Below are 115343 nucleotides of genomic sequence, written 5' to 3' on the forward strand. Positions count from 1 at the left end.
GAACGATTGGTGTTGGGTGAAATTGTACTGCTTCCATATTTCCTAAAGTTGCAATTCCAGTTTCAATTGCAATTGCAGCTCCTGTACCTTCACAAATAACAGCATTTGTAGTTTGTTTAAATACTCTTCCATATCCACCAGTTGCGATACATGTACCTTTTGCAACATAAGCTTCTAACTCACCAGTAATTAAATCTCTTACAACTGCTCCATAACATCTATTATTTTCATGAATTAAACTTAAAGCTTCTTTTCTATCTCTTATATCAACATTATGTTTTAAAGCTTCATTTGCAACACCAAATAGCATTGTATGACCTGTTGCATCTGCTGTATAACAAGTTCTCCATTTTTTAGTACCACCAAAATCTCTTGATGTTATTAGTCCATGTCTATCATCATCTTCAGTAATAGTTGTTTTCTTAGCATTTATAACTGCTTCTCTTGTTCCAGCTTCAACTCTTGACCAAGGAACCCCCCAAGCAGCTAATTCTCTAATAGCTTTTGGTGCAGTATGAACGAACATTCTAGCAACTTCTTGATCACATCCCCAGTCAGAACCTTTTACAGTATCAGCAAAGTGTAAATCTTCATTATCTCCATCAGACATTTTTGAGTTACCTAAAGATGCTTGCATACCACCTTGAGCAGCCGCGCTATGAGATCTTTTAACAGGAACTAAAGATAAAACTATTGTACTTAAACCTTTTTTTTGTGCAGCAACAGCAGCTCTAAGTCCTGCAAGTCCCCCACCAATAACTAATGCATCACAGTAATTAATTTTCATTATGCGATTCCTCCAACACTTTTAGTTTTTAATTCATAATTTATAATTTGTGCAGATGATGGCTTAAATGAATCTCTTGGGATATTATTTTTAGAGTTTTCATAACCTATTTTCATATATGCTGCAAGTGTTGCAAATCCTAAAACTAAGAAGAAAACAGTTAAAGCCCATTTAACTTTTTTAAGTGCTTTTCTAGTAGCTTTTGGATTATCTCCATCAAACCATCCCCACTTAACACAGAGTCTATATAAACCAATTGTTCCGTGGAATTCAACTGCTAATAATAAAAGAATGTATAATGGCCACATATACTCTTCCCAAACTCTTGCACTACTTTCGTATGGTCCAATTTGATCTGGATGAGTCATTATTATATAAATATGAATTGAACCCAAGAAGAACATTGCAAAACCAGTGAATGCTTGGATAAACCAAAGTTTTGTATCATCATGATTCATACTTTTAGAGTGAGTTTTAATTAATTGGTATTGTCTAAAGTTACCAGGTAATTTTCTCATACCTAAAGCCGCATGTACTATAAATATCACAAAAATAACTAAAGCAGCAATTGATACTAAAAGTGGATTTCCACCTTCAAATATGAAGCTTCCTTCAAGTAATTTTGTAACTTGATACATAAAGTCATTTGACACTAGAATAGATGCAACTAGCATCATATGCGCCCACATAAATAAAGCTAAGAATCCACCTGTAAAACTTTGAATAAAATCAAGTTTAGCTGGGAGTCTGCTTTTCTTTCTTTCAACTGTTTTCCCTAAATAACCTTCTATTAGGTCACTCATTTGCAATCCTTTCTTTGAGATTTTAGATTTAGCTAAAATAATATCGAAATAATGGTTTAAAATTACTTCAAAGTATAGATGTTTTTTTGATTTTATAGTTGAAATATTGTAGAAAAGTTACACTTAGCCCCTCTTCATTTAAGGGGCTAGATTAAACATAATTTTATTGTGTTACTATATTTAACACTTTAGTTTATAAATAGAGATTTAACAGCTAATTGAGCAAAATTTATTAATGTATCAATATTTAATACTGGAATAAAGAATACAATAGCAGAACCTATTCCTCCAATTACTGTTAAGATTGCTACAAAAAGTATTGCATACGTTGATACTCTTTTATCATCAAAATCTTCATCTTTACAACCATCTTGTGGTGGATAGAAATACATAACAGCAATAAGTCTTAAATAGTAATAAACTGAAATTATAGTAGCTAAAATAGCTAAAACAGATAAAGCTGTATAACCAGCTTTAATAGTTTCTGTAAATACATAAACTTTTCCTATAAATCCAATAGTTCCTGGAATTCCAGCTAAAGAAAGCATAAAAATTGTCATCATAGCAGCCAAAAATGGTCTTTGTTTTGCTAAACCTTTAAAGTCATCAAACGTAACTTTTACATTTGTTTCAGAGATAATATGTGAAGCTAATCCAAATGCTCCTAAAGCTGATACTAAATATGCTATTAAATAGAACATTATAGAGTATGCAGCTTCAATATTTAGTATAGCTCCCCCTTGATACGTTAAAGCAATAAATGCTAAAAGTAAATATCCTGTATGAACTATTGAAGATGCAGCTAACATTCTTTTTACAATTTGTTGAGTAATAGCAAGCCATGTTCCAAAAATTAAAGTTAGTATAATTACAATTTGTAAAATTCCATCCCAGAAATCAATAATTGGTGCAGCATACTCTAATATAACTCTTAAGAAGAAGGAGAATATAGCGATCTTAAATGTAGATGCCATATATGCTGTAATAACCATCGGAGCACCTCTGTAAATATCAAGTACCCAAGATTGAAATGGAAATGCAGCAATTTTAAATAAAAATACAAAGAATACTAGAGTTAAGCCTATGTAAATAAGTGTTAAATCATTTGAACCATTTGAAATATAAGTATAAATATCAGCTAAATTTGTACTTGCTGTTGCACCATAAATTAAAACCATTCCAAGTAGATAAAATGCTCCAATAAATGAACCTAAAACTAAATATTTAAAAATAGCTTCAACTCTTTTTGAATCATCACTATTGTAACCAACCATAATATAAACACTAAAAGAAGCAATTTCTAAAGCAATAAATGCTGTTATTAGTTCATTTGCTTGTGCCAAAATCATCATTCCAAATAAAGCAAATAATAAAATTGAGAAGAACTCACCTTTAAAATAACTTCTGTGTTGTAAATAGTGTTCTCCAATTAAAAGAGTTAAAAGAGTTCCTAAAATAAGCAATATATTAAAGAAATTTGAAAAAGTATCAAATGTTAAAACATTAGTTAAAAAACTTTCATAAGGTTGAACTGAATATAGAGTATTTACATTTAATAATGCAAAAATTAAAGCCAAAACTAAAAAGATTGAAGATACAACAATATGACTTTTTACACTAACTTTTTCATACATACTCATAAATAGTAGAGTAATAGCTCCTACTAAAACCAACAAAGTTGGTATTAGGTATATAAATTGACTCATCTTGTTGCTCCAATATGTAGAATGTCTTGTAAATAATGTGTTACTGTTGGTTCAAATTTATCTATGAATACTTCTGGATAAAATCCCATAACAAATACTAAAATTACCCAAGGAATAAGTCCCACAATCTCTTTGATTTTTAAATCTCTCATTTTAAGTTCTGTTGAGCCTTCAGGTCTATCTTGTAAAATTGCTCTTTGAAACATCCAAAGCATATAAGAAGCTCCAATAATTACAGATAATGCGGCAATAATTCCTAAATAAATATTGAAATTAAATACTCCAAAAATAATTAAAAGTTCAGATACGAAACCATTAGTTCCTGGTAATCCAACATTTGCAAATAACATAATTGCAAAAATAAATGTAAAAATAGGTGCTTTTTTAGCAATTCCACCCAAATCTTTTATAGTTTTAAAACCTGTTTGTTCTTGCATTAATCCTACAAGTAAGAATAGTGCTCCAGTTGCTATTGCGTGAGCAATTATTAAATATAATGCTCCATTTATACCATAAGAATTTAATGAAAAAATACCAGCTGCTATAAAGCTAAGGTGTGAAGCTGAAGAATAAGCAAACATTCTTTTAATATCATCTTGCATAAGTGCTGCAATTCCAAAATAAACAAGTCCAAATAGACCAATTATCACAAACCAAGTTGCAAAATCTACATAAACTTCTGGAAATAGTGGTATTAAAAATCTAACAACAGCATAAATACCTAGTTTTGCCATAATTGAAGAAAGTATAAATACAGCACCTGTTGGAGCATTTTTATATGTTTCCATAATCCATGTATGAAGTGGAAATAGTGGAATTTTGATTGCAAATGCTGCTAAAAATGCTAAGAATAACCATACTTTTTCAGAATAACCAATATTTGAAATAGTCATTAATTTATCATAAGCAAAAGACCAAACTCCAAATTCATTATGATAAGCAACACCTAAATAAAGTATTGCTACAAGCATAAGAAGTGAACCAGCCATTGTATAAACAGTTACTTTAATAGTTGTAAATACTTTATTTCCAAATCCATATTGTCCAATAAGTAAGAATACTGGTAGAAGCATAATTTCCCAGAAAAAATAGAAAAGTACAACATCTAAAGATAGTAAACTTCCAGTAACACCACTTTGAACTAAAAGCATATTTATCCAATAACCTTTAGTTTTTCCTTCCCATAAAAGAAGGTATGAAGTAGGGATTAATATAGCAATCATCATTAAGATTGTAAGAGAAAATCCATCAAGTCCTAAATAATAATTTATACCATATGTTTCAATCCAAGCAACATTTGTAACAAATTGCATACTTGAACTTGGTTCAAATTCTATGTAAACTTTTAATACTAATGCTAATATAACTGTTGTTGTTAAAAAAGCAATATTTCTAATAGTATTAACATCTTTTGTAGTAATTAGTAAACCAAGTGCTACAACTGCTGGTAAAAATATAATAAACGAAAGAATATCTGCACTCATATTACAACCCTAATGAAATATATAAATATACAAATATACAAGACATTCCAACTAGCATAAATGCTGCATAGAATCGTACATTTGCATTCTGAATTAATGCAACTTTTTTACCAATTTCAACAAAATTTGTTGAAGATTTCATAATAAAGCCATCAATTACCTTATCATCAAGAACTTTATCGATAAATTTCGAGATAGCTTTTGTTGATTTTACGAATAGGAAATCATAAAGTTCATCAACATAGAGTTTATTTCCTATGAATCCTGTTTCTAATTCTGGTTTTGATACATCAAAATTTGCATATTTTTTATATGCAACAAAAATACCAGTTGCTGCAACAATTACTGATAATGCCATTAAAATGTATTCTGTACTATGAGAAAGAGTTATCGTTTTTGATTGTAATTGTCCAAGCCAAGAATCAACTAAATGACTTCCTCCAAAAATTGCAGGGAAATTTAAAAAACCTGCACCAACTGCTCCAATAGCTAATATCAGAAGAGGTATAGTTATAGTTCTTGATGTGTAAACATAATCTTTTCTATGGTGATTTGGTGCAACAAAAACTATAAAATATAATCTAAACATATAAAATGCTGTTAAAAATGCTGTAAATAGTGCAATACCATAGATTAAATATTGACCTTCTTGGAATGCAGCTGCTAAAATTGTATCTTTTGAGAAGAATCCAGAAAATGGTGGAATTCCTGAAATTGCAATAACTCCAATTAAAAATGTAAATCCAATAATTGGTAAAGATGCTCTATGTTGGGCAATTTTGAATATATTTTGTTCGTGGTGAAGTGCTAATATAATTCCACCAGCTCCCATAAACAGCATAGCTTTAAAGAATGCGTGAGTAAAAACATGGAATAAGCCACTTGAATAGAAACCTAACCCAACAGCAATAAACATATATCCTAATTGACTCATAGTTGAATAAGCAAGAATTTTCTTAATATCAGTTTGTCTTGTTGCAATAATTGCAGCTAACAGTGCTGAAAATGCTCCAATGTATGCTATAAATATACCTATTTCTTCAATTCCTGAATACAAGAAATGAAATCTTGCTACCATATAAACCCCAGCAGTAACCATTGTTGCTGCGTGAATTAATGCTGAAATTGGAGTTGGACCTGCCATCGCATCTGGAAGCCAAGTATAAAGTGGAATTTGTGCTGATTTCCCCATAGCTCCAACAAAAAGTAAGAAACCTGCAAGTAATAACCAACCATTTGTTGTATTTCCTAAGTTAGCTTCAATAGAAGAGAAAGACAAATCGACTTGACCTAAAGCAAAGAATAATGTTGCTATTCCAAGTAAGAAACCAAAATCTCCAACCCTATTTACTATAAATGCTTTATTTGCAGCAACAACATTCTCTTTATGTCCATAATAAAATTTAATTAAAAGGTATGAACAAACTCCAACACCTTCCCAACCAATAAATAAAATGATAGGATTGTCTGCTAAAACTAAAATAAGCATTGAAGCTAAGAAAAGATTGAAGTATGCAAAAAACTTACCAAATCCTTCATCTCCTTTCATATAACCAACAGCATAAATATGAATTAACCAACCAACAAATGTTACAAACATTGACATAAAAATAGATAAATTATCTCCTAAAAATGCCATATCAATATTTAGATTTGAAACATTTAGCCAAGTAAATAAGTGTTGCTTAAATACTATTTTTTCTTCAATCATTCTTAAAAATAGACTTAAAGTAATCAAAAAAGACATTAATGGAGTTAAAGTACCTATGATTGCAAAATAGTTTTCACAAATTTTTTTCTTTTTTATATTATAAAAATATAATGCACCATTTAAAATAGCACCTAAGAGTGGTGCTAAAATAATCCAAATTAGTAAATTTGTACTCATTTATTCTCTCCTTGTGAAAGAGATGTAAATAGATCTGTATCTAAAGATCTTTTTGATCTAAATAGCAAAATTATAACTGATAAAAATATTGCAGCTTCAGCAGCAGCAATTGATATAACCATGATTGTTATAATTTGTGGATCAATATTAAAGTGATATCTTGCAAAAGTAACTAAAAATAGATTTATACCATTTAACATAAGTTCTATTGACATATAAATTACAAAGATATTTCTTCTAGCAATTACTCCAATTACTCCAATTGAAAATAATATCATAGCTACAACTGCATAAGAAGTAAGCGTTATCATTCTTAATCCTCCTGTGAAGTTATTTTAGATTTTCTTCTTTTTGCAAGAACAACAGAACCAACAAGTGCAATTAAAAGCAAAATTGATATCAACTCAAAAGCCACAATCCAGTTATTATATAATTCTAAACCAACTGATTTTATCTTTCCAAAATCACTTTCAATTGGTGACAAATCTTTTGTTGGAAGATTTGATACAGCTTTTAGAACCAATACATTTAAAGGGATCATCAAAATTGCTCCAAAAGCTATTAATTGATATTTTCTTGGCTCTCTTGGTAAATCTTCTTCTTTGATATTTAAAAACATTAGAATGAATAAAATCAAAGCCATAATAGCACCAGCATAAACAATAATTTGAACCATAAATAGTAAAGTTGCATTTAAAAGTGCAAACATACCAGCGACACTAAGCATTGTAATTAATAATCCTAATGCACTAAACATAGGGCTTTTATATACAAGCATAGCAATAGCACCAGTTATCGCAAAAAATGCTAAAGCAATAAATATTATATCAGCCATTATTCGAAATCCTTTGATTTTTCATTTGCCATTAAAGCTTTTTTGTTTAATACAAAATCTTCTCTTTTTGAAGATGTAAAAGAGAAAATTCCAGTATCCATTCGTATTGCATCACAAGGACAAGCTTCTACACAATATCCACAGAATACACATTCTAGTAAATCTATTTTAAACTCTTTTGGTCGTTTTTCATCAACACCATCAAATCTCTCTTCAGCTTCAATAAATATACACTCTGCTGGACAAGCTGTTGCACACATAAAACATGCAACACACTTTTCAGTTCCATCATCATGTTTTGTAAGTCTATGAACACCTCTATATCTTGGAGTTATATCTGTTGGTTGAACTTCAGGATATTGAAGAGTATTTACTCCTCCAACATCTTTTAAATTCTTAAAAAAGTGTTTAAAAGTTGTTTTCATACCACCTGCAATCCCAGGTAAGTATAATTTATCTTTTAGTGAATTTCCGTATCTTGGTACTACTTTTATTGCCATATTAATTTCCTATCACAACAATTATTGCTGTTACAACTATATTTAAAAGAGCCAATGGAATAAGAACCTTCCAACCTAGCATTTGAAGTTGATCATATCTAAATCTTAAAACAGTCCATCTAACCCACATATAAACAAAAGCCATCATAAAGAACTTAACCATAAATGTTCCAACTTGAATAACAGCAGTTGCAATATTAACTCCATTTGTTCCAAGACCAGTTACTAAAAAAGATATTAAAAGAGCCATAATTCCTATACAAAGTGACCAGAAAATAATAGTTAGAACTTTTGTTTCTTTCTCTCTACTTGTATCTTTTCCAACAGCTTTATTATTTTTTTTCATCCATCTTGTAAATATAAATATTTTAATAGGAAGTAAAATTATAATAGCTAAAATTACATAATTTATATTTGATTGAATAGTCTGTGTATCCATCCAAGGAATTTGATAACCACCAAAGAATAAAGTAACAATTAAAGCACTTGAAGCACTCATAGCAGCATATTCACCAACTTGGAAAAGTCCAAATTTCATCGCACTATATTCTGTATGGTATCCTGCAACAATTTCGCTTTCTCCTTCAGCTAAGTCAAAAGGTGCTCTATTTGTTTCAGCAAAAGAACAAACAATAAAAATAATAGCAGCTATTGGTTGAATAAAAATTCCCCACATAGGAATAACACCTAAATATGTTCCAGCTTGAGCATTTACCATATCTGTTAAATGAATTGTTCCATACGATATAATAATTGAAATTAAAGATAATCCCATAGCTGCTTCATAAGAAATAACTTGTGCTGAAGCTCTAATAGAACCTAAAAGACCATATTTATTTGATGAAGCATAACCACCTAAAATTATTCCATAAACACTTAATCCTGCAAATGCTAAGAACCATAAAATTCCAAGTTCAGTAGGAACAGCTTGCATTGTGTGAGCTTTTCCATCTATTGTTAAAACATCAGCATAAGGAATTACTGCAAAAGTTAAAAAAGAGCATAAAAATACTATAACAGGTGCAACTGTAAAGAAAAATTTATGCTTTACATGAGAAGGAGTAAAATCTTCTTTAAATATAAGTTTTAACATATCTGCAACTGCTTGAACTAATCCACCTAATCTAATAAACCCAATATTACATCTATTTGGTCCACTTCTATCTTGAATAAATCCAGCAATTCTTCTTTCCCACCAAACCCAAAGTGGAGTAAGTCCAACTGCAAGAACTACTGCAAGAAGTATATTTACGATAATTACAATAACACTACTCATAAAGTTCCCTTTTCTATCATAGATTTTATATCCTCTATAATTGTAGTAATAGTTTTCATAGGATTATTTCTATTCATTTGTGAAACTACTTTTTGTCTAATTCCATCACAATTTATGTATGTTCCACTTTTCTCATAAAATGATGCAACACCTAATGCAATATTAGATTTAGCAATTGTTAAACAGTGATGAGAAAATAGTGAAATTACTTTTTTATTCTCTAAAAGATTTAAATTTTCTTCAAAATAGCTATTCTCAACTATTATTACAGTTTTTGACTCATTCAATGATTTTTCAAAAAACTCTTTTGTTTCATCAATATTTAACTCTTTAAATGAAGCTCGATTTGCTGTTTTGTCTTTTTGTCTTAGCCAATCATCACTTTGAATTTCATCATAAGTATTTGGTGAATATCCACTTAATTTAATATTTAATTTTTCACTTAAATTTTTACAGTTTATCATCTCTTCATAAGATAAACTAGGACTTAAAAGCATTAAAATATCTTTTGAAGTAGATAATTCTTTGAAAATATTTGCAATAGCATTTGATATATTTGTTTCACTTTTTTCAATAAGTGCTGTTTCAAATCTATTCTCTTGCTCATTATGATAAGACAATCTTCCCTTATCACATATAAACCAACCATTTACAGCTTTATTTACTCTTGGTCTAAATCTATAAATTAAATCATCTTTATACTTTTCTTTTCTATGATCTACATGAATATTACACCCTTTTGAGCAACCACTACAAATAGCTTCAAAACTTTGTAAGAACCAAACTCTTTGTTTAAATCTAAAATCTTTGCTTGTCAATGCCCCAACAGGACATAAATCAACAACATTCATAGCGTATGGATTATCAAGTGGACGACCAGGGAAAGTTCCAATTACAGAGTGATCTGTTCTACTTATTACACCCAATTCTGCAGTTTTTGTTATATCTTTACAGAATCTTACACATCTTAAGCACAGAACACATCGCTCTTGGTCTAACATCACATTAGAACCTAAATCAACTCTTTTTTCTGCATTATTCTTATCACTAAGAGCAAATCTTGAAGAGTAAAAACCAGATTCCATATAGTAATCTTGTAATTTACACTCTCCAGCTTGATCACATGTAGGACAGTCGATAGGATGATTTATAAGTTCAAGTTCGAGAATGTCTTTTCTCACTTTTTCAATCTTCTCACCTTTTGTTCTTACAATCATTCCATTTTTTATAGGAGTATCACAGGCAATTTGAGGTCTTTTTTGTCCCTCAATTTCAACCATACACATCCTACAATTTCCATCTTTTCCCAACGCTTGATGATAACAAAAGTGAGGGATATGAATATTTTCATCTAATAATTTATCAATTAACAAGCTACCTTTAGTAGCTTGCATCTCGATACCATTAATTGTTATACTAACTGTTTCGGCCATGAATATATATCCCCTTAACCTTTTTTTTAAATTTATTAATTACCTGTATATAGCTGTCTAGGTCTTGCAATTTTGTGTTTTGGATCTTGTTTTAATTCAGACCATTGTGCTAACCAACCTGGAGTTCTTCCAATAACAAAAATTGGAGTAAACATTTCAACTGGAATTTTTAGAGCTGTTAGAATTACACCAGAATAGAAATCAATATTTGGATATAAACCTCTTTCTTTAAAGTAATCATCACTTAAAGCAGCTTCTTCAACAGCAGCAGCAATATCTAATAATTTAGAATCAAGATTCAATTTCTCTCTTAATTGGTCTTGTAAACCTTTTAAAGTTTCAGCTCTTGGGTCTCTATTTTTATAAACTCTATGACCAAATCCCATAAGTCTAAATGGATCATTTTTATCTTTTGCTTTTGCAATATATGAAGGAACATTTTTAATATCGCCAATTAATTTTAATTGATCCATAACTTTTTCATTTGCTCCACCATGTGCAGAACCCCATAAAGCTGAAATTCCAGAAGCAATAGCTACATATGGGTGAGCTTCAGTAGAACCAACATTTCTTACAGTTGTAGTAGAAGCATTTTGTTCATGGTCTGCATGTAAAGTTAAAATTGCATCAAGTGCATCAACTTCAATTTGTGTTATTTCATCATTTTTACCATTACCTAAATATTTCATTCTTCCACCTGGATAAGCTCTTAACATATATAAGAAGTTTTCAGTGAAATATCTATTTACATCAGGATAAATTAGTGGTGTACCGATAGAATTTCTATATGCCATAGCTGCGATTGTTGGCATTTTTGCTAAAATTCTTCTTCTCATTATTTTAAAAGCAGCTTCATCTTCCAAATGTAAATGATCTTTATAAAATGCTGAAAGTGCCATTGTCGCAGCTCCCATAGTTGCCATTGGGTGCGCACCATCTGGTAAAGCATCAAATAATCTAATAATTCCTTCATTTAAAAAAGATCTATGTCTTATCTCTAAATCAAAATCTTTTGATTCTTGTTCATTTGGTAGTCTTGCATTCATTAAAAGGTGAGCAACATCTAAGAAAGAGTGTTTTCCAGCAAGATCAGCTATATCATATCCTCTATATCTTAATTCTGAATTTTCACCATCAATAAATGTGATTTTTGATTCGCAAGAAGCAGTTGAAGTATAACCTGGGTCATAAGTAAACATTCCTGAATCTTTATAAAAACTTGAAATATCAACTACACTAGGTCCTCTTGTACCATCTACGATATTATATTCATAAGTTTTACCATTTCTATTGTCCGTAAAAGTCATTGTATTTTTTGCCATTTAATTCTCCTTAGTTTTGGTTATTTTTTAAAATATTCTTCAAATTCACTTCTAAACTTTATAACAATACTAGCTATGATATCTTTTACTGCTGGTGCGAAAACACAAACCGTTTTTCCATTCATAGTATCACATACATCAAGTATTGTTTGTAAATCATCAGAAGTTGCTTTTCCATCTAATACATCTCTTAAGATTTTATCAATCCACCCACAACCTTCTCTACAAGGTGTACATTGTCCGCAAGATTCATGATGATAAAATTCAATAATGTTTTTTGCAACATCAACCATTGAAGCACTTTCATCAATTACAATCATACCTCCTGTACCTAAAGTTGAGCCAATATTCCACATAGATTCATAGTCCAATACTGCACGTTCAACTTCATCAGCAGTTAATATTGGACATGATGTTCCTCCTGGAATGATAGCTTTTAGTTTTTTACCCTCAATCATTCCACCACCTAAAATGTTTAGGAAGTCAATCATTTTATTACCATATTCCATTTCATAAACGCCAGGATTTTTAACTGGTCCAGAAATAGCAAAAAGCATAGTTCCAGGAGATTTCTCTGTACCATATTTTGTATAACCTTCAGCTCCATTTTCAACAATATTTGGAACAGAAGATATTGTTTCAACATTATTTACAGTTGCTGGATCTCCATAAAACCATTCACACTCTTTCCCATGTGGTTTAAGTCTTGGATGTCCACGTTTTCCTTCTAAAGATTCTATTAGTGCAGATTTTTCTCCACAAATATATGCTCCTCCACCTCTATGAACCGTAATATCAACTTTAAAATCATATTTATCCATAATTTTATCGCCAATTATTTTAGCTTTATATGCTTCTTGAATAGCTTCATTCAATCTATCAATAAAGAATTTATACTCTCCTCTAATATAGATATAAGCATGATTTGCTTGAATTGCCCAACAAGTACAAATAATACCTTCTATTAAAATATGTGGGTCATATTGAAAAATTTGTCTATCTTTAAAAGTTCCTGGCTCACTTTCGTCACCATTTACTATTAAATATCGTGGACGCTCGTCAACTGGTGGCATAAGTTCCCATTTTGGTCCACAGGCTGCTCCACCACCACCTTTTCCTCTTAACCCAGATTTTGTAACTTCAGCAGTAACTTCCTCTGGTTTCATAGTGAAAAGTTTATCTATTGATGAATATCTTCCATTTGCAAGAGCAACTTCAATTTTATGAGAATTTGGAATATCAAAATTTTTACTTACTATTCTAGTTACCATTTTTGCACTCCCAAATTATCTTCTCTAATTTTTCTTTATTTAATTTTCCATGATAAACATTATTCAAAGCTATCATTGGAGCATCTCCACAAGCACCTTGACATTCAACTTCATTAAAAGTAAATAATCCATCGCTACTAGTTTGTCCAGGTTCTAAACCTAAAGTGTCTTTTATAAATGCTTTAAGTTCATTTGCTCCCATAAGCATACATGATACAGTTTTGCATAACTCTATATGATATTTACCAATAGGTTTTAGATTAAACATTGTATAAAACGTTGCTACTTCATAAACTTGCATTGGACTTTTTTCAACTTTTGACGCTACATAAACCATAGCTTCTGGACTTACCCAACCTTCTTGTTCTTGAACTATCCAAAGTGCAGGTAACATACAAGAGTCTAATTTTGGATATCTTGATACATACTCTTGAAATTTTGCTTCATTTTCTGGTGTATAACTAAAATTACTCATTATCTATCAAACTCCCCAGCAATAAAATTCAAACTAGCCATTGTAATAACAGCATCTGCAAGCATTGTACCTTCAACAATTTTTGAATAAGCTGCAAGTGAGTAAAAACAAGGTGGACGGCATTTTACTTTGTATGGTCTACCACTTCCATCACTTACGATAAAGAACCCTAATTCACCATTTGTAGCTTCAGTTGAACTGTAATATTCTCCTTTTGGAACATGAATCCCTTCAAAAGTTAGCTTAAATTGATTCATAAGCCCTTCAATATTTCCATAAACATCTCTTTTTAATGGTAATACAGCATTTGGTGCATATACATTTATAGCACCGTCAGGCATATTTTTCATAGCTTGTCTAATTATTCTAATAGATTGAATCATCTCTTCGAATCTACACATCATTCTATCGTAAACATCTCCATGACTTCCAATAACTACATCAAAATCAAAGTTTTCGTATCCATAATATGGTTTGTCTTTTCTTAAATCATGAGCTACTCCAGCAGCTCTTAAGTTTGGTCCAGAAATACCATATTGTATAGCGAAATCAGGTTTTATAACTCCTACATCTTGAGTTCTGTCTTGGTAAATTCTATTATGAGCTATTAAAGATAGAACATCATCTATGGCACTTTCTGTTGTTTTTAAAACAGCTTCTAAATCAGTATCAAATCCATTATATAAATCAAATTCTAAACCACCAATTCTTGTGTAAGTATTTGTAAGTCTAGCACCTGTTAATTTTGATAATAAATCATAAGCCTGATCTCTTGCAGAGAATAAGTACCATAAACTTGTAAGTCCACCTAAATCTACCATGTTCGCAGCATTACAAACTATGTGGTCAATAATTCTACTTAATTCTCCAATTACAACTCTTATCATTTTTGCTCTTGGTGTTATGTCTATTTTTAGCATATCTTCGATAGCTTTTGCCCAACCAATATTGTTTAATATAGCACTACAATAATTTAATCTATCTGTATAAGGGATAACTTGTGAATATGTGTGATTTTCACAGGCTTTTTCGAACCCCCTATGTAAATATCCAATTTCAGTTACACAAGCTGTTATAGTTTCGCCTTCCATAGCAACAAAGTTTCTTATTGTTCCATGACTTGCTGGGTGAGAAGGACCAACATTTAAAAGCATTAAATCATCTATTTCTGTATCATTGTAACCTTTAGATTTAAGTAAAGGTACCATTTCATCCATCAAATCTTCAGTTTCAGTACAAATTTGTCCTTTTGTGATTTGATAATCTTTTCTTAAAGGATGTCCTGTAAATTGGTGGTGATTTAAAACTCGTTTTAAATTTGGATGACCTTTGAATTTTATACCATATTGGTCATATGCTTCTCTTTCAGCCCAATTTGCAGAACCATAAATATCAAAAATAGAGTCAATTTCTAAAGTTTCATTATCTACAAAAGTTTTAACTGTTGTCTCTTTTTTAAAATTTGAAGTTCTTAATACATAAACAACTGCAAATCTTGAAGGTGTTACATCTGGAAATTTTAAATAATCAATAGCTGTAATGTCTAGTAAAATTTCAAAGTTTTCTTCATTTTTTAGTTTTAAAAGAGTAGTTCTTAAATCTTTTGAGTTAATTAGTAAATCACACTTAAACATCTAAAAATCCTTTGTACTCTTTTACTCTATCTTTTAGAATTGATTCATTTTTTGCTTTTTCTTGAATTCTCATGATTGCATCAAGAACAGCTTCAGGTCTTGGAGGACAACCAGCTACATATTCATCAACAGGAATAATTTCATCTATACCTTGAACTGTTGCATAATTGTCATAAAAACCTCCACTACAGGCACATGCACCCATAGATATAACCCATTTAGGTTCACACATTTGTTCATAAATTTTTTTCAAAATCGGTGCTTGTTTGTATGAAATAGTTCCAGCAACTATCAACAAATCTGCTTGTCTTGGTGAGAATCTTACAACTTCTGCTCCAAATCTTGAAACATCATATTTAGCAGCAGCTACTGCCATAAATTCGATACCACAACAGGCTGTTCCAAAAGCCATTGGCCAAAGAGAGAAAGATCTTCCCCAATTAACTGCGGCATCGAGTTTTGTAGTGATAATAGAATCACCTAAGTTTGATTCAACTCCTAATCCCATGATAAAGCCTTTTTCTTATAAATATAGATTAACCCAATAAATAGTAATCCCATAAAGATGAACATTTTATATAGACCTGCAACTCCTAATTCTACTACATTTACAGCCCAAGGGAACATAAAAATTACCTCTACGTCAAATAGTAAAAATGAGATTGCAACTAGATAGAACTTTACAGAAAATCTTATGTTTGTTGTTCCAATAGGGTTCGTAATACCACTTTCATAAACATTGTTTTTTAGCTGTGAATTTTCATTTCTCGGACCAATAAATCTTGTAAGTACAAATACACCTGCAAGAATTAAGCCAATAGCAACAAAAATTGCAGATGCTAAGATTAGTTCAGCTGACATCTTTTTTCCTAATTCTAAAAAATTTTAATCAACCCTGATTGTACACAAATTTATCAAACTAAACAATTTAAATTAACTTTTTTATCTCTTTTTATAAATTAGAGTGTGAAAAAATGTAATACTTACTTTTAAAAATTTATTATTTTATATTTTATGCTACATTTAATAAAGTTTATAATTTCTAACATATAGAATTTATGCTACTAAAAGAAACACATATAAAAATACAATTAGATTATTTTAATAAATAAAATGATAAAGTGAAAGTACTATATTTAAATTAATTTTAGGGAAGAATATGAAAAAAGCTATAGAATTATTAAAACAACACAATCTTTTAAAAGTTATAGATGAAGAACTAGATATTTATTTAGAAATCCCACATATTGCTTATATAGAAGTAAAAAGAGAGGATTCAAAAGCAATTTTATTCACAAAACCAGTAGATAAGAAAACTGGTAAAAAATTTGATATTCCTGTTTTGATGAATGTTTTTTGTAATGAAGAAGCAGTAAAACTCTTTATAGGTGATGGCGATAAAATAGGAAAAGAGATAGAATCTTTACTCAAATTAAAGCCACCTGTTACTTTTAGTGAGAAGATATCAACTTTCACAAAGTTATTTTCACTTAAAAATACAATTCCAAAAAAATTGAAAACAAAAGGTGAGTGTCAAGAAGTGATAAAGCTTGGAGAAGATGCAAAACTTACTGATTTACCTATTATTACAACTTGGGAGCAAGATGGTGGGCCATTTATTACAATGGGGCAAGTTTATACAACTTCTTTAAATGGAGAGTTGAAAAATCTTGGAATGTATAGACTTCAAGTTTATGATGATAATACTTTAGGTATGCATTGGCAAATTCATAAAGATAGCAACCATTTTTTCCATGAATATAAAAAAGCTGGTAAAAAAATGCCAGTATCAATAGGAATTGGTGGAGATCCTATGTATATTTGGTGCGGACAAGCTCCACTTCCAATTGGAGTTTTTGAACTTATGCTTTATGGTTTTGTAAAAAATAGTCCTGCAAAACTTGTAAAATCTATAACAAATGATATTTATGTACCTGCTGATAATGATTTTATAATAGAAGGTTTTGTTGATACAAGTAAATTAAGAATTGAAGGACCTTTTGGAGATCATACTGGATATTATACACTTGAAGAAGAGTTTCCTTTTATGGAAATAAGTGCTATTACAAGCAAGAAAAACCCTACATTTTTAGCAACAGTTGTAGGAAAACCACCACTTGAAGATAAATATATGGGGTTTGCAACGGAAAGAATTTTTTTACCACTGTTAAAAACAACAGCACCTGATTTAGTAGATTATTATATGCCCGAAAATGGAGTATTTCACAATCTAATAATTGCAAAAATAAATAGTTTTTATCCTGGACACGCAAGTCAGATGATGCATGCATTTTGGGGAGTAGGACAGATGAGTTTTGTTAAACATGCTATTTTTGTAAACTCTGATGCACCAGAGCTTACAAATCATGATGAAATAACAAAATACATTTTAAATAGAATCAATATTGAAGATATTTTGGTTTCAAAAGGTGTTGTTGATCATCTTGACCATTCTAGCCCAAAATTTGCAGTTGGAGGAAAATTGGGTCTTGATTGTACTGGAAATGAGATAGATGAACTTGGAATTACTCTTTTAAAAGATAGTGATTTACTAGAAAAAATGCAAAATATTTCAAATGATATAAAAGGTTTAAAGCAATATTACACAAACACAAAAAACCCAATTTGTGTAATAAGTGTAGATAAAACTAGAAGTCAAAAATACCTTTTTGAAGAGCTAAAACCTCTATTTTCTCATATAAAAATTTTAGTGATTGTTGATAATAAATCAAATGATTTGGAAAATACTTATATGCTAATTTGGAGGGTTGTAAATAATATTGATTCAAATAGAGATTTGTGGATTGATGGAAATACTCTTTGTCTTGATGGAACAAATAAAAATTCACTTGATGGATTTACTAGACGTTGGCCAGATGATGTGGATTGTACAAAAAGTGTAATTGATAGTTTAAGAGAAAGAAAAATTATTGATATAGATGATGAATTTATAAAAAAATTTTATTTGTAATAGGAGAAAAATTTGATTGTTAAAGCAGAAGAAAATGAATATAAAAATCTTACTGAAATCTGGGAAGATTCAGTAAGAGCAACGCACAATTTTTTAAATGAATCTGACATCAATTTTTTTAGACCTAAAATTTTAAATGAATATCTATATGCTGTTCAAGTATATGTTTATAAAGATGAATTAGGAAATATTTTAGGTTTTATTGGAATTGATGAAAATAAAGTTGAAATGCTTTTTATAAAATCTAAATATTTTAAAAATGGTATTGGTAAAAAACTTTTGCAATATGTTATAAAAAATCATGATATTAATGAAGTTGATGTAAATGAACAAAATACAAATGCAGTAAATTTTTATAAATATATGGGGTTTGAGTTTGTAAATAGAAGTGAAACTGATGGTTTTGGCAAACCATTTCCTCTTTTACATCTAAGATTAAATCACAGGGCGATTTAATCTTAAAAAATATAAAGATGGAAGAACTAAACCAAAAGTTATCGCTATTAAAATAGCTATTGCTTTTAAGCCATTATGAACAAATAGCTCTATAAGTTCAATACTTGCACCAAATCTATTTATGTCTATTAGATTTATCATTGCACTAAAAGCAAAAGTCCCAGGTAATATAGGAATTATAGAAGCAACAGTATAAACAGGTCTTGGGATTTTATATTTTCTTGACCAATAAAGAGCGATAATACCTATGATTGCTGAAGCTAAGAAAGTTGAAATTTCTATACCAAAATCCAAAGCTAAAAAAATAGTTCTAAAATCATAAACTATCGCTCCTCCCAATGCACAATATTTTAATGTATGTTTTGGAACATTAAAAACCATAGCAAACCCAACAGATGCAAAAGCAGCAAATATTGCTTCAATTATAAGTTTTGAAATAAGTTCCATAAATTATCCTTTTAATCCCAAAATTGCTATTGCTAATATAATTCCCACAGAAGTAGCAAGAGTAAGAATCATCCCATCCATCCATCTTCCCCATCCCATCATCATATAACCTTTGAATGAATCTAGTATTGAGTTCACAAAAGCAAATCCAGGGGCAAGTAGTAAAACACTAGCAGCAAGGGCAATATTTGGAGTTTCACTAAGGCCATATATTTTTGATAATCCAGCAATTACAGTAGCTACAAAAGCTGTTATTCCAAAGCTAATAATCATCACAAATCTTCTTTTTGCTAGCTCTTGTCTTGTAAACATAGCAATACTTGAAGCTATAAATGTTATTCCAACTGCTTTTAAATCCCCACCTTGTAAATAAGCAAAACTAGCACAAGCAATTCCTACCATAAAAATAACTAGCCATCTGTTGTAGTAATTTGGTTCGAGTTGTTTTAAAATAGTATATAAATAACTTATATCATAGTTTACTTCTCTCTCTTTTTTTTCCATTTTTAAAACTATATTTTGTATTTGACAAACTATATTCATATTTATTGGTTTATGATGAACTCTTCTTGTTGTTGTTACAGATTGTCCATGATAAAGTGTAGTTAAAACTATTGCAGATGGAATTAAAGATATTTCAACACTTGAAGCACCTAGAACTTTTCCAAGCCTTTGAGCTGTTTGTTCTATTAAAATGCTTTCAGCTCCATATTCGCTCATTAAAACTGCTGCTTTTATGATACCTCTTGTTATTGTTGATTGTTCTTTGTGAGAAATGTTTTCCATTTTTTTCTTTTATTTTAAATTTATGAAATTATACAAATTTTGTTATAATAAAGGTTTTAAGGATAAAAATGAAAGATATAACTCAATTTTTTGCAAAGAAAAATATTTTATTTAAAGATTTTAAAGAAGTTTTACCAAAAGAGTTAGATAGTAGAAAAAAGATACAAATTTTTGTCGGAACTACAATAGATTTGAAATTTTATGCAATATTTGTAGTTGATAGTAAAAGTAAATTTATACGAAGAAATGCCGATGATTTGATGGAACTTTGTCAAAGTTTATCAAGTTTTATTGGACATAATTTTAAAGTAAAAGAGTTACTTATAAGTAGCCCACTTTGCTCTAAAGCAAAAGAGTATTTAAAAGAGTTTGGTTGGAGTGTTAGAGTTGATTTTATGTGATATTGGAAATACAACTTTTCATTTTTTGATAGATGGAAAAGATAAAAAATATTTTTTAGATGAAAAAATACCAAAATTTAAAGAAAATATTTTTTATATAAGTGTAAATGAAAAAGCCACAAAAAAGCTACTCAAGAAAAATCCAAAATCGAAAGATTTATCTAAATTTGTAAGTTTTAAAACAGATTACAAAGGAATGGGAATAGATAGGATATTTGCAAGTTTGTATCAAGAAAATACCATAATAGTAGATGCAGGAAGTGCAATAACAGTTGATATTATGGAAAATTCAACTCATAAAGGTGGATTTATACTTTTAGGAGTTCATAGTTTTTTATATGCTTATGAAAAAATATCAAAAAAACTCAAGGTTGATTTTGAAAAAAATATTAATTTAGATAAAATACCGCTCCAAACAAAAGATGCTATTTTGTATGCTTTAATGAAATCTATCATTTTACCTATCAAAGAAGTAAGTTTAAATAAAAATATAATTTTTACTGGTGGAGATGGAGAGTTTTTGAGTAAATATTTTGAAAATAGCCAATATAAAAAAGATTTAATATTTGAAAATATGAAAAGGATAATAGATGCTAACGATTGCATTGCCTAAGGGAAGAATTGCTGATGAGACTCTTGATAGATTTGAAAAAGCCTTTGGAGAGAAGTTTATTTTTGAAGATAGAAAACTTATTATGGAAAAAGCTGGATTTAAATTTTTAAATGTAAGAAATCAAGATGTTCCAACTTATGTTATGCATGGAGCCGCTGATTTGGGTGTTGTTGGTCTTGATGTTTTAGAAGAAAAAGAGTATGACTTGATAAAACTTTTGGATTTAAAACTTGGTCGTTGTAAAGTTGCTTTTGGTTTAAGAGCAGGTGAGAAATTAAATTTTGATAAAAGTAAAATAACAATTGCTACAAAACACGAGAAAATAGCTAAAAAATATTTTGAGCAAAAGGCTATGGCAGTTGAGATTATAAAGCTTTATGGTTCTATAGAACTTGCTCCCTTAGTTGGTCTTTGTGACTGTATAGTTGATATTGTTGAAACTGGCGAAACTATGAAACAAAATGGTCTTGAAGTGGGTCCAACTATTATGGAAACAACGGCACATTTAATAGCAAATAAAAACTCATTTTATGCAAAAAAAGATTTGATATTTGACTTAAAAGATAAATTAGAGAAGTTTTTATAATGGGTTTAGATTTATATGCAAAAATAGAAGGATTTTTAGATTTTGAAGAGGAAATTTATACTCTTCATAAAGAATTTTTAAAATTTATCATTGTAAATGATATAGACAATATTATAGATATTGGTTGTGGACAAGGTTATTTTTTAGAAAATTTAAAAATCAATAAAAAAAGAGCTTTTGGAATAGACTTGAGTATTGAGCAAATAAAAATTTGTGAAGATAAAAACTTAAATGCAAAAGCTATGCCTTTATGTGAAGTTAAAGATAAATTTGATTGTGCAACTGCTATTTTTGATGTACTAAACTATATTCCAAAAAGTGAAATAGAAACTTTTATAAAAAATGTTAGTGATATTTTAAATCCAAATGGGTATTTTATTTTTGATGTAAATACATATTTTGGATTTGATGATGTTGCACAAGGAACTATCACAATAGATAATGAAGATAATTTTATAGCAATAGATGCAAATTTTGAAGATAATAAACTTCAAACAGATATTACACTTTTTGAAAAAGATGAAAGTGGAAAATTCATAAAAGAGCAAGATAGTATAATACAAGAGTACCATACAAAAGAAGATATCGAAAAACTCATAAATATAAATTTTGAAATTATTGAAATAAAAGAGTTTTTTTTACATACAAATGAAGAAGCAGATAAATTAATATTTATTTGTAAAAAAATAAAATAATACTTTAAACTATGTGTAAAAAATACACATAATTAAATAATAATTATTAACTATTCTTATTTTAATCCCTATAAAATAATCTAGTAAATATAATAAAAACAGTTTATAATAAATATAAGTTAAAAAAGGGGAGATAAGCTTGAATTTAAACTCATTAAAAATAAAAATCTTAGTAATTACGTTGATACCAGTTATAATAGGTATATTTGTTCTTTCTGGTATAAATTTTGAGAAGACTCAGAATACGTTAAATAGTACTTTAGATAAGTTTGAGATTGCTATTACAAAAGAGAAAGAATCTCTTATTAGACATGAATTTGAAGTTGCTAAAAGTTTAATTGATACTATAATTGCAAAAGAAAACGATATAGAAACTGCAAAATTGAAAGTTATTGAACTTCTAAGTGGAATTAGATATTTAGATGACAAAAGTGGATATTTTTTCGCTTATGAGCAAAGAGCTGATGGATACTATTTTGGTTTTCATCCTGCAAATCCATCTTTAAATAACAAAAAAACTGATATAAAAGCACCTGATGCAAAAGGATATGCTTTTAGAGAAGATTTAATCAAATATGCAAAAGAACAAAAATATATAAATTACCATTATGAAAACCCTACAACTAAAGAAGTTGTATTAAAGATGGCATCTTCTATATATATACCTGAATTTAATTGGATTTTAGTAACAGGAATTTATGCAGATGATATTCAAAAAGGTATTAATGAGTTAAAAAAAGAAGTAAATTCAGATATAAATATACTTTTTACAATAGCTATAACAGTAACAATAGTTCTCTGTATTATGCTGGTATTTATTATAATCCCAGCAGTAAATAAAATCATTATAAAACCTTTAAATATTTTTCAAAATACTTTGGAAGAATTTTTCAATTATTTAAATGGTGAAACAAATGAAGTGCATAGAATAAAAAACTATTCAAAAGATGAAATAGGGCAAATGTCAAAAACACTTGATAGAAATATAGAAATAGCAAGAAAAGATATAGATGATAATAATATTTTTATAGAAAATACAATAGATATTTTAGGAAAATTCCAAAATGGTGATTTATCTCAAAGATTGAATATTGAAGTAAATGATGCAAATTTGATAAAATTAAAGTCAGTTATGAATCAAATGGCACAAGAGTTAGAGCAAAATATTGTAAATGTTTTAAAAATTATTGATGAATATAGTGACTATAAATATATAAATAAAGTAGATACAACAAAAGTTTCAAATCATATTTTAAAATTGGCAAATGGTGTGAATACTTTAGGTGATTCTATAACTAAAATGTTGGTTGAGAATAAAAAAAATGGAACAACATTATCATCTAGCTCTAACACACTTTTGAAAAATGTTGAAAAATTAAATGATAGCTCTACAAGTACGGCTGCAAATCTTGAAGAAACTTCTGCATCACTTGAAGAGATGACTTCAAACTTGAGAAATAGTACTCAAAATATGCAAAAAATGTCACATATTGCTTCAAATGTTACACAAAAAGCAAAAAGTGGTGAGAATTTAGCAAATCAAACGATGAATGCTATGGAAGAGATAAACAATCAAGTTACATCAATAAATGAAGCTATTGCTGTAATTGATAATATAGCTTTCCAAACAAATATATTATCTTTAAATGCAGCGGTAGAAGCAGCAACAGCAGGAGAAGCAGGAAAAGGATTTGCTGTTGTTGCTGGAGAAGTACGAAACTTAGCAAACAGAAGTGCCCAAGCAGCAAAAGAGATAAAAGATATAGTTGAAAAGGCTACAACAAAAGCAAATGATGGAAAAGTAGTAGCTTCACAAATGATAAATGGCTATACAGAATTAAATAGTGATATTAACAATACTATTGAATTGATAAAAGAGTTTGAGAATTCAAGTAAAGAGCAACTTTTAGGAATAGAGCAGATCAATAATGCAGTATCTATTTTAGACCAAAAAACACAACAAAATGCACAAGTTACATCTGAAACTAAAGAAATTGCGTTATTAAATGATAAAATAGCGAAATTGATTATTGAGGATGTAAATGAAAAAGATTTTGAAGGCAAATAAAAACTTATTAATATTTTTTTCTTTTTTAATCAGCACTTTTGTGCTGGTTCACTACACAGATTTAGATGATAAACTTCTTTTTAAACTTTTTGCTTCAGAAACTAGCATAATTCCAAAAAGTGAATATAGCTATAATCTAAAAGAAGTTAAAGAAGTTAAAAAAAATCTTTCAGGTATTACATATAATGATAAAACAGATACTTTATTTGCTATAACAAATTCTCCAAGAGATATTTATGAATTTGATAAAGAAGGAAATGTATTAAGAATTATTGATTTAAAAGGATTTAGAGATACTGAAGATTTGACATACATAAAAGATGATATGTTTGCTATTCTTGATGAAGAACTTAGTGCTTTTTTTATAGTAAACATAGATAAAGATACAAAGCTTATAGATAAAAAACATATCATAAAAGAGTTTTATTTAGATGTAAGAAATTTTGAGAATTTTGGTTTAGAAGGTATCTCTTATGATAATATTGATGATATCTTTTATCTTGTAAATGAAAGAAATCCAAAAAAAATTGTTTTAATAAAAGGTGTTATGAAAAATAGCCCAATAGAAATAAAAATTAAAGATAAACTACTTGATAATAATACATACCTAAGTGATTTTTCAGCTATTCACTTTGATGAGAAAACAAGACATTTTTATGTTTTGAGTGATGAATCATCACTTTTAGGAAGAGTTGAAGATAAAAAAGATTTCAGTAAATATTTGGATTTGATGGATAATGAAATCTCTTCAAAGATGGTAAATCCAGAAGGTATTACAAAAGACAGTAAAGGAAATATATATATTGTAGGAGAGCCAAATTTGTTTTTGAGTATAAAAAGAGATGAGGTTTTAGATTAAACCTATAATATCTCTTATCTTTTCCATTTTATTTTGAGCAATCTTTCGAGCTTTTGAAGCTCCAAATTCAAGTATTTCTCGAACTTCTTGTTTATGATTTAAGTAATACTCTCTTTTTTCTTCATAAGGTTTAAAATACTCTTCTATTTTTTCAAGAAGTGTTAATTTAAAGTGTCCATATCCTTCTCCAGGAGTTGAATATCTTTGTCTTAAATTTGCTAATTCATCTTCATTCATAAATAGTTTTGAAATTGAATAAATATTACAATTTTCCCACTCTTTAGATTCATTTAGTTCTTTTGAATCAGTTACAATTGACATAACTTGTTTTTTTCTTTGTTTAGAAGATGTAAACATATCAATAGTATTATTATATGATTTACTCATTTTTGCTCCATCTGTTCCTGAAACTGTTGCTACATTTTCATCAACTTTTGCAACTGGTAATACGAAAATCTCTTCATTATAAGCATGATTAAAAGATGTTGCTATATCTCTTGTCATTTCAACATGTTGTATTTGATCTTTTCCTACAGGCACTATATTTGAGTCAAATAATAAAATATCTGCTGCCATTAAAACTGGATATGAAAACAGTCCGTGATTTGCACTTATTCCTCTTGAAGTTTTATCTTTATATGAATGTGCTCGTTCAAGTAGTCCCATAGAAGTATGATTTGATAGTAACCAATAAAGTTCTAAAACTTCTTTTACATCATGTTGTATCCAAAAAGTTGATTTTTCTGGATCCATTCCAAGTGCCAAAAAGTTTATAGCTGCTTCATAAGAGTTTTTTTCTAAGTCTTCTTTGCTTTTTACAGATGTTAAAGCATGATATGAAGCAATAAAAGCAAATAGTTCACCATTATTTTGTGATTCTATCATCTTTTTTACCATTCCAAAGTAGTTCCCTATATGTATCGTTCCTGAGGGTTGAATACCTGATAAAATTCTCAAATCAATTCTCCTATTTTTGTTTGGATTATATCAAAAATAGCTAAAATCTTTCAGATTACAAAGAGAGTGATTCTCTTTGTAATATTTTAATTAACTTGAAAAGTTAAAGATGCAGAATAAGCTACTTCATCGCAAGTATCATTTTCATAAGCTTTTTTGCTTTTTGTCATTAAAATCCATTTCCCACTTCTTAAAGCAGTGATTTCTATTTCACCTTTTAAATCAGTAGTTCCTAAAAAAGCAAATTTGTTTGATGGAAAACCATCAAAAGTACCTTTTACTTCAACTGTTTTTGCAGGTTTTCCATCAAGTAAAACTTGAATTTTAAAAGGAACTCCAACTTTAAAATTTGCTGGATTATCTAACGGTATAATTTCAAGATTTTGTCCAATAGGTTTTGTTACAAAATCACTTTTATCATTTCCTATATTTACAATATTTTTTGCAAACATTGATGTTTGTTGGCAATATTGTGCATTTTCAAAATCTTTTTTTGTTTTTCCAATGTGCCATTTATTATCACTTGTTTTTGTCCAAAGAGTTGGTTTATATGTACCTTTTAAAATATAACTTCCATCATCCAATGCTTTTTTTGAAACATATTGATAATTTTCTCCTTCATTTTTCAAAGTTGTACTTTTTAAATCTTTATCTATTAAAACCAATGGTTCAAATATAGAAACTCTATCTTCAGCTATTTTTTCAGGTGTAAAATCATGTCCGTATCCTAAAGTTGCTTTAAATGTTGAACTATTATATCCATCAACCCAAAAATCATGGGCTAAACTTTGTACAGTTGAAAGTGTAGTAAAAATAACTACTAATCCTAGTTTTTTTATCATTTCTTATCCTTTATTAAAATTTATAAGTCATACTCAAAGTTGCTGTCCTTGGATTACCAGGAGTAAGCCAATAGCTATCATAACTACTTGCTATATATTCTTTATCAAATAGATTATCTATATTTAATCTAAAATCTAGGTTTTTATTTACTTTATAATATGAAACTAACTTTGCTGTTGTATAACTTGGCAAATAAAAATCATTCATATAATTTCCTGCTTTTTTACCCATATAAGTTGCACCTGCACCTATACCATAAGAACTATCTTGGCTTAGGCTATCTTCCCACATTAAAAGAAGAGAAGCACTATTTTTAGGAACATTTAAAAGTTCTTTCCCTTCATAAGTATTGTCTTTTATAACTTTTGCATTTGTATAACTATAATTTACATTTAATTTAATGTTATCTGTTATTTTTCCATTTAAATCGAGTTCAACTCCTTTACTTTTAACTTTTCCTGCTGCAATAGAGAATTGGTCATCAGTTGGATCTTTTGTTAATACATTTTTCTTTTCAATTTGATAAATAGCTAGTGTACTACCAAATCTTTTATCTTCTGATTCAAATTTCAAACCAGTTTCAATAGAAACTCCTTTTTCAGACTCAAAAGTCTCTCCATCTTTATTTGTTCCAGCATTTGGTCTAAAAGATGTTCCAGATGTTGCATATACAGACCACATATCATTTATCAAATATGTAATTCCAATTCTAGGAGAAAGGGCATAATCATTTTGTTCTGTAGAACTATTATTTCTACGGTTTAAATTATCCATTTTTACTTCATCATATCTAAACCCAGAAGTAAACCTAAAATCTTTATAAGCTAATTCATCTTGTACAAATACTGAAATCCCCTTTTCTTTTTCATATCTATTTGTATGTGGGTCTAAATTTGTATTTAAAATGGTATAAGTTGGATGTGAATCTATATTATCAACTCTTATTGCATTAGCTTTACGATTTAGAAGTGAATTTTTTGTAAATCGATAAGTTTCAGCACCAAATAAAATTGTATTTTTTGCACTTCCTATATCAAATTCACCTTTGATATCACTTTGAAATTGAATATCTTTTGAATTATAATCACTATATCTTGATTGCAAAAAGACAGGATTATTAATATTATCAATTTTTCCAACATTGTTGGCATAGCTTCCTTTAAAACTATTATCTTTATATGCTATTCCTGACCTACTAACCCAACTATCATTGAAATAATGTTCAAATTTAAGTTGATGAGTTTGATCTTTTATGTTCATATCATCAGAATTTGGATTTCCAAGAAATGTTTTAGGATTCATAATATTTTGACCATTTATCAAAGATATACCTCTATCCATAGGTGCTTTTTGTTCTATAAATTCTCCAATGTAAGATACAAAAGTATCATCATTAATAGCCCATAATAAAGATGGAGCTACTATATATCTTTGGCTATCTACATAGTTTCTAAAGCTACCCTTTTTTTCTGCTGCAACATTTAATCTATATGCAAAACTATCATTGATAGGAGCAGTTGTATCAAGAGCAACTCTATAAAAATCATAACTCCCAACATCAGCTTTAATAGAGTGTTGATTCTCAAAATTTGGCTGTTTTGTAACTATATTTATAGTTCCACCTGGTTCACTATTCCCATACAAAGAACCTGATGTTCCTTTTAAAACTTCCATACTTTGTATATTTGCACTATCTCTTGAAGCATTGAAACCTCTATTATCTGCAAAGCCATTTTTTAACATACTCATACCAGTATTTTCATGTCCTGAAAAACCTCTTATAGAAAAATTATCCCATGCTCCACCAAAATTATTTTGTCTTGATATACCACTTACATAATCTAATGCATCATTAATTTTAGCAATATTTAAATCATCAAAAATCTCTTTTGTAATAACTTGAACAGATTGAGCTGTTTCTCTTATTGGAGTGTCTGTTTTTGTAGCAGATTGAGTTCTTGTCTTGTAGTAGGCATTATTTCCACTTAAATAATTACCTCCAGTTTCTGAAACTGTTATTTCATCAAGTTTTGTAGTATTGTTCGCAAATACTAAAGAACTTGCAAATAAAGAGATAAATACAACTTTTCTTTTTGTTTTTAACATTTTTTTCCTTTCTTTTTTATAATTAGCAACTAAGTTGCAAATAAATTTTGTAATTTTAATAATAATCAACTTTAATGCAACTTAGTTGCAATATATCGCTTCTAAATGTTCAATTGAACATTGATAGAGAATATTAACTTTAATAAACTTATAAGAAAATTAATACCTATGGAACATTTAATAAAATTGGAAAATTATTATAAAGATGAAAAACTAGAACTATTTTATAAAAAAATTGGTGAAAATGTAAAAAAAGCAAGAATGAAAAAAGGTTTTAGCCAATTAAAACTTGCAAATGCTATGGGGTATGATTCTGTTGGGCACATTGCAAAAGCAGAAATTTATAAGTACAATAAAAAGTTTAATTTAGAACATATTTATAAAATTTGTTCCATCTTAAATGTATCAATAAATGATATATTTGATGGAACAGATGATATTATAATAGATTAAAATTTTTTATAAATAACAAAAGTAATAAAAATTAGAAAAATAAGTTCAAATATAAACATTCTTTCAAAGCCAAAATTTGAAACAATTATCCCTGCAATTACAGCTGATAAAATTCTTGTAAGCGAAAAGATACTCGATTGAATTGAGTAATCGATTGCTCGTGATTCTTTTCTTGAATAGTCCATAATCATAGAAAAAACTATTGCAGAAGATAAAGCGATAGCCAAGGCTACAAAAGTAACACATATAATCAAATAATAAAATGTTAGATTATAGAATTCAATAAAAATTAATATCGATGTACTAAAAATATTAAAAAACATAAAAATAATAAGTAGATTTTTCTTTGAAAATTTTTGTCCGATATAGTTACTTAAAGCCCCTCCTAAAATAGCTATAAAACTTCCGTAAATTCCCACATAAATAGCTACATCATCAGCTTTTATACCTTTGCTTATTAAATATGGTTTCATAAATACCCATAAAGCACTTATAGGAACAAAATAAAAACTTAAAATAAAAACCCAAATCCCTATATTTTCTTGTTTAAAAAAAGTGATAATATTTTTTAAAGATATTTTTTGAGAGTCAATTATTTCATCATTTTCTTCTATAAAATATAAAGCAAATAGTGAAAAAAGTATAAAACAAGCCATTAAAATAAATGTTAATCTCCAACCAAGATGATTAAAAATCAGTAAAAAAACACCTCCACCTAATAAAGATGCCATACTATAAGCACTTATTTTATAACTTCCTGCACTAATTCTTTCTTCTTTTTTAAAAGTTTTTATAGCTAAAGCATTTAGTGGAATATCCATAAAAGTTGAGATAAATGCAGTTATTAAAATAGCTATAAAAACAGTATAAATACTATGCTCTAAAGATAAAAAACTGATGAAAATAAGTAGAAATATATAACTTATTCCTATATAAAATGTCCATTTTTTATAATGTTTTTTTTCAAATACGATTTTATCTATTGGTGGGGACATCAAAAACTTAAATACCATAGGTAATCCTGCTAATTGAAAAAGCCCAATCAATGAAGCATCAAAACCTTTTATTTGTAAAATCATAGGAAGTCCCATCACAAAAAAAATCATAGGGGTTAAAATGGCTGTAAATAAAACTGAAAATAGGATATTTTTTTTTGTTAATTGATTCATTTTATTTCCTACAAATATGGATTTGACTAGGTGTCATAGGTGTATCAAAACTTGTATATGAGTTTATAGATTTAAAGCCAATCTCTTCAAATATATTAGATAGTTCCATAGGTTTTAATATATCTTTAGCTTGTAAATTTAAAGATAAAAAGTAAAAAAAACTATTTTCATCAAGGCTATTTTTTGTATCTATTTCAACATGACAACTTACTAAGATACCGTTTGGATTTAAAGCATCGTAAATCTTTTTTATCACCTTTTTTTTATCTTTTAAAAAATAAAAAATATTGCTACACCAAATCAAATCATAGTTTTCACCAATATCATTTTTTTCAATATCACCACTTAAAACAAAAACTCTATCTTCTAATTTATACTCTTTGATATGCTGTTTTGCTATATTTGTAACTTCTTCATAATCAAACAAAGTTGTTTTTAGTGTAGGGTGGTTTTTTGTAATTTCTAAACCAATAATCCCAGATGCACAACCCAAATCTAGCATTTTATCAAAGCTAGAAAACCCTTTTAGATTTTTTATAATATTTAGTGCTATTGGAGATATAAGGTTTTTTTGTTCTTGTTTTAAGAAAAGTTTTGAAGCATTTGCCCAAAGTTTTTCTGTTTTATTGTTTTCTAATTGTATATTATCTTCTAAAATAGATTTAATCATATCTTTTCCATAAGTTATTAACTGTTTTCTATGTAAAAAGATATCTCCAGAATATGAAGAACTACCATAAATAAAAGATTGTTTAGCAAATTTTGTATTAAAGTATTTATCTTCATTTATTTCAAGTAGTTCTATAAAAACTAAACTATCTAATAATATTTTAGTTTTATGTTTATCTAATTTTATTTTTGAAGATAGTATAGAAACTGTATCTATACCTTCTTCAATTAGTTTAAAAAGTTTAAAATTTAAGGCAATTTCTAAAATTTCAGTTTTTTGTTGTACTAATAACATATTTAAATATTTATTTATATTTTGCATTTTTATCCTTTGATTATCTTAGAAACAATTTTTCGTACCAATGGTACAACAACGCTGATAATAGGCACAGCAATAATAAATGCTTTTATCCATGCTTCAATCCACTTTATAAAAAAATCATCAATAAATCCTAAATTTATAAAAGTTACAACAAAGCTCATAATAAAGCTCATTATGGCACTCATAACAATAGCAAAAGCATATTTTTCATATTTTTTATTTATCACTTTTAGTCCTTAAAATCTATAAGCTAATTTGATACCAAATTCTGGTTCTTCTCTTAAAATAGTTGTGGTACCATTAAAATATGCACCTATTGCATCATGTTTTTTATCAAAAATATTATTCGCATAAAAATATATGTCAAAGTTATCGGCTTCATAACCTATTTTTGTATTTGCTAAAGTATAAGCTTTTTGTGAGTATTTATTTGCTTTATCAAAATAAGTTTTTCCATATCCATTAAAATCAATTCTTGCATATAAACCATTATTAGCTCTATATTGAGCTCCTAAATTAAAGTTATATTTTGGAGCAAGAGGATTGTAGTTTCCACTATAATCTCCTGCTATATCACTAAATTTATCAAAAGTTGTTTTATTGAAACCTCCACTTGCAAATAGACTTAATTCATTTGTAACTAATCCTTCAAGCTCCATTTCAAAACCTTTTGAAGTTGCACTTGCAGAGTTTGTTATAAAAACCGTGCCAACCATCAAAGTTTCTTCAACTTGCATATCTTTTATGTCCATAAAGTATATATTTGCATTGAATTTTAAACGATTATCAAAAAACATAGATTTAAATCCTAGATCATAAGATATTAAATTCTCTTCTTTGTAAGATTGTAAATTAGTTGATGGTGCTAAAGGATTAAATCCACCACTTCTATATCCTTTTGCAACTGTGAAATATGTCATTTGATTTTGGTTTATATCGTATTGAATTGCTATTTTAGGAGAGATACTAGAAAAATCTTCTTCTAAATTTGTAGGAGTATTTTTAACTTTTAGTTCTTTTCTTTCTTTGTCATACCTAATACCACTATTTAAAGTCCATCTATCACTTAGAGGATGAATAATATTTGCAAAAACTCCAATACTTTTTGAACTCATATCTTGTGGATTTGCAAAACCAGTAGGATTAAATGGTGCTACTACTCTTGTGTATAAATCATTATCTTGTTTATCTAAATAAATTCCCGAGATAAGTTGTGTTTTATTAAAAATAGTTTCATATCTAAATTCTTGAGAATATGTATTTAGTTTGTTTTGTTTATAGATATGTCTTAAAGTCAAAGGGCTAAAATCTGCATCTACTATGGCTTTATCTTTGTACTCTTTTTTTGTAGTTATAGATTTTATTTTAGAATTTTCATCTATATTATAATTTATATTTAAAGAAAAAGTTGTATCTTTTGGAGTAGAATTTCCTTTTAAATTTGAACTAACTTCTTTATTATTGTTTGTTGCACTTACCCAATTGTGTGCTCCATTATCTTCTTTATGAATTGATGATATGAAAGATATATCAAGATTATCAGTTGGAGTCGTTCTAAGGATTAATTTTCCATAATCACTTTTTTTGTCATTTTCATAGTCATTTGTAATAGTATTTTTTATAAAACCATCTTTTTGTTTATGTTTATAAGTTATACCTACATAAAATTTATCTTTTACTATTGGAGTTGAAATATTTAGTCCAAAATCTCTTCTTCCTTCATTTCCTATTGTTGAAAAGAGTTTAGTTCGTAGTTCATTATCTGGTTGTTTTGTGATGATGTTTATAACTCCAGCTTCACTATTTTTACCATATAAAGTTCCTTGCGGACCTCTTAAAACCTCAATTCTTTCTATATCTCCTAAAGAATCATCAAAGCCAAAAGCACTAGTATTTGGAACTCCATCTACATAAAGCCCAACAGGAGTAGAAAAAGATAAAACATTTCCACTAATACCTCGAATTGAAGGTACGATTAGTCCTTCTTGAGCAGTATTATAAAGCATCAAATTTGGAGTATATTTTGCAATATCTTCTAAACTTTCAATAGATTTATCTTCTATTGAAATATCATCAAAAGCAGAGATTGAAATAGGAACTTTTTGTATATTTTCCTCTTTTTTTTGTGCAGTTACTGTAATACTATCTAAGATAGTTGTTTGTGCAAACAAGCAATTTGCTAATAAAATAGAAATTGTTAGTTTTGATTTAAACATTATGTTTCCTTTAATATGAAATTTATTTTGGCTAGTATATACTTCAATAAATTGATAGTCAATCTTAAGATTATTCTAAAAGGTTTTATTTCTATTCTAAAGGTTAAAAATGACTAAATTTTATTTAAAAGATTTGATAACTTCAAATTTAAATAGTGAAAAAAATATTATAAAAAATAGTTTTCCCATAGAAGTAGGTAGTGATTATATGGAAAAAACATATATCCAAGATGGTTTGATTTTTTCAAAAACAAACTATAAATTAGAAAAAGAGATATTTTTAGAAGCCAAACAAAAAGAAAGAAAGTTTGTAATCACAATCTCACTTAATGGAAATACAAATTATATAAATAGTGATAAAAAAATCATTCCTTTTAAAGAAGGCTTTACAACAATATCATTATTTGAAGAGACACAAGGTTTTAGAGAATTTAAAGATAGATATATAAATCAAGTTAGATTGATATTAAGTGAAGAGTTTTTATTAAGGAATTTTAAAAAAAGTTTGGTTGAAAAATATTTTTATAATAGGCAAAATCTTCAATTATTAAGTTTTTCAAAAACTTCTATTTACTCACAGCTTTTATTGAATGATATATTAAATTGCAAGTTTATTGGAGAGTTAGCAAGCATATATAAACAAGGTAAAATTTTTGAATTATTATCTTTTGAAATTGCAAAACTTGAACAAAATGAAGATGATGTTTATCTTGATATTTATGATAAAAAAGCTCTTTATAAAGCTAAAGAACTTTTATTACAAAATATACAAAATCCACCTTCAATTGTTGCTTTGTCTAAAATGGTTCATTTAAGTGAAGTAAAGCTAAAAAAAGGCTTTAAGCAACTATATAAAGCTAGTCCATATCAATTTTTATTAACTCATAAAATGGATATAGCAAAAAATATGCTACAAAGTGGTGAATATAATATCAATGAAATAGCTTTGCAAGTTGGTTATAAATTTGCAAATAATTTTACAAATGCTTTCTATAAAGAGTTTAAAATTCTCCCTAAAGATATTTTAAAAAAGTAAAATCTTAAATCCAATTAGTATTAAAACAACTCCACCTAAAATTTCAGCTTTACTTTCATATTTTTCACCACCATGACTTCCAACATAAACACCAATATAGCTAATAACAAATGTAGTAAATCCAATGATAAATAAAGATAAATATATATTTACACTGAATAGATGAAGACTATATCCAGCTGCCATTGCATCAAGACTTGTAGCTATTGCTAAAGTCAATAATATTTTATTTGTTACTTGTGATATTTCTTCTTCCACATTTTCATTAAATGCTTCATATAACATTTTTCCACCAATAAGTAAAAGCAAGATAAATGCTACAATTTTATCATATCCTTGAATATACTCTTTTAGTCCAATTCCACCTAAAAAACCTAAAAATGGCATAAGTGCTTGAAAAATACCAAAAAATAGTCCAGCTTTTAAAGCCATAATTTTTAAATTTTGTTTATTTTTTATTCCAAGCCCAATAGAAACTGCAAATGCATCCATACTTAGAGCAAATGCCAAAATTATAACTTCTAACATAAAATCCCTTTTTTCTTATATAAAAGCGAGATTATAACCAAAATAGCAAAAATTAAACTTGCAAAAAAGAATGGAGCTTCGGGAGAAATTTTATATAAAACTGTGCTAAGTAGTGGACCAACAATAATTCCAAAACCTTGAGCAGATGATACAGTTCCAGCTGCAACTCCTTGTTCATTTGCTTCTACGCTATTAGAAGTGATTGCCATAAATGCAGGCATTATCATACCTAAACCAATAATTCCTATACAAAATGCTAGAGTTAATTCAACTTGTGTAGAAATAATACCTATTAAAAAATATCCTATTGTTGCAAAAATTGAACCCAAAATAAGCCAAGTTATAGATTTGACATTTTTTAGTTTTGAAACAACAATTTGAGTAGCTATAAATACAACTCCAATTATTGCCAAGATATAACCAGTAACTTTTGCAGCCTCAATTTCTTCCATTTGAAACTTATCTAAGATAAAAAATCCTAAACAAACTTGTGAAGTAACAATACTAAACATAGTTATAAATGATGCAATCATCGGAAGTCTTAATCTTTTATCAAAAAAGTGTAATGGAATATCTTTTGTTATTTGTATTTTTTTATCTTTTTCTAAAAAGAAAAATACTATAAAAACTGCGATTAGTGGCAAAATTGCTGCTGCATAAAGTGGAGTTGCAAGTCCAAAACTAGCCAATGCACCACCTAAAACTGGTCCTAAAATCATACCTAAACCGTTTGATGCTCCAAGACTTGCCATATATGAAGTTCTTTTTTCTGGTGCAACTTTATCTGCAATTAAAGCATTTGATAGTGGCAGAACAGCTGAATAAAAAACTCCTATTAGCAATCTTGTAGTCATCAAAACTAAAAGTGAAACTATTACAAGAGGAACATTAACCACTGCATAATTTACAAATATTGCTAAAAGTAAATATGATATAAAAAATCCAAATATTGCAAGAAGTAAGATATTCTTTCTTCCGTGAATATCACTTTTTTTACCCCAAAATCTTGATAAAAATATCCAAGCAACTCCTGCAAGTGCAACCATAACTCCTGCGTGCCACTCTTGTAATCCTAATTTTCGTATGATTGGACCAACTACGGCTAAAAAAGCCATCATTGATGATACACATAAAATTGTAATAAGCATTAAAGGTTTAATCTCTTTCACTATTTTCCTTTTTTAAAATATATTCGATTTTTGTTGATAAAAGCATCGCTAATACTCCTATAAAAGCACAAATAAATATGATTTTCTCATAACCTAAAATTCCTGACATTGATACAGATAGTGAGCTAAATAATATTCCTGAAAACATATAAATACTATGTTGTACCGCAAACTGTGAAGCTGGAGTTTGAGAAGATGATAAATCCATCATAATTGTTGTCATAAGAACTTGTGATGGAGTATAAAACATAAATATAACTCCTATTATAAACATTACAAATATTTCATTATGATGATATTTAAATAGTAATAACATCATCAATATACCAACAATTTGTCCAATCGCAGCAAATATTAAAATATTTTTTTTACCAAATTTATTTATGACATAAGAAGCACCAAAAGATGCTAGAAATCCTATCCCATAACCTATTATATGAACAGCAAAACCAATTTTGGCTAAATCCCAACCTAAATCAACTAAAAGTGGAGTTGTAAGCCCAAAAGCTGAACTAATTGTAGCTGGATATAAAAAAAGTAAAATAAACCAAAGCTTTTTTTGTTTTGTTTTCCAAAAAGTTAAAAATTGTTTATAATCAATTTTTTCTATCAAATTTGGGTGTTTCATAGTTGGTTCAGTAAAAAAAAGTATTTGAATAAGTGAAATTGCAGTGATTATAGTCATAATATACATAGTAAAATGCCAACCAATTTTTGAGTATAGTATAAGTCCTACTCCTCCACCTAAAACCATACCAATAAGTCCACCAGATACTTTGATAGCATTTATTATAGAACGCTCTTTTTTAAATGTTATCTTAAATGCAAAAGCATCAAGTGCAACACTTTGAGAAGATGCAAAAAATGCAACCAATATTGCTAAAATTATGATTATTTTTAAGTGGTCATTTATATGCAAAATAGAGATTGAAAATAATGCTATGATCATCAAAGATTGGAAAATGATAATCCAAGCTCGATAGTGTCCCATTTTCTTAAAATATATTCTATCTATAAATGGAGCCCATAAAAATCTAAATACCCAAAAAAGCCCAAGCATATATATAAATCCAAGATTTTCTAAAGGAACACCATTTTGTCGTAAAATCCCTATAAAGGCTTCCATAAAGAAGCCTAAAGCTAAAAATTGAGTTGTATAAAGGCTAAACAACAAGGTCAAATTTGACCAAGTTAATTTTTTTTTCATATAGTGCCTTTATTGTTTATGTTCCACTCTTTTACTCTTTGTTGTGCTTCAAACATAGAGTAATATTTCCCTTTTAAATCAACCAATTGTTGATGATTCCCTTGTTCTTTTAATTCTCCATTTTCAATTACTAAAATATTGTTTGCATGAGAAATTGTTGTTAGTCTATGAGCTATTACTATTACAGTTTTGTTTTTTATCAGTTCATCTAAAGCACTTTGAACTGCTACCTCACTTTGTGTATCTAAAGCTGATGTTGGTTCATCTAAAATAACTATTGGGCTATCTTTTAAAATTGCTCTTGCTATACTTATTCTTTGTCGCTCACCACCACTTAAACTTCCACCAATTTCTCCAACTTTTGTATCATAACCTTTTGGTAATCTTGATACAAACTCATGTGCATAAGCAGCTTTTGAAGCAGCAAAAACTTCATCATCTGATGCTGTTGGTTTTCCCATTCTAATATTATTTAAAATAGTATCATCAAACAAATATACATCTTGAAATACAACAGAAATATAACTCATCAAAGATTGTTGCTCCATTGCTCTTATATCAACATCTCCAATTTTTATAGTTCCATTTGATGGGTCTGCATATCTCATAATAAGTTTTGTAATAGTTGTTTTTCCACTTCCAGATGGTCCAACAATAGCTGTAAGAGAGTTCTCTTTGATATTTATAGAAATATCTTTTAAAACTTTTTGATTGTTGCTATCGTAGTTAAATGAAACATCATTAAAAGTAATATCAAAGTTTTTTGGTTTTTGTATTGGTTTTATAATTTCAAACTCTTTTATATCAAGTAATTTTTTAATATTTGTAAATCCAGCTTCCATTACATCAAGCATAGAAGTAACTGCTAAGAAATTTGCCAAAGGTTCACTAAGTCTTGCTAAAATAATCAAAAGAGCCAGTAAAGTAGCTATTGTTAATTCTCCTTTAAATATAAAAAGTGTTCCAATAGCTAAAATAGTTAAAAACAAAAACTCAATTAAAGTGTTCATTACAACCATTGGAATAGATGAACCAAATAAACCTTGTTTTTGAATTTCTCTTACCGTTGAGATTGATTTTTGAAGTTGTTTGGCATTTGAACCAATTTGATTAATAGCCCTTAAAACTGGTAATCCTTGAATATACTCAATAGTATCTGCTTCAAGTGTTGCATTTGCTTTTGATACTTCTATTTTTTCCCATTTTGTACCATTTCTTTTCCATTTATAAATTGGATAGGCTAGTGGTATTGCAAATATAAGTACAATAGCCAAAATTGGATCTATAAAAAAAGTAGCTATTATGATAACAACTGGTACAACTGCTACTTCAAAAAACATTCCTGCAATTATTCCCATATGTAAAACAGAAGAATCAACGTCATTTGCTAATATTGAGTTTAGTTCGCCTGTTCTGTATGAGTAGAGTTTTTGTAAAGGCATAGTTTTTATTTTTTCGCCTAATTTTACTCTTAAATTATGAGTTGTTTCTACTAAATCACCTGAATAGTTAAAATCACTTGCTTTCCACTTAAAGATAAAAGAAAATATACTTAAAATAACAATAAGGCTGAACCAAAATATGGTATTGTTTAAGTTAAATTCATCTACAAAAATAGTATTTAACAAAGGATAAAAAAATGCAAATGCCAATCCTTGGAAAACATACGACATAATAAAATAAAAATAGCTTTGTTTAATTAAATATTTTTTATCTTGTGCAATTTCAAGAGTGATTTTGTACGAGTCCCAAAATGAAGATAGTTTTTCTTTACTCATTATTTGCTCCTTTTTTATCTTCTATCTTTTCTAAGTTCCATGAACTAGCTTTTTCATAGTTACTCCAAAGTTTGCTATAAACACCTTTAGTATTTAACAGTTCTTCGTGTTTTCCAATTTCAGATATTTTTCCTTCATCAAATACTACTATTTGATCAGAGTCTTTGATAGTTGAAAGTCTATGAGCTATCATAATTACAGTTTTATTTACTGTTAAGTTTGCTAAAGCTTTTACTATCTCTTCTTCATTTTCTGGGTCTGCAAAAGCTGTTGCTTCATCTAAAACAATAATTGGAGTATTTCGTAAAATTGCTCTAGCAATCGTAATTCTTTGTTTTTGCCCGCCAGATAGGTTTGCTCCTCTATCACCTGCTAATGTTTCATAACCATCTGGTAAACTTAAAATAAAATCGTGGATTTGTGCAGCTTTTGAAGCATTTATAATTTCTTCATCTGTTGCATTTGTATTTGCCATTTTGATATTGTTATAAATTGTATCTTGAAATAAAAAAGTATCTTGAAATACAAAAGAAACTGTATCCATAAGATTTTCACTACTAACCTCTTTTATATCAATACCACCTATTTTAATTGCCCCACTACTTACATCCCAAAATCTAGGAATTAGTTTAGCAACTGTACTCTTCCCAGCACCACTTGGACCTACAAGAGCACTTACACTTCCACTTGATACTTTAAAATTTATATCTTTTAAAGCATAATTTTCAACATTGTCATACTTAAATGAAACATTTTCAAACTCTATATCAAAACTATTTATAGTTTTTGGCTCTTTTGCGATTTCAAGTGCTTTTACACTTAAAACTTCTTGGATTTTAAGTGCTGAGGTTTGAGATTTTTTAATATGGTTATTTAACCACATAAGTGGCATCATAGCATCTGCCATTCCTGTACTTAGAAATAAAGCACTTATAAAAGCAAATAACTCTAAAGAACTAAAGTTTAAAAGAAAAATAGCAGTGATAATAACTGCTAAAAGTGTTGGAAGTGGACTTAAGATAATCATTCCAAGTTTTGCACTAAAAGCACTTACACTCATCCAATGATGAAGATTATTTTTAAACTCAATCAAAGCATCATTATATCTTTTAAATGAAGTTGTACCATCATCAAAAGTTCGTACAACTGGCATAGCTTGTGCAAATTCAATAACAGCTTTGTTTATATTTGATTGACTTTGTTCATACTTTATTCTTAAACTTTTTGAGTCTTTCATAGCAACTGCCATAGTAATCCAACCTAAGATAAATACGCTAAGTGTTGCAAGAGCAAATCTATAATCAATCACTAAAAGTATAATTAAAGTAGTAATTGGTGCAACTATACTTTTTGCAATCATTGGAGTGCTATCTGCAACAAAAGCATGTAGAGTTTTTACATCATCTTGAACTACTTTTTTTAAAGCTCCTGAACCATTTGAGATAATATATCCTAAAGGCAATTTTGCTAAATGTAAAGATAGTTTGGTTCGCAAAATTTGTTCTAGATGAAAAGCACCCAAGTGCGAAACTGCAAAGGCTCCAAATCTTGATAAAAAAGCAATGATAGTTAAAAGTGCTAATAAAAGTATAGTATTAACTAAATTTAGTTCAAATCCAAAAACAACTAAAGGAGTGTTTTGTAAAATATTTGTTAGTGCAAATGATAAAAGCAATAGGCTTAAAATCAGGCTTATTGCTCCAATACTTGCTAATAACATAGCCATTCTTATTTTAAATTTAACAGGTGACATAATAGCCCAAAGTCCCTGTTTTTGTTCTTCTTTTTTCATATAAATTCCTACAAAATTTTTGAGATAAAAGTTTATAGGTATTGATAAAATATATCAATACTTAGTTTACTTTAAAAGGATTATTTTTTATTTAATAAGGATTAAAATTTATAAATTGCTCCAACTCCAAACTTTCTTGGTTCATTAAAACCAACCCAAGATGAGCCAGATTTAGACATATAAGATATTACATAATCTTCATCTGTAATATTTTTAACATATCCATAAATATCAAAATTTCCTACTTTATATCCAACTTTTGCATTTGCAGTTATTCCCCCATCTGCTCTTATCAATCTACCATTATTTGCTCCATCGCTATAACTTGTATTTCCTCTTGCATTTAAATCTACTCTTCCATAAAATCCACTATCAGCTAGATATGAAACACCTAAACTTGCTGTATAAGAAGGTGTGTTTTCTATCTTTTCTCCATTATATTTTCTATTTCCATCATCATAGTCATCATATTTTGATTGTATTAGTCCCACACTTCCCAAAAGACTTAAATTGTTAGTTAAAAAATAAGTTCCATCTAGTTCTATACCTTGAGAGTGAGCTTTTTTAGCATTTCCAGTAGCAAATACAGTTCCTCCCATAAGTTGTTTATAAATATGAATATCTTTTATATCCATTCTAAATATACTTGTATTTAAAGCAAAACTATCTCCTATATATTTTGCTCCTATTTCATAGTTTATAGATTTTTGTGCTTCAAATGTATTTTCTTCACTTATATTATTTGAGGGATAATAGTTAAATCCTCCTGGCATATAACCTTTTGAGATTGAAACATAAGTTGTAAGATTGTCATTGATTTTATATGAAAGTGCAGCTTTGGGTAAAAAAGAATTCCAAGTTTTTTTATCACCATAATTTACATCAGGAAATTGCATACCTGCGAAACTAGATTTTGCTATTACATCTATCTCTTTTTTTATTTTTTGATATCTTCCACCTAAAGTAAGTTCAAAACTCTCTCCTAAAGGAATCATTGTTTGTCCAAAGATAGCATAAGTTTTACTATCTGTTTTAGAGTAGGCATCTCCAAAATATACTCCCTGTCCCATACCATAATATGACATATCTGCCCATTGCTCTCCACCATAAGGACCTTGATCTCTTTTTTCTTTATCAAAATATAGTCCAGTTACCCATTTTATATCTTGATTTTTACTTGAAAGCTTAAACTCTTGAGATAAAGTTTCAAGATCAGTATAATTCCATTGTCCTAATCCATCTTCTTGTCCTTGATTTGCTCTATTATCTATATCAAATTCTGCATCTAAATCCATCTTTTTATGAGTTGTAGTAGAGTCAAATTTTACTTTATCAAGTTCATAAGATAGATTTAAAGCTTGAGATTGAACTTTTGTTTTATCCCAAGCTGGTACATCAAAGCTTACATTTTTAGCATCATCTCTTTTTAAACTATTTATATCAAGATTAGGGTCTGAACTGAACCCATCCATAAAGTATTTTTTCTCATAGTTATCAGCTATTGTTAATCTAGCTGAAAAATTATCTGTTGGTTTCCACAGTAAAAAACCGCTTGTTTTTCTATCATTTTTTTCATTTGCATCTTTTCTCATATTTGAATAATTGTTTGTAATCCAACCATCAGTATGATAGAAAGAGCCATTTATTCCTGCAAATAGTTTATTATCAACTATCGCTCCACTTGTATTTAGCTTTGTATTAAAAGTATTATCATTTCCATATTCTGCTTCTATACTTCCACTCCATTTATTTTTAGGAGTTTTTGTAACTATATTTATAACAGCACCAATGGCATCTTTCCCATATAATGTTCCTTGAGGACCTCTTAAAACTTCTATTTGCTCTACATCTGCTAAACTTGGATTAAAATCAAATCTATCATAGTATGGAACACCATCTACATAAATAACAACAGGATTGTTATTTGTAAACATAGAACTATTTAATCCTCTAAATGAAACTGCTGCTCCATTTGCTGCATTTAAGATATTCATATTTGGAACTTCTTTTACTATATCTGATATATTTTTAATCCCTTTTTGCTCAATATCTTCTTCAGATATTACAGAGATACTTTGAGGAACATCTTTTATATTTTCCTCCATTTTATTTGCACTAACAGTTATCTCATCTAATTTTGTAGTTTCATTTGCATATAATAGTGAACTTACAAATAGTGATGCAAGTATTAACTTTCTTTCTTTCTTTCTTTCCATTTTTATTCCTTTTAATACATTTTAAATAAATTTGGATTATAATGATATATATTATTGAATTCAAATATAAATGTAATATTTTTGGATTTTTTTAAAATATAAAAGGATAAATATGTCTTATACTTTTACAATAGATGATATAAGTGAATTTATGTCTTCTACCTCAAACAATGATTTTACATTATCTTTGCCAAATGACTTAGGATATATGCGTTCTAAAAAAGAGGTTATAAATGATGATATTTTGATATTTAAAACTCAAGCTAAATCAAATGAAAATATTTCTATACATTCAAATTCAGATGTTGATATATTATTTATAAATATTATTTTAGAAGGGAAAATGGAGTATAAGGCTAATTCTTCAGATAAATCTGAACTTTTTAAGAAAAATGATTTGTATATAAAATATATAGATAAGTGTGAATCTACATCTAAACTTGAAAAAAATAGTTTTTCAAAAGGCTTGGCAATAGGTATAAAGAGTGATTTTTTGGAGAAATATCTATCAACAGAATTTTGTTTACTTGAAAAGCTTAGAAAATCAAAAAATACAAATTCATCAACATTTATACATAAACAAGATACCTTAGCAAATATAAAATTAGCAAATGAACTTTTTAATTCACCATTTTGTGGAAAATTAAATGATATATATTTACAAAGTAAAGTTTTAGAGATAATTTATAATGAATTCAATGAAGTAAATAATTGTTTTTGTAAAACTAAATGTAGCTGTGAAAATATAAAACTTTCAAATGATGATATTGATGCTTTATATAGAGCAAAAGATATTATTCTTTTAACTCAAGATTTTCCAGATTTACCAACATTGGCTAGAAAAGTAGCAATAAATGAATTTAAATTAAAATTTGGATTCAAAAAACTTTTTAATACAACTGTTGGACAGATGATATTAGAACAAAAAATGCTTTATGCAAAGCAACTTCTTGAAAATAGTGAATACTCTGTTTCAGAAGTAGCATTTTATGTAGGATATAAATATCAGCAAAGTTTTTCAAATGCCTTTTTTCAATTTTTTGGTGTTCGTCCAAAAGATATTATGAAAACAAGAAAATATTACTATTAAAATACTCTTTTAAAAAGAGTATTTTAATCCAACACCTATAAATCTTCCTTTTCCATAAGTTAATTGTCTAAATTCAGCCATCTCTTCAAGAGCAACGATGTAGCTTTCATCTGTAATATTTTTAACATAAGTATACACATCAAAATCATCAAACAAATAACCAATTTTTGCATTTGCAATAGTATAAGAGTCTTGTTTTAAACTATTTTGTGCATTAAAATACATATCGCCTTGATTTCTTATATCAACTCTTCCATAAAATCCACTATCACCATAATATGAAACTCCAAAATTTGCTGAATGAGAAGGCGTTCTTTCTATTTTATTGTTTTTATTGTTATTGTCACTTGCATCAATAAAATTTGAATAAGTTGCTTTCATTATACCAATAGAAGTATCTACTCTCCAATTATTATTTATATTATAAGCTAGTTCTAATTCTATTCCTTTAGAATCAGCTTCTCCAGCATTTGAAGTGTACATCATACCAGTTGTTTTATCAGTGCTATAAACATGAATATCTTTTATATCTAAATAAAATAATGATGTTGCAAATATAAGTTTATCATCTAAAAATGACCCTTTTAATCCTACTTCATAGTTCATTGATGTTTGAGCATCAAATCTATTATCTTCTTCACTTCCAGAAGAAGCATAATTATTATATCCACCAGGAAGATAACCTTTTGAAGCAGTTACATAAGTTGTTAGTTTATTATCAAATTTTTTTGAAATAGCAACTTTTGGTAAAAAACTATTCCAAGTATGCTCTTCATCAAATTGGAAAATCGGATTGGTTGATACATTTATAGGATTGTAATAATAATCTAAGTTCATCTCTTTTTTTATTTTTTGGTATCTTCCACCTAGAGTTAATTCATAACTTTCCCAAAAAGGAATAATAACTTGTCCAAAGGCTGCATAAGTAGAACTATCTGCTTGAGATACAGAGTTGAATTTTACTCCAACTCCAGCACCAAATGGATCTCCTAATAAATACCCTGGATATTCATTACCATAATTGTCGAAATCAAAACTATCTTTTTCAAAATATAGCCCTGTAATGTATCTAAATAGATTATTCTCACCAGTTAGTCTAATTTCTTGAGAAAAATTTTTAGATTTTGCATCTTGGAACATAGACATTCCATCATAACTTGGATTGTTTCCTAAATCAACATCCCATGTTCCATCTATTTCCATATTTTTATTTGCTGTTATTGATGTCAAAGAGTTATTATCATCAAAAGAGTATTCCATTTTTAGTGATTGGGCATTTGATTTATTTTTTATATAAGTATCCGTTTCGTAATTTACATCTTTAAAATCTTTTCTTTTAAAATCGTTTATATTTTGTGTTTGATGAACAGCTCCACCTTCAAAACCATATTTATAATCTTTGTCATTAAAAATATTTAAAGCCATAGTAAAATTATCTGTGGCTTTAAAAGTTAAGTTTGCATTTAACTGATGAAACTCTTTTCTTGTAGAATCTTTGTCTTGATTTGGATTATGATTTGTTTGCCAACCATCATCTTTTCCAACTTTTCCATTTATTCCTAAAAAAAGTTTATCAGTAATTACTGCTCCATTTGCATTAAAAGTTGTTTGCATAAAGTTATCTGTACCATATTCTGCTCCAATATGTCCATTTAACTCATTTTTATGTTTTTTTGTGATGATGTTTATAACTCCACCAATACTATCTTTTCCATATAATGCACCTTGAGGTCCTCGTAAAATCTCAACTTGTTGTGCATTTTGTAAAGATGCATCAAAACCATAAACACTACTATGTGGAACTCCATCTATATAAATAACAACTGGATTATTATTTGTAAAAACAGAAGTGTTTATACCTCTAAAATTAACTCTTTCAGAATACATATATGTTGAAGATAGATTTGGTATTTTTTCAATAATATCTGGAACACTTTTTATTGCTTTTTCTTCCATATCGTTTTCACTAACTACACTTATACTTTGAGGAACATCTTTTATATTTTCTTCCATTTTATTTGCACTTACAGTAATTTCTTCCAAAGTAGTGGTTCTTGACTCATTTGCCAAACATATTTGACTGGCAATAAGTGACATAATTGTAAATTTTGATAATGTTTTATACATTTTTACTCCCTAAGTTTTATTTTAAAAATATTATAATCAATACTTAGTATTATTAATGCTGATTTTTTTAATTTATTAGTATTAGTTTTTATTCTAGTAGTATTTTAAAGGATAAATATGTCTTCAAATGAAACAATTTTTCAATTTTGTGATAATCAAGGAATGATGTTTCTTCCAAAAGAGAAAGTTGAATTTTCTATTTTTGATAAAAAAGTGGTTGATGATGTCTATTTTGTAAAATCAAACCTGACTTTAAAGGATGATATTACAGTTCAATCAAAGTCACAAGTTGATGGAATATTACTTGATTTTAATCTTATTGGAGATGTAAGTTATAAATCAAAAATCCATAACTACGGCTTTTCAACTTCAAATAATAGAACAGATATCGAACTAATAAAAGAAGAAAGTAGTGAATCAAAAGCAAAAAGGGGTGAAATAAATAAAATTTCTTTGATTGTAAAAAAAGATTTTTTAGTTAAAAATTTGCCATTAAATAAAAAAAGTGATTATGTTCTAAATGCTTTAGAAAAAAATAGTTGCCAAGAACTTCTAAAAAGCGAAACTACAAATTTTTTAACAAACAAGATTTTAAATCAACTTTACCATTTTGATATGTATGAAGGAAATTTAGGAGATATTTTTTTACAATCAAAAGTTTTAGAGCTTTTGTATTGTGAGTTTTTTGAACTTTTTAAAGAAAAAACAATATCTAAAAATATTATTGTAAGGTTTGATGAAAAAGATATACAAGCTTTGCATAAAGCAAAAGAGTTGATTTTATCTTTGCAAGAAGATTTTACAATATCAACTTTATCAAAAAAAGTTGCATTAAATGAGTTTAAATTAAAAACAGGATTTAAAAAATATTTTAATACCAGTCCTGGAAATTTGATGATTGAACAAAAAATGTTAAAAGCTAAACAACTACTTGAAACAGGCGAATATAATATAAATGAGGTTTCTACTATTTTAGGATATAAATATCAACAAAGTTTTACGGCTACATTTAATAAATATTTTAGATTTAATCCAAAAGAACTTTTAAAAATAAAAAAATATTATTAAATATCTCGTAATTATACGAGATATTTATATTTAAAATTCATATTTTAAAGCAAATCTATAATCTCTTCCCATTTCATGTCTATATTCACCCATTCTATCAAGTGTTGTATGTTTTCCATAATCTTTATTTGTTAGGTTATTTATAGTAGCAAAAAGTGTTAAATTATTTAAGACTTGATATTTTGCATTGATATTATGAGTTGTATAACCACTTCTTATTACAGGGTCATTTATTCCAGAAACAGCATTTAAAGTATAATCTAGTATTATATTATTTATAGGTTCAATTCCAATATTCCAAATAAAATTTTCACTATCGTAAGCTCCAACTCTTCTTAAAGTAATTGATTCATCAACTCCTGCAACTAAACCTGAATCATCATTTATAGTATTTGTTTTGATTTTTGTATATCCTAAACTTGTAGAAAAAATATCATAAGAATAAGATAGTTTTAATTCATAACCTTTAGATTCAAATTCACTAGAACTATTAAAAATATCAACTAAAGTTCTTCCTCCTTCTCCACTTCCACCATTTGTAGCTTTTGCAATTATTAAATCTTTAATTTCAGTTTTAAATAAATTTGCATTAAAAACTAAATAATCATTAGATAATAAAAGACTATTTTTATCATATTTATATCCAACTTCATATCTTTTAGATTTTTCAGCATCAAGTTTTGATGAGTATTTTGTATCTTTTTTGATTTGAGTCATCCAAGTAAAAGGAATAATCCCATTCATTCTACTACTTTGCCCATAATTTGCATATATTAAAGAGTTAGAAGTTATTTCATAATCAAGTCCAATATTTGGAGAAAAAGTATCATCACTAGCTTTTCCAAATCCAGTTTCAAATTCATAATCATCAAATCTTAATCCATAATCAATACCTAAAGACCCAATTGAAGTTCTATTTTGTATAAATAAAGCTTGATTGTCTGATTTTACAGGAGAATATTTTGTAATTGCTTTATCTAAATTATGTGGATCAAAACTTCCTTTTCCATCTTCTTTTTGAAGTTCTGCACCAACAGAAACTCTGTTTTTAGATTTTGCTATGTCAAAATCAAAGTGATTTTGAATTTTTAACCCAAAAGTATCATTTTTGTATTCTTTATGATTTGTTTCTCTATCAATTTTTACTTCACTAAAATTTAAATTTGTTTCTAAATTTATTAAATTATTTGGATTATAGTTGTGATTTAAAGAGTAGTTTGTTGTTGTCATTATGATTTTTTCAAGTAGTGTTGGATCAGTATGAACTCCAACATCACTTCCTGCTTGTCCCCACTGATAGATTCCATTATTTTCATTTTGGCTAATAGTTGCTCTTAAATTATTATCTTTTACATCTAATAAACTTAATTTAAATAAATAATCTCTATCTTTATATCCAGTTGCTAAAACTTTATCTCTCGCTCCATTTTCATAATTTTCACTATTTACTCCACCGATAGTTATATAAGCTCCTAAATGTTCATTAAAAACTGAATATGCAGTTGCATTTCCGAGTTTTTGTTCGGCATTTGTGTTATATCCTACTTTAAAAATGGCTCCATAATTTTTATCACCTTTTACAAAATCTTGAGCATCTTTTGTAGTCATATTTATGCTCCCTCCTAATGCTCCACCTTTTGAGGCATCAGGAGATGTTTTAATATTTACAACTTTTAATAAATCTGGATTAACACCAAGTTCATTTCCTCTATGTTGGAACATATTTTTACCTTGTTTTGCTCCATCTAAAGATATATTAAAGTTTGAACTTTCTAAACCTCTTATATAAATTCTTTGTGCATTTTTAGCACCACCACCAGTGTTAGTTGAAGAGTTGTTTTCGAATAAATCAAAAAAAGAATTTGCTTGATTTTGTTCAGCTTTTGCTAAATTTATATCAATAGAATTTGTTTTTATTTCTTTATTCTCCTGTACTTTAATCTCTTCAAGAACAGTTGTTTGTCCAAATAATATGCAAGGTAATATAGCATAAGATAAAGAGATGATTTTTCTATGTTTATTTGTTTTCATAATTTTCCTTCTATAAGATAAAATAATGCAACTAGGTTGCAAATGTGAATAATATTATTATGCAACTTAGTTGCATCTTAAGAATAAAGAAATAATATTTGTTTAAGTTTTAATATTATACTATACCCCCCTATGATATATTATAGATTAAATAGGAGAAAAAATGGCATATTGTTGTGATGTAGAACGAAAGAAACTTCAAAATAGAATAAATAGAATTCACGGTCAAGTTCATTCATTGAAAAATAGATTTAATGATGAAAATTTAAAGTTGGAAGATGATCCTTATGAAATAATTAGACAATTAACTGCAATTAAAGGTGCTGTAAATGGTATGATAAACTCATATATTGAACATTTTGCAAAAGGTCATATGATAGAAAATATTAAAAATGGTAATTCTGCTGATGCAGAAGCACAAATTGATAATTTACTTGAAATTATTAAAGTATATGGAAAATAAAGGATAAAAAATGGCAAGTTGTAAATTTGGTTTAAATGATCATAAACCATTTTTAGGTAAAGAATCTGACCATCATCACCATGATGATGAACATAAACACAATTTAGCAAATACTAATTCAAAACAAAACTTGGAACAAAAGTTTATTTTTAGTGCAAAAAAAGAGCAAGATAGTCATTCTCATGCACATACTAATTGTGGTCATGACCATGGAATAGGAAGTCATACACATGACCATAGAGGAACTGATAAAAAAGTTTTAAAGTGGGCTTTAGGAATTACACTTATTACAATGTTTTTAGAGTTTTTTTATGGATTTTTATCAAACTCATTGGCACTTATTTCAGATGCAATTCATATGTTTACACACTCTTTTGCTTTGATTGTTTCACTTATTGCGATAATTTTAGCAAGTAAAGTTGCACCAATTTCTAAAACATTTGGATATTACAGAGTTGAAGTAATAGCTGCTTTTATAAATGGAATTACTATTATTTTATCAATAATATGGATTGTTTATGAAGCTTATGAGAGATTCATTGAACCTCAAACAATAGATATAAAAACTGCTATGTTAGTTGCAATAATAGGGCTTGTTGTAAATATTGTTACTGGAATTATCTTGATGCAAGGTGATAAGAATAATATCAATCTAAAATCAGCATTTGTGCATATGCTAAGCGATGCTTTATCTTCTGTTGCAATTATTATAGGTTATATTGTTATTTATTATACTTCTTGGTATTTTGTAGATGTTCTTTTAGCTTTATTAGTCTCTATTGTAATTTTAAAATGGGCTATTGATATTTTAAAAGTTTCTGTAAATACACTACTTGAGAGTTCACCAGTTGATATAAAAGAAGTTCAAGAATATATTGAAAAAAATGAAAAGGTGCTGGAACTTCATGATATTCATATTTGGGAAATAACTCAAGATATGTACAATATGACAGCTCATGTAAAAATAGATAAAAAAGATTTGGATAACTATGAAGATATATTGAATAAAATAAATCATAATTTAAAAGAAAAATTTAAAATAGTTCATACAACTTTTCAGTTTGAATGGTAGCTTTTTTTTGTTAAACTTTGATATAATCGCCCAAAATTTAAATAAAGAGTTAATATGATAGATATAAAATTACTTCAAAAAGATTTTGATTATGTAGTAACATCTTTGAAAAAAAAAGGTGTTGATGATGAACTTTTAAATAGTTTAAAAGCATTAGCACAAAAAACAAAAGATAAAAGACAAGCTATGGAAGAAGTTACAGCTGAACAAAATATTTTATCAAAAGAGTTTGGAAGATATAAAAAAGAAAATCTTGATATTAGTGAACTTCAAGAAAAAATAAATGGCTTAAAAACTACAAAACAAAGCCTTGAAGATGAGGTAAGAATTTTAGAAGAAGAACTAAACTCAATCATTTTAGGAGTACCAAATCTTCCTGATGAAGATGTTCCTTTTGGAGTTGATGAAGATGAAAATGTTATTTTAGAAGTTATTGGAAATAAACCAAATTTCACTTTTGAACCAAAAGAGCATTGGGATTTAGATTGTGATTGGCTAGATTTTCAAAGAGGTGTAAAACTAGCAAAATCAAGATTTACTGCTATTAAAGGTGATGGGGCTAGATTAGAGCGAGCTTTGATAAATTATATGCTGGATTTTAATAGACAAAGAGGCTTTAATGAGTGGTATGTTCCATTTATGGCAAATTCAAATACACTTCAAGGAACAGGACAACTTCCAAAATTTGCTGATGATTTATTTAAAATTGAAGGCGAAGATTTATATTTAATCCCAACTGCTGAAGTTAGTCTTACAAATTTATATAATGATGAGATTATTGATAAAAGTGAGTTACCACTTTTACTTACTTCATACACTCCTTGTTTTAGAAAAGAAGCAGGAAGTGCAGGGCGAGATACGAGAGGATTTATTAGACAACATCAGTTTGATAAAGTTGAAATGGTTGCAATCACTTCACAAGAACAATCAAATGAGATTTTTGAAAGAATGGTACAGTGTGCAAGTGATTTATTAACTTCTTTAGGACTTTGTCACCAAAAAGTACAACTTTGTAGTGGAGATTTAGGATTTAGTGCAGCAGTTACTATTGATTTAGAAGTTTGGCTTCCTGGACAAAATAAATTTAGAGAAATTTCATCTATTTCAAATACAAGAGGTTTTCAAGCTAGACGTGCAAAAATAAGATATAAAGAAGATAAAAAAAATATTTTAGCTCATACTTTAAATGGTTCAAGTTTAGCTGTTGGACGAACATTATTAGCTATTATGGAAAATTACCAAAATGAAGATGGAAGCGTAAACATTCCAGAAGTATTAAAACCATATATGAAATAAACTATTGAGATAAAATCTCAATAGCTAAAAAAATATCCAAATAAATCATAAAACTTTAAAACTAAAAATAACTATGTGGTGGGGGAAGGAAGACAGGAGAGCTATCTTCCTTTTATCAGGTTTTAAAAAAATATTAAAACTATACATAAACCTAATATTTAACAGAACGACCTTTGAAAGAGGTTTTACCAAAATTGCTACATTTTTAACTAAGGAGAGATAAGTTATAGATAAAACCTCTTGATCAATGAAATCTTACAACTTCTAAACTTAAACTTTGCTATTTTAATGCTACTTTTCTAAGAAAATTTAAGAATTTGGTAAATCTTATTTTACAAAAACTTTTGTATCATATAACTTCCCATCAACAAAAACTTCAAAATATCCTTTTTTCGGTATATTATTGTGCTTAAAAGTTAATTCTGTTCCAAAAACTTTCTTATTTATATCATTATAAAGTGTTAATTCATCTAGCAATTTACCTTCGATTCCTGCTAGTTTTACTATAACTTTTGTATTCTTATTGTAGTTCCCTATAATAGCAACTTTTGAGATTATTTCACCTTTGTTTACATAACTTATGGTTGTAGTAATTTTATGTTGTACATTTTCACCTTTGCCATTATTTGTAAATAATGCTACAAGAAAAGCTTTTTGAATTTCATTTGATGCAAAAACAGAACTTACAACAAATAATAAAGCAAAGATATATTTTTTCATATTAGAATGATTCTGGTTTACCTATATGGAAACCTTGTGCACAAGTAATCCCAATATTTTTAATTGTTTTAAGGATTTCATCATCAGAAACAAACTCTGCAACTGTTTTAATACCAATTCTTTTAGCAAAGCTAACTATAGTTTCTACTATCAATCTATGTTTATCATCTTCTACTATGTTTTTTATTAAAGAACCATCAATTTTTATATAATCAACATCTAATCTTAGAATATGTTCAAAGTTTGAATAGCCAGTTCCAAAGTCATCTATAGCAATTCTTGCACCTAATTTTTTTATTTTATTAATAAATGTTATTACCTCGTTATAATTTTCAATTCCTTCTGATTCTAAAATCTCAAAAGTAACTTTTGGTGCAGTTTTTGTTTTTTTAATTGTTTTTAATATAAAATCAACTGTTTGTGAATCTTTTATATCATCAATACTAAGGTTAATTGAAAAATTTTCATCTCTATCTTGAAAAGTTTTACAAGCTTCTTCTACAACTTTTTTTGTAATACTTGAATAAAGTCTAATTTTTTTAGAAAATTTTAAGAATTTTAGTGGAGAGATAAGATTTCCTTTTTTATCTATCATTCTAACTAATGATTCATAAGAATATATTTCGCCGTTTTCTATATTTAATAAAGGTTGATAGTAACATACTATTCTATTTTCTAAAATTGCATCTTTTATTTCAGCTGCTAATTCTATATTTTCTTTATATTTCTCTTCAATATTGTGGTTTTCGTCATAAATACAAATATGATTATCTGAAGTTTTCGCATTATTTACTGCAATATCAGCTTTTGTTAAAAGATTATCATTGCTCTTTGCAATTCCAACTGAAAAGCCTATTAAAATCTCTTTGTCTTCTATATAAAAAGGTTTTTCATCTAGTAAATTTAATATATTTTGTGCCTCTTTTTTTAAATTTTCTAGTGATTTATCATCAAAAAATAGTACTGCAAATTCATCTCCATCTATTCTATATGTATCGTATTTATAGTCTATAAATCTTTGTGCTACATCTTTTAAAATTTGATCAGCATTTTGTGTACCAAAAAAATCATTTACTTCTTTAAAATCATCGATATTAAAAATAATACAAGAAGTTGGATTTTTTTCCAAAATATCTATAATAATTTTTTGTCTATTTGGCAAAGATGTGAGTTGATCAAAATACATAAGATGATTATTTTTTTCTTTTAGAATAGTTTCTTCTGTAATATCTCTAGCTGTGCCTATAATTCCAACTAATTCATTGTTTTTATTAAAAAAAGGAGCTTTATCAACTTGAAGATAAGTCATTTTGCCTTTTATATTCCCATACTCCAAAAACCTAGATGGTTTCATAACTTTGATAGTTTCTTCATCTGTATTTTTACACAATTCCCCAAAAGTGTGCCATTCTTTATTGTCTTTATGTTTTTCTCGCTCTCGTGTAGCAAAGAAGATATCGGTATTTCCTAAGACTTCATCCTCTGTTGCCATAAGTAAACCAGTACATATAGCACTATTTGCATATAGATACTTTCCTTCTAAATCTTTTACCCATAGCATATCAGGAGAGTGTTTTGATATTAATTTTAAAAGGGTTTTTGATTTTATGTTATTCATATAGTTTTACCTTGTGTTAAAAAATAAGAATATATTATAACAAATCAAACAAATAGAAAACTTATAAGATTTTCCTATTTTTAAATGAAAGTAATATAGTTAATATTATAATTATTAGTAGAAAGTATATAAAATTCGGTATATGTATAGCTTCTCCTGCTGCATAAGAGTGCTTTCCACTTAAAAAATAATTTACTCCAAAATATGTCATAATGATGCTAAAATAACTAATAACAGATAATAAACTTAAAATATAATCATTAATTACATTTTTTATATATTTTAAATGGATAATTATCACATAAATTATAATTGAGATTAAAGTCCATGTCTCTTTTGGGTCCCAAGCCCAGTATCTTCCCCAAGATTCATTTGCCCAAATTCCTCCTAAAAAGTTACCAATAACTAAAAGTATAATACCAATTAAAATAGAGATTTCATTTATTTTTGAAGCCTCTTTTATACTAAGAAGTATTCTAAAAAATCTTTCATTTTCATTTTTAGGGTTTGCAAAAATATATAAAATTAAAGAAAAAAAGCCAAGAAGACAACTAAGAGCTAAAAATCCATAACTAGCAGTAATTACACTTACATGAATAGTTAGCCAATATGATTTCAAAACTGGGGCTAAAGTTGTAATTTGTGGTTCTAACCAACTTAAATGAGCAACAAAAAGTGTAATTCCACTTAAAATAGCTGTACAACTAAGTGCTAAATGAGATTGTTTAGAAAAAAATATTCCTGATATTGTAATAGCCCAAGAGATATAAATCATAGATTCATAACCATTTGTCCAAGGGGCATGTCCTGCAATATACCATCTTAAAGCCAATCCAAAAGTATGAAAAATAAAAGCAAGAATTAAAAGATAGAAAGTTAATTTTGTGATTTTTTCTACTTTTAGATTTGGATTTATGATATTTATAAAAACAATAAATAAAAGAATAATTCCTAAAACTAAATAAAAAGGCATTAATCTTTCAAAAATATCAAATTTATTTAAAAGAAGTTCTGCTTGAATCTTAATCTTATTTGGAATGATATTTGAAGCCAGATTATATTGGTAAGATTTTATTTCATCAAGATAATTAGTTGCCTTTTCCCAGTTATTTTCCAAAAGTGAAAAATAGTAGTTTTTTATTAAAGTATTTATTTCAACTGATTGCGCATTTTCATAAGAGTTTGCTTCACTTATATTTAACCATTTATTATTCAAATCATTTTTTAGAGGAAAAACTTTGAAAAAATCACCATTAAATAATGAATAAGTGATATTTAGAGCTTCATCTATTTTTATTAGTTCTTTATCATAAGTTGTTCTATTTGAACTACTTTTATTGTTACTAATCTCAAGTTCATTAGCTAACTTATAACCACCATATTTATCATAAACATCATCAAAAGAAAAATAAGATTTATCTAAAGAAAGTTCTAAAATCTTTTTTATATTGTCATCTTTTACTTTAAAAATTGGGATTGTTCGCCATATTTCAGGATACATCATCATACTAATAAAAAATTGATTTTCATCTAAGTTTTCAATTAAACTTTTTTTTGTAGTTTTATTTAAAATTTCTATTGCTAAAGAGTTAAGTGGTTTTATCCTTCCTTGATAATCTTGAACCAAAAGTGAAGCTAGATTTTGGCTATGAGTTTTGTCTATATTATAAATTTTTTCTAAATCTTGAGTAAAACTCTTTTGTGGTAAAAAAATAAACAAACAAAGTATTAATAAACTTAAATTTTTTTTCAAATAGTAAGATTTTTTTATATCTTCTAAACTATATTTTTTATTGATAAGTTTTGAAAATCTACTATTTTTTACAAATAAAGTTAATATTAGACCAAAGAAAAGTAAAAAATATCCAATATAAGTTGGGATTTTTCCTGGGTCTTTATTTACTGAAAGGATTGTTGCTGATTCATCCATTTTGTATGAAGATTGAAAAAATCTATACCCTTTATAATCTAAAACATTATTCATAAAAATAGTGTATTCAAAAGAGTTATTTTCTTCTTTATCATAGATTTTTACAAAACTTGAATATGTTGAAGGTGAGTTTGAACCTGGATATCTTTCAAGTACAAAATCATTTAATAAAATAGAAAAAGGTAATGTTATTTCTTTTGCTCCCCATTGAAGTTCAATTTTCTTATCTTCAAGAATTAATATTTGTGGTATTCCATTTGATGAATTTGATTTTTTATAAAGTGGAATTTGAGATATTTTATCATCAAATTTTAAGTCCACAATGACAGCACTTATTTGAGTATCTTGTTGTAAGAGTTCACTATTGTTTATAACTTGCATTTTTCCATTTATTAAAGCGTCATATATTTTAAACTGTGTTTGCCCAATCATATAAATTGTATTTTTTTCAATTTGTGTTTGAGTATTTGCATTTATAGAGATTTGATTTTTTACATCATTTGATATTATTGTTATTGGGATATTTGCAGTTAAAAAGAACTTATTATTTATTGTTTCAAAATTTACAGTTGGTTTTGTTTGATTTTTATCTTTGCTATTAAGTGTAAAGTTTAAAAATGTAGTATCAATTTTTTGTTTATCTTCTAAAATTATATTTTTTGTTCCCATAACTTCGGATATTAAAATATCCATTATAATTTTTCCATCTTCATGGGGAGCTAATTTTTCTATTGAATTGTGTATAAAATCATTATATTTTATCTGTAAAGGTTTGTTATTTATATATGTTTTATATTCAAATTTTGTTTGATTTAAAGGAGTCATCATAACTATTTCCTCAAAATAGTCTTCATCATTAATTTTTATTTGTATATATTCATCTGTTGAATAAACTTTATTCTCCATAGTTCCTTCATCTATTGTCATTACAGCTTCATAGCCAAGATATCTAGTCATTGCTGAACCTATAAAAATAAAAATTATTGAGATATGAATTAAAAAAATAAAAAATTTATTCTTTTTGTACATTCTGAAAAGAATTATATTAAATGCTATTCCAATTGTTAAAATAATCATTATAAGTTCAAACCAAGTTTGTCCATAAACAAATGATTTTGCACCAAGAACTCCAAAATCATTCTCTATAAATGTGGCAACAGCACAAGCTAAAGCCATAAATATTAAAAAAATTATCATAACAGGCATAGCAAAAAGATTTTTAAAAAAATTAGTCATTTGTACTCTTTAAATAAATTAAGAGAAGATATTTCTTCTCTTAATTTTTAATATGAAGTTTTAGTTTCTACACCTTCTCTACTTTTTGGATTAAAAAGCCCTTTTTCTTCAGCTTCTTTTTTCCACTCTTGAAGTAAACCATTTGTAAATTCTTTTTTCTCTTCAATTAGTTTTTCCATTGGTAAACCAATAAGCTCTTGAGCTTGTTTTTTATCAGTTATAACTGGTGCAATATAATCACTAGCCCCATATTTTGCCAATATTTTAGCTAGTTTTATTCTAGCATTTGCTACTTTATCTAAAGCTGTTCCTAGAGTTTTAAGAGTCTCTTCTGGTGCATGAAAAAATGCTGAATGCGAAGCTGCAGAAAAATCCCATCTCCATTGAGCATGTCTAATATCAGTTAAAATATCTTTCATTTCTTCTTGTGTAGCTCCTAGTTCCCAAGCTTTACCAGCTTCTAAATGAGCTGCAACTAATTGTTCTAAAGCTCTTTGGTTTAAGTCATCTTTTCTGATTTTTTTATCTTGAATATTTGCTAATAAAGATTTTTCACTAACTCTATGACAATTCATACAAGTTTTATCCATATTTTCCAAAGGATTCCCAATTTTGTGATCAGTATATTTTATACCACCTTCTTGAGTATATGGCATATGACAATCTGCACAAGATACATTATTTCTTCCATGAGCTCCTGTTTTCCAAGTTTCATATTCAGGGTGTTGAGCTTTTAACATAGGAGTTTTAGAAATTTGATGTACCCAATCACTAAATTCTATATTATCATAATATTTTTCCATATCTTCAACTGTTGTTCCATATGCCCAAGGTAATGTTACAGCCATTGCTACTTTACCATTTTCTAAAGGAGTCTTTTTAAAATAGTATTCAACGTGACATTGTGCACAAACTAAAGTTCTCATATCTTGTTGCGTTGCATTTTCAAATGTAGGACTTTTACCTTCTGCTTTTAAAGCATCATTTAGGTAACTTCTCCCAATTTCAAGCTCCATAGTTTTAGGATTATGACAATCTAAACAGCCAACAGGATTTACTATATCAGCACCATATTTTGCCCATTTACCTGTAAAATATTCAGAATTTCCTTGTTCATCCATTATTCTTGGAACATCTGGAGATTTACATGTCCAACAAGCACTAGGAAGTGGACCACTTTCTTTATCTACTGGTGCAGCAGTTCTTAATGTATTGCTTACATCATCAATTGCATAAAAGTGACCTCTTGGAGCATTATAATCCTTTGAAAAAGGATAACCAGCCCACAATACAACCATTTCAGGATGTGCTTTTAGCATATCATCAATGTTATCAGAGTTTTTTGTTTGTTTCCATGAATCAGTTTCTCTTGGATAATGTTTTCTAAACTCTTCACTTTTTGTTTCCCATTTTTTTTCAATTTGAGGTACAGCTAAAAGTTGTTCTTTTTCTGCTTTTTTTTCATTTATTGAAGCCAGTAATACCGACATTAAACCTATTGCAATAATAGAAATTGCAAATAAAAACTTATATCTTCTCATAATTTTCTCCTCCTACTTAATTACTTTAAGTGTTCTTTTATTCCCAAATTATATGGAGTTGAAGTTAAACTTCTAACTTTACCATGAGGAACATATTTATGGCAATCCCAACATTTCCTACTATTGTCAAAATTGCTATTGTTGTGATAAAAACTTGCATTTTTTTGTACAGTTTCACTCACACTACTGTGGCATCTAATACAGTTTGCTTGTACACGTTCTGCAGCATTTTCACTTATTCTAATGTTGTTTTTATAAGTATTTAAAGTAAAAGCTACTGAGTGATTCCATCCATCAATTGCTTTTGCTGTGTACTTAGCGATTTCATCTCCAACAGGAAGATGACAATCAACACATTTAGCCACATTTTTATGTGAACTATTATCCCATGTTGTATAGGCTGAATGCATAACATGGCAGTTTATACAGGCTTTGGGATCACTAGAAAGATATGACAACATTGAAGAAGCATACATCGTGTAAATAAATAATCCAGCAGCAATTATAACGCTTAAAATTGCTCCATAGAAAATTATTTTTCTATTTTTTTCCATCGTATATCCTTATCTAATAGATATAAAGAAGTATATAGTTATTAACCTTTTGTTAATCTTAATTGAGTCGTTTTTATCGGTATTGTAGAAATTATGGTAAAGTAAAGTTTACTATTTTAATAATAAACTTTAATATTGAAAAGTCTATTTGGAATTAGCTTAATTAGGCTATAAAATAATTATTTATAAGATATGATTCTTTTTACTTCATTGTTCCTTTCTCTTAGTTCATCATATAATAGTTGATAATTTTTCTTGTCTTGAAAAGATATTGGACTTCTTATTGATTTATATTCAACCAATTTGTCATTTCTAAATACTTGAGAAACCTCTGCATAAACCCAATAAAATCCTTCATCTTTTCTAAGATTTTTTACAATACCACTCCATCTTCCTTTTGTGTGTAAATCATTCCACATATTTTTAAAAACGGATTTTGGCATATCTGGATGTCTTACAATATTGTGTGATTTTCCAATAAGTTCATCTGAGTTATATCCTGATATCTTTGCAAATGTTTCATTTGCATAAGTTATAATTCCTTTTAAATCAGTTCTTGATACTATAAGTTCATCTTTTGGAACTATGGTTTCAATTAAAAAATTTCCAGATAAAAATTCCATTTTATTTTCCTGTATTATCAAATTCTTTTGCAAAGCCTATTAAATCTTTTCTTTTTAAATCACCATGATAGACTATATCTTCAACTTTAATATCTTTGTCATTTAAAACTTTTGGAACGGCATCAGAGTTTTCTAAAACTTCCAAATGAGAACTTAACTCTTCTTCACTATAACTCATTTGCATATCAGCACTAATTACATTTGGTATTGCTTCAATAACTTTTAGTTTTTTTAGCTCCTCTTCAACATTTTTACCTTCAATAGTTACTATAACTCTTCCTATTTCATCATGCATATGATAGTCGCATATTCCAGACTTTTTTAAACTCTCTATTACATTTTCCAAATTTTTTGGCAAAGTTTGCACTACAATACTTGAGATATTCATTTTTATTCCTTTATTTTGAGATTGTAAAAGTTTATACTTTTATCATCACTTGAGATAGCTATATTGTCCTCATCTAAAAATAGAATTTTTGTTAAAATAGCTTTATTTTGTGTAAGTATATATTTATTTTCATTTGTATTTATATCAAATACTAAAGCATTATTATTTTCATCATTTGAAACACAAGCAAGATTTGATGATGGACTTAAAGCACCAGCATAAACTAAAAAATCAAAAGATTTATAAAAAGATGCTTTCCCATTTGTAAAATAAATAGCTACTCTTCTATCTTGACCTGAGGCTAAAATCGTATCTTTTTTTATATCTACTTGAAAAACTCTATCTACATTTTGTCCTTTAAAAGTTTTAAGTCTTTTTAAATTTTTTGTATCATATTGGTTTATTACTCCACTTTCATCTGTGACTAAAATTGTTTTTTTATCATCACTTAATACAAAATGAGAAAATGAAGATTGTGAAACTTGAATTTCATTTATAATCTTAGAATTTTTTATATCATATATAAAAATTTGATTTGATAAAAGAGTGTATATTATGTGGTTTTCATCTAAAAATTTTGCTTGGGCAATGAATAATCTATCTTTCGCATTTATGATATTTTGTAGTTTATTATCTTCATATATAAAAATATTTCGTCCACCCTTTTCACCTTGAGATAATATTAAAATTTTATTATTGATTTTATCTACACTAAATATTTTTGCATCTATTATATCACCTAAAAAATCTTTCATTTTAGGTACTTTTATAGAGTTTATTTTTTCTTTTTCTTCTAAAGAAAATATATCAATACTGCTAGCTGTTGTTGCAACATACAAAATGTTATCTTCTACTATAAAATCTGTAACAGCTCCAGAAGTTTTTAAAGAAAACTCTGGACTTATTTCTTTTGCATTTAAAACTAAACAAAATAGAGTAAAAAATATAATTTTTAACATTAAAGTACCTTTATAGCATTTGTTGGACAAACTTTTATACAAAATCCGCAACTTGTACAGTTATCATTTATAGTTGGTTTAAACATTGCTAAAAAATTTATAGCATCATCTAAACAAGGATCTTTACAAGAAAAACACATTGTTTGATTCCAAGCAAGACAAGATTGTGTATCTATTTGTATTCTAGCATTTATATGTTTTTTTTCTTCCAAGTTTAAGACACCATTTTTACAGGCTTCTGCACACAAATCACAATAAGTACATCCAGAGTTTGTAAAATCTATTTTAGGTGTTAAATCTTCTTGAATAAGAATAATATTTTCTTCGCAAACTGTACTACAAGGTTTCTCAATACATTTTGTACAGTTTGTAAAAAAAAGATTTTCATCTTTAAAATATGGTGGACGAATTATGCTTTCTTGCTTTTGCCTAAAAGGTTTAGCAAGAGAGCTAAAAAGCTCTCTTCTTTTCATCTATTTAACACCTTCAGTTATTACATCTAAAAGGTTTGATTTATCATTTAAATCACTACTTCTAAAATCAGGAGTAAAATTGTTTTTTGGAATATTTGCACTATTGGATTGTGGAGCATGACAAGCTGAACAATTAAATCTAGCATTTGCTAACATATCAAGTGGTTTTTTAATAGTTTTTAAATCACTACTGTTACCTACAACTTTTCCATCTCTTTCTAACTGTCCATCTTTATTTAAAGCAACATATTCTCTAAAATTTGTAAAGTGAGATTTTGGAATAGGAGTTGCTCCCATACTTTCAGCTACCAATGGATCGTGACAAGATGTGCACATATTATTATCTATTGTAATTGGAAGTAATCCTTCTGTATCATGAGGAATCATTGGTGGAGCATTCTCAAAAGCTCTTTTAAATTTTGTACTTGTTCCAGCTGGATCTGTACCATATTTTGTTTCATCCCCTGTAACTTTATCCTCTTTTAACAAACTTTCATGTCTTAATCCCAAAGAATCATCTTTGATACTATTTGCAGCATTCATAGATACTACCAAAATAGATGAGAAAGTAAGAATACTTAAAGTTAATTTTGATAAATTCATTTTTTATCCTTTATATAATTTCGTAATTCAAAATTAAGTGCATCATCATCACACACTTCAACACATCTACCACAATTTGTGCACTCTTGAAGAATTGCTTCACTCGATTTTGTAATCATATGTAAAACCTGATTTTCAGGGCAAACAACTTTACACTTCATACAAGCAGTACAATTATTGTGGTTATGATGGACTCTTATTAGACTAAATCTTCCAATTAATGAATAAAATCCACCAAGTGGGCAAATATGTCCACACCAACCATTTTTCAAAACAAACAAATCAAATAAAAATATTACAAGAATTGTTGCAAAACCAAAGCCTAAACCAAAAATAAGACCTCTATGTACCATTGATACAGGTGATATTAGTTCAAAAGCTGCAACTCCCATAAAATAAGATATTATAAAACTTATTCCTATCACCCAATATCTAATATTTCTTGAAGCTGGTTGTTTTTTTTCTATTTGGTTTAAGTTTAATTTTCTTCGCAAAAAATTTGCACTATCAGTTATAATATTGACTGGGCAAACCCAAGAACAAAATGCTCTTCCTCCAATAAAAAGATAAAAAACAGATATTATTATCGCACCTAATAAAATATCAAACGATATAACTGCACCTGCAAAGAACATCTGTAAAACTGCAAAAGGATCACTTAATGGAATAGTTTGTAAAACTAATGAAGAACTTAAATTACCCATTAAAAAATTTATTCCATATACATTTGCTAGAATGTAAAGAAGCATAATAGATATTTGTGTAACTCTTCTTGCTATTAAAAATCTATATTTTTTCATTCTAATAAATCCTTCATACCACTATTTAAAGAGTCTATTGCATTTTTTTGATTTATTGTTCTTTCATTTGTATCACTAGATGCATTTTTTACTCTTTTTTCATCACTTTCATCCCAACCTTTAATATAGTGATCTCCTACTTTTCCTAAGGCAATTTCTCTTGGTAAAACCAAAATTGCTGGTTTTTCAGTAATACAAGCTTTTTCACAAAGTCCACAACCTGTACAAATATCACTATTTACAACTGGTTTTAAAAAGGCATGTTTTCCTGTTCTATCATTTTTTTCATAAACGATATTTATAGCTTCACCTAAAAGTGGACAGGCTCTATAACAAGCATCACATTGTATTCCCCAAAAAGCTACACAAGATTTCTCATCTACAATAGCAACTCCCATTTGCATTTGTCTGATTTCAAACTCATTTTTACTATTTTTTACAAGTTTTTCATCAAGTGCGTCTGTTGGACAAATAGGAACACAAGGAATATCAACGCACATATAACAAGGTATTTCTCTTGGAACAAAATATGGAGTTCCTAAAGGCATATTATCTCCTGGTTTTGCCAATTTTAAAGTGTCAAAAGGACATGCCTCAACACATAAACCACACTTAATACAGGTTGCTAAAAAATCATCTTCGGCTAAGGCTGCTGGTGGTCTTAAAATTAGAGAAGTTGCTTTTACTTCACTTAAATAGGCGCTCCAAGTTAAACCCCCAAGAATAGCTAGTCCAATGGCTCTAGCACTAGAAAGAAGAAATTTTCTTCTATCTTCTTTGGGTTTATTTAAGATATCCATAATTTACCTTTATGCTTTGTAAACTTTAACTGCACATTTTTTAAAGTCTGTTTGCCCTGATTGTGGACAAGTTGCATCTAAACAAACTTTATTGATAAATACTTTTTCATCAAACCAAGGAACATATACTAAACCTCTTGAAGGTCTATTTCTTCCTCTTGTTTCAACTCTTGCTTTTACTTTTCCTCTTCGGCTTTCAACCCAAGCTAGTTCACCTTGTTTTACTCCATATTTTGTAGCATCTTCAGGGTGCATATAACAAAGTGCTTCTGGAACTGCACGATATAGTTCAGGAACTCTCATAGTCATAGTTCCACTATGCCAATGTTCTAGTACTCTTCCAGTACTTAGCCAAACTGGATATTCATTATCTGGCATTTCAGGTGGATCCATATAAGGACGAGCAAAGATTTTTGCTTTATTTTTTAAAGATTTTTTAGCTTCATCTTTTACACCTAATAAATCACCTTGAGCTAACTCTTTTGCCAAAGTTCCATAGAATGCAAAATCACTATTTGGATTTGCTTTTTTTGCATAAGGGTCATATTTTGTATTAAATCTCCAAGATGTCTCTTTCCCATCAACAACTGGCCATTTAAGTCCTCTTACCTTGTGATAAGTATCAAAATCTGCTAAATCGTGAGCGTGTCCTCTTCCAAAGTCTGCATACTCTTCAAATAGATATTTTTGAATAAAGAATCCATACCCTTCCCAAGGTTTCCCATCACTTCCTAATACTTTTCTATTGTCTCCAAAAGCTTCAGTATTATCAAATCCAGCTTGAATAGGGTCATTTTTGTCTGCTTTATATGATTTTGCTCTTTCATTTGCAAATAAAATCTCATACATAGTTGTATTTTCATCATATCCCATAGCACGAGCAGCTTCAATCATATCTGGAAGTTTAACTTCACCTTTTGAACTTAATAGTGTTTTTTCACCCCATAAATCTTTAACTGTAAATCTTTTTGAAAGTTCAACCCATTGCCAAGTATCACTCATAGCATCACCAACAGGAACTACTTGTTGTCTCCAAAGTTGTGTTCTTCTTTCAGCATTTCCGTATCCACCCCATTTTTCATAAATCATAGCTGATGGTAGAATTAAATCAGAAACTTTTGCTGAAATACCAGGATAACCATCACTTGTAACTATAAAATTATCCATTTCTCTTGCTGCTTTTATCCAGTGAGTTGCACTTGCTGTATCTTGATATGGATTACAAACATTTACCCAAGCAAATTTTATATTTCCATCTTCAATATCTCTATGAATTTTCATGATATGTTGATGACCTTTTGGATTTAAAGTTCCTTTTGGTAAATTCCAAGCTTTTTCAGTTATCTCTCTATGTTTTGGATTTTCAACCATCATATCTGCTGGAAGTCTATGAGTAAATGTTCCAACTTCTCTTGCTGTTCCACAAGCACTTGGTTGTCCTGTAAGTGAGAACGCTCCACTTCCTGGTTTGGCTTGTTTATTTAATAAAAAGTGAACATTATAGGCTAAAGTATTTACCCAAGTCCCACGTGTATGTTGGTTCATACCCATAGTCCAGAAACTTACAACTTTTCTATCTTGTTCAATATACCAATTTGCTAATTGTTGAAGTTTATTTTTAAACTCTTCAATATCTTCATCAGGATTTCCTTTAGAAATTTTTGCAACATAATCAAGAGTATAAGGTTCAAGAAATTTTTTATACTCTTCAAAAGATATTTCCCAGTGAGCAAGACCTGTATTTTTATTTGTCATTTTATCACCAGCTTTATATCCATAAGGTGCAAGTGCTGGAGCTTCAGTTTCAGAAACTGTTTTTTCCATCTCTTTGCTTATTATTTCCATTTCAGCTTTTGAGTATTTACCATCTTTGATTGATTTTTCATCACTTCTTCTCATACCATAACCAATGTTTACTGGACTTGCCGCAAAAACAATATGTTCTTTAACAAAATCCCAATCAATAGATTCAGGATGATTATAAACAATCTCTCTAGCTATATAATTCCATAAAGCCAAATCTGTATTTGGAGTAAATATGATTTCTAAATCAGCAATATCAGATGTTCTATGTCTATATGTAGATATATTTACAACTTTTACTTTATCTGGATTACTTAATTTTCTATCAGTAACTCTTGACCATAAAATAGGGTGCATTTCTGCCATATTTGAACCCCAACAAACAACAGTATCAGTTAGTTCAATATCATCATAACAACCACTTGGTTCATCTATTCCAAATGTTTGGTAAAAACCAACAACAGCAGATGCCATACAGTGTCTTGCATTTGGATCAATTGCATTTGATCTAAATCCAGCCTTCATCATTTTAAGTGCAGCATATCCTTCCATAATTGTGTGCTGACCACTTGCAAAGATACCAATTCCCTCTGGACCTTTTTCTTTTAATGCAACTCTTATGTGTTTTTCCATCTCATCAAATGCTCTTTGCCAAGAAATAGGAGCAAAATCACCTTTCTTATCAAAGTCACCTTTTTTATTTACTCTTAATAAAGGAGTCTTTAATCTATCAGCACCATACATAATTTTTGCATTGAAATATCCTTTAATACAGTTAAGCCCTCTATTAACAGGAGCTGCTGGATCTCCTTTTACTGCAACAATCTTTCCTTCTTTTGTTGCAAGCATAATTCCACAGCCTGTTCCACAGAATCTACAAGCTGCTTTATCCCAACGCCAACCACTTTCAGCAGTATTTGCTTGTGCTTGTACATTTGATGGTATATTCATACCAATCGCTGCTGCTGCACTTGCTGCTGCTGAACTTTTTAGAAAATCTCTTCTTGAAAGCGACATCTTTTCTCCTTTTTTTGAAATAAATTAATAACAAAGTAATCTTAACTGAAAGCATAAAGTTTATTCTTGACGGATGTCAAACTTTTTAAGTATTTAAGTAAAAATTAATATTCAGGAATAAAATTTGTCAGTATTTATAAAATAAAAATATTAGTTTATAAATTTAAGCAAAATTAAATATAGCTTAAAATAAATTCAATAATTTCAATTTTAATACATAATAGTTACATAACTTTTAAATATAATCCATTCTTAACCAAAATTTTAAGGAGCCCCTTATGAAAAAAGTAGTTTTAGGAACGATTGCAGCAGCAATGCTAGCAACTTCGAGTTTCGCAGCTGATTATGTTATGAAGATTAGTCACGTTGTAAGTGACAATACTCCAAAAGGTATGGCAGCTAATTTTTTAGAAAAAAGAATTGAAGAATTAACTGGTGGAAAGATTGATGTTCAAGTTTTCCCTAACTCACAATTATATGGTGATGCTGATGAGATGAAAGCTTTGGCTATGAATAATGTTCAATTAATTATGCCAAGCTTATCTAAATTCCCATCTATAGTACCTCAAATTCAACTTTTCGATTTACCATTTTTATTTAGAGATAAAGAACATTTATATAAAGTTATGGATGGAGAAGTTGGAGCAAAACTTAAATCATTTGTTGATGCTAAGAAACAGATGAAAGCATTTGATTATTGGGATGCTGGATTTAAACACTTCTCAAGTTCTAAACACGCAATTCTAAATCCTGAAGATGCTAAAGGTCAAAAATTTAGAATTCAATCTTCAAAAGTTTTAGAAGAGCAAATTAAAGCTATTGGTGGAAGTCCACAAATTTTACCATTCTCTGAAGTTTATTCAGCACTTCAACAAGGTGTTGTTGATGCAACAGAAAATCCATTATCAAATCTTTGGACAAAAAAATTCCATGAAGTTCAATCTAGTGTTACTTTAAGTAATCATGGATATTTAGGATATTTAGTTGTTATGAATCAAAAATTCTGGGATAAATTACCAAAAGATTTACAAGAAAAAGTATCTCAAGCTATGAAAGAAGCAACAGAGTTTGAAAGAAAAGCGACTGAAGAAGATGATGCAAAAATTATGACTGAATTAAAAAAATATGCTGATGAGTCAAAAAGACTTGAGATATATGAGCTAACACCTGAGCAAGTTGCAAACTGGAGAAAAGTTATGGAAGAAGTTTATCCAAAATTTTATAATGTAATCGGTGAAGACTTAATCAAAAAAGCTATTGAAACAAAATAATTAAAGAAGAACAATGGATAAATTTTTTAAAATCATGGATGTTATAGTTGGTACGATAAACCAAACCATAGCCGTTTACGGTATGGTTTTGGGAGTCTTATTGGCCTTCGTTAATGTTATACTAAGATATGCCTTTGGAGCTAGTTTACCATGGGCTGGAGAACTTACACAATGGTTATTTATTTGGTCAGCTCTTTTTGGTGCTGCTTATGGATTTAGACAGGGAGCTCACATTTCTATTACACTGTTAATAGCAAAATTATCTCCTATTATGACAAAAACTTTTTTAGTTTTAGCAAACTTATTGTCTATAGCTTATCTTCTTTTAATCTCTTATTTAGGTTATCAATTAATTTTAATGTTAATGGATTTTGGAGAAATAAGCGTTGATTTACAAGTTCCTATGTGGATACCACAACTAGTTATTCCTATTGCATTTTTACTTGCAGCTTATAGAGTTTTTGAAAAATTAGTTGAATTACTTAAAACTGATTCAAAAGATATAAAAGTGTTTAGTGAACATGAACATATTGTTGATGAAATAAAAGGAGAAAAATAATATGGTTATAGTTACACTTTTTAGTTTGCTTTTTGGTTTAATGCTAGTGGGAGTTCCAGTTGCTGTATCTCTTGGAATTAGTACTTTAGCTTCAGCATTTTTATTTACAGATAATGATTTAATGGGAGTTGCATCTCATATTTTTGATGGTTTAAATAAATATACACTTATGGCAATTCCAATGTTCGTTTTAGCTGGTTCACTTCTAGCACGTGGAAGTGCAGCAACTAGAATTGTTAATTTTGCTAAAAGTGTTGTAGGACACTTACCTGGTGGTCTTCCAATTGCTGCTATTTTGGCTTCAGTTATTTTTGCAGCTATTAGTGGTAGTTCTCCTGCAACTGTTGCTGCTATTGGGTCTGTTATGTATGGTGCTATTAAACAAGCTGGATATAATAACCAATTTGCTATTGGTACAATCACAACTGCTGGAACATTAGGTATTCTTATCCCACCATCTATTGTATTTATCGTATATGGGGTAAGTGCAGAACAATCAATTGCAAAACTTTTTATGGCTGGAGTTGTTCCTGGATTAATGCTTGGTGCTATGATGATGATAGCTACTTATATTTTAGCTGTAAGAAGTGGATATAAGGGAAGTAAAAGAGCACCTTTTTCTGAAATGTTTAGAACATTTAAGGAATCTGTTTGGGCTTTATTAATCATTATTGTGGTTATTGGAGGAATATATGGTGGTATATTCACACCAACAGAAGCAGGTGCAGTGAGTGTTGTTTATGCATTATTTATATCTTTCTTTGTTTATAAAGATTTAAAGATAAGAGATTTATATAAAATTGTATTAGATTCAGCACAAACAAGTTCAATGATTTTCTTCATTATTGCAAATGCTATGATTTTTGCACACTTCTTAACAGATGAGCAAATTCCACAAACAATTACTCAAATGATATTAGATGCAAATGTTACACCATTAATGTTCTTAATTATAGTAAATATTTTACTTTTAGTAATGGGACAATTTATGGAACCTAGTTCTGTTGTTATGATTACAGTACCACTTTTACTTCCAATAGGAGTAGCTCTTGGAATTGATCCAATTCACCTTGGAGTTATTATGGTTGTAAATATGGAAATAGGTATGATTACCCCACCAGTAGGTCTTAACATCCTTGTTGGTAGTGGTATTACAGGACTTAGTATGGGAACAGTTACGAAAGCCTCTATTCCTATGACTTTAGTTTTATTATTAGGACTTATTTTAGTTACATATATACCAGCTATATCTTTATGGCTTCCAAATTTAATGTTTGGATATTAAAAAATTGTTCAAAAAGTAAGAGTTTTAACTCTTGCTTTTTTATTTTGGAATATAAATAGCAAATCTAGCACCTATATTTATATTATCTACTTTTAATTTTCCCTTCATATTTCTTTCGACAATAATTTTAGACATATAAAGTCCAATTCCAGTACCATTACTTTTATCTTTTGTTGTAAAATATGGTTCAAAAATTTTACTTTTTGGTTCTGTTATAATCCCTCCACCATTGTCTTCAATAAATAAAATAGTGTGATGTTCATTAGCTTTTGAATATATTTTGATTAGAGGACTTTCTATAGATTTTTCTTCTAGTATATCCTGTGCATTTTTCAAAATATTTAAAACAACCTGTTGATATTCATTTAAAAATGTTTTTAATTTTATATCTTTGTCTATATCTATTTCAACAACAATATTACTACTACTTAATCCACTTGCAACAATACTCATAACACTATTTATAGCTTTGTATAAATAAAACTCTTCTTTATCTTTTTTAGGTAAAAAGAAGTTCCTAAAATCATCAATCGTTTGTGACATATACTCTAAAACTTTAGTTGCTTCATTTGATTTTTTATCCATAGTTTGACTGTCTAAAGCATTTAAATCATATTTGAATTTTATAAACATTAAAATAGAAGATAGCTCAGATAGTGGTTGTCTCCATTGATGGGCAATATTTGAAATCATTTCTCCTAATGCTATAAATCTTGATTTTTGTATTAAAATTTGTTCATTTTCTCTATTTTCTTCAATTTGTGTTTTTATTTTTTCTTCTAAACTTGCATTTAGCATTTCTAAATCATTTGCATAGTTTCTTACTTTTTCTTCATATTTTTTTAAAATATCATCAATTTTATATGAAATAGTAAATAATACTATTATCGCAACTGTTAAAAACATTAAAAAAAGAACAATATTTTGATTTATCTGTTTTTTTATTTTATTTTCTAAAGCAACTTTTTTGAGTGCAATTTTACTTTCTATATCATCTGTATATACACCTAAAGCAATTACCCAATTAAATCTATCAAAATATTTAAAATATGATAGCTTATATTGTAATTCACTTGTATGTGGCTTTTTATAAGAGTATTTTGAATAAGACTCTTTATTTTGTTTTATATTTTGCATAAACTCTTCACGAAACTTTTTACCATCAGCATCTTCATAATTTGTAGAGATTTTAGTTCCTACTAAATCTGTTCTATTTGGATTAACAATCATTGTAGCAAAATCATCTCCACCACTCATATTTTCTATGTCATATACAAAAAAATAGTTACTTTTATTGATTTCAAAATTTATATTATTTAAAAGTTGTATAGCATTTTGCTTTAATTCTTCATCACTTAAATCTGATGTTGCAATATTATAATTTAATATATCTATTACTGTATTCACCTCTTTTTTTAGTCCCTTTGCTTCTTCATCATAATACTCTTTTACAAATCTTTGCATATCTTCTTCAAAATCCTCATAAGTATTTTGTACATAAAAGTAAGATATCGCAAATATCATAGCAGACATTATTATAATAGATGTAGAAATAATTATTTTAGATAAATTTTTTTCAATTGAATATTTCAAAATAACCCCTTAATTAGCAATGTTTTGTTATGATAACATATCTTTTATAATATGGGTTTTTAAAGAATGAAAAATAATTTCTTAAATAAGCTAAATGCCTTTACTGTTTTGTATGTTGAAGATGAAGATGGAATAAGAAATAATATTGAAGAGATATTAAGCCATCTATTTAAAGAAGTTTATAGTGCTTCAAATGTTACAGATGCTAACTCTTTATATTTTCAACATAAACCTGATTTGATAATAACAGATATAAGAATGGGAAATGAAACGGGAATAGATTTTATAAAGAATATAAGACAAACTGATTTAAAAACAAGAGTTATTATAACTTCAGCTTACACTGATTTGGATTATTTATTAAAAGCGACAGAATTATATTTGGTGAAATATATAGTAAAACCTATTACAAATGAAAAATTAATGGATGCTTTAGAATCTTTTGTAAATTCTTATGATGAGAATAAAATCTATGTTTTAGATGAATCTTGGGTATTTGATTCTAGGAAATCTTTAGTTTCAAATGGTGAATTTGAAGCTATATTGACAAAAAAAGAAGCAATCTTTTTAAAGCTTTTAATTACTAAAAATAGAATTATAACTTATGAAGAACTTGAAAATGCTATTTGTGAAGACACAGTTTTGACACCAAATGCAATGAGGCTTTTTATCAAAAATTTACGAAAAAAACTCCCTGATAATTTTTTAAAAAATATGCAAGGAGTAGGATATTATTGTAAAAATAAGAGTATTTGATAAAAATTTAATCTTTTTTATTAAATGATTCTAAAATTTTGTCTAACTCATTTTTAAGTTCAAGTAATCTTTTATTTGAGTTCATTAAATCTTCTTGAGATTGAATTACTATATCTTCACTCCTATTTAGATGTTTTGAAATTTCAGAAGAGTTCGTAAGATTTTCTATAATATCATTAAATTCATTTGTTAGTTCATCAAGTTTTAATGAAGCATTTTTAGATTGTATCATAGCATTTGCTGAATCATCCATAACCAAGTTTATCTTTTGTATAAATTTATTTAATGTATTTGTAGCTTCAACAATTTCTCCTTCAGCCTCAATTTTTATAGGTGTTAATGGAGCTTGTAGGTTTTGTTCCATAACTTTTTTTGATTCTTCTAAAAATCTTATCGCATTTGCTTCCATAGCTTTTAATTTTAAAAAACTATAAAGTATTAATACTAAAATCAAAATTGCAAATAAATACTGTAAATATCTTATTGTTGCTATTTTTGATTCACTATAAACTGTGTATAAAGATACTAAAGTATCAACTTCATTTAGTAAAATAGTGTTTGAAGAATGAATAGATTTTAAAATAGTTTGAATTTCATTTTGTGAATTATCTTTATTTAACAACTCTTTGAAGTGTACAATATTTTGATAGAAACTACTCCATAAAATTTCTACTTTCATAAGCTGATTTGCAATTTGAGAAGTTGGAGCTTCTTTTATTTTTGAAAGATTATTTCCATCTTTTAAAGTTTTAAGATTATAAATAAATTCTGCTGTTGAACTATCTAATTCATCGAGAGAATTATTTTTAAATTGTGATAAATAAAATATATTTTTTGATATATTTTGTGTAAGCATTCTTTGTTTTCCAGCAATATTTATAATAAGTGCATCTTTCTCATTTTTATTATTTAGATAAAAAGTTATAGCAACTATACTTAACATCAAAATAGCAAATAACGTTCCAATAATTTTTATATTTGTACTTATTTTATTTTTTTTCATATACCAACACCTCTAAAAATTGAGTTTAAAACTCCTTCGTTTTTGATAGATATTTTATTATTTTCAATATCTATAATTCCATCTCTTGATAACTTCTTTAGAACTCTTGATAGAGTTTCAGGTTGAATATGTAGCATAAATGATACATCTTGTCTTTTAATATTATTAAACATTTTTAAATCATTTGATAACATAAAAGCAACTTTTGCTGTTGCATCAAAAACTAATTCACGATTTACAATACATTGAAGTTGATGAGTCTTTCTAAGTAAACTTTCCATAAGTTCTTTTATTAATATATTTTTTGATAAAAAATTTTCTTGAAGTTTTTCAAAATTTATAGATAAAATTGTAGAATCTTCGATAAATGAAGCATTTGAAAAGCAATAAATTTCATCTGCAATAAGTGAACTAATCTCACTAATCATAGAATTCTCATAAATATGATATAAAAATATCTCATTATCAAATTTATCATATTTATAAATTTTTATTAAACCTTTGATTAAAAATAGAATATTTTTTTGTGATTCACTTTCATAATACAAAATAGAATCTTTCTCATAGTGTTTAATAGAAGAAAAAGAGCTTAATATTTCTAATTCGTCGTTATTTAAGTTTTTAAAAAAGTCTAGTGCCTGAATATCTTGTAATAAACCCATAAATAACCTTAAGAATAGTTTTGTTTAAGTAAGTATATATTATCCTTGTAAAAATATTAATTAAAACGCTATAAAATGGGATATATAATGGAATTTAAAAAATTTATAAAAGCAGTTGGAACTGGACCAAAAGGAAATAAAGATTTAACTCTTGAAGAAACACAAAGAGTTATTGAAATGATTTTGAATAGAGATTTAAGTGATGCTCAAATTGGTGCTTTTTTGATAGCTTGGAGAACGAGACTTGAAACAAATGAAGAATTAAAAGGCTGTATAAATACTCTTGATAGTTTTATACATAAAAAAGAGATAAAAGACTCTATGGTTTTGGGATATAACTTCAATGGAAGAACAAATAATCCATATTTATTTCCATTTTTTGAAAACATCTTAAGTGATTTTTATAAAAAAAATAGTGATATAAGAAGATTAAATCTTGTGATTAGTGGAGATTTTTTGCAACCAGCAAAAGATGGTGTTACAACAAAAGATATTTTTACTAATATTGACAAGGGTCAATTTGTACACTATTTTGATAGGATAGAATACTTAAGAGAACTTAGTAATTTGACAAAATTAAGAAAAGAGTTAGTTATGAGAACAGCTTTTAACACAGTTGAAAAACTTTTAAACCCGTCTTTAAGTGAATATGCAATCACGGGAGTTGTTCATAAACCTTATGTTGCTAAATATCTTGATATTTTTAAAGATAGATATAAAGATATTACAGTAATTAGAGGAGTTGAGGGCGATGTTGAAGTTTTTAAAGACTCTAAATATTGGCAAAAAGTTGATGATGAAATAAAAGAGTTTAGCTTTAGTTTAAAAGATTTTGGAATAGATTATAAAAAAGAGTATGAGAATATTAGTTTACAAGAGTGTTTAAATATTGTAAAACAACCAGATGAAAATATCTTGAAACTTGCTAAATTTAATATTGCATTATATTTGTTGTTCTCAAAAAGAGTAAGTTCTTTAGATGAAGCTTGGCAAAGATTGAATTAAAAAGGTTTATAATATGTTAATAGATGGATTTGGTAGAAAAGTTGATTATTTACGAGTTTCTGTAACTGAAAGATGTAATTTTAGATGTCAATATTGTATGCCAGAAAAACCTTTTTCTTGGGTTCCAAAAGAGAATTTGTTATCTTATGAAGATTTGTTTAAATTTATAAAAGTGTCTATTGATGAGGGTATAAAAAAAGTTAGAATTACAGGTGGAGAACCACTTTTAAGAGAAGATTTAGATAAATTTATAAAGATGGTATTTGATTATAAAAATGATATAGATTTGGCTTTGACTACAAATGGATTTTTGTTATCTTCTATTGCAAAAAAATTAAAAGAAGCAGGACTTAAAAGAATAAATATATCTTTAGATACTTTAAACAAAGATAGAGCAAAGCAAATAGCTCAAAAAGATGTTTTAGATAAAGTTCTTGAAGGAATTGAAGAAGCTTCAAAGGTAGGTTTAAAAGTTAAAATAAATTGTGTTCCTATAAAAGGGATAAATGATATTGATATAGTTGAAGTTTTAGAGTTTTGTAAGAGTAAGGGTTATGTAATAAGATTTATAGAATTTATGGAAAATAATCATGCAAAAGCTGGTGCGAAAGGTTTAAATTCAGATGAGATCTTAAAAGTTATTTCAAAAAAATATCCAAATTTTGTAAAAGTACTAAGAGACACAAGTTCTCCTGCACAATATTATAGATTTGAAGATGGATATGAATTTGGAATAATAGAACCACACAAAGATGATTTTTGCTCTTCATGTAATAGAATAAGATTAACAGCTGAAGGTTTTTTAATTCCCTGTTTGTATTTTGAAGATGCTATGAGCATAAAAGATGCAGTACGAAATAATAGAATTGATGAAGCAGTAAATATTTTGAAAAAGGTTTTAGAAAATAAACCAGAGAAAAATAAGTGGAGCTCAAAATCTGATAATGAAATTTCAACAAGGGCATTTTATCAAACAGGTGGATAATATAAGTAAGAATAAAGCAATTTTTTAATAAAATTCGCACCTATTTCACTAGAAATAAATTTAAACATATACCTATTAGGAGGTCAAAATGGCTTTAGATCAGGAAGTAAAAGTAAGTATTATCTCAAAATATGCAAGAAAAGAAGGTGACACAGGTTCAGCTGAAGTTCAAATAGCATTATTAACAGAGCAAATTAAAATTTTAACAGAGCATTTAAAAGTGTTTAAAAAAGATCACTCTTCAAGATTAGGTCTTTTAAAAATGGTTGGTAAAAGAAAAAAACTTTTAGCATATTTAAGAAGAACTGATTATGCAAAATTTGTTGAATTAGTTGCTTCTTTAGGAATTAGAGCAAAATAATTCTTTTTATTTATACTAACTTAGAAAAAGGGTTGTAACTTTTGTTACAGCCCTTTTTTTATATCTACTAACGAATATTAATCATAGTTTCTGTAAAATGTAGCAAAATAATGAAAATTGGAAAAATATAATATGTTATTAACAAAAAAAAGTGAATATGCTCTATTATCACTAATATCAATTTCAAAAAGTAATACTCCTGTAAATGTAGATGTTTTATCAAAAGAGCTAGATATTTCAAAATCTTTTTTGGCAAAGATTATGCAAAATCTTTCTAAACAGGATTTGGTAATATCTCATAGAGGTGTAAATGGAGGATTTGTCCTTAAAAAACCAATAGATGAGATAACTATTTTAGAAATAGTTGTAGCAGCTGAAGAGCGAAATCCTATGGTTTTTGAATGTTCTGATTCTATACAAAGTTGTCCAAATAATAAAGCAAAACTTTGTGGAATCTGGCCTTTACTAAATAATTTACAGTTCAAAGTAAATGATTTTTTGGATAAATTGACATTGAAAGATATTGCACAATGAGACTATTTCATATTTCACATACAGATTTAGATGGGTTTGGCTGTCAATTAATCACGAAAGAGTTTTTTAAAAAAGTTCATTACTATAATGCAAACTATGGAGTAGAGGTAAAACTTGCTCTAAAGAAAGTAATTTTAGATATAAAAAATCACAAAGATGAAAAATTGTTTTTAATTATTAGTGATTTAAATTTAACTCTACAAGAAAGTGATGAATTAGATAAAGAGGTAAATCTTCTAAAAGAAGATGGATTTGATATAACTTTACAACTTTTGGATCATCATATCACAGGAAAGACAAGTGCAGCAAAATATGATTGGTATTTTTTAGATGATAAAAGATGTGCAACAAAGATTGTCTATGATTTTATGATAGAAAAATTTGATGCAGATATTGTATATCTAAAATCATTGGTTGATGCTATAAATGCAGTTGATATTTGGCTTGAAAATGAAGAAAAGAATTTTGAATTTGGTAAAGTTCTGATGTCTATGGTTATAAAAGCAAGAGAGATAAATTCTATATTATTTGCAAATCTTGATAGAGAACTGAAGTTTTTTTTACTACAAAATGCTATTAAATATTTAGATTTAGAAGATGGACATATAAAATTAGACAATGCTGTTCACTCGTTAAAAAAAGAGTTTTTAAAAGAACATGATGATGATACATTAGATAATTTAAGTGCTAAATATTTAGTTAAATGTTTAGATGATGTAAAAGATGAATTAACTATTTTCTATAAAGGACAAAAAGGGCTTTTAACTTATTGTTTAGGTTCTATTTCAATTCCTGCAAATAGTTTTTTAAGAGCAAATTATGATTATGATTTTTTTATAGATATTAATAGAAAAGGTAATAGTTCATTTAGAGCTGATGGAAAACTTGATGTTTCTCAACTTGCTTCAAAATTAGCAAATGGTGGAGGACATATAAATGCAAGTGGTTGTAAATTTGAGGATTTTACTGATACAATAGATTTGTTAGAAGTGAAAGCTTTTATTCAAAACAAGCTAGATAAACTAGACTAAGGAGAAGTATATGGAGTGCGAATTCCCTACAATTAATTCAAATAAAGAAGAGATAAAAAAGATATTTAATGAAACAAAAACGATAGCTATTGTTGGATTATCACCAGATTCTGAAAAAGCTTCGTATCGAGTTGCTTCATATTTACAAAAAGCTGGATTTAAAATAGTTCCAATTTATCCTAAAGAAGATACAATTTTAGGTGAAAAAGTTTATAGAAGTTTAAGCGAAATTCCATTTGATATTGATTTAGTGGACATTTTTAGAAAACCAGATGCGATTGCTAAAGTTGTAGAAGAAGTTTTAAAAATAAAAGATGAAAAAAATATAAAAACTGTTTGGTTTCAATTAGGGCTTGCAAACAATGAAGCTGCGGATATTGCTAAAAATGTTGGATTGAATGTAGTTCAAAATAAGTGTACAAAAATAGAACACCAAGCTTTAATTATTTAATCTTGTTGAGGTTTGTTGCTTAATACAAGTTTTGCAACACACCCATTTTTACCATCTTGCCGATTTTTTATAGATATTTGTGCATTTAATGCATCAGAAGCAATTTTTGCTAAATATAAGCCAAGACCTACACCATTTTCTTTTCCTACTTTTTTAAATGGAGCAAATAAATCTACATTTTCATCGATTCCAATTCCATTATCAAATACAGATACTGTTACTTCTTCATCAAGCTTTTTTATTTTTACTTCTATTAATTTATGATTAGGAGTGAATTTTATAGCATTTTGTACAAAATTTTGTAAAATTTGATTAAATAGAGTTTCTTGAATAATAATATCAAGTTGAGAAATATTTGAACTAAATTTTATTTCTATATCTTTTTTAGAAGATAGCATTTTATAGTCATTAACTTTATTTTGAATATATTTTACTAAGTCAATATTTTTTGCCTGTTCAAACTGTGCTCCCTCAGTTCTTCCAATATCTAAAATAGAGCTTATCATTATATTCATATTATCTATTTCTTTTATATTTAGTTTTAATGCATCTTCATACTCTTGCTTTGTTCTATCCTTTTTCAGCATTAATTCATTCTTTAGTTTCATAACTGCTAATGGAGTTTTAAGTTCATGAGCAATTCCTATAAAAAGTTCTTTTTTAAATTTTACATAAGTTCCAATACGATTTGTTAAAGAGTTTATAGAGTTTGCTAAAGTTAGAAACTCCATTGGCAAATCTTTTGTATCAATTTGAGATAATGAATTTTCATCCATATTTGATAGCTTTTTGTTTATTTGAACTATAGGTTTTAGTAAAGATTTTGAAACAACAAGTGAGTAAATAAGCATTAAAATAAAACTAGGAATTGCTAAAGCAAAAAAGTTTTTAAATATTATAGAATATAGTAAATCTCTCTCTAAAGTTATATCTCTAGTAATTTGTAAGAATGCATTATCATACATAGGAAATAGTAATTTAGTATATGATTTATTGTCTTTATTAAATTTGGAAAAACTGATCTCTTTTTTTATAGTTTGATTTGATATTATTTCAATAATTTGGAATTGTGAGATTACATTTTGGAACTTATCAGCTGTTATATAACCTTTTTCAATTTGTTTTGCTTGATTTAAAAGATTGTCCTGAATATTATCATAAAAAGAACTTTTTGCATATTCATAAAATATTATAGATAGTGTAATTATAAAAAGAGAAGTAGCAATAATAAGTTTTATATAAAACTGTCTATATATACTCCTACTTTCCATAACTGAAAGATTATTTTTCCTCAGATGCTACATTTGGATAACAAAATCTATAACCTCTTCTTCTAATAGTTTCAATAGTTGAAATATTTAGAGGTTTATCCATTTTTTGTCTAATCTGATTTATTGCAACTTCAATAACATTTGGAGTTACAAGTTCTGGCTCTTCCCAAATTGCATCAAGTAATTGCTCTTTTGAAACAATTTGATCTCTATGTCTAGCTAAGTGAGTTAAAACTTCAAAAGGTTTACCTTTTAGCTCAATCTCTTCTCCTGCATACTCAATTTTTTCTTCATCTGGATTTATTACTAAATCATCAATTTCTATTATATTTGTTCCACCAAATCTAAGTCTAGCTTCGATTCTAGCTAGTAAAATATCAAAATCAAATGGTTTTTTTATAAAATCATCAGCTCCAGATTTTAGTGCTTCAATTTCGCTTTCTTTGTCATCTCTTGCAGAAATAATAACAACAGCAGTTCTTGAACTTCTATTTTTTACTATTTTACAAAGTTCAATTCCATCTCCGTCTGGTAACATCCAATCCGTTAAAACTAAATCATAGTTTCTAATATCAATAAAATATTCAGCATCTTTATAATTTTCAGCTGTATCTACTTGATAACCAAAATCTATTAATCCTTCTTGTAGTGTTCTATTTAGTGTAATTTCATCTTCTATTATCAAAATTCTCATAAAAATCCTTAAATTTAAGTTAATCTTAATTTTTTGCGAAAGTATATCATAAAAAAATGTTTTTTTAAAGAGTTTTTAAGTTAAATGTTAAAAATTGTAAAAAAAGATATAAAAAGCTAATTTATAATGTAAAAAATAAACTATTTATTAACTATGAAAAGATAAAATACCGCAAATTAATTTGTAAGGAACAAAATGAAAAAAATAGTTACGAGCTTTATAGCTTCAATTGCTTTGGTTTCAACTTTAAGTGCAGCAGATTTCTATGCAACAGTTGATGGGGATAAAATAACAAAACAAGACATAGATATGCTTTTACAAGATCCAAGAGTAAATTTTGATCAACTACCACAAGAAGCAAAAAGTCAAGTTTTAGAGGGGGCAATTAATCGAAAATTAATTGCAAAAAAAGCTATCAAAGATGGAATAGAAAAAGATTCTCAATATGTTGAAGAAATTAATTCTATAAAAGAGAGTTTAGCTCTTCAAATTTGGCAATCAAAAGAGATAGAAAAAATTAAATTTTCTGATACAGAAAAAAGAGATTTTTATGAAAAAAACAAGGCTAGATTTGTGATTCCTGAAACTTTTGAAGCAAGTCATATTTTAGTTGATAGCGAAACTGATGCAAAAAATATTATAAAAGAAATTGAAAAAGCTTCAAACAAAGATGCTAAATTTAAAGAGTTAGCACAATCAAAATCAAAAGATCCAAATAAAGTAAATGGGGGTCAAATTCCTAGATTTGCTGCTGAACAGATGGTTCCTGAATTTGCAAGTGCTGTAAAAGCTTTAGCAAAAGGTGCTTATTCTAAAACTCCTACAAAAACTCAATTTGGTTACCATGTAATTTTTGTAAAAGATAAAATTGCAGGAAAATCTTTAACTTATGATGAAGTAAAAAATGATGTAGAGCAAATATTAACTGCTGAAAAATTCAATAAAAAAATTGATGAATTAGTGCAAAGTTTAAGAAAAGACGCAAAAATAGTAATTAAATAAGGATAAAAAATATGGGTGTTTTAGATGTTGTAAATGCTGGAGTTTTAACAGGAAGTGAAGCAAAAAAACTTTTCTCTTATGCAAAAGAGAAAGGTTTTGCGATACCTGCAGTGAATGTTGTAGGAACAGACTCTGTAAATGCAGTTTTAGAAGTAGCAAGTAAAGTGAAATCTCCAATAATTGTACAATTTTCAAATGGTGGAGCAGGATTTTATGCTGGAAAAGGTTTAAAATCTTCAAATGCAGCTGTTTTGGGAGCAATTAGTGGAGCAAATCATGTTCATACTATGGCTAAAGCTTATGGGATTCCTGTTATTTTGCACACTGATCATGCTGCAAAGAAACTTTTACCTTGGATAGATGGACTTTTAGAAGCTGGAAAAGAGCATTTTAACAAAACTGGAAGACCACTTTTTACTTCTCATATGTTAGATTTAAGTGAAGAGAGTTTACAAGAAAATATTGAAATCTGTGTTGAGTATTTCAAGACAATGAATGATCTTGATATGATGATTGAAATTGAACTTGGAATTACTGGTGGAGAAGAAGATGGTGTTGACAATAGTAGTGTTGATAATTCACTTCTTTATACACAACCAAGTGAAGTTGCATTTGCTTATGAAAATTTAAGTAAAGTTAGTCCAAACTTTACAATAGCTGCTAGTTTTGGAAATGTTCATGGGGTTTATAAGCCTGGAAATGTTGTATTAAGTCCAGTTATTTTGGATAATTCTCAAAATTTTATTCAGGAAAAATATCAAACTGCTTCTAAACCTGTTGATTTTGTATTCCATGGGGGAAGTGGTTCATTAATTGAAGAAATCAGAGAAGCTATATCTTATGGTGTTATTAAGATGAATATAGATACTGATACACAATGGGCATTTTGGGATGGTGTAAGAGCTTATGAAGCTAAAAACCATGGTTATTTACAAGGTCAAATTGGTAATCCAGAGGGTGATGATAAACCAAATAAAAACTACTATGACCCAAGAAAATGGCTAAGAGCAGGGCAAGAATCTATGATTGATAGACTTGAAACAGCTTTTAGTGATTTATTGGCTTTAAATAAAAACTAAGACAAAATATATTCATTCTTGATAAAAAAAGTTGAGAATGAATATTGAAAAATGTGTATAATTGTAACAAATAATCTTAAAAAACTACAAAAAAATCATCTTTATATAAATGTTACTATAATGCTACTCTTAAATGTTAATATTTTGATATTAAATATTAATAAAGGAGTTTGTTATGATTTATGAAAGACCACAGTATAAAGAACAATATGAGAATTTTATAGGTGGAGAGTGGATTGCTCCAAATAGCAAAGAGTATTTTCAAAATATCTCACCAGTTGATGGAAAAGTGCTTACAAAAATCCCACGTTCAAATGAAAAAGATATAGATTTAGCAATAGAAGCTGCAAAAAAAGGTTTTGAAGAGTATCGACACTTTTCTGTTGCACAAAGAAGTGCATTGTTAAATAAAATCGCAGATGTTGTAGAAGCAAATCTTGAATCTTTAGCAGTTGCTGAAACTTTAGATAACGGAAAGGCTATTAGAGAAACATTAAATGCTGATATACCTTTAGTTGTTGATCATTTTAGATATTTTGCTTCAGTTATAAGAGCAGAATCAGGAACAGTTGCTGATATAGATGAAAATACTATTTCTCAAGAAATTTATGAACCTTATGGAGTTATAGCACAGATTATTCCTTGGAATTTCCCACTTTTAATGGCTGCTTGGAAATTAGCTCCTGCAATAGCTGCTGGAAATTGTGTTATTTTAAAACCAGCTAGTTCAACACCTATGTCAATTTTACTTTTCTTGGATTTGATAAAAGATATATTACCAAAAGGTGTAATAAATGTAATAAATGGAGCTGGTGGTAAAATAGGAAAATATCTTGTAACACATCCTGATATTAAAAAAGTTGCATTTACTGGTGAAACTAGTACAGGGCAAGAAATTATGAGATATGCAACAGAAAATATTATTCCTTCTACACTAGAACTTGGTGGAAAATCTCCAAATGTTTTCTTTGAATCTATTATGCAAGCAGATGATGAATTCTTTGACAAAGCAATTGAAGGACTTGTTTTATTTGCATTTAATAGTGGAGAAGTTTGTACTTGCCCTTCAAGAGCATTGATTCAAGAGTCTATTTATGAACCATTTATGAAAAGAGTAATTGAAAGAGTAAAAGCTATAAAAGTTGGAAACCCTCTTGATACAGAAAATACAATGGGTGCACAAAATTCATTAAATCAAAAAGAGAAAATTGCAAAATATTTACAAATTGCAAAAGAAGATGGTGCTGAATGCTTAGTTGGTGGAGATATTTATCATTCAACTATTAATCCAGATGGATTTTATATTCAACCAACAATTTTTAAAGGGCATAACAAGATGAGAATTTTCCAAGAAGAGATTTTTGGACCAGTTTTATCAGTAACTACTTTTAAAGATGAAAAAGAAGCAATTGAAATAGCAAATGATACTATTTATGGTTTAGGTGCTGGAGTTTGGTCAAGAGATACACATCAAGTTCATAGAGCTTCAAGAGCTATTCAAGCTGGAAGAATTTGGGTAAATTGTTATCACTTATATCCTGCACATGCCTCATTTGGAGGATACAAAAAATCAGGTATTGGAAGAGAAACACATATGATGATGTTAAATAATTATAGACATACAAAAAATATATTAACTTCTTACAATACTAAAGCTTTAGGATTTTTTTAATCCTTAATAAATCTTAATTTTAAAGCCCATATTTATATGGGCTTTTTTCATTTTGAATCAAAATTTAAAATTTGTATTGATAGAATATAAAAATTAAAACAAGGAAACAAAATGAGAAATTTATTATTAAGTTTGTTATTAATACTAACATTAACTTCTTGTGTGACGAATCAATCAGCAGTAGCAACGTATAATGCTGGAAATTATGAAGAATCTTTTAAAATGTTAAAAGAGCTAGCAGATAAGGGTGATGTTCGAGCTCAAAGAAACTTAGCAATTTTTTATTACAATGGAAAAGGTGTAAAGCAAGATTTAAATGAATCTTCAAAATGGTTTGATAAAGCAGATAATACTGAGTATTTGATAGTTAAAGAAAAAGCAGATAAAGGTAATGTTGTAGCACAATATGAGTTGTATTTTTTTTATAAAGATGGAAAAGGTATAAAACAAGACAATAATGAAGCTATAAAATGGCTTGAAAAATCAGTAGATGGTGGATATTTAAAGGCAAAAGAGCTATTGGGTGAAGTCTATTTTGAAGGAAAAATTGTAAAACAAGATTATGAAAAAGCATTTAAAATTTTTGAAGATATAGCAAATCGATATATTGGTGAAAAATATATCATTAGCAATTCTAGAAGTAAAATTGGTGAAATGTATCAAAAAGGTTTAGGTGTTAAACAAGATTATGCAAAAGCGGTTTATTGGTATGAAAAATCAGATATATCTATTGAAAGTACTAAAAATCTTGGAGATATGTATTATACTGGTGAGGGTGTAAATCAAGATTATAAAAAAGCTATTGAAACATATAAAAAAGTTGATTCGTGTCATAATTATTATAATTTAGGGATTATGTACTATAAAGGAGAAGGTACAAAAGTAGATAAAGAAAAATCTTATAAGTATTGGACATCTTGTGTCAAATCTTCTAGCCAAGAAATGGCAAAAAAGACTAAAGATAAACTTGATATTTTATGTAAAGAAAGCCCAGAGATTTGTATAAAAAAGAGATAACTAATTTTAGTTATTTCTTCTCTTCATTAGTAACCAAAGCCAAATTATTTAAACTATATTTTTGAAGTAAATCCAATACTTTTACAACTCTTTCATAAGGCACTTTTTTATCAATTCTTACTATTACAGCATTCTCTTTATTTTTTATAGCTTTTAAGTTATCTTCCAAAGATTCAAAAGATACTTCAATTCCTTTGATAGCTAGTTTATTTTCGCTTAATTCTATGAAAACTTGTTCTTCTTTTATTTGAATAGTTTGAGCATCTGAAGATGGTAAATCAAGCATAAGTGCCAATTCTTCTTTTTTAAAAACAGTTGTAACTATAAAAAATATTAATAGTATAAAAACAACATCAATAACAGGAGTTAAATCAAGTCCTAAAGGCTCTCTTCTTTTCATTAGTCTTCTTTTCCAACTAACTCTTTTTTAGCCAAAACTTCTATTGTGTCAATCATAGAAATAAAGTGATTATAAGCTATTTGATGTGGTATTGATACTATAATTCCAGCAATTGTTGTGATAAGTGCAACAGCAATTCCTCCAGAAAATACAGTAGGATCTCCCAATCCTTTTGCTGTGATATCTTCAAATGATATATATATTCCAACAACAGTTCCCAAAAGTCCTAAAAGTGGTGAAATAATAGCTATGTTTTTGATGATTGTAAGTCCAGTTTCTAGTTTCTTAACTTCATATTCTATTTGCATAGTAACCGATGAAGTCGGTTTTATTGTTTGTTTGATTCTTGCAATAATTTGATGTTTTCTTGGAAGAGTAAAAAATTTCCAAAAAATAATAGTAAATCCAATAATATTTAAAAAAATCAAAATATATACGATAAATCCACCCTTATCGATAAATCCTAGAATATCCATAAATAGCCTTTTTAATTTTTTGTAGTATTATATATAAAAATTAATAAGATATGGAAATTTGATGGATTTTTTAAACTCAAGAGTAAATGAAATATTGCTAAATAATCAAAAATATTTTGTAAAAAGAGATGATTTATTACATAAAGATTTTAGTGGAAACAAAGCTAGAAAATTTTACTACTTTTTGAAAAATGATTTAAATGGTATAGAAAAAATAATCTCTTACGGTTCAGCTCAATCAAATGCTATGTATTCTTTATCTGTTCTTTGCAAATTAAAAAATATAAAATTTGATTATTATGTTTCTCATCTTTCATCATTTTTAAAAGATAATCCAAATGGAAATTACAAAGAAGCAATTAAAAATGGTATGAATTTAATAGTTGGAGAAACTCCTAAAACTTTTAAAGAAAAAGAGTTGTTTATAAGTGAAGGAGGAGCAGTTAAAGAAGCTTGTTTTGGAATAGAAATTTTAGCAAATGAGATAAAAGATTGGGCAAAAAAAGAAAATATAGAAAAATTAAAAGTTTTTTTACCAAGTGGTACAGGAACAACTGCACTATATTTACAAAAATATCTGCCTTTTGAAGTTCTTACAAGTTCATGTGTAGGAGATGATGAATATTTGAAACAACAATTTAAAGCTTTAGAAAAAGATAAATTTCCAACAATTTTAAAAAAAGAAAAAAAATATCACTTTGGAAAACTTTATGTTGAGTTTTATAAAAAACATATAGAACTTTTGAATCAAACAAATATAGAGTTTGATTTGCTTTATGATAGTTTGGGCTGGATAGTTTTTGAAAATTATGTAAAAAATTTACAAAATCAAAGTGATTATAAATTTTTATATATTCATCAAGGTGGAATTTTAGGAAACAAATCTATGATTGAAAGATATAAGTTTAAGTTTTCTATGAAAAGTTAAAAAATGTTATCTACAAATTTTAATTTATTAAAATATAAAAATAACTAATTTTATCTATTTTTGTTACATAAAGTAACTCCAGCTAACAAATTTGAAAATTCTTTTGTAAAAATTGTCCATTTTTTTCATTTAAATCGTCTTACTATATAGAGAAACAAATTCTCAAAATTAATACAAAGGATTAGAAGATGAAAAGAAGAGTTTTCATGTCAGTTGTAACATCTTTGATGTTAGGAAGTTCTTTTGCAAATGCAAAAGAGATAAGTTTGCAAGAAGCAGTAGAGAATATAGTAAAGAAATATAATGTAACATATATTTCAAAAGCTAATAACCTGAAAGATAAAAGTATAGATTCAGAAAAGTTAAGTTTCGGGGGGGGGTACGGTATTAGAAAGTTTAAATAGTATTTTAAATCCAAATGAATTAAAAGCTATTCATGAAGATGGTGTAATATATATAATAGAAAAACCAAAATATCAAAACTTTGGTAATACTACTGTTTTAGATGAAATATCTGTTTCTGGAACAAATTATAAAAATGGTTCAGCTGAAAGTGGATACTTAGTATAAGAAACAAAGGGAGTAGGTATTTGGAATGAAAGAAAACTACAAGACACTCCATACTCAATGAGTATAATCTCAAAAGACTTAATCGAAAATGTACAAGCAAAAGATATGAATCAAATATTTAAAATGAATCCAACTACTCAAGAAAACTCTAGGACATCCAATAATCTTGGTGATTTTCAAAATGTTATTATTCGTGGATTTCAGACAAATAATCCAATTATAAATGGTATTCCTTATTCAGATAGAATGGGATCTACACCAATGATGCAAGATATAGAACGAGTTGAAATAATAAATGGTGCAACTGGATTTTTATATGGTGGTGGAAGAGTTGGAGGAGCAGTAAACTATATCACTAAAAAACCAACAACAAAAGATTTAAGAAATATTACTATTGGAAGTTATGGAAATGAATCATACTATACTCACTTAGATTTAAGTGGACAATTTGATGATAATCATACTTTTGGATATAGAGTAAATGGATTTTATCAAGATGGAGAATTACCTTCTGAAGTAGATAGTGAACAAAAAGCAATTAGTTTAGTTTTTGATTGGAAACCAACAGATAATTTTTATACAGATATAAAATACTCATATAAGAATTTATTAAATAAGGGTGTAAAAGCTAATTTCAATACAGCAACAAATAGAAATCAAATTACAAAATATCATAACTATTCACCTGATTGGGTAGAGTACCAAGCCAAATCAAATAAAGTTGAAAATAATATCATCTGGGATATAAATGATATATTTACTCTTAGAACAAATGCTTTTTATCAAGAATCAAAAATAAAATCTACAAATACAAATATAACTTATGATAACAATGCAATTGTTGGTGGTATGTGGAAGACATATTTTATAGAAAATGCTTGGAATAAAGCTGATAATTACGGTGCAAATATATTTTTAGATTCTAAATTTGATACAGGAAATATTGGTCATACTCTAACAACTGGTTATTCTTTAAATTCTAGTAAAACATATCTCTCTGATGATAATTTTAGAACATATCATGTTCTTAACAATATAACACTAGATGAACTTAATAATTTATCAAAGCCTGATTGGGATAGTATAGGAACTATAGGAACACAATCACAAAAACCAAGTAGTAAAACGCAGTATAAAAATATCCTAATAGGAGATGATATAGTATTTAATGAACAATGGAGTGCTTTAGTAGGAGTAAATTATGCATCTCTTATAAATAAAACATATTCTACAAATACAAAATATGATAAATCAGAATTAACTCCTACTTTATCACTTATTTATAAACCTTTTGAAAACTTAACAACTTATGCTACATATATTGAAAGTTTAGAAGATGGTGGACAAGTTCCAAATACTGTAGATTATAATGATGCAGGTAAATTTCTAGACCCATTTGTAAGTAAACAATATGAAATTGGAGCAAAATATACTTTAAATGAAAAAGTTTTAATCAATACTGCTTTATTTAGAATAGAAAGAGCAAATAGTTTTGATGAAACAGCTTCAAATGGAAAGAAAAATAGAACTCAAGATGGTGAAAATATTTATCAAGGAATAGAACTTGGAATCACTGGAAAAGTTACAGATAATCTTACAATTATGGCTGGTGGAACTATTATGGATTTAAGTGTAGAAAAAGCTACAAATAAGTCTTTAGAAGGAAAAAAACCAACTGGAACAGCTACTAAAATGGCTAAAATATTTGCAGAGTATAATATTCCATATATCAATGGTTTATCAATAAATGCTGGTGCATATTATACTGGTGAAAAATATATTGATAGTGCAAATACTAGAAAATTACCATCTTCTACTATCTATGATGCAGGAATTAGATATAAAACTAAGTTAGATAAATATCCAACTACTTTTAATCTAAATGTGCAAAATCTAACTGATGAAGTTTATTGGACAAATCAAACAATATTAGGTGATCCTAGAGCTGTTGCATTTTCTATGAAAATGGAGTTTTAAGAAAGTATAATAAAGAGAGTTTTCGCTCTCTTTGTACTTTTAAGCATGGGTTTCAAAGTATTTATTTAATTTTGAGATTAAAATTTCGATAAAAAATATACTTTCCTTTTATACTTTGGAACTCATACTTAATGGTATAAATAAAATCTTACAAATTTCTTTTTATGATAGATTTTTAATCTTAGATAAAAAGAGATATATCACTTGGGTGCTAGTTTAAAAGATTTGGGATTATAAATTAAAAAAGTTAATTTTTTACATATATTTGGATATAATCCTCAACTATGAAAAACAATAATATTATACTTATCGGATTTATGGGTGTTGGAAAAGGCACAGTTGCAAGAGCTTTAGTTAAAGAGTCAAATATGTATTCGATTGATACTGATGATTTAATAGAAAGTATGGAAAATAGAAGAATAAAAAAGATTTTCTCACAAGATGGCGAACCATATTTTAGAAACTTAGAGAAAAAAACTGCTTTATGGCTTGAAAGTAGTGTTCAAAATACTATTATATCAACTGGTGGTGGATTTTACAAACAAAAAAATTTACAAAATATAGGTTTGGTAATCTATCTTAAGTCATCATTTGAAGGTATTTTAAAAAGAATAAAGAAAGCTCCAAATGCAAAGAATAAACTAAAAAAAAGACCATTATTAAAAAATAAAAAAGAGGCATTAAAACTTTACAATACTAGAAGTTCTGAGTATGAAAAAGTTGCGAATATTGTGATTGATGTTGAAAATAGAGATTTACAGATAATAGTAAAAGAGATTTTAGGAAAATTAAATGAAAATAATTAATACAAAAGATACAAATTTTAAAAGTGAATTTGAATCAATTTTAGCAAGAGCTAAAAGTGATATCAAAGGTGTTTCAAAAATCGTTTCAAATATTATAGATGAAATTGTAGAAAGTGGAAATGAAGCTTTAAAATCTCACATTGAAAAATTTGATAAATGGACTGTAAATAGTGATGAAGATTTATTGATTTCTCAAAATGATATGAAAAAAGCTTATGAAAATATAGATGAAAACTTGAGAAACGCTCTACATACTGCTTATGATAGAATTAAAGCTTATCACGAAAAACAACTTCCAAAATCTTGGATTGATTTTGAAGAAAATGGAACAATTTTAGGACAAAAAGTAACTCCTGTTGATAGAGCAGGGCTTTATATTCCAGGTGGAAAAGCTGCATATCCAAGTTCACTTCTTATGAATGCTATTCCTGCATTGGTTGCTGGAGTAAAAGAGATAGTTGTTTGTACTCCTACTCCAAACAATGAAGTTAATGAACTACTTTTAGCTGCATGTCATTTATGTGGAGTTTCAAAGGTTTATAAAGTTGGAGGGGCTAGTGCTATTGCTGCTATGGCTTATGGAACACAAACTATACAAAAAGTTGATGTTATAACTGGACCTGGGAATATCTTTGTAGCTACAGCTAAAAAGTTGGTTTTTGGTGAAGTTAATATCGATATGATTGCAGGACCAAGTGAAATAGGGATTTTAGCAGATGAAAGTGCAAAACCACACTATTTAGCAATTGACCTTTTATCTCAAGCAGAACACGATGAAATGGCAAGTTCTATTTTAATAACAACAGATGAAGATTTAGCAAATAAAACAAGTTTAGAAGTAGAAAATTATCTAGTAAAACTTGAACGAGAAGCAATAGCTAGAAAATCAATAGAAGAAAGAGGAGTTATAATAGTAACTTCTAATATGGAAGAATCAATAGAACTTATGAATGAAATAGCTCCTGAACACTTAGAAGTTATGACAAAAAATCCTTTTGAATTATTACCATATATCAAACATGCTGGAGCAATATTCTTAGGTGAAAATACTCCTGAACCAATTGGAGATTATATAGCTGGTCCAAATCATACATTGCCAACTGGCGGAACAGCTAAATTTTATAGCCCATTGAATGTAGAAAATTTTATGAAAAAAAGTTCTATAATAAGCTTTTCAAAAAATGCTATAAGTAAATTGGGTGAACCTTGTGCCTTATTGGCTGATACAGAAGGGCTAACTGCTCACGCAAAAAGTGTACGAGTACGATTGGAAGATAAATAATGTCAATATTTAAAGATTGGTTTACAGAAGATGAAGATGATATTTTTATGGGAAGTCCCAAATCAAAATTTTTTGATGTAACAAGAGAAGCTTCAAAAGATATAGTTGAAGATGAAATAGATAAAATTATAGAAAAATTAGCTGTTTTAGAATTGATGAAGATTGATGAAAAAGGCGATGAATTTAATATAAATGAACATATCAAAAAATATATTTTAGAAAATGAAGAACGAGTAAATGGTATGAAAAAAGGTCTTTATATAGAGTTTACTGGAGAAATTATAAGTAGATTGGATAGTTAAAAGTGGAAGTATTAGTTGAAGTAAAAAATCAAATAAAAAAGTTTATAGAAGTTTGTTCTTATCCAGAAGCTTTAGAACTACTTGAAAAGTTAGCAACTGGAAAGATGTTAAGAAGTAAACTTATCTTAAAAATAGCTGGAATTAGTGAAGATAGTATAAAGCTTTGTGCTATTGTTGAGATGATACATGCATCTTCACTGTTACACGATGATGTTATAGATGAAGCTGATACAAGAAGAGGAAAACCTTCAATTAATGCACTTTATGACAATAAAACATCTATTATGTTTGGAGATATTTTATACTCGCGTGCCTTTACAGAGTTATCTCAAATGGACAAACAAATTGCATATCATGTGTCAAATGCTGTAACTGAATTAAGTATTGGTGAAATGATGGATGTTGATTTAACAAACTCTTTTAATACTTCTTATGCAAAATATCTTACTATGATTTATAAAAAAACAGCTTCATTAATAGAAGCAAGTGCGAGAAGTGCTGCACTTTTAGTAGGACTTAACAGTGAAAAATATGCTACTTATGGAAAAAATCTTGGACTTGCTTTTCAGATGATTGATGATATTTTAGACATCACACAAGATAGTAAAACTTTAGGAAAACCTGCAATGCTTGATTTTGTAGAAGGAAAAGTAACTATTCCATATTTGTATTTATATGAAAGAGTTGAAGATAAAGAATATTTGAAATCATTGTATAAAAAAGAGTTAAATAGTGATGAATTAAATTGGATAAAAGAACAATTTATAAAAACAAAAGCTTTGGAAGATGCAATAAAAGAAGCAAAACAAATAGGAAATGAAGCTATCAAATCTGTAATTGATGAAGAAAATAGTGAAGATTTAGTTCAAATTATGCGTGATATGATAGAAAGAGAATTTTGATGAGTTATTTAGTAATTAGTTTTTCTCATAAAAATATTGATATACAAATGAGAGAAAAACTAGCTTTTAATAGTGATGAAGATAAAGATAGATTTATAAAACAACTTTTAGAGTTTGAAAATACAAAAGAGGTAGTTTTACTTTCTACTTGTAATAGAGTTGAGATTATTACAAAGAGTACAAATATCAAACAAAGTGCTAAAAATATTATTGAGAAGTTGGCTTTTTATTCAAAATTAGATTTTGAATTTTTATATGACAGAGCAGATATTTATGATAATGATGTAGCAGTTCACCATCTTTTTTCTGTTGCTTCAGCTTTGGATTCTTTAGTAATTGGTGAAACACAAATTGTTGGGCAGCTAAAAGATGCTTATAGATTTTCTCAAATGAAACACTATTGTGAACAAGGTATTTCAAGAGTTATGCACTATGCTTTTAAATGTGCCGCACAAGTGCGAACAGCAACAAGTTTAGGTACTGGTTCTGTATCTGTTGCTTCAACAGCAGTTGCAAAAGCAAAAGAATTAGTTGGAAATACAAGTGGTGTAAAAGCTTTAGTTATTGGTGCGGGTGAGATGAGTGAACTTGCAGTAAAACATCTAATAACAGCTGGTTTTAGTGTAACAATAGTAAGTCGAGATACAAAAAAAGCACAGCTTTTAGCTTCAATATTTGAAGTAAATGTTGATGTTGAACCATATAGTAATTTAGAGTTTTTATTAGAAACATATCCAGTTATGATAACAGCAACTTCTGCTCCATATCCAATAATCACTTCTGAAAATGCTCCAAGTTCAGATATCACACGATATTGGTTTGATATTGCAGTTCCTAGAGATATTGATGAAGACATATCTATGTTTGATTTAGAAATTTATAGTGTTGATGATTTACAAGAGATTGTAAATGAAAATATGACACAAAGATCTACTCAAGCAAAAGAAGCTTATGCTATTGTTGGGCGCACAACATCGGAATTTTTTGATTGGTTAAAAAGTTTAGAAATAGAACCCGTTATAAAAAATATCTATACAAAAGGGCATAATATTATCGATAAAAAGATGAAAAATGCTATAAAAAAAGGTTATGTCCCCAAAGAATATGAAGATAATATAAGAAAGCTTTGTGAAACGGTTCTTATAGAGTATTTACACGAACCATCAAGACAACTAAAAAGGTTTTCAAAAAATATGGAGTGTGATGTTGTAGTAGGTACAATACAAAATATGTTTTGTGAAAATAAAACAAAATCAAATAATATAAAATGTGAACACATATCAAAAAATAAAATAGGATAAAAAATGAGATTTAGTAAACTGTTTATTCCAACAACAAAAGAGACTCCAAATGATGCAACACTTCCATCACATCAATATTTAATTAGAGGTGGATTTGTAGCACAAACAGGTGCTGGAATTTACGATTTTATGCCTTTAGGAAAAATAGTTTTAGAAAAAATTAGAAAAATAGTAAAAGAAGAGATGGATGAAGCTGGAGCAAATGAAGTTCAGTTTGGTTTTGTAACTCCACTTTCTTTATGGCAAGAATCTGGTCGTGCAAATACGATGGGAAATGAACTTTTAAGATTTAAAGATAGAAAAAATTCAGATTTTGTATTAAGTCCTACAAATGAAGAAGCAGTTGTAAATATGGTGAAAAATCGTATCACTTCTTATAAAGATTTACCACTTCACTTATATCAGATAAATACAAAATTTAGAGATGAAGCAAGACCAAGATTTGGACTGATGAGAGGAAGAGAATTTTTGATGAAAGATGGATACTCTTTCCACTCAAATGAAGATGATTTGGTAAGAGAATTCAATCTTATGGAAGCAACTTACAAAAAAATATATACAAGACTCGGGCTTGATTTTAGAGTAGTTGAAGCTGATAGTGGTGCTATTGGTGGAAGTGGTTCTAAAGAGTTTCATGTTCTTGCTAATAGTGGAGAAGATACTATTGTTGTTTGTGATTCTTGTGATTATGGTGCAAATATTGAAGCAGCTAGAAGAAAAGCAAAAACTTATGATTTTGAATTAGCAGAACTAAAAAAAGTTGAAACTCCAAACTGTAAAACAATAGAAGATGTTGCAAATTTCTTAAAAGTTTCAAAAGAACAAACTGTAAAAGCAGTTATAAAAAAAGCAATTTTTGAAGGAAAAACTGAAATTATAGTTTTCTTTGTAAGAGGAAGTGATGAACTTGAAGAGACAAAAGCTGTAAATAGTATAAATGCTTTAGAGTTAATTGATGTTTCTGAAGATGAGATAAAAGAAGCTGGGCTTGTGGCTGGATATTGTGGATTTTTAAATTTAAATGCAAATTTTGTAGTTGATAATGAATTAAAAGATAATTTTGGACTTGTTTGTGGAGCAAATGATGAAAATTATCACTTTATAAATGCAGATTTAAGAAGTTTAGAAAATGTAAAATATTTTGACTTAGTTGCAGTTCAAGAAGGTGATATTTGCTCTTGTTGTGGAGGAAAACTATCATATACAAAAGGTATTGAAGCTGGGCATATTTTCCAACTTGGAGATAAATACTCTAAAGCTATGAATGCAAACTTTTTAGATGAAAATGGAAAAGCAAAACCATTTGTTATGGGATGTTATGGAGTAGGTGTTTCAAGACTTGTTGCTGCTGTGATTGAACAAAATCATGATGAAAAAGGTTGTATCTGGACAAAAGCTACAACTCCATTTATGGTTGATATTATTGTTTCAAACTCTAAAAAAGAGGAAGAATCAAAAATTGGTGAAGAGCTTTATACAAAATTAAAAGAAGCAAAACTTGAAGTAATACTTGATGATAGAATAAATGCTAGATTTGGATTTAAAATGGGTGATTTTGAACTTTTAGGTTTCCCTTATGCTGTGGTAATAGGTAAAAAACTTGAAGATGGTTTTGTTGAAATAGTGGATAGAAAAACATTAGAAAAAACTGATGTAAAAGTAGATGAAGTTGTTGCTAAAATATTAGAATTAGTTAAATAAAGGTAATTTATGAGTATAGAAAAAGATATTGAAAAAGCTGTTGAACAAAATGTCGATAGTATAACAAAAGATTTAAAATCTTTAATTCCAGATAATATTATTGAGATTGTATCAAGTCATATTTTCTCATTAATTTTGGCTTTGGTTATTTTCTTTGTTGGAAAATGGTTAGTAAATAAAATAGTAAAAATCTTAGGGAAAATGCTAAGAAAAGTAGATGATATAGATGAAACTTTGGTTAAATTCTTAGAAAATATCGTTTACTATGCGTTTATAACAGTAGTTATTTTAGCTGCTTTAAATAAACTAGGAGTTGAAACAACATCATTCTTAGCTATTATTGGAGCTGCTGGACTTGCTATTGGTTTGGCTTTAAAAGACTCTTTAGGAAACTTTGCATCTGGAGTTATGATAGTTTTATTTAAGCCATTTAGAGTAGGAGATAGCGTAATTGCAGGTGGAGTTACTGGAACAGTTACAGAAGTTACTATTTTTAATACAGTTTTTTTAACAGCTGATAATCAAAAAATCATAGTACCAAATAGTTCAATTACAAGTGGAAGTATCACAAATGTAAATGTAAATGATACAAGAAGAATAGATATTGTTGTTGGAATTTCTTATGATGATAGTATCAAACAAGCAAAAGATATTTTGACAGATATTATAAATGAAAACTCAAAAGTTTTAAAAGGTAAAGCAATCGGTATTTCTGTATCAGAACTTGCTACAAGTTCGGTAAATTTAACTATAAATGTTTGGGTAAAAACTCCTGATTATGGAAGTGCTAAAGCTGAATTACTAGAAAGTATCAAAACAACATTTGATGAGGCTGGGATAACTATTCCTTACCCAAAACAAGATGTTTACCAATATAACAAAAATTAATCTTCCAAAAATATTAATAAAAATCTTAACTGATTTACAAAAAATAGGCTCAAAGCCTATTCTTGTAGGCGGTTGTGTAAGAGATAGCTTTTTAAATAAAAAAATCAAAGATTACGATATAGAAATTTTTGATTTAAACGATATAGAAATAATCCAAAAAACTTTAGAAAAATATGTTAGTGTGAAACTTGTAGGAAAATCTTTTGGTGTCTTGACTTGTAAAATAGATGAGTTTGATTTTGACTTCTCATTGCCAAGAATTGAGAAAAAAATAGGAAAATATCATCAAGATTTTGAAGTTCTTACCAATGCAAATTTATCTTTTAAAGAGGCTTCAAAAAGAAGAGATTTTACTATAAATGCAATCGGATATGATTATTTAGAAAATGAGTTTTTAGACCCATATAACGGAATAGAAGACTTAAAAAATAAGAAAATAAAACATATAGATGATAATACTTTTGTAGAAGATAGCTTAAGAGTATATAGAGCTGTTCAGTTTGCTTCAAGATTTGAGTTTGAAATCGATGAAAATACAAAAAAACTCTGTGAAAAGATAGTAAAAAATGGTGAATTAGAATTTTTACCAAAAGAGAGAATTTTTGAAGAGTTAAAAAAACTATTTTTAAAATCAAATAAGCCAAGTATAGGATTAAAACTTTTAAAAGATTTACAAATTTTTGATTTTACAAATATAAGTAAAAATATAGATAATCTAGCTTTGATTTTGAAAGAAAAAGAATTTGATGAGTTTAGAAAGCTATATCTTTTTTATAGTTGTTTGACTAAAGATTTTGATGATAAAACCTTGATAGATTTTTTAAATAGCTTGACAAGTGATAAAAAGTTTAAAAAAGAGATTTTAGCACTGCAAAATATTGTTTTAACAGATAATGAAAAAGATATCAAAAAACTCTCTTTAAGAATAAAAGTTGAAGATTTGATAGTTTTAAATAAAGTTTTTGAAAATGATACAGTTCAAGATGCTGAAAATATAGCTAAAAATCTCAATATTTTAAATACTCCTTTAAAAGCACTGGTAATAGGAAAAGATTTGATAAATTTGGGGTTTAAACCTTCAGAAAAGTTTAAAGATATTTTAGACTTTGCTCTTGATTTACAAATTGAATATAATTTTAATAAATCTCAGATTATAGAAAATATTGTTAAAAAATATAAAAATAATCAAAAATAAAACTTTTAGGACATTTTTTAGCCACTTTTTTTAATTAGAATACATCCTTTGCTACATACTAGTAGTAGTTATTATAATTATATAAAGGAAAGTATATGAGAAAGAGAATGATACCATTATCACTTTGCGTGATAATGTCTTTAGGTACAACAATTTTGGCAGAAGAAACAACAGTTCTTGATGAGATTTCTGTAAATGAAAAATTATCTTCTGGAAGTGCTGAAAATGGTTATGTTACAAAAGAGATAAGTGGAGTTGGACTTTGGGATAAAAGAAGTTTACAAGACACACCTTATCAGATTAGTGTAATTTCACAAGATATGATAGAAAATAGTGCAAGTGGAGTTGATCAAATATTTAAAATGAACCCAGTTGTTCAAGTAACAAGTAGTTCAACTTCTGCACATAGTTGGAACACTACAAATATAAACATAAGAGGATTTAGTGCTTCAGGTAATCATATTCTAGATGGTATTCCTTTTTCTTGGGTAGAAGGAATTATGGCTGAAGAGCTTGAAAGAATGGAAATATTGAATGGACTATCAGGATTTTTATATGGTGTTGGTTATGTTGGTGGTTCTACTAATTATGTAACAAAAAGACCAACACAAGAAAGAGTTACAAATCTTACACTTGGAAGTACAGGAAATCAAGCATTTTATGGACATATTGATTTAGGTGGAAAGATAGATGATGATGGAAAATTTACTTATAGATTAAATGCTTTAAAACAAGATGGAGAAACTTCTATAAAAGATCAAAATATAGATAGAGAATTAATTACAGGAGCTTTAGATTGGAGAGTTACAGATAATTTGATTTTATCATTTGATGCTTCTCATAAAAAAACAAGAGTTGATAAATTAACAGCTTCTTTTAGTAGTAATCAATCTATAGGTAATTTAGATCCAAAACAAGGTTATGCACCAGATTGGACATATTCTGATGCTTCTCAAGATAGACTTGGATTTAAGTCTTTATGGCAAATCAATGATAATGTAAAACTACGAACAGGATATATTCATCTTGACCATGAAAATGATATGAATATGCCTTATGTATATGATAACTATGATGGAACATATCGACTTAACTATTATAGAACATGGCCACATACATCAATAACTCAAGGTGCTTATGTTTATACAGATATTGACTTTAATACTTTTGGAATTGAACATACTTTAACTATTGGTGGATCAGGAAATAAAACTAAAAGCAAAAGTATAGATGGTGCCTGGGAATGGGTTAAAGTTGGAGATTTTACTTTAAATCAATTAAATAGTGCATTGGAACCAATTTATAAAGGAAGCTCAAATAACAAAAGATATGTATCAGGACGTAATGAAAAAACAAATCTTATGATAGGTGATGATATTAGATTTAATGAGCAATGGAGTACTTTAGTTGGATTTAATTATGCAAAAGTTGAAGAAAAAAATTATAATCTAAATGGAGATAGAACTGGTGGTTATGATGCGGATGAAGTAACTCCTAGTTTATCTTTAATTTTTAAACCATTTGAAGATTTAACAACTTATGCTACATATATGGAATCTTTGGAAAATGGATTAAAAGTTGAGTGTGGAAATTGCAGTAATAATGGTGAAGTTCTTGACCCTTATGTAAGTAAGCAGTATGAAGTTGGAGCAAAATACTCAGTTTCTGAAAACTTACTTTTAAGTTCAGCTTTATTTAGAATAGAAAAAGCAAATAGATATGATAAAAAACTTCCAAATGGAATGGATGAAGTAACGCAAGATGGTTTAGAAATTCATGAAGGTTTAGAATTAACAGTAACTGGAAGATTAACTGATAACTTAACAGTTGTTGGTGGTGGAACAATTATGAATTTAGAGATTGATAAGGCTGCAGTTAATGAAGCTAAAGAACCTACAGATACAGCTTCTAAAATGGCAAAATTATATGCAGAATACAATATACCATTTGTACAAGGCTTAACTGTAACTGGAGGAGCATACTATACAGGAAAATCATATAGGGATGGAGTAAATACAGATGTTATCCCTTCTTATACAATTTATGATGCAGGTTTGAGATATAAAACTAAAATTGATAAATTTCCAACAACATTTATAGTTAATGCTACAAATTTAACAAATAAAAAATATTGGAGAACATCTACATCTTTTGGTGAACCAACGAATATTGCATTTTCTATTAAGATGGAGTTTTAATTTTTTGGGAATTGGACTTCTTTCCAATTATTAAAGGGCTGGGATTAGAGTCCCAGTCACAAAATAACTTCATTTCCATAATATTTTTAAGCATGGGTTCTAAAGTATTTATTTAATTTTGAGATTAAAATTTCGATACAAAGAGTACACTTTCCTTTTTACTTTGGAACTCATACTTAAGGGTATATCGTATCCTTTATGGTCTATATACTCTATTTTGACTTCCATTTGCTATATGAAAAATAGTAACTCCATATTTCTTTGAGTAGTATTTTAGAAGTAAATGTTGCAATGTTGGCTCAATTGATGGAGTAAACCAAGCATTATTTGAAATCATAATCATATATCTTGTATCACCTAAATTTTCATAAATTGTGTCGGTTGTTCCTTCATAGCAAATAGCATTTCTATATTTTTCACCTAAAATATTGAAATCAGTTGGTTTATCTGCTTGTGTATAATCTTCTGCTCCGTTATAAAAAATATTATTTATAAAATCAACAAAAATCTTAGGAAGTGGGATTTTTTCTCCAAATGGTACAAGCACTACTTTTTGTGCAATTTGAACTTGTTCTTTACTATAATGATATGAAGCATTAAAAATTTTATTATCTTCTACATATAGAGCACCAGTTATAATATCTATCTCTTTTGATAATTCTAAAAGCATATTATTTATTTCTGGATAACGATTTAAAGCTACTGTAAAAGCTGTTTCTGGAAGAACAACTAAATCATATTTTTGTTCAATTGCTTCAAATATTTGATGAAAATTTTCTTTAATTAAAGTATCAAAATGTTCTTTTTGCCATTTTAAATTTTGATCTACATTCATTTGAGGCATAAATATTTTTGCTTTTGTTGTATCTATAAATTCTCCATTTCCAAAGTTTAAAGTAAATAAAAGAGGAACTATTGCCAAAGCTTTTGCTCTTTTTAATTTAATAACAAAATACATAGCTAAAAGAATTAAAGCAAAAGATAGTTTTGTAGTAGATATGTATGAATCTACAAATAATAATTCAAGTTTTAACCAATTAAAACCAAAAGGAGATATAAATAAAAATGCAAAAACCATCAATATTCTAAATGATAACTTATCAATAAATGCAAATAAGAGAAAAATTATTCCAAAAACAAGACCTATACCTAACAGTAATAATGGAGCAATATAAGCTATTCCATAGTATTGAAGTGAAATTGCCATCCAATAACACCAAAAGATTCCTGTAAAAAATCCAGCATAAAAAAGAGCTTTTTTAGGAATTGTGAGTAAGAAATATATTCCAGCAAGACCTAAAATAGTATTTATTATCTTTATTTCTATTTCAAAATGTGATAAATATATAAATGTACTTAATAAAATTGCAGTAATGAAGCCTTTTATTATATAGATTTTGTTAAAATATTCAGTTTTTAATAAAAACATAATTTACTCTTAAATAAAAGGAAATTCCATGCAAGGTGATTTATTAACTTCATTGTTACCCTTAGTTGCATTATTTGCAATATTCTACTTTTTAATAATTAGACCACAACAAAAACAAGCAAAAGCTCACAAAGAGATGATTGCTAATCTTAAAAAAGGTGATAAGATTGTAACAAATGGTGGCTTAATGGTAGAAGTTGTGAAGGTAGAAGAGACATACTTTTTAGTAAAAAATAGTGATGGATCTGAAATGAAACTTGTAAAAGAGTTCGCTGCTAGACTTTTAGAAAACAACTAAATCAAATTTAAGATATGTTTAGCATATCTTAAATAGCCTTCATAAAGGAAATTATATTGAAAATTTTTAATTTTAAACTAACAATTTTTTTAATAACTGTTATATTTGGTGTTATTTTTGCAATACCATCTTTGTTCCAAACTAACTATGGGAAAAAGATTAATTTAGGTTTGGATTTGCAAGGTGGATTACATATGCTTTTAGGTGTAAATACACATGAAGCTGTATCTTCTAAAATAAAATCAATTGCAACTGCTGTAAAATATTTTAGTGATGATGAAGAGTTGCTAATCGATGGATTAACAATTCTTGAAGATAGTATCTTTTTTTCAGTTTTAGATAAAGATGAAATGCCTAAAATGGACAAAATGCTTCAAGAAATAAGTGGTTTAGATGTATCTAAAAAAGATTTAGATTATACTATCAAACTAACGCAAGAAGAAGTTATAAAAACAAAAGATTACTCTGTTGCACAAGCTGTTGAAACTATACGAAATAGACTTGACCAATTTGGATTATCAGAGCCAACTGTTTTAAGACAAGGTGAGTCTGATATTGTTGTTCAATTACCTGGAATTAAAACTGCTGAAGATGAAAAGGCTGCAAGAGATTTGATATCAAAACCAGCTAATTTAGAACTTATGGCTGTTGATGAAGATAGAATGGAACAAGTGTATAATATGACAAGTTCACAAGCAGCTGCTTATGGAAACTTGATACTTGAAGATACAAATGATCCAAATAGAAAATATTTGGTAAAAGAGATACCAATTTTAGATGGAAGTCAAATAGTCGATGCACAAGTTGGATTTAGTCAATCAAATCAACCAATAATCAATTTTACTCTAAACTCTGCTGGTGCTAGAATTTTTGGAGATTTTACAGCAAAAAGTGTAGGAAAAAGATTAGCTATTGTTCTTGATGGAAAAGTTTATTCAGCACCAAATATCAATGAAAGAATTGGTGGTGGAAGTGGACAAATAAGTGGTGGATTTACTGTGGTTGAAGCAGGAAATGTTGCTATTGCTTTAAGAAGTGGAGCATTACTTGCTAGTGTAACACTATTGGAAAAAAGAAGTGTTGGACCATCTTTAGGAGCTGATAGTATTCAAGCTTCAATGATTGCTCTTATCTCTGGAACAGTTTTAATATTTTTCTTTATGTTGATTTATTACAGACGAGCAGGATTTATAGCTAATATTGCACTTATTTCAAATATTTTCATTCTTTTAGCAGTAATTGCTTTATTTGGTGCAACTTTAACTCTTCCTGGAATGGCAGGTATTATTTTAACGATTGGTATGGCAATTGATTCAAATGTTATTATCAATGAAAGAATAAGAGAAGTTTTAAGATCTGGTGCTAGTGCTGCAAAAGCAATAGAAGACGGATATTCAAATGCTTTAAGAGCTATTATTGATGCAAATGTTACAACACTTTTAGTTGCAATAGTATTATATGCTTATGGAAGTGGTGCTATAAAAGGATTTGCAGTTACTATTTCTATTGGAGTATTAACATCAATGCTAACAGCAATTATAGGAACTCATGGGATTTATCAAGCGATATTACCAAAAATTACAAAAGATAAAGATAATAAAAAATGGTTTGGAGTTAAATAATGGAAATTTTTAATAATGATAAAACCTATGATTTCATGGGTAAAAAAGTACCTTTTTTAGCAATATCAGGAATTTTAATTGTTGCTTCAATTGTTTTATTATTAACAAGAGGTTTAAATTATGGAATTGATTTTGTTGGTGGAACAGTTGTACAAGTAAAGTATGAACAAGAAGCACCAATAGATAAAATAAGGGAAGTACTAAAAGGGACTTCTTATGAAAACTCTACTGTTACAGAATTTGGTACAAAAGAAGAAGTAACTATACGTTTTACAGGTAGTTCTAGTGATATTACAAATGATGTTAGTGATGTGATGAATAAAATTTTAGTTCCAACTGGAGATTTTGAGATTAGAAAAATCGATATGGTTGGAGCAAAAGTTGGAGCAGAACTACGAACAAAAGGAGTTATGGCATTAACTATGGCTTTATTGGCAATGCTTATTTACATTGCGATAAGATTTGAGTGGAGATTTGCTGTTGCTTCTATTATTGGATTAATTCACGATGTTATAATAACTTTAGGACTTATTAGTCTATTTAAAATAGATGTAAATCTTGATATGATAGCCGCTATTTTAACATTGGTTGGGTATACAATAAATGATACGATAGTTGTAAATGATAGAATTAGAGAAACTTTACAAACAACAAAAGAACAAAATTTAGATTTATTAATCAATGATTCTGTAAGTAGAACTTTATCAAGAACAGTTTTAACATCATTTTCAACTTTATTCGTTGTTGTTACAATGCTTATTTTTGGTGGAGAAATCATTTATGCGTTTTCATTTACATTATTTGTTGGAATTATAATTGGAACTTATTCTTCAATTTTTATAGTATCACCATTTATTAAATTTTTAGGATTTAATACAGATGCTTATAGAAGCAAAGAAGCACAAAAAGAAGCAAATAAAAAAGAAAAAGCAAAACTAAGAGCTATGTACGAGCAAGGAAGAGTATAAGAATGAAAGAAATGAGTATTTTTAAAGTTTTAGTTCCTATTATTTTATTAATATTAGTTTTAATTGGGATTATTTTATATAACATATTAAAAAGTCCAAAACAAGAAGATATAACAAAACCAGATAAAGAGCCATCTTCTATTCAAGATAGAAGAGATGCTTTAAAAGGTATGTTTAACTAATAGAGTCTTTCTTTAAAAGCAAAAAGATGAAATATGCACCTAATAAATTTATAGGTGCATATACAAACTGATAAACCCAGTTATCTATGAAAAGATAGATAAAAGAATTCAATAAAAATAAAAAAATCAAAAACTTAAGTGAATAATTTATAAATGGTTTTAAAATATTCATTTTTACTATATCTAATTTTAATAAAACTATTAGTAGAAAAAATAGATTAAATAGTAAAGATATAAATGAAAGTATGAAATTTTTAGCTATTACTACATTGTAACTTTGAGTTAAAATAGCAATAGCTAAAACAGAAATTGAACCATATTTAGCAAATTTATCTAGCTCTAAAAACTTTTTTAAGCAACACTTTTTTTTAGTGTTTTCCCAAAGGGTTCTGAATTTTTTATCTTTCATCACTCTTTCATTCTATTAAAAATATCTTCTAAGTTTTGATCATCTTCACTAAGAGTATCTCCATTTGTACGAAGTTCAAATAAAACAATTCTTTTATCTGCTAATGTACTAGTTTTGTTACTTCCAAATCCACTTGAGTATAATCTTGATGGATCAATATTGTGTTTAATTAATTCTCTAATTACATTATTTGCTCTTGCAGTTGAAAGATCTAAAGCATCTTTATATCTAGAGCTTCTAACTTCACTATCTTCAGCGTAACCTTTCACATTTATCTCTGTATCACTTGGCATAGCTTGTATTAATTCAGCTAATTTACTTAAAAAATCATTTGCAAAAATAGACGTTATTTCAGCTTTCCCAACTTCAAAAGTTAGATGTGCTGGAACGCTCATTAAAGAGCCATCTGGGAGTTCTATTAAATTTGCTCCCTTATTTTTATTTTGCTCTAGTTGTTCTTTATTCTCTAAAGTGTGAACAATTACTTTTCTTCCCTCATCTGGTTGTTCAGAAGGATCATCAGTCATAGATTTTTCAGTATTATCCTGTTCTTTTAACGTATCAGCTGTAGAGAAGTTATATATTTTGACAAATTCTTCTTTTAATGCTTTTTGTTTTTCAACATTTGCCGATGCTAAAGCATATAATGCAATAAATAGGGCTAAAAGAAGACTTAAAAAATCTGCATAAGGAACAGCCCATTTCTCTCCAGCTGGGCATTCACATTTACTCTTTTTTTTAGCCATTTAAAACCTTATAGTGGCATAGGAGTAATCATTTTAGTGAGTCTTAATTTAAGCTCACCTGGTGCATCACCTCTTGCCATACCTTTACAAGCTGCTAGAATAAGTTGTTGTTCTTTTACAACAAGATGTCCTTTTGCTTTTAGTTTTGCTCCCCATGGACCTAAAAAAATATATGATCCAGCAATCCCCATAACTGTAGCAGTAAAAGCTCCTGCAATACCTGCTGCCATTGCTGCTGGATTATCAAGTTGTTGTAATGCTAAAATAAGTCCAAAAACAGCCCCTACAAGTCCAATAGTAGGTGCTGTCTCTCCTGCATGCATCCAAAAATGAGAAGCTCCATGATAATAGTGTTCTGTTTCTTCTATTACAGGCTCTAGTTGTTCTTCAATTTGTTCTTCTTTTGAACCATCTATAACCATACTTAATGCTTCTTTTAGGAAAGCATGTTCTATAGCCTGAACATCTTTTTCCAAGGCAAGAACTCCTTGTTTTTTTACAGTAATTGCATATTCAACAAGTTCATCTATCCTAGCTTCATAATTTACTGGAGATTTTTTAAATACTCCTTTTAGCTCTTTAAAAGCTGCTTTAATTAAGTGTGATTCAGTTGCTGTTACAGAAGCTAAAATTGCAGTTGGAATAACGATTATAAATGATGCAATATGAAGAACTCCTGCAGGATTACCACCCTCTAAAATAACTCCTACAGAAATAGAGGTTAAAGCTCCTATTAGTCCTATTAATACAGATAAATCCATTTATTTTCCTAAAAAAAAATTGTATTTACTATATCTAAAAAATATTAAATATTAGCTGTAGAACTTTATTCAGAAATATAAACTCAAGTATTAAAATAAGTTTTTTATCAATTTTTGGATAATATAACCGCTTAATTTAAATAATTTAAAGGAAAAAAATGGATTGGGGTAAGGTAACCTATATTTTCTTAACTTTAATGTCATTAACAACAACGGCTGGATTTTTATATGATCCATCTACAATAGCGTTATTTATTGCTGCTGGTGTTAATATTATTTCTACAATTTTAAAAATCGGTGTAAAAAATCTATTAGCAGCTGAATTATTGGCTAGTTCTTTGGTTGCTGATTTACACTTAATACCAGCATTTTTAGTAATGGTTATGACTGGAAATATGAAGCTAGTATTTGCTTTAGCAATAGGTGCTGTTATTGCAAATATTGTTTCAATGGCACTTTCATTGATAGAAAGCGCAAAAAATCAAGATAAGGATGATTATTAATGGAGTATATTTCAAAGAATATTGAAGATAAATGGCAAAAATTTTGGGATGAAAATAACTCTTTTGAACCAAGTGAAGATTTAACAAAAGATAAAAAATATATTTTAAGTATGTTTCCATATCCTAGCGGAAAAATACATATGGGACATGTTAGAAACTACTGTATAGGTGATGCTTTTGCTAGACATTTTAGAAAAAATAATTTTAATGTACTTCATCCAATAGGTTGGGATAGTTTTGGTATGCCAGCTGAAAATGCAGCGATAAAAAATAAACTTCATCCAAAAAAATGGACTTATGAAAATATTGATTATATGCGACAAGAATTAAGATCTTTGGGATTATCTTTTAGCAAAAATCAAGAGTTTGCAACAAGTGATGAACTTTACACGAAATGGGAACAAGAGTTTATTATAAAAATGTATGAAGCTGGAACTATATATAGAAAATCAGCAACTGTAAATTGGTGTCCTCATGATCAAACAGTTTTAGCAAATGAGCAACTTGAAGATGGATGCTGTTGGAGATGTGGAACTGAAGTTGTTCAAAAAGAGATGCCAGGATATTATGTAGGAATCACAAAATATGCTCAAACTTTACTTGATGATTTAAAACTTTTAGAGAATAATTGGCCATCACAAGTTTTAACAATGCAAGAGAACTGGATAGGAAGAAGTGAAGGTTTAGAATTTAAATTTGATTTAACAAAAGAGTCAAGAGCAAAAATAGAAAGAGCATTTACAAAATATTTTGTATTTACAACAAGACCAGATACTATTTATGGAGTTACATATTCTGCTTTAGCTCCTGAACATCCAATAGTAAAATATATAGTTGAAAAAAATCTTTTACCAGAGAAAAAAATTAAAGCTATAAAAGAGATGCAAAAAATCCAAGAAAGAGATAGAGCAGTTTTAGAAAAAGAAGGAATAGATTTAGAAATAGAGGCTGTTCATCCTTTAACTGGTCAAACGATTCCTATTTGGGTAGCCAATTTTGTATTGAGTTCTTATGGAGAAGGTGCTGTTATGGCAGTTCCAGCTCATGATCAAAGAGATTTTGAATTTGCTTTAAAATATAAACTGCCTATGAAACAAGTAATTGTAGGAAAAGATGGATTTATAGAAAAACCAACAGAAGCTTTTGTAGATGAAGGTACATTGATTGATAGTGAAAGTTTTTCTGGATTATCAAATAGTGATGCTAAACAAGCTATTATTTATCATTTTGAACAGAACTCTTTAGGAATAAAAAAAGTAAATTATAAGTTGAGAGATTGGGGTGTTTCAAGACAAAGATATTGGGGAGCTCCAATTCCATTTGTACATTGTCCAACGTGTGGTTTAGTTCCTGAAAAAATAGAAAATCTTCCTATTTCTTTGCCAGAAGATGTAGAGATTACAGGTGAGGGAAATCCACTTGATAAGCATCCAACTTGGAAACACTGTTCTTGTCCTAAATGTGGAGAAAATGCTTTAAGAGAAACTGATACTTTAGATACTTTTGTACAATCATCTTGGTATTTTTTAAGATATGCAACAAACTATAAAAAATGGCAAAAAGAAGGAATATCAAAAGAAGATAGTAATTATTGGATGGATGTTGATCAGTATATCGGTGGAATTGAACATGCCATTTTACACCTTTTATATGCAAGATTTTTTACAAAAGTTTTAAAAGATTTAGGATATACAAATTCAACAGAGCCATTTAATAGACTTTTAACTCAAGGAATGGTTTTAAAAGATGGTGCAAAAATGTCAAAATCAAAAGGAAATGTTGTAGATCCTGATATGATAATTGAAAAATATGGAGCAGATACTGCAAGATTATTTATACTTTTTGCAGCACCACCAACTAAAGAGTTAGAATGGAATGATAGTGCAGTTGAAGGTGCATATAAATTTATAAAAAGATTTTATGAAAGATCAAATAATGTAACAAAATCTGGAGTTGAAGGTATATTTAAAATAGATCATTCAATTTTAAGTAAAGAAGAGAAAGAAGCTAGAAAAAAAGTTTATGATGCACTTGTAAAATCAAATGAAGTTTTAAATAAAACTTATGCTTTCAATACTTTAATAGCATCTTGTATGGAAGCTTTAAATGCTCTTCAAACACAAAAAAATGACCTTATTTGGGCAGAAGCATATTATATTTTAACAAATATTTTAGAACCAGTTATCCCTCATACTTGTTGGGAAATATCAAATGAATTATTTTCACTTAAAAACTTTGAAAAAAGTTTGGAAGTAAAAGAAGAAGTATTTGAAAAAGATAGCATAATTTTAGCTGTAACTGTAAATGGAAAGAAAAGATGTGAAATTGAAGTAAATCCAACTACAACTAAAGAAGATATACTTATTTTAGCAAAACAACAAGCTTCAAAATGGATAGGTGAAGCTGAGATTTTAAAAGAGATTGTTGTTCCAAATAAATTAGTAAATATTGTAATCAAGGCTTAATATGAAATTTTTTAAAGTATCTATTTTTGCTATTTTTATATCTATTTTTTTAATTTCTTGTGGGTATAGACCTTCAACATATTATGCAAAACAAGAGCTAGGAAAAGATATTTTTGTAAGATTAGATGTTAGCTTATCAGATCCTAGAAACTCTGTTTTAATAAAAGATGCAGTTACAAAGATTTTGGTACAAAAAGTCGGTTCAAATCTTGTAAATAGTGATATTGAAGCCGATGTTATAATGGATTTGAAAATAAATTCTGTTAGCTTTTCAACTTTACAATATGATGCAGATGGATACAATAAATTGTATAAAGCAAGAGTTGTAATAGGAGTAAAATATTTAAATAAAGCAACACAAAAAGTAAAATCTTTTAGTGTTGATGGAGAATATGATTTCGCAGTTGACAAAGGTGCAACTATCAACGATTCTCATAGATATGAAGCTATTACAAAAGCTAGTGATCAAGCTGTAACTGAAATTTTATCAAGAATTGCAGTTGCATCTTTTAATTAAAAGAATATGAATTTAAAAAGTATAAATTTAGATGAGTTTTTGAAATATAAAACTATGTACTATGATAAAATTGATTTTAGTTTTGTAGTAAAAGCATGGACTATTTTACAAACTAAAATCAAACTTCCTTTTGTTATTCATATTGTTGGAACAAATGGAAAAGGAAGCACTGGAAGATTTTTATCTCACTATTTACACAAAAAAAGGTATAAAACTTTACATTATAGTTCACCACATATTTTAAAATTTAATGAAAGAATCTGGATAAATGGCTTTGATGTAAGTGATGAAGAACTTGAAAATGCACATAAATTTTTACAAAATATATATGATATCGAACTGTTAGAAAAACTTACATATTTTGAATATACTACTCTTTTGGCTTTGTATTTATCAAATAATTTTGATTATTTGGTTTTAGAAGCTGGACTTGGAGGAGAATTTGATGCTACAAATGTAGTTAAAAATGATATATCTTTGATTACTACAATAGGATTAGATCATATATCTTTTTTAGGTGATAGCATAGAAAAGATTGCTACTACAAAAATGCGTTCAGTTGATAATAAAATGCTAATAGGTTATCAAGTGTTTGATGAAGTTTATGAAACGGCACTAAAAGTAAAAGAGCAAATTTTAAAACAAAGAGATATAAATATTGAGATTTTAAAAGTTACTGATTTTGAAAAACAGTCATTAAATCCCAAATTTGCTACTTATTTGAGAAGAAATTTACATTTAGTTATAGCTTGTTTAGATGAACTTAACACTCCAGTTGATTTAAAACTTTTTGATGATACCCCACTTTTTGGAAGATGTCAAAAAATAGAAAACAATATAACAATAGATGTAGGACACAATCCTTTAGCTGCTTTGGTTTTAATTGAAGAATTTAAAAATAAAAAAGTAAATTTGATATATAACTCTTATGCTGATAAAGATTATAAAGAAGTTTTGAGTATATTAAAACCTATTATAAAAACAATTTTAATTTTAGATTTAGATGATAAAAGAGTAGTACAAAAAGATGAACTTTTAAAAGTTATTGATGAATTAGAAATAAAACAAAGCCCTAAATATGAACTCAAAGATAATGAAGAATATCTAGTATTTGGTTCTTTCTTGGTTGTTGAAAAATTTTTAAAGAATTTTTATGATAAAAACTCTTGAACAAAAACTTGAAGATTTATATTTACAAAAATCAAAACTTGAAAATGAGATTTTACTTTTAGAAACTCAAATAAAAGAGCAAACAACAACGATTAAAAAGAGTTTATCAAAAGATGAAAAAATAGAGCTTTTTAAAGATTTATTTATAGCTAGAAGTGATATATATGCAAAAAAATGGATTAGTCGTGATGGAAAAAAAGAGGGATTCTTTCCTGTAACTGCAACTTATCAAGGTGAAGATTATTTGCCTTTAACAAATAAAGAGATAGAAGAGCATTTAAGAGGAAATGTTTTTTTAGCAACATATACAATTGACAATAAAAATGTGTCAAAGTTTATAGTTTTTGAATTAAATAGCGAAGATGTTTTTAAACTTCAAAGAGTTTTAAATGAGCTAAATATAAAGGCATATTACTCTTTAAGTTCTTATAACTCTTTATTTGCTTGGATATTTTTTGATGAAGTTTTATCTTCTAAAATAGCTTATAATTTTGCTTTATTTTTACAAAAAAAATCAAATATTAGTGCAAAAATATATCCAAACAAAGAGTTTGCTACAAAAGAGAGTTTGGGTTTTAGTTTGGAGTTACCACTTCAACTAAGATTTAGAGATAAAAACAGAACAGTTTTTATGGATATTGTTACAAATAAAATTTATGAAGATCAATGGTTTGTTTTATCAAATATAAAAAAAGTTTCAAAAAATATTGTTTATAACTTTGCTCAAATTCCAAATTTGAAAAATATAGAAAAAGATTTAAAAAATATTGAATTACCAATCAATAGTTTTGAAATAGTTCTTAATAATAGCATTGCAATCCCAACTTTTAATCTATCAAAGTCATTTATATCAAAATTAAAATCTTTTGCAACTTTTGAAAATCCACAAATAAAACTTCTTTTGTCTTTGCGAAAACCATTATACAATACTCCAAAATATATAAAAAGTTATGATGAGGATGAAAAATATTTATATCTTCCAAGAGGATTAAAAGATAAAATATTTGATTTTTGTAACTCTTTTGGAGTGAAATTTACTATAAAAGATGAAAGAATTTTTGAAGAAATAAATACAAAAGAAGTTCTTTTTAATCTTCGTCCAGAACAAGATGAAGCCATAAAAGAGATAAATAGAAAAGATTATTCTATTTGTGTTGCTCCACCTGGATTTGGTAAAACTTTAATAGGAGCAAAGATTTTTGAAAAAAGAGCTTGTAAAACTTTGATAATAGTAAATAAAAATATGCTACTTGACCAGTGGATTAGCCGTTTTGTAGAGTATTTTGGATATACAAAAAAAGATATAGGATATCTTGGAAAAGGGCAAAATAAATTAAATGGCACTTTGGATATAGCAACTATGCAAAGTTTGAATAACACACCAGATATTATAAAAAATTACTCTTTTGTAATTGTTGATGAGTGCCATCATATCCCTGCACTTACCTTTGAGCAAGTTGTAAAAAGTTTTAGTGGAAAGTTTATTTTAGGGCTTAGTGCTACACCAAATAGAAAAGATGAGTTAGAACCTATTTTATATCAACAATTGGGTGAGATATCGTATGAATATAAAAAGAAAAAATCTAATACAAATAAGCTTTTAGTGGTAAGAACGGATTTTGTAAGCAATGCCGATAACTATACAACAATAGTAAATGAGCTATGTTTAGATGAATATCGTAATAAGCAAATAGTTGAAGCTATAAAACAAAACTTACATAGAAAAATATTGCTTTTAACAGATAGAATAGAGCATATAAATATTTTAGAAACAATGTTAAAATATGAAAATATAGAGTTTGTATCAATTCATGGAAGCCAAAATAAGAAAGAACAAGTTGAAAATATGCAAAAGATTAAAAAAAGTTCTTTGATTCTTGCGACTACTTCATATTTTGGTGAAGGTATAGATTTCCCTCATTTAAATACTATTTTATTTGCTACTCCTATTTCGTATCACGGAAGGTTGATACAGTATTTAGGCAGAATTGGAAGAGGGAATCAAGAGTGTTTAGCCATAGACTTCCTTGATTCAAAAAATCCTATGCTAAACTCAAGCTATAAAAAAAGAGTCGAAGGCTATAAACAGATGTACTATAAATAATCTTAGTTAAAAATATATCTTTGTTTTATATGTTCTTTTATTTTATCTATTTCAACTAATATAAAACCATCAACACAATCATTGAAATCTTTATCTACACTAAACTCTAAAAATCTTACACCATCATCATTTGTTAATTCACTATATTGTTTATATAAAGCTGGAATAGAAACTCCAATGTTCAATAAAGCTGATTTTAATCTTCTAAAATCTTGTTTTTTATCATCAAATTTGAAAAATTCTCTTATATCAAAAAGGTTATTTGTATAATAATATGGGCTTGTTGCTTCAACTAATATTTTTGGTTCTTCAAAATAGTAAGTGTAATAAAACACCAATAAATCTTTTGCTAAGGATGGAAAAGTCCCAGATATAGATACAGGTCCAAACATATATTTTATATTTGGATTATTTTTTAAATATGCTCCAATTCCAAACCAAAGATAGTCTAAAGCTCTTGTTCCCCAATATTTTGGTTGAACAAAACTTCTTCCTAATTCAATAGAATTTGTTAGATAGGGTTTAAATTCCTCATTGAATTGAAATAATGAATTAGAGTAAAAACCTTTTATTCCAAACTTTTTATAAACAAAATCGCAGTTTGCTATTCTATATGAACCTACAATTTCTAACTCATTTTTATCATATAATATTATGTGTTGATAGTAAACATCGTATTTATCAGTATCTCTTTTTTTATTTACACCTTCTCCAACTTTTCTAAAAGATAACTCTCTTAATCGTCCAATCTCTTTTAAAACAATAGAATCTTCAATATAATCGTATAGATATATCTCTTTTTCATCATTTGTTTGCCCTAAAAGTTGAGATTTCTTAAGTTCATTGTATAAATCAGTTCTATTTACAGGATGTGCTATTGCACTTTGTGTTTCAAAAAAAGACTTTTTGCCTTTTTTTAGTGCATAAAGGTGTTTTTTATATAGATTTACTAAAAAATCTTTATCCAAACCTTTTGGTGTCAAATTTTCGTTTTGTATTATTTGCCCGATTTTTATATTGATATTTTTTGATTTTTTATTAAA

The 115343-nt window shown here is 27.8% G+C and carries 108 protein-coding genes (2 of these 108 cut by a window edge); 50 read left to right on the forward strand and 58 right to left on the reverse strand.

What is annotated here, in order from left to right; genetic code table 11:
• The 16 genes from ACNSOS_RS08620 to ACNSOS_RS08695 form a co-directional block, all read right to left on the reverse strand.
• A protein-coding gene (locus tag ACNSOS_RS08620; protein WP_113908717.1) for a fumarate reductase flavoprotein subunit crosses the window boundary here: on the reverse strand, positions 1-787 show its 5' end (the start). 1199 nt of this gene lie to the left of the window's left edge; the window shows 787 of its 1986 coding nt (coding positions 1-787); the start codon lies at positions 785-787; its stop codon lies beyond the left edge, outside the window.
• Positions 787-1590, reverse strand: coding sequence for a fumarate reductase cytochrome b subunit (locus ACNSOS_RS08625; protein WP_418184975.1), 804 nt, complete (start codon positions 1588-1590; stop codon positions 787-789). Before ACNSOS_RS08625 ends, ACNSOS_RS08620 begins: the two co-directional genes overlap by 1 nt.
• Before the next feature lie 188 nt (positions 1591-1778).
• The gene (locus tag ACNSOS_RS08630) at positions 1779-3296 is read right to left on the reverse strand and encodes an NADH-quinone oxidoreductase subunit N (protein ID WP_418184976.1); all 1518 of its coding nucleotides are present in this window, start codon (positions 3294-3296) and stop codon (positions 1779-1781) included.
• On the reverse strand, positions 3293-4780 hold the full coding sequence (locus ACNSOS_RS08635; protein ID WP_113894267.1) for a complex I subunit 4 family protein: 1488 nt from the start codon (positions 4778-4780) through the stop codon (positions 3293-3295). Before ACNSOS_RS08635 ends, ACNSOS_RS08630 begins: the two co-directional genes overlap by 4 nt.
• A 1-nt stretch (position 4781) precedes the next feature.
• Entirely contained in the window at positions 4782-6668 is a 1887-nt protein-coding gene (gene nuoL, locus ACNSOS_RS08640) for an NADH-quinone oxidoreductase subunit L (protein WP_418184977.1), read from the reverse strand.
• Entirely contained in the window at positions 6665-6979 is a 315-nt protein-coding gene (nuoK, locus tag ACNSOS_RS08645; RefSeq protein ID WP_113894269.1) for an NADH-quinone oxidoreductase subunit NuoK, read from the reverse strand. The genes nuoL and nuoK overlap by 4 nt, the downstream gene beginning before the upstream one ends.
• A gap of 2 nt (positions 6980-6981) precedes the next feature.
• On the reverse strand, positions 6982-7503 hold the full coding sequence (locus tag ACNSOS_RS08650; RefSeq protein WP_418184978.1) for an NADH-quinone oxidoreductase subunit J: 522 nt from the start codon (positions 7501-7503) through the stop codon (positions 6982-6984).
• A complete protein-coding gene (locus tag ACNSOS_RS08655) occupies positions 7503-8003 on the reverse strand; it encodes a NuoI/complex I 23 kDa subunit family protein (protein WP_113894271.1) in 501 nt (166 codons plus the stop codon). The genes ACNSOS_RS08650 and ACNSOS_RS08655 overlap by 1 nt, the downstream gene beginning before the upstream one ends.
• Position 8004: 1 nt before the next feature.
• Complete coding sequence (locus ACNSOS_RS08660; protein WP_113894272.1) at positions 8005-9279, reverse strand: complex I subunit 1/NuoH family protein; 1275 nt, start codon at positions 9277-9279, stop codon at positions 8005-8007.
• Positions 9276-10712, reverse strand: a complete 1437-nt coding sequence (locus tag ACNSOS_RS08665; protein ID WP_113894273.1) for a 2Fe-2S iron-sulfur cluster-binding protein — start codon at positions 10710-10712, stop codon at positions 9276-9278. Before ACNSOS_RS08665 ends, ACNSOS_RS08660 begins: the two co-directional genes overlap by 4 nt.
• Positions 10713-10747: 35 nt before the next feature.
• Complete coding sequence (locus ACNSOS_RS08670) at positions 10748-12034, reverse strand: citrate synthase (RefSeq protein ID WP_113894274.1); 1287 nt, start codon at positions 12032-12034, stop codon at positions 10748-10750.
• A gap of 20 nt (positions 12035-12054) precedes the next feature.
• On the reverse strand, positions 12055-13305 hold the full coding sequence (nuoF, locus tag ACNSOS_RS08675; protein ID WP_418184979.1) for an NADH-quinone oxidoreductase subunit NuoF: 1251 nt from the start codon (positions 13303-13305) through the stop codon (positions 12055-12057).
• The gene (nuoE, locus tag ACNSOS_RS08680; RefSeq protein WP_113894276.1) at positions 13295-13780 is read right to left on the reverse strand and encodes a complex I 24 kDa subunit family protein; all 486 of its coding nucleotides are present in this window, start codon (positions 13778-13780) and stop codon (positions 13295-13297) included. The genes nuoF and nuoE overlap by 11 nt, the downstream gene beginning before the upstream one ends.
• Positions 13780-15414, reverse strand: coding sequence for an NADH-quinone oxidoreductase subunit D (locus ACNSOS_RS08685; RefSeq protein WP_418184980.1), 1635 nt, complete (start codon positions 15412-15414; stop codon positions 13780-13782). The genes nuoE and ACNSOS_RS08685 overlap by 1 nt, the downstream gene beginning before the upstream one ends.
• Complete coding sequence (locus tag ACNSOS_RS08690) at positions 15407-15922, reverse strand: NADH-quinone oxidoreductase subunit B (protein WP_113894278.1); 516 nt, start codon at positions 15920-15922, stop codon at positions 15407-15409. The genes ACNSOS_RS08685 and ACNSOS_RS08690 overlap by 8 nt, the downstream gene beginning before the upstream one ends.
• Positions 15913-16275: an NADH-quinone oxidoreductase subunit A gene (locus ACNSOS_RS08695; RefSeq protein ID WP_113894279.1), complete on the reverse strand. Its 363-nt coding sequence runs from the start codon at positions 16273-16275 to the stop codon at positions 15913-15915. The genes ACNSOS_RS08690 and ACNSOS_RS08695 overlap by 10 nt, the downstream gene beginning before the upstream one ends.
• A gap of 298 nt (positions 16276-16573) precedes the next feature.
• Here ACNSOS_RS08695 and ACNSOS_RS08700 point away from each other — a divergent pair, with 298 nt between their 5' ends.
• Both ACNSOS_RS08700 and ACNSOS_RS08705 read left to right on the forward strand, forming a co-directional pair.
• Positions 16574-18385, forward strand: coding sequence for a menaquinone biosynthesis decarboxylase (locus ACNSOS_RS08700; RefSeq protein WP_418184981.1), 1812 nt, complete (start codon positions 16574-16576; stop codon positions 18383-18385).
• Between the two features lie 12 nt (positions 18386-18397).
• Complete coding sequence (locus ACNSOS_RS08705) at positions 18398-18841, forward strand: GNAT family N-acetyltransferase (protein ID WP_418184982.1); 444 nt, start codon at positions 18398-18400, stop codon at positions 18839-18841.
• On the opposite strand, the gene ACNSOS_RS08710 is transcribed toward ACNSOS_RS08705, so the two are convergent.
• Together ACNSOS_RS08710 and ACNSOS_RS08715 are read right to left on the reverse strand one after the other, a co-directional pair.
• A complete protein-coding gene (locus ACNSOS_RS08710) occupies positions 18821-19288 on the reverse strand; it encodes a threonine/serine exporter family protein (RefSeq protein ID WP_418184983.1) in 468 nt (155 codons plus the stop codon). The genes ACNSOS_RS08705 and ACNSOS_RS08710 overlap by 21 nt on opposite strands.
• A 3-nt stretch (positions 19289-19291) precedes the next feature.
• Positions 19292-20074 carry a threonine/serine ThrE exporter family protein gene (locus ACNSOS_RS08715; protein ID WP_418184984.1) on the reverse strand — a complete coding sequence of 261 codons (783 nt, stop codon included), beginning with the start codon at positions 20072-20074 and terminating at the stop codon, positions 19292-19294.
• A gap of 68 nt (positions 20075-20142) precedes the next feature.
• On the opposite strand from ACNSOS_RS08715, the gene ACNSOS_RS08720 reads away from it, so the two are divergent.
• The 6 genes from ACNSOS_RS08720 to ACNSOS_RS08745 all read left to right on the forward strand — a co-directional run bounded on the left by ACNSOS_RS08720 (position 20143) and on the right by ACNSOS_RS08745 (position 25296).
• Positions 20143-20475: a hypothetical protein gene (locus tag ACNSOS_RS08720; RefSeq protein ID WP_418184985.1), complete on the forward strand. Its 333-nt coding sequence runs from the start codon at positions 20143-20145 to the stop codon at positions 20473-20475.
• Complete coding sequence (locus ACNSOS_RS08725) at positions 20453-21088, forward strand: type III pantothenate kinase (protein ID WP_418184986.1); 636 nt, start codon at positions 20453-20455, stop codon at positions 21086-21088. Before ACNSOS_RS08720 ends, ACNSOS_RS08725 begins: the two co-directional genes overlap by 23 nt.
• The gene (hisG, locus tag ACNSOS_RS08730) at positions 21066-21674 is read left to right on the forward strand and encodes an ATP phosphoribosyltransferase (protein WP_026807313.1); all 609 of its coding nucleotides are present in this window, start codon (positions 21066-21068) and stop codon (positions 21672-21674) included. Before ACNSOS_RS08725 ends, hisG begins: the two co-directional genes overlap by 23 nt.
• Entirely contained in the window at positions 21674-22369 is a 696-nt protein-coding gene (locus ACNSOS_RS08735; protein WP_418184987.1) for a methyltransferase domain-containing protein, read from the forward strand. The genes hisG and ACNSOS_RS08735 overlap by 1 nt, the downstream gene beginning before the upstream one ends.
• 139 nt (positions 22370-22508) lie before the next feature.
• A complete protein-coding gene (locus ACNSOS_RS08740; RefSeq protein WP_418184988.1) occupies positions 22509-24437 on the forward strand; it encodes a methyl-accepting chemotaxis protein in 1929 nt (642 codons plus the stop codon).
• Positions 24412-25296 carry an SdiA-regulated domain-containing protein gene (locus ACNSOS_RS08745; protein ID WP_418184989.1) on the forward strand — a complete coding sequence of 295 codons (885 nt, stop codon included), beginning with the start codon at positions 24412-24414 and terminating at the stop codon, positions 25294-25296. Before ACNSOS_RS08740 ends, ACNSOS_RS08745 begins: the two co-directional genes overlap by 26 nt.
• On the opposite strand, the gene trpS is transcribed toward ACNSOS_RS08745, so the two are convergent.
• From trpS to ACNSOS_RS08760, 3 genes are all read right to left on the reverse strand, one after another.
• A complete protein-coding gene (gene trpS / locus ACNSOS_RS08750; protein WP_418184990.1) occupies positions 25288-26253 on the reverse strand; it encodes a tryptophan--tRNA ligase in 966 nt (321 codons plus the stop codon). The two genes, ACNSOS_RS08745 and trpS, sit on opposite strands and share 9 nt — an antisense overlap.
• 86 nt (positions 26254-26339) lie before the next feature.
• Positions 26340-27095, reverse strand: coding sequence for a DUF4198 domain-containing protein (locus ACNSOS_RS08755; RefSeq protein ID WP_418184991.1), 756 nt, complete (start codon positions 27093-27095; stop codon positions 26340-26342).
• Between the two features lie 13 nt (positions 27096-27108).
• Complete coding sequence (locus ACNSOS_RS08760; protein WP_418184992.1) at positions 27109-29202, reverse strand: TonB-dependent siderophore receptor; 2094 nt, start codon at positions 29200-29202, stop codon at positions 27109-27111.
• A 168-nt stretch (positions 29203-29370) separates the two neighbouring features.
• Between ACNSOS_RS08760 and ACNSOS_RS08765 the strand changes: the two genes are divergently transcribed.
• Positions 29371-29655 (forward strand): helix-turn-helix domain-containing protein, encoded by a 285-nt coding sequence (locus tag ACNSOS_RS08765; protein WP_418184993.1) that lies wholly within the window; start codon positions 29371-29373, stop codon positions 29653-29655.
• Here the strand turns inward: ACNSOS_RS08765 and ACNSOS_RS08770 are convergent.
• Genes ACNSOS_RS08770 through ACNSOS_RS08785 form a run of 4 tightly spaced genes read right to left on the reverse strand, consistent with a single transcriptional unit; the run spans position 29652 to position 34031 of the window.
• A complete protein-coding gene (locus ACNSOS_RS08770; protein ID WP_418184994.1) occupies positions 29652-30824 on the reverse strand; it encodes an MFS transporter in 1173 nt (390 codons plus the stop codon). The genes ACNSOS_RS08765 and ACNSOS_RS08770 overlap by 4 nt on opposite strands.
• Position 30825: 1 nt before the next feature.
• On the reverse strand, positions 30826-31815 hold the full coding sequence (locus ACNSOS_RS08775) for a class I SAM-dependent methyltransferase (RefSeq protein WP_418184995.1): 990 nt from the start codon (positions 31813-31815) through the stop codon (positions 30826-30828).
• A gap of 2 nt (positions 31816-31817) precedes the next feature.
• Positions 31818-32042: a DUF2798 domain-containing protein gene (locus ACNSOS_RS08780; RefSeq protein WP_113894294.1), complete on the reverse strand. Its 225-nt coding sequence runs from the start codon at positions 32040-32042 to the stop codon at positions 31818-31820.
• Between the two features lie 9 nt (positions 32043-32051).
• Positions 32052-34031 (reverse strand): TonB-dependent receptor, encoded by a 1980-nt coding sequence (locus ACNSOS_RS08785; RefSeq protein ID WP_418184996.1) that lies wholly within the window; start codon positions 34029-34031, stop codon positions 32052-32054.
• Between the two features lie 109 nt (positions 34032-34140).
• Between ACNSOS_RS08785 and ACNSOS_RS08790 the strand changes: the two genes are divergently transcribed.
• Positions 34141-35067 (forward strand): helix-turn-helix domain-containing protein, encoded by a 927-nt coding sequence (locus tag ACNSOS_RS08790; protein ID WP_418184997.1) that lies wholly within the window; start codon positions 34141-34143, stop codon positions 35065-35067.
• Here the strand turns inward: ACNSOS_RS08790 and ACNSOS_RS08795 are convergent.
• From ACNSOS_RS08795 to ACNSOS_RS08820, 6 genes are all read right to left on the reverse strand, one after another.
• Positions 35056-35595 carry a manganese efflux pump MntP family protein gene (locus tag ACNSOS_RS08795; protein ID WP_418184998.1) on the reverse strand — a complete coding sequence of 180 codons (540 nt, stop codon included), beginning with the start codon at positions 35593-35595 and terminating at the stop codon, positions 35056-35058. The genes ACNSOS_RS08790 and ACNSOS_RS08795 overlap by 12 nt on opposite strands.
• On the reverse strand, positions 35589-36764 hold the full coding sequence (locus ACNSOS_RS08800) for an MFS transporter (protein ID WP_418184999.1): 1176 nt from the start codon (positions 36762-36764) through the stop codon (positions 35589-35591). The genes ACNSOS_RS08795 and ACNSOS_RS08800 overlap by 7 nt, the downstream gene beginning before the upstream one ends.
• Positions 36751-37971, reverse strand: coding sequence for an MFS transporter (locus tag ACNSOS_RS08805; protein WP_418185000.1), 1221 nt, complete (start codon positions 37969-37971; stop codon positions 36751-36753). The genes ACNSOS_RS08800 and ACNSOS_RS08805 overlap by 14 nt, the downstream gene beginning before the upstream one ends.
• Positions 37968-39749 carry an ABC transporter ATP-binding protein gene (locus ACNSOS_RS08810; RefSeq protein ID WP_418185001.1) on the reverse strand — a complete coding sequence of 594 codons (1782 nt, stop codon included), beginning with the start codon at positions 39747-39749 and terminating at the stop codon, positions 37968-37970. Before ACNSOS_RS08810 ends, ACNSOS_RS08805 begins: the two co-directional genes overlap by 4 nt.
• Positions 39742-41541: an ABC transporter ATP-binding protein gene (locus ACNSOS_RS08815; protein WP_418185002.1), complete on the reverse strand. Its 1800-nt coding sequence runs from the start codon at positions 41539-41541 to the stop codon at positions 39742-39744. Before ACNSOS_RS08815 ends, ACNSOS_RS08810 begins: the two co-directional genes overlap by 8 nt.
• 101 nt (positions 41542-41642) lie before the next feature.
• The gene (locus ACNSOS_RS08820) at positions 41643-43757 is read right to left on the reverse strand and encodes a TonB-dependent receptor (protein WP_418185003.1); all 2115 of its coding nucleotides are present in this window, start codon (positions 43755-43757) and stop codon (positions 41643-41645) included.
• A gap of 112 nt (positions 43758-43869) precedes the next feature.
• On the opposite strand from ACNSOS_RS08820, the gene ACNSOS_RS08825 reads away from it, so the two are divergent.
• A complete protein-coding gene (locus tag ACNSOS_RS08825; protein WP_418185004.1) occupies positions 43870-44847 on the forward strand; it encodes a helix-turn-helix domain-containing protein in 978 nt (325 codons plus the stop codon).
• A 9-nt stretch (positions 44848-44856) separates the two neighbouring features.
• Here ACNSOS_RS08825 and ACNSOS_RS08830 read toward each other — a convergent pair whose 3' ends face one another.
• Positions 44857-46974, reverse strand: a complete 2118-nt coding sequence (locus ACNSOS_RS08830) for a TonB-dependent receptor (protein WP_418185005.1) — start codon at positions 46972-46974, stop codon at positions 44857-44859.
• Between the two features lie 117 nt (positions 46975-47091).
• On the opposite strand from ACNSOS_RS08830, the gene ACNSOS_RS08835 reads away from it, so the two are divergent.
• The gene (locus tag ACNSOS_RS08835) at positions 47092-48042 is read left to right on the forward strand and encodes a helix-turn-helix transcriptional regulator (RefSeq protein ID WP_418185006.1); all 951 of its coding nucleotides are present in this window, start codon (positions 47092-47094) and stop codon (positions 48040-48042) included.
• 30 nt (positions 48043-48072) lie between these two features.
• On the opposite strand, the gene ACNSOS_RS08840 is transcribed toward ACNSOS_RS08835, so the two are convergent.
• On the reverse strand, positions 48073-50073 hold the full coding sequence (locus tag ACNSOS_RS08840; protein WP_418185007.1) for a TonB-dependent receptor domain-containing protein: 2001 nt from the start codon (positions 50071-50073) through the stop codon (positions 48073-48075).
• Positions 50074-50236: 163 nt separating this feature from the next.
• On the opposite strand from ACNSOS_RS08840, the gene ACNSOS_RS08845 reads away from it, so the two are divergent.
• Genes ACNSOS_RS08845 through serS form a run of 3 tightly spaced genes read left to right on the forward strand, consistent with a single transcriptional unit; the run spans position 50237 to position 52904 of the window.
• Entirely contained in the window at positions 50237-50536 is a 300-nt protein-coding gene (locus ACNSOS_RS08845) for a metal/formaldehyde-sensitive transcriptional repressor (RefSeq protein ID WP_113894307.1), read from the forward strand.
• A gap of 10 nt (positions 50537-50546) precedes the next feature.
• Positions 50547-51608, forward strand: a complete 1062-nt coding sequence (locus ACNSOS_RS08850; protein ID WP_418185008.1) for a cation diffusion facilitator family transporter — start codon at positions 50547-50549, stop codon at positions 51606-51608.
• 54 nt (positions 51609-51662) lie between these two features.
• The gene (serS, locus tag ACNSOS_RS08855) at positions 51663-52904 is read left to right on the forward strand and encodes a serine--tRNA ligase (protein WP_418185009.1); all 1242 of its coding nucleotides are present in this window, start codon (positions 51663-51665) and stop codon (positions 52902-52904) included.
• Between the two features lie 327 nt (positions 52905-53231).
• Here serS and ACNSOS_RS08860 read toward each other — a convergent pair whose 3' ends face one another.
• The 13 genes from ACNSOS_RS08860 to napA all read right to left on the reverse strand — a co-directional run bounded on the left by ACNSOS_RS08860 (position 53232) and on the right by napA (position 67969).
• Positions 53232-53624, reverse strand: a complete 393-nt coding sequence (locus tag ACNSOS_RS08860) for a hypothetical protein (RefSeq protein ID WP_418185010.1) — start codon at positions 53622-53624, stop codon at positions 53232-53234.
• Position 53625: 1 nt separating this feature from the next.
• Entirely contained in the window at positions 53626-55242 is a 1617-nt protein-coding gene (locus ACNSOS_RS08865; RefSeq protein ID WP_418185011.1) for an EAL domain-containing protein, read from the reverse strand.
• 61 nt (positions 55243-55303) lie between these two features.
• The gene (gene ccsA / locus ACNSOS_RS08870; RefSeq protein ID WP_418185012.1) at positions 55304-58408 is read right to left on the reverse strand and encodes a cytochrome c biogenesis protein CcsA; all 3105 of its coding nucleotides are present in this window, start codon (positions 58406-58408) and stop codon (positions 55304-55306) included.
• A 47-nt stretch (positions 58409-58455) separates the two neighbouring features.
• On the reverse strand, positions 58456-59949 hold the full coding sequence (gene nrfA / locus ACNSOS_RS08875; RefSeq protein WP_418185013.1) for an ammonia-forming cytochrome c nitrite reductase: 1494 nt from the start codon (positions 59947-59949) through the stop codon (positions 58456-58458).
• Positions 59950-59969: 20 nt separating this feature from the next.
• On the reverse strand, positions 59970-60503 hold the full coding sequence (gene nrfH, locus ACNSOS_RS08880) for a cytochrome c nitrite reductase small subunit (RefSeq protein ID WP_113894314.1): 534 nt from the start codon (positions 60501-60503) through the stop codon (positions 59970-59972).
• 179 nt (positions 60504-60682) lie between these two features.
• Positions 60683-61126, reverse strand: coding sequence for a PAS domain-containing protein (locus tag ACNSOS_RS08885; protein ID WP_418185014.1), 444 nt, complete (start codon positions 61124-61126; stop codon positions 60683-60685).
• Position 61127: 1 nt separating this feature from the next.
• The gene (locus tag ACNSOS_RS08890; protein WP_113894316.1) at positions 61128-61514 is read right to left on the reverse strand and encodes a chaperone NapD; all 387 of its coding nucleotides are present in this window, start codon (positions 61512-61514) and stop codon (positions 61128-61130) included.
• Positions 61515-61516: 2 nt separating this feature from the next.
• Positions 61517-62473 carry a WD40 repeat domain-containing protein gene (locus tag ACNSOS_RS08895; RefSeq protein ID WP_418185015.1) on the reverse strand — a complete coding sequence of 319 codons (957 nt, stop codon included), beginning with the start codon at positions 62471-62473 and terminating at the stop codon, positions 61517-61519.
• On the reverse strand, positions 62473-62946 hold the full coding sequence (locus ACNSOS_RS08900) for a ferredoxin-type protein NapF (RefSeq protein WP_418185016.1): 474 nt from the start codon (positions 62944-62946) through the stop codon (positions 62473-62475). Before ACNSOS_RS08900 ends, ACNSOS_RS08895 begins: the two co-directional genes overlap by 1 nt.
• The gene (locus ACNSOS_RS08905; RefSeq protein WP_113908675.1) at positions 62947-63549 is read right to left on the reverse strand and encodes a nitrate reductase cytochrome c-type subunit; all 603 of its coding nucleotides are present in this window, start codon (positions 63547-63549) and stop codon (positions 62947-62949) included.
• Complete coding sequence (gene napH, locus ACNSOS_RS08910; protein ID WP_418185017.1) at positions 63546-64349, reverse strand: quinol dehydrogenase ferredoxin subunit NapH; 804 nt, start codon at positions 64347-64349, stop codon at positions 63546-63548. Before napH ends, ACNSOS_RS08905 begins: the two co-directional genes overlap by 4 nt.
• On the reverse strand, positions 64346-65149 hold the full coding sequence (gene napG / locus ACNSOS_RS08915) for a ferredoxin-type protein NapG (protein ID WP_418185018.1): 804 nt from the start codon (positions 65147-65149) through the stop codon (positions 64346-64348). Before napG ends, napH begins: the two co-directional genes overlap by 4 nt.
• 9 nt (positions 65150-65158) lie before the next feature.
• Positions 65159-67969, reverse strand: coding sequence for a nitrate reductase catalytic subunit NapA (napA, locus tag ACNSOS_RS08920; RefSeq protein ID WP_418185019.1), 2811 nt, complete (start codon positions 67967-67969; stop codon positions 65159-65161).
• 278 nt (positions 67970-68247) lie between these two features.
• Between napA and ACNSOS_RS08925 the strand changes: the two genes are divergently transcribed.
• The 3 genes from ACNSOS_RS08925 to ACNSOS_RS08935 are packed head-to-tail and all read left to right on the forward strand — an operon-like array spanning position 68248 to position 71084.
• Complete coding sequence (locus tag ACNSOS_RS08925) at positions 68248-69240, forward strand: DctP family TRAP transporter solute-binding subunit (protein WP_418185020.1); 993 nt, start codon at positions 68248-68250, stop codon at positions 69238-69240.
• A 13-nt stretch (positions 69241-69253) separates the two neighbouring features.
• On the forward strand, positions 69254-69799 hold the full coding sequence (locus tag ACNSOS_RS08930) for a TRAP transporter small permease (protein WP_113894324.1): 546 nt from the start codon (positions 69254-69256) through the stop codon (positions 69797-69799).
• A 1-nt stretch (position 69800) separates the two neighbouring features.
• On the forward strand, positions 69801-71084 hold the full coding sequence (locus tag ACNSOS_RS08935; protein ID WP_113894325.1) for a TRAP transporter large permease: 1284 nt from the start codon (positions 69801-69803) through the stop codon (positions 71082-71084).
• Between the two features lie 39 nt (positions 71085-71123).
• Here ACNSOS_RS08935 and ACNSOS_RS08940 read toward each other — a convergent pair whose 3' ends face one another.
• The gene (locus ACNSOS_RS08940; protein ID WP_418185021.1) at positions 71124-72677 is read right to left on the reverse strand and encodes a cache domain-containing protein; all 1554 of its coding nucleotides are present in this window, start codon (positions 72675-72677) and stop codon (positions 71124-71126) included.
• Positions 72678-72743: 66 nt separating this feature from the next.
• Between ACNSOS_RS08940 and ACNSOS_RS08945 the strand changes: the two genes are divergently transcribed.
• Positions 72744-73433 carry a response regulator transcription factor gene (locus ACNSOS_RS08945; RefSeq protein WP_418185022.1) on the forward strand — a complete coding sequence of 230 codons (690 nt, stop codon included), beginning with the start codon at positions 72744-72746 and terminating at the stop codon, positions 73431-73433.
• Between the two features lie 7 nt (positions 73434-73440).
• Here ACNSOS_RS08945 and ACNSOS_RS08950 read toward each other — a convergent pair whose 3' ends face one another.
• Together ACNSOS_RS08950 and ACNSOS_RS08955 are read right to left on the reverse strand one after the other, a co-directional pair.
• Positions 73441-74436: a type IV pili methyl-accepting chemotaxis transducer N-terminal domain-containing protein gene (locus ACNSOS_RS08950; protein ID WP_113894328.1), complete on the reverse strand. Its 996-nt coding sequence runs from the start codon at positions 74434-74436 to the stop codon at positions 73441-73443.
• A complete protein-coding gene (locus ACNSOS_RS08955; RefSeq protein ID WP_113894329.1) occupies positions 74433-75098 on the reverse strand; it encodes a Crp/Fnr family transcriptional regulator in 666 nt (221 codons plus the stop codon). The genes ACNSOS_RS08950 and ACNSOS_RS08955 overlap by 4 nt, the downstream gene beginning before the upstream one ends.
• 87 nt (positions 75099-75185) lie before the next feature.
• On the opposite strand from ACNSOS_RS08955, the gene ACNSOS_RS08960 reads away from it, so the two are divergent.
• From ACNSOS_RS08960 to ACNSOS_RS08985, 6 genes are all read left to right on the forward strand, one after another.
• On the forward strand, positions 75186-76103 hold the full coding sequence (locus ACNSOS_RS08960) for a glycosyl transferase (RefSeq protein WP_418185023.1): 918 nt from the start codon (positions 75186-75188) through the stop codon (positions 76101-76103).
• A gap of 13 nt (positions 76104-76116) precedes the next feature.
• Positions 76117-77088, forward strand: a complete 972-nt coding sequence (gene moaA / locus ACNSOS_RS08965) for a GTP 3',8-cyclase MoaA (RefSeq protein ID WP_418185024.1) — start codon at positions 76117-76119, stop codon at positions 77086-77088.
• An 88-nt stretch (positions 77089-77176) separates the two neighbouring features.
• Positions 77177-77449, forward strand: coding sequence for a 30S ribosomal protein S15 (rpsO, locus tag ACNSOS_RS08970; protein ID WP_113894332.1), 273 nt, complete (start codon positions 77177-77179; stop codon positions 77447-77449).
• A gap of 132 nt (positions 77450-77581) precedes the next feature.
• Entirely contained in the window at positions 77582-77983 is a 402-nt protein-coding gene (locus tag ACNSOS_RS08975; protein ID WP_113894333.1) for an RrF2 family transcriptional regulator, read from the forward strand.
• The gene (locus ACNSOS_RS08980) at positions 77980-79014 is read left to right on the forward strand and encodes a DHH family phosphoesterase (RefSeq protein ID WP_418185025.1); all 1035 of its coding nucleotides are present in this window, start codon (positions 77980-77982) and stop codon (positions 79012-79014) included. The genes ACNSOS_RS08975 and ACNSOS_RS08980 overlap by 4 nt, the downstream gene beginning before the upstream one ends.
• 10 nt (positions 79015-79024) lie before the next feature.
• Complete coding sequence (locus tag ACNSOS_RS08985; RefSeq protein ID WP_418185026.1) at positions 79025-79465, forward strand: CoA-binding protein; 441 nt, start codon at positions 79025-79027, stop codon at positions 79463-79465.
• Here the strand turns inward: ACNSOS_RS08985 and ACNSOS_RS08990 are convergent.
• Positions 79462-80736: a sensor histidine kinase gene (locus tag ACNSOS_RS08990; RefSeq protein WP_113894336.1), complete on the reverse strand. Its 1275-nt coding sequence runs from the start codon at positions 80734-80736 to the stop codon at positions 79462-79464. The genes ACNSOS_RS08985 and ACNSOS_RS08990 overlap by 4 nt on opposite strands.
• Before the next feature lie 10 nt (positions 80737-80746).
• Positions 80747-81430: a homeostatic response regulator transcription factor HsrA gene (hsrA, locus tag ACNSOS_RS08995; protein WP_026803215.1), complete on the reverse strand. Its 684-nt coding sequence runs from the start codon at positions 81428-81430 to the stop codon at positions 80747-80749.
• Between the two features lie 195 nt (positions 81431-81625).
• Between hsrA and ACNSOS_RS09000 the strand changes: the two genes are divergently transcribed.
• From ACNSOS_RS09000 to ACNSOS_RS09015, 4 genes are all read left to right on the forward strand, one after another.
• The gene (locus tag ACNSOS_RS09000) at positions 81626-82432 is read left to right on the forward strand and encodes a peptidylprolyl isomerase (RefSeq protein ID WP_113894338.1); all 807 of its coding nucleotides are present in this window, start codon (positions 81626-81628) and stop codon (positions 82430-82432) included.
• 11 nt (positions 82433-82443) lie between these two features.
• Complete coding sequence (fbaA, locus tag ACNSOS_RS09005) at positions 82444-83511, forward strand: class II fructose-bisphosphate aldolase (protein ID WP_418185027.1); 1068 nt, start codon at positions 82444-82446, stop codon at positions 83509-83511.
• Positions 83512-83686: 175 nt separating this feature from the next.
• Positions 83687-85183 carry an aldehyde dehydrogenase family protein gene (locus tag ACNSOS_RS09010; RefSeq protein WP_113908660.1) on the forward strand — a complete coding sequence of 499 codons (1497 nt, stop codon included), beginning with the start codon at positions 83687-83689 and terminating at the stop codon, positions 85181-85183.
• 111 nt (positions 85184-85294) lie between these two features.
• The gene (locus ACNSOS_RS09015; RefSeq protein WP_418185028.1) at positions 85295-86200 is read left to right on the forward strand and encodes an SEL1-like repeat protein; all 906 of its coding nucleotides are present in this window, start codon (positions 85295-85297) and stop codon (positions 86198-86200) included.
• A 10-nt stretch (positions 86201-86210) separates the two neighbouring features.
• Here the strand turns inward: ACNSOS_RS09015 and ACNSOS_RS09020 are convergent, their stop codons facing one another.
• Together ACNSOS_RS09020 and ACNSOS_RS09025 are read right to left on the reverse strand one after the other, a co-directional pair.
• Positions 86211-86600: an ExbD/TolR family protein gene (locus ACNSOS_RS09020; protein ID WP_113894341.1), complete on the reverse strand. Its 390-nt coding sequence runs from the start codon at positions 86598-86600 to the stop codon at positions 86211-86213.
• The gene (locus tag ACNSOS_RS09025; protein WP_113894342.1) at positions 86600-87076 is read right to left on the reverse strand and encodes a MotA/TolQ/ExbB proton channel family protein; all 477 of its coding nucleotides are present in this window, start codon (positions 87074-87076) and stop codon (positions 86600-86602) included. The genes ACNSOS_RS09020 and ACNSOS_RS09025 overlap by 1 nt, the downstream gene beginning before the upstream one ends.
• A 61-nt stretch (positions 87077-87137) precedes the next feature.
• On the opposite strand from ACNSOS_RS09025, the gene ACNSOS_RS09030 reads away from it, so the two are divergent.
• The 12 genes from ACNSOS_RS09030 to ACNSOS_RS09085 all read left to right on the forward strand — a co-directional run bounded on the left by ACNSOS_RS09030 (position 87138) and on the right by ACNSOS_RS09085 (position 101126).
• Positions 87138-88004, forward strand: a complete 867-nt coding sequence (locus tag ACNSOS_RS09030) for a 1-aminocyclopropane-1-carboxylate deaminase (protein ID WP_418185029.1) — start codon at positions 87138-87140, stop codon at positions 88002-88004.
• Between the two features lie 188 nt (positions 88005-88192).
• Positions 88193-88408 (forward strand): hypothetical protein, encoded by a 216-nt coding sequence (locus ACNSOS_RS09035; RefSeq protein ID WP_418185030.1) that lies wholly within the window; start codon positions 88193-88195, stop codon positions 88406-88408.
• A gap of 223 nt (positions 88409-88631) precedes the next feature.
• A complete protein-coding gene (locus ACNSOS_RS09040; RefSeq protein WP_418185031.1) occupies positions 88632-90551 on the forward strand; it encodes a TonB-dependent siderophore receptor in 1920 nt (639 codons plus the stop codon).
• A 284-nt stretch (positions 90552-90835) separates the two neighbouring features.
• Positions 90836-91357, forward strand: a complete 522-nt coding sequence (locus ACNSOS_RS09045) for a shikimate kinase (protein WP_418185032.1) — start codon at positions 90836-90838, stop codon at positions 91355-91357.
• Positions 91344-92639 (forward strand): histidinol dehydrogenase, encoded by a 1296-nt coding sequence (hisD, locus tag ACNSOS_RS09050; RefSeq protein WP_418185033.1) that lies wholly within the window; start codon positions 91344-91346, stop codon positions 92637-92639. Before ACNSOS_RS09045 ends, hisD begins: the two co-directional genes overlap by 14 nt.
• Positions 92639-92941, forward strand: coding sequence for a DUF2018 family protein (locus ACNSOS_RS09055; RefSeq protein ID WP_113895148.1), 303 nt, complete (start codon positions 92639-92641; stop codon positions 92939-92941). The genes hisD and ACNSOS_RS09055 overlap by 1 nt, the downstream gene beginning before the upstream one ends.
• A gap of 2 nt (positions 92942-92943) precedes the next feature.
• Positions 92944-93843 (forward strand): polyprenyl synthetase family protein, encoded by a 900-nt coding sequence (locus ACNSOS_RS09060; protein ID WP_418185034.1) that lies wholly within the window; start codon positions 92944-92946, stop codon positions 93841-93843.
• Positions 93843-95144, forward strand: a complete 1302-nt coding sequence (hemA, locus tag ACNSOS_RS09065) for a glutamyl-tRNA reductase (RefSeq protein WP_418185035.1) — start codon at positions 93843-93845, stop codon at positions 95142-95144. The genes ACNSOS_RS09060 and hemA overlap by 1 nt, the downstream gene beginning before the upstream one ends.
• Positions 95145-95147: 3 nt before the next feature.
• A complete protein-coding gene (locus ACNSOS_RS09070; RefSeq protein WP_418185036.1) occupies positions 95148-96845 on the forward strand; it encodes a proline--tRNA ligase in 1698 nt (565 codons plus the stop codon).
• A 9-nt stretch (positions 96846-96854) separates the two neighbouring features.
• Positions 96855-97733 (forward strand): mechanosensitive ion channel family protein, encoded by an 879-nt coding sequence (locus ACNSOS_RS09075; RefSeq protein ID WP_418185037.1) that lies wholly within the window; start codon positions 96855-96857, stop codon positions 97731-97733.
• Positions 97708-98928: a CCA tRNA nucleotidyltransferase gene (locus ACNSOS_RS09080; protein WP_418185038.1), complete on the forward strand. Its 1221-nt coding sequence runs from the start codon at positions 97708-97710 to the stop codon at positions 98926-98928. Before ACNSOS_RS09075 ends, ACNSOS_RS09080 begins: the two co-directional genes overlap by 26 nt.
• A gap of 95 nt (positions 98929-99023) precedes the next feature.
• Positions 99024-101126: a TonB-dependent siderophore receptor gene (locus ACNSOS_RS09085; RefSeq protein ID WP_418185039.1), complete on the forward strand. Its 2103-nt coding sequence runs from the start codon at positions 99024-99026 to the stop codon at positions 101124-101126.
• 196 nt (positions 101127-101322) lie between these two features.
• Here the strand turns inward: ACNSOS_RS09085 and ACNSOS_RS09090 are convergent, their stop codons facing one another.
• Complete coding sequence (locus tag ACNSOS_RS09090) at positions 101323-102555, reverse strand: apolipoprotein N-acyltransferase (RefSeq protein ID WP_418185040.1); 1233 nt, start codon at positions 102553-102555, stop codon at positions 101323-101325.
• Positions 102556-102583: 28 nt separating this feature from the next.
• On the opposite strand from ACNSOS_RS09090, the gene yajC reads away from it, so the two are divergent.
• The 4 genes from yajC to ACNSOS_RS09110 are packed head-to-tail and all read left to right on the forward strand — an operon-like array spanning position 102584 to position 105625.
• On the forward strand, positions 102584-102853 hold the full coding sequence (gene yajC, locus ACNSOS_RS09095; RefSeq protein ID WP_113895155.1) for a preprotein translocase subunit YajC: 270 nt from the start codon (positions 102584-102586) through the stop codon (positions 102851-102853).
• A gap of 56 nt (positions 102854-102909) precedes the next feature.
• Positions 102910-104475, forward strand: a complete 1566-nt coding sequence (secD, locus tag ACNSOS_RS09100) for a protein translocase subunit SecD (protein ID WP_418185041.1) — start codon at positions 102910-102912, stop codon at positions 104473-104475.
• Positions 104475-105443 carry a protein translocase subunit SecF gene (gene secF / locus ACNSOS_RS09105; protein ID WP_113895157.1) on the forward strand — a complete coding sequence of 323 codons (969 nt, stop codon included), beginning with the start codon at positions 104475-104477 and terminating at the stop codon, positions 105441-105443. Before secD ends, secF begins: the two co-directional genes overlap by 1 nt.
• Before the next feature lie 2 nt (positions 105444-105445).
• Positions 105446-105625 (forward strand): hypothetical protein, encoded by a 180-nt coding sequence (locus ACNSOS_RS09110; protein ID WP_113895158.1) that lies wholly within the window; start codon positions 105446-105448, stop codon positions 105623-105625.
• Here ACNSOS_RS09110 and ACNSOS_RS09115 read toward each other — a convergent pair.
• From ACNSOS_RS09115 to motA, 3 genes are read right to left on the reverse strand one after another with little or no spacing between them, the layout of a single operon-like run.
• Complete coding sequence (locus ACNSOS_RS09115) at positions 105618-106034, reverse strand: hypothetical protein (protein WP_418185042.1); 417 nt, start codon at positions 106032-106034, stop codon at positions 105618-105620. The two genes, ACNSOS_RS09110 and ACNSOS_RS09115, sit on opposite strands and share 8 nt — an antisense overlap.
• Positions 106034-106780 (reverse strand): flagellar motor protein MotB, encoded by a 747-nt coding sequence (gene motB / locus ACNSOS_RS09120; RefSeq protein WP_418185043.1) that lies wholly within the window; start codon positions 106778-106780, stop codon positions 106034-106036. The genes ACNSOS_RS09115 and motB overlap by 1 nt, the downstream gene beginning before the upstream one ends.
• An 8-nt stretch (positions 106781-106788) precedes the next feature.
• Positions 106789-107541: a flagellar motor stator protein MotA gene (motA, locus tag ACNSOS_RS09125; RefSeq protein WP_113895161.1), complete on the reverse strand. Its 753-nt coding sequence runs from the start codon at positions 107539-107541 to the stop codon at positions 106789-106791.
• Positions 107542-107699: 158 nt separating this feature from the next.
• On the opposite strand from motA, the gene ACNSOS_RS09130 reads away from it, so the two are divergent.
• From ACNSOS_RS09130 to ACNSOS_RS09150, 5 genes are read left to right on the forward strand one after another with little or no spacing between them, the layout of a single operon-like run.
• Positions 107700-108044, forward strand: a complete 345-nt coding sequence (locus ACNSOS_RS09130; protein WP_113895162.1) for a DUF6394 family protein — start codon at positions 107700-107702, stop codon at positions 108042-108044.
• On the forward strand, positions 108044-110509 hold the full coding sequence (gene leuS / locus ACNSOS_RS09135) for a leucine--tRNA ligase (protein ID WP_418185044.1): 2466 nt from the start codon (positions 108044-108046) through the stop codon (positions 110507-110509). The genes ACNSOS_RS09130 and leuS overlap by 1 nt, the downstream gene beginning before the upstream one ends.
• Before the next feature lies 1 nt (position 110510).
• Positions 110511-111026 (forward strand): LPS assembly lipoprotein LptE, encoded by a 516-nt coding sequence (gene lptE, locus ACNSOS_RS09140; RefSeq protein ID WP_113895164.1) that lies wholly within the window; start codon positions 110511-110513, stop codon positions 111024-111026.
• Between the two features lie 6 nt (positions 111027-111032).
• Positions 111033-112196 (forward strand): bifunctional folylpolyglutamate synthase/dihydrofolate synthase, encoded by a 1164-nt coding sequence (locus tag ACNSOS_RS09145; protein ID WP_418185045.1) that lies wholly within the window; start codon positions 111033-111035, stop codon positions 112194-112196.
• The gene (locus tag ACNSOS_RS09150; RefSeq protein ID WP_418185046.1) at positions 112180-114300 is read left to right on the forward strand and encodes a TOTE conflict system archaeo-eukaryotic primase domain-containing protein; all 2121 of its coding nucleotides are present in this window, start codon (positions 112180-112182) and stop codon (positions 114298-114300) included. Before ACNSOS_RS09145 ends, ACNSOS_RS09150 begins: the two co-directional genes overlap by 17 nt.
• Positions 114301-114302: 2 nt before the next feature.
• On the opposite strand, the gene ACNSOS_RS09155 is transcribed toward ACNSOS_RS09150, so the two are convergent.
• A protein-coding gene (locus tag ACNSOS_RS09155; RefSeq protein ID WP_418185047.1) for a lysophospholipid acyltransferase family protein crosses the window boundary here: on the reverse strand, positions 114303-115343 show its 3' portion. It continues 663 nt past the right edge of the window; only the last 1041 of its 1704 coding nucleotides appear in the window; the start codon falls outside the window, past its right edge — the gene reads right to left on this strand; the stop codon is at positions 114303-114305.

Source organism: Aliarcobacter vitoriensis (genome assembly GCF_048320235.1).
GTDB classification, from domain to species: Bacteria; Campylobacterota; Campylobacteria; order Campylobacterales; family Arcobacteraceae; genus Aliarcobacter; species Aliarcobacter vitoriensis.

Coding starts and splice junctions, on each gene's coding strand:
- ACNSOS_RS09025 (WP_113894342.1), bottom strand. CDS start 87,076: ATGGATATTCTAGGATTTATCGATAAGGGTGGATTTATCGTATATATT.
- hisD (WP_418185033.1), top strand. CDS start 91,344: ATGAAAATAATTAATACAAAAGATACAAATTTTAAAAGTGAATTTGAA.
- ACNSOS_RS08935 (WP_113894325.1), top strand. CDS start 69,801: ATGGTTATAGTTACACTTTTTAGTTTGCTTTTTGGTTTAATGCTAGTG.
- ACNSOS_RS08810 (WP_418185001.1), bottom strand. CDS start 39,749: ATGAGTAAAGAAAAACTATCTTCATTTTGGGACTCGTACAAAATCACT.
- ACNSOS_RS09000 (WP_113894338.1), top strand. CDS start 81,626: ATGAAAAAAATAGTTACGAGCTTTATAGCTTCAATTGCTTTGGTTTCA.
- hisG (WP_026807313.1), top strand. CDS start 21,066: ATGCTAACGATTGCATTGCCTAAGGGAAGAATTGCTGATGAGACTCTT.
- ACNSOS_RS08625 (WP_418184975.1), bottom strand. CDS start 1,590: ATGAGTGACCTAATAGAAGGTTATTTAGGGAAAACAGTTGAAAGAAAG.
- ACNSOS_RS09055 (WP_113895148.1), top strand. CDS start 92,639: ATGTCAATATTTAAAGATTGGTTTACAGAAGATGAAGATGATATTTTT.
- nuoF (WP_418184979.1), bottom strand. CDS start 13,305: ATGGTAACTAGAATAGTAAGTAAAAATTTTGATATTCCAAATTCTCAT.
- ACNSOS_RS09085 (WP_418185039.1), top strand. CDS start 99,024: ATGAGAAAGAGAATGATACCATTATCACTTTGCGTGATAATGTCTTTA.
- ACNSOS_RS08900 (WP_418185016.1), bottom strand. CDS start 62,946: ATGAAAAGAAGAGAGCTTTTTAGCTCTCTTGCTAAACCTTTTAGGCAA.
- ACNSOS_RS08770 (WP_418184994.1), bottom strand. CDS start 30,824: ATGAATCAATTAACAAAAAAAAATATCCTATTTTCAGTTTTATTTACA.
- ACNSOS_RS08695 (WP_113894279.1), bottom strand. CDS start 16,275: ATGTCAGCTGAACTAATCTTAGCATCTGCAATTTTTGTTGCTATTGGC.
- ACNSOS_RS08655 (WP_113894271.1), bottom strand. CDS start 8,003: ATGGCAATAAAAGTAGTACCAAGATACGGAAATTCACTAAAAGATAAA.
- ACNSOS_RS09110 (WP_113895158.1), top strand. CDS start 105,446: ATGAAAGAAATGAGTATTTTTAAAGTTTTAGTTCCTATTATTTTATTA.
- hsrA (WP_026803215.1), bottom strand. CDS start 81,430: ATGAGAATTTTGATAATAGAAGATGAAATTACACTAAATAGAACACTA.
- ACNSOS_RS08630 (WP_418184976.1), bottom strand. CDS start 3,296: ATGAGTCAATTTATATACCTAATACCAACTTTGTTGGTTTTAGTAGGA.
- ACNSOS_RS08860 (WP_418185010.1), bottom strand. CDS start 53,624: ATGAAAAAATATATCTTTGCTTTATTATTTGTTGTAAGTTCTGTTTTT.
- ACNSOS_RS08835 (WP_418185006.1), top strand. CDS start 47,092: ATGTCTTCAAATGAAACAATTTTTCAATTTTGTGATAATCAAGGAATG.
- ccsA (WP_418185012.1), bottom strand. CDS start 58,408: ATGACTAATTTTTTTAAAAATCTTTTTGCTATGCCTGTTATGATAATT.
- ACNSOS_RS08670 (WP_113894274.1), bottom strand. CDS start 12,034: ATGGCAAAAAATACAATGACTTTTACGGACAATAGAAATGGTAAAACT.
- ACNSOS_RS08865 (WP_418185011.1), bottom strand. CDS start 55,242: ATGAATAACATAAAATCAAAAACCCTTTTAAAATTAATATCAAAACAC.
- napH (WP_418185017.1), bottom strand. CDS start 64,349: ATGAAAAAATATAGATTTTTAATAGCAAGAAGAGTTACACAAATATCT.
- ACNSOS_RS08760 (WP_418184992.1), bottom strand. CDS start 29,202: ATGTTAAAAACAAAAAGAAAAGTTGTATTTATCTCTTTATTTGCAAGT.
- nuoK (WP_113894269.1), bottom strand. CDS start 6,979: ATGATAACGCTTACTTCTTATGCAGTTGTAGCTATGATATTATTTTCA.
- ACNSOS_RS08765 (WP_418184993.1), top strand. CDS start 29,371: ATGGAACATTTAATAAAATTGGAAAATTATTATAAAGATGAAAAACTA.
- ACNSOS_RS08820 (WP_418185003.1), bottom strand. CDS start 43,757: ATGGAAAGAAAGAAAGAAAGAAAGTTAATACTTGCATCACTATTTGTA.
- napG (WP_418185018.1), bottom strand. CDS start 65,149: ATGGATATCTTAAATAAACCCAAAGAAGATAGAAGAAAATTTCTTCTT.
- ACNSOS_RS08845 (WP_113894307.1), top strand. CDS start 50,237: ATGGCATATTGTTGTGATGTAGAACGAAAGAAACTTCAAAATAGAATA.
- yajC (WP_113895155.1), top strand. CDS start 102,584: ATGCAAGGTGATTTATTAACTTCATTGTTACCCTTAGTTGCATTATTT.
- hemA (WP_418185035.1), top strand. CDS start 93,843: ATGAGTTATTTAGTAATTAGTTTTTCTCATAAAAATATTGATATACAA.
- nuoE (WP_113894276.1), bottom strand. CDS start 13,780: ATGAGTAATTTTAGTTATACACCAGAAAATGAAGCAAAATTTCAAGAG.
- ACNSOS_RS09010 (WP_113908660.1), top strand. CDS start 83,687: ATGATTTATGAAAGACCACAGTATAAAGAACAATATGAGAATTTTATA.
- ACNSOS_RS08790 (WP_418184997.1), top strand. CDS start 34,141: ATGACTAAATTTTATTTAAAAGATTTGATAACTTCAAATTTAAATAGT.
- ACNSOS_RS09090 (WP_418185040.1), bottom strand. CDS start 102,555: ATGTTTTTATTAAAAACTGAATATTTTAACAAAATCTATATAATAAAA.
- ACNSOS_RS09115 (WP_418185042.1), bottom strand. CDS start 106,034: ATGAAAGATAAAAAATTCAGAACCCTTTGGGAAAACACTAAAAAAAAG.
- moaA (WP_418185024.1), top strand. CDS start 76,117: ATGTTAATAGATGGATTTGGTAGAAAAGTTGATTATTTACGAGTTTCT.
- ACNSOS_RS08635 (WP_113894267.1), bottom strand. CDS start 4,780: ATGAGTGCAGATATTCTTTCGTTTATTATATTTTTACCAGCAGTTGTA.
- ACNSOS_RS08830 (WP_418185005.1), bottom strand. CDS start 46,974: ATGTATAAAACATTATCAAAATTTACAATTATGTCACTTATTGCCAGT.
- ACNSOS_RS08925 (WP_418185020.1), top strand. CDS start 68,248: ATGAAAAAAGTAGTTTTAGGAACGATTGCAGCAGCAATGCTAGCAACT.
- ACNSOS_RS08755 (WP_418184991.1), bottom strand. CDS start 27,095: ATGATAAAAAAACTAGGATTAGTAGTTATTTTTACTACACTTTCAACT.
- secF (WP_113895157.1), top strand. CDS start 104,475: ATGGAAATTTTTAATAATGATAAAACCTATGATTTCATGGGTAAAAAA.
- ACNSOS_RS09145 (WP_418185045.1), top strand. CDS start 111,033: ATGAATTTAAAAAGTATAAATTTAGATGAGTTTTTGAAATATAAAACT.
- ACNSOS_RS09040 (WP_418185031.1), top strand. CDS start 88,632: ATGAGTATAATCTCAAAAGACTTAATCGAAAATGTACAAGCAAAAGAT.
- motA (WP_113895161.1), bottom strand. CDS start 107,541: ATGGATTTATCTGTATTAATAGGACTAATAGGAGCTTTAACCTCTATT.
- ACNSOS_RS08715 (WP_418184984.1), bottom strand. CDS start 20,074: ATGGAAAACATTTCTCACAAAGAACAATCAACAATAACAAGAGGTATC.
- ACNSOS_RS08825 (WP_418185004.1), top strand. CDS start 43,870: ATGTCTTATACTTTTACAATAGATGATATAAGTGAATTTATGTCTTCT.
- ACNSOS_RS08945 (WP_418185022.1), top strand. CDS start 72,744: ATGAAAAATAATTTCTTAAATAAGCTAAATGCCTTTACTGTTTTGTAT.
- ACNSOS_RS08950 (WP_113894328.1), bottom strand. CDS start 74,436: ATGAAAAAAAATAAAATAAGTACAAATATAAAAATTATTGGAACGTTA.
- ACNSOS_RS09080 (WP_418185038.1), top strand. CDS start 97,708: ATGTTTACCAATATAACAAAAATTAATCTTCCAAAAATATTAATAAAA.
- ACNSOS_RS08665 (WP_113894273.1), bottom strand. CDS start 10,712: ATGGCCGAAACAGTTAGTATAACAATTAATGGTATCGAGATGCAAGCT.
- ACNSOS_RS08895 (WP_418185015.1), bottom strand. CDS start 62,473: ATGTTAAAAATTATATTTTTTACTCTATTTTGTTTAGTTTTAAATGCA.
- ACNSOS_RS08975 (WP_113894333.1), top strand. CDS start 77,582: ATGTTATTAACAAAAAAAAGTGAATATGCTCTATTATCACTAATATCA.
- ACNSOS_RS08685 (WP_418184980.1), bottom strand. CDS start 15,414: ATGTTTAAGTGTGATTTACTAATTAACTCAAAAGATTTAAGAACTACT.
- napA (WP_418185019.1), bottom strand. CDS start 67,969: ATGTCGCTTTCAAGAAGAGATTTTCTAAAAAGTTCAGCAGCAGCAAGT.
- ACNSOS_RS09045 (WP_418185032.1), top strand. CDS start 90,836: ATGAAAAACAATAATATTATACTTATCGGATTTATGGGTGTTGGAAAA.
- ACNSOS_RS09015 (WP_418185028.1), top strand. CDS start 85,295: ATGAGAAATTTATTATTAAGTTTGTTATTAATACTAACATTAACTTCT.
- ACNSOS_RS08850 (WP_418185008.1), top strand. CDS start 50,547: ATGGCAAGTTGTAAATTTGGTTTAAATGATCATAAACCATTTTTAGGT.
- leuS (WP_418185044.1), top strand. CDS start 108,044: ATGGAGTATATTTCAAAGAATATTGAAGATAAATGGCAAAAATTTTGG.
- ACNSOS_RS08890 (WP_113894316.1), bottom strand. CDS start 61,514: ATGAATATCTCAAGTATTGTAGTGCAAACTTTGCCAAAAAATTTGGAA.
- ACNSOS_RS09150 (WP_418185046.1), top strand. CDS start 112,180: ATGATAAAAACTCTTGAACAAAAACTTGAAGATTTATATTTACAAAAA.
- ACNSOS_RS08985 (WP_418185026.1), top strand. CDS start 79,025: ATGGAGTGCGAATTCCCTACAATTAATTCAAATAAAGAAGAGATAAAA.
- fbaA (WP_418185027.1), top strand. CDS start 82,444: ATGGGTGTTTTAGATGTTGTAAATGCTGGAGTTTTAACAGGAAGTGAA.
- ACNSOS_RS08795 (WP_418184998.1), bottom strand. CDS start 35,595: ATGTTAGAAGTTATAATTTTGGCATTTGCTCTAAGTATGGATGCATTT.
- ACNSOS_RS08815 (WP_418185002.1), bottom strand. CDS start 41,541: ATGAAAAAAGAAGAACAAAAACAGGGACTTTGGGCTATTATGTCACCT.
- ACNSOS_RS08660 (WP_113894272.1), bottom strand. CDS start 9,279: ATGAGTAGTGTTATTGTAATTATCGTAAATATACTTCTTGCAGTAGTT.
- ACNSOS_RS08960 (WP_418185023.1), top strand. CDS start 75,186: ATGGAATTTAAAAAATTTATAAAAGCAGTTGGAACTGGACCAAAAGGA.
- nrfH (WP_113894314.1), bottom strand. CDS start 60,503: ATGGAAAAAAATAGAAAAATAATTTTCTATGGAGCAATTTTAAGCGTT.
- rpsO (WP_113894332.1), top strand. CDS start 77,177: ATGGCTTTAGATCAGGAAGTAAAAGTAAGTATTATCTCAAAATATGCA.
- ACNSOS_RS08955 (WP_113894329.1), bottom strand. CDS start 75,098: ATGGGTTTATTACAAGATATTCAGGCACTAGACTTTTTTAAAAACTTA.
- motB (WP_418185043.1), bottom strand. CDS start 106,780: ATGGCTAAAAAAAAGAGTAAATGTGAATGCCCAGCTGGAGAGAAATGG.
- ACNSOS_RS08710 (WP_418184983.1), bottom strand. CDS start 19,288: ATGGAACTTATTTCAAAACTTATAATTGAAGCAATATTTGCTGCTTTT.
- ACNSOS_RS08700 (WP_418184981.1), top strand. CDS start 16,574: ATGAAAAAAGCTATAGAATTATTAAAACAACACAATCTTTTAAAAGTT.
- ACNSOS_RS08930 (WP_113894324.1), top strand. CDS start 69,254: ATGGATAAATTTTTTAAAATCATGGATGTTATAGTTGGTACGATAAAC.
- ACNSOS_RS08885 (WP_418185014.1), bottom strand. CDS start 61,126: ATGGAATTTTTATCTGGAAATTTTTTAATTGAAACCATAGTTCCAAAA.
- nuoL (WP_418184977.1), bottom strand. CDS start 6,668: ATGAGTACAAATTTACTAATTTGGATTATTTTAGCACCACTCTTAGGT.
- ACNSOS_RS08690 (WP_113894278.1), bottom strand. CDS start 15,922: ATGGGATTAGGAGTTGAATCAAACTTAGGTGATTCTATTATCACTACA.
- ACNSOS_RS08735 (WP_418184987.1), top strand. CDS start 21,674: ATGGGTTTAGATTTATATGCAAAAATAGAAGGATTTTTAGATTTTGAA.
- ACNSOS_RS08745 (WP_418184989.1), top strand. CDS start 24,412: ATGAAAAAGATTTTGAAGGCAAATAAAAACTTATTAATATTTTTTTCT.
- ACNSOS_RS08980 (WP_418185025.1), top strand. CDS start 77,980: ATGAGACTATTTCATATTTCACATACAGATTTAGATGGGTTTGGCTGT.
- ACNSOS_RS08990 (WP_113894336.1), bottom strand. CDS start 80,736: ATGGAAAGTAGGAGTATATATAGACAGTTTTATATAAAACTTATTATT.
- ACNSOS_RS08720 (WP_418184985.1), top strand. CDS start 20,143: ATGAAAGATATAACTCAATTTTTTGCAAAGAAAAATATTTTATTTAAA.
- ACNSOS_RS09020 (WP_113894341.1), bottom strand. CDS start 86,600: ATGAAAAGAAGAGAGCCTTTAGGACTTGATTTAACTCCTGTTATTGAT.
- nrfA (WP_418185013.1), bottom strand. CDS start 59,949: ATGAGAAGATATAAGTTTTTATTTGCAATTTCTATTATTGCAATAGGT.
- ACNSOS_RS08650 (WP_418184978.1), bottom strand. CDS start 7,503: ATGGCTGATATAATATTTATTGCTTTAGCATTTTTTGCGATAACTGGT.
- ACNSOS_RS08840 (WP_418185007.1), bottom strand. CDS start 50,073: ATGAAAACAAATAAACATAGAAAAATCATCTCTTTATCTTATGCTATA.
- ACNSOS_RS08905 (WP_113908675.1), bottom strand. CDS start 63,549: ATGAATTTATCAAAATTAACTTTAAGTATTCTTACTTTCTCATCTATT.
- ACNSOS_RS08805 (WP_418185000.1), bottom strand. CDS start 37,971: ATGAAAAAAAAATTAACTTGGTCAAATTTGACCTTGTTGTTTAGCCTT.
- ACNSOS_RS09035 (WP_418185030.1), top strand. CDS start 88,193: ATGAAAAGAAGAGTTTTCATGTCAGTTGTAACATCTTTGATGTTAGGA.
- serS (WP_418185009.1), top strand. CDS start 51,663: ATGATAGATATAAAATTACTTCAAAAAGATTTTGATTATGTAGTAACA.
- ACNSOS_RS09070 (WP_418185036.1), top strand. CDS start 95,148: ATGAGATTTAGTAAACTGTTTATTCCAACAACAAAAGAGACTCCAAAT.
- ACNSOS_RS08775 (WP_418184995.1), bottom strand. CDS start 31,815: ATGCAAAATATAAATAAATATTTAAATATGTTATTAGTACAACAAAAA.
- ACNSOS_RS08785 (WP_418184996.1), bottom strand. CDS start 34,031: ATGTTTAAATCAAAACTAACAATTTCTATTTTATTAGCAAATTGCTTG.
- ACNSOS_RS09075 (WP_418185037.1), top strand. CDS start 96,855: ATGAGTATAGAAAAAGATATTGAAAAAGCTGTTGAACAAAATGTCGAT.
- ACNSOS_RS09130 (WP_113895162.1), top strand. CDS start 107,700: ATGGATTGGGGTAAGGTAACCTATATTTTCTTAACTTTAATGTCATTA.
- lptE (WP_113895164.1), top strand. CDS start 110,511: ATGAAATTTTTTAAAGTATCTATTTTTGCTATTTTTATATCTATTTTT.
- ACNSOS_RS09030 (WP_418185029.1), top strand. CDS start 87,138: ATGGATTTTTTAAACTCAAGAGTAAATGAAATATTGCTAAATAATCAA.